This is a genomic window from Paenarthrobacter sp. AT5 (genome assembly GCF_032764245.1).
GTDB classification, from domain to species: domain Bacteria; phylum Actinomycetota; class Actinomycetes; order Actinomycetales; family Micrococcaceae; genus Arthrobacter; species Arthrobacter ureafaciens.
On sequence record NZ_CP136441.1, the window covers coordinates 2,867,232 to 2,982,574 of the forward strand.

The 115,343-nt window shown below is 63.5% G+C and carries 93 protein-coding genes, 5 tRNA genes, 2 pseudogenes and 1 riboswitch (1 of these 101 only partly in view); of the genes and pseudogenes, 31 read left to right on the forward strand and 69 right to left on the reverse strand.

What is annotated here, in order from left to right:
- Window positions 1-382 precede the first annotated feature (382 nt).
- Complete coding sequence (locus tag RI444_RS13210) at window positions 383-877, forward strand: HtaA domain-containing protein (RefSeq protein WP_242703048.1); 495 nt, start codon at window positions 383-385, stop codon at window positions 875-877.
- A 132-nt stretch (window positions 878-1,009) separates the two neighbouring features.
- On the opposite strand, the gene RI444_RS13215 is transcribed toward RI444_RS13210, so the two are convergent.
- The gene (locus tag RI444_RS13215; RefSeq protein WP_308292711.1) at window positions 1,010-2,023 is read right to left on the reverse strand and encodes an ISL3 family transposase; all 1,014 of its coding nucleotides are present in this window, start codon (window positions 2,021-2,023) and stop codon (window positions 1,010-1,012) included.
- A gap of 106 nt (window positions 2,024-2,129) precedes the next feature.
- Between RI444_RS13215 and RI444_RS13220 the strand changes: the two genes are divergently transcribed.
- On the forward strand, window positions 2,130-2,324 hold the full coding sequence (locus RI444_RS13220; protein WP_242703273.1) for a hypothetical protein: 195 nt from the start codon (window positions 2,130-2,132) through the stop codon (window positions 2,322-2,324).
- Between the two features lie 303 nt (window positions 2,325-2,627).
- Here the strand turns inward: RI444_RS13220 and RI444_RS13225 are convergent, their stop codons facing one another.
- The 10 genes from RI444_RS13225 to RI444_RS13270 all read right to left on the reverse strand — a co-directional run bounded on the left by RI444_RS13225 (window position 2,628) and on the right by RI444_RS13270 (window position 14,295).
- Window positions 2,628-3,392, reverse strand: coding sequence for a type 1 glutamine amidotransferase (locus RI444_RS13225; RefSeq protein WP_133830830.1), 765 nt, complete (start codon window positions 3,390-3,392; stop codon window positions 2,628-2,630).
- A gap of 207 nt (window positions 3,393-3,599) precedes the next feature.
- The gene (locus RI444_RS13230; RefSeq protein ID WP_316963812.1) at window positions 3,600-5,384 is read right to left on the reverse strand and encodes a helix-turn-helix domain-containing protein; all 1,785 of its coding nucleotides are present in this window, start codon (window positions 5,382-5,384) and stop codon (window positions 3,600-3,602) included.
- Between the two features lie 4 nt (window positions 5,385-5,388).
- On the reverse strand, window positions 5,389-6,549 hold the full coding sequence (locus RI444_RS13235; protein ID WP_316963813.1) for an NAD(P)/FAD-dependent oxidoreductase: 1,161 nt from the start codon (window positions 6,547-6,549) through the stop codon (window positions 5,389-5,391).
- Entirely contained in the window at window positions 6,546-6,782 is a 237-nt protein-coding gene (locus RI444_RS13240) for a ferredoxin (RefSeq protein ID WP_133830832.1), read from the reverse strand. Before RI444_RS13240 ends, RI444_RS13235 begins: the two co-directional genes overlap by 4 nt.
- Window positions 6,783-6,787: 5 nt before the next feature.
- Window positions 6,788-7,981 carry a cytochrome P450 gene (locus RI444_RS13245; RefSeq protein WP_316963814.1) on the reverse strand — a complete coding sequence of 398 codons (1,194 nt, stop codon included), beginning with the start codon at window positions 7,979-7,981 and terminating at the stop codon, window positions 6,788-6,790.
- On the reverse strand, window positions 7,978-8,718 hold the full coding sequence (locus RI444_RS13250) for a gamma-glutamyl-gamma-aminobutyrate hydrolase family protein (protein WP_316963815.1): 741 nt from the start codon (window positions 8,716-8,718) through the stop codon (window positions 7,978-7,980). Before RI444_RS13250 ends, RI444_RS13245 begins: the two co-directional genes overlap by 4 nt.
- Window position 8,719: 1 nt before the next feature.
- Window positions 8,720-9,493, reverse strand: coding sequence for an SDR family NAD(P)-dependent oxidoreductase (locus RI444_RS13255; RefSeq protein ID WP_133830835.1), 774 nt, complete (start codon window positions 9,491-9,493; stop codon window positions 8,720-8,722).
- A 65-nt stretch (window positions 9,494-9,558) separates the two neighbouring features.
- Complete coding sequence (locus RI444_RS13260; protein WP_316963816.1) at window positions 9,559-11,004, reverse strand: glutamine synthetase family protein; 1,446 nt, start codon at window positions 11,002-11,004, stop codon at window positions 9,559-9,561.
- Between the two features lie 221 nt (window positions 11,005-11,225).
- Window positions 11,226-12,932: a sulfite reductase flavoprotein subunit alpha gene (locus RI444_RS13265; protein WP_316963817.1), complete on the reverse strand. Its 1,707-nt coding sequence runs from the start codon at window positions 12,930-12,932 to the stop codon at window positions 11,226-11,228.
- Entirely contained in the window at window positions 12,922-14,295 is a 1,374-nt protein-coding gene (locus RI444_RS13270; protein ID WP_316963818.1) for an aldehyde dehydrogenase family protein, read from the reverse strand. Before RI444_RS13270 ends, RI444_RS13265 begins: the two co-directional genes overlap by 11 nt.
- Window positions 14,296-14,677: 382 nt before the next feature.
- Here RI444_RS13270 and RI444_RS13275 point away from each other — a divergent pair, with 382 nt between their 5' ends.
- The 5 genes from RI444_RS13275 (at window position 14,678) to RI444_RS13295 (ending at window position 22,103) form a co-directional block, all read left to right on the forward strand.
- Window positions 14,678-16,174, forward strand: a complete 1,497-nt coding sequence (locus RI444_RS13275; protein ID WP_021470786.1) for an APC family permease — start codon at window positions 14,678-14,680, stop codon at window positions 16,172-16,174.
- A 158-nt stretch (window positions 16,175-16,332) separates the two neighbouring features.
- A complete protein-coding gene (locus RI444_RS13280; protein WP_082038885.1) occupies window positions 16,333-17,733 on the forward strand; it encodes an aspartate aminotransferase family protein in 1,401 nt (466 codons plus the stop codon).
- Between the two features lie 165 nt (window positions 17,734-17,898).
- Window positions 17,899-19,005 (forward strand): Zn-dependent alcohol dehydrogenase, encoded by a 1,107-nt coding sequence (locus tag RI444_RS13285; protein ID WP_021470788.1) that lies wholly within the window; start codon window positions 17,899-17,901, stop codon window positions 19,003-19,005.
- A gap of 178 nt (window positions 19,006-19,183) precedes the next feature.
- Window positions 19,184-20,677: an aldehyde dehydrogenase family protein gene (locus tag RI444_RS13290; protein ID WP_021470789.1), complete on the forward strand. Its 1,494-nt coding sequence runs from the start codon at window positions 19,184-19,186 to the stop codon at window positions 20,675-20,677.
- A gap of 154 nt (window positions 20,678-20,831) precedes the next feature.
- Entirely contained in the window at window positions 20,832-22,103 is a 1,272-nt protein-coding gene (locus tag RI444_RS13295; RefSeq protein ID WP_082038884.1) for a M20 family metallopeptidase, read from the forward strand.
- A 545-nt stretch (window positions 22,104-22,648) separates the two neighbouring features.
- Here the strand turns inward: RI444_RS13295 and RI444_RS13300 are convergent.
- From RI444_RS13300 to RI444_RS13365, 14 genes and pseudogenes are all read right to left on the reverse strand, one after another.
- A pseudogene (locus RI444_RS13300) lies at window positions 22,649-23,332 on the reverse strand (magnesium chelatase domain-containing protein); the annotation flags it as partial.
- Window positions 23,332-23,697 carry a YraN family protein gene (locus tag RI444_RS13305; RefSeq protein ID WP_170828544.1) on the reverse strand — a complete coding sequence of 122 codons (366 nt, stop codon included), beginning with the start codon at window positions 23,695-23,697 and terminating at the stop codon, window positions 23,332-23,334. The pseudogene RI444_RS13300 and the gene RI444_RS13305, both read right to left, overlap by 1 nt.
- A 108-nt stretch (window positions 23,698-23,805) precedes the next feature.
- Window positions 23,806-24,141: a DUF2469 domain-containing protein gene (locus tag RI444_RS13310; RefSeq protein ID WP_021470793.1), complete on the reverse strand. Its 336-nt coding sequence runs from the start codon at window positions 24,139-24,141 to the stop codon at window positions 23,806-23,808.
- 67 nt (window positions 24,142-24,208) lie between these two features.
- Window positions 24,209-24,979, reverse strand: coding sequence for a ribonuclease HII (locus RI444_RS13315; RefSeq protein ID WP_021470794.1), 771 nt, complete (start codon window positions 24,977-24,979; stop codon window positions 24,209-24,211).
- Window positions 24,980-25,936: a signal peptidase I gene (lepB, locus tag RI444_RS13320; RefSeq protein ID WP_242703045.1), complete on the reverse strand. Its 957-nt coding sequence runs from the start codon at window positions 25,934-25,936 to the stop codon at window positions 24,980-24,982. It abuts the gene before it with no gap.
- Window positions 25,937-26,611: a signal peptidase I gene (gene lepB, locus RI444_RS13325; protein WP_021470796.1), complete on the reverse strand. Its 675-nt coding sequence runs from the start codon at window positions 26,609-26,611 to the stop codon at window positions 25,937-25,939.
- 82 nt (window positions 26,612-26,693) lie between these two features.
- Window positions 26,694-27,047 carry a 50S ribosomal protein L19 gene (gene rplS, locus RI444_RS13330; protein WP_014922079.1) on the reverse strand — a complete coding sequence of 118 codons (354 nt, stop codon included), beginning with the start codon at window positions 27,045-27,047 and terminating at the stop codon, window positions 26,694-26,696.
- A gap of 250 nt (window positions 27,048-27,297) precedes the next feature.
- Complete coding sequence (gene trmD, locus RI444_RS13335) at window positions 27,298-28,101, reverse strand: tRNA (guanosine(37)-N1)-methyltransferase TrmD (protein ID WP_021470797.1); 804 nt, start codon at window positions 28,099-28,101, stop codon at window positions 27,298-27,300.
- The gene (gene rimM / locus RI444_RS13340; protein ID WP_021470798.1) at window positions 28,098-28,637 is read right to left on the reverse strand and encodes a ribosome maturation factor RimM; all 540 of its coding nucleotides are present in this window, start codon (window positions 28,635-28,637) and stop codon (window positions 28,098-28,100) included. Before rimM ends, trmD begins: the two co-directional genes overlap by 4 nt.
- Before the next feature lie 127 nt (window positions 28,638-28,764).
- Window positions 28,765-29,007 carry an RNA-binding protein gene (locus RI444_RS13345; protein WP_207604503.1) on the reverse strand — a complete coding sequence of 81 codons (243 nt, stop codon included), beginning with the start codon at window positions 29,005-29,007 and terminating at the stop codon, window positions 28,765-28,767.
- 1 nt (window position 29,008) lies between these two features.
- Window positions 29,009-29,419 carry a 30S ribosomal protein S16 gene (gene rpsP, locus RI444_RS13350; protein WP_031216024.1) on the reverse strand — a complete coding sequence of 137 codons (411 nt, stop codon included), beginning with the start codon at window positions 29,417-29,419 and terminating at the stop codon, window positions 29,009-29,011.
- Between the two features lie 190 nt (window positions 29,420-29,609).
- Window positions 29,610-30,050, reverse strand: a complete 441-nt coding sequence (locus tag RI444_RS13355; RefSeq protein WP_166183141.1) for a hypothetical protein — start codon at window positions 30,048-30,050, stop codon at window positions 29,610-29,612.
- Between the two features lie 120 nt (window positions 30,051-30,170).
- Window positions 30,171-31,043 (reverse strand): VOC family protein, encoded by an 873-nt coding sequence (locus RI444_RS13360; RefSeq protein WP_207604502.1) that lies wholly within the window; start codon window positions 31,041-31,043, stop codon window positions 30,171-30,173.
- A gap of 77 nt (window positions 31,044-31,120) precedes the next feature.
- Window positions 31,121-32,203 (reverse strand): amidohydrolase family protein, encoded by a 1,083-nt coding sequence (locus RI444_RS13365; RefSeq protein WP_021470803.1) that lies wholly within the window; start codon window positions 32,201-32,203, stop codon window positions 31,121-31,123.
- An 84-nt stretch (window positions 32,204-32,287) separates the two neighbouring features.
- Window positions 32,288-32,396, forward strand: a riboswitch (TPP riboswitch).
- On the opposite strand from RI444_RS13365, the gene thiC reads away from it, so the two are divergent.
- Window positions 32,391-34,223 (forward strand): phosphomethylpyrimidine synthase ThiC, encoded by a 1,833-nt coding sequence (thiC, locus tag RI444_RS13370; protein WP_207604501.1) that lies wholly within the window; start codon window positions 32,391-32,393, stop codon window positions 34,221-34,223. Its footprint overlaps the riboswitch before it by 6 nt.
- Here thiC and RI444_RS13375 read toward each other — a convergent pair.
- Together RI444_RS13375 and ffh are read right to left on the reverse strand one after the other, a co-directional pair.
- Window positions 34,210-34,932, reverse strand: coding sequence for an alpha/beta fold hydrolase (locus RI444_RS13375; RefSeq protein ID WP_069694967.1), 723 nt, complete (start codon window positions 34,930-34,932; stop codon window positions 34,210-34,212). The genes thiC and RI444_RS13375 overlap by 14 nt on opposite strands.
- Window positions 34,933-35,020: 88 nt before the next feature.
- On the reverse strand, window positions 35,021-36,598 hold the full coding sequence (gene ffh / locus RI444_RS13380; RefSeq protein ID WP_021470806.1) for a signal recognition particle protein: 1,578 nt from the start codon (window positions 36,596-36,598) through the stop codon (window positions 35,021-35,023).
- Window positions 36,599-36,766: 168 nt separating this feature from the next.
- Here ffh and RI444_RS13385 point away from each other — a divergent pair, with 168 nt between their 5' ends.
- The gene (locus RI444_RS13385; protein WP_242703044.1) at window positions 36,767-38,221 is read left to right on the forward strand and encodes a glucose-6-phosphate dehydrogenase; all 1,455 of its coding nucleotides are present in this window, start codon (window positions 36,767-36,769) and stop codon (window positions 38,219-38,221) included.
- A gap of 124 nt (window positions 38,222-38,345) precedes the next feature.
- On the opposite strand, the gene RI444_RS13390 is transcribed toward RI444_RS13385, so the two are convergent.
- Window positions 38,346-38,684 carry a P-II family nitrogen regulator gene (locus RI444_RS13390; protein ID WP_017199639.1) on the reverse strand — a complete coding sequence of 113 codons (339 nt, stop codon included), beginning with the start codon at window positions 38,682-38,684 and terminating at the stop codon, window positions 38,346-38,348.
- Window positions 38,681-40,018, reverse strand: coding sequence for an ammonium transporter (locus RI444_RS13395; RefSeq protein ID WP_021470808.1), 1,338 nt, complete (start codon window positions 40,016-40,018; stop codon window positions 38,681-38,683). The genes RI444_RS13390 and RI444_RS13395 overlap by 4 nt, the downstream gene beginning before the upstream one ends.
- 247 nt (window positions 40,019-40,265) lie before the next feature.
- On the opposite strand from RI444_RS13395, the gene RI444_RS13400 reads away from it, so the two are divergent.
- Window positions 40,266-41,486, forward strand: coding sequence for an MFS transporter (locus RI444_RS13400; protein WP_031216026.1), 1,221 nt, complete (start codon window positions 40,266-40,268; stop codon window positions 41,484-41,486).
- 59 nt (window positions 41,487-41,545) lie between these two features.
- Here the strand turns inward: RI444_RS13400 and ftsY are convergent, their stop codons facing one another.
- Window positions 41,546-42,745, reverse strand: a complete 1,200-nt coding sequence (ftsY, locus tag RI444_RS13405) for a signal recognition particle-docking protein FtsY (protein ID WP_021470810.1) — start codon at window positions 42,743-42,745, stop codon at window positions 41,546-41,548.
- Between the two features lie 20 nt (window positions 42,746-42,765).
- Window positions 42,766-46,353 (reverse strand): chromosome segregation protein SMC, encoded by a 3,588-nt coding sequence (gene smc / locus RI444_RS13410; RefSeq protein WP_207604499.1) that lies wholly within the window; start codon window positions 46,351-46,353, stop codon window positions 42,766-42,768.
- A 349-nt stretch (window positions 46,354-46,702) separates the two neighbouring features.
- On the opposite strand from smc, the pseudogene RI444_RS13415 reads away from it, so the two are divergent.
- Window positions 46,703-51,591 (forward strand): annotated as a pseudogene (locus tag RI444_RS13415) (DUF4082 domain-containing protein).
- Window positions 51,592-51,600: 9 nt separating this feature from the next.
- On the opposite strand, the gene RI444_RS13420 reads toward RI444_RS13415, so the two are convergent.
- The 9 genes from RI444_RS13420 to coaD all read right to left on the reverse strand — a co-directional run bounded on the left by RI444_RS13420 (window position 51,601) and on the right by coaD (window position 58,225).
- Entirely contained in the window at window positions 51,601-52,629 is a 1,029-nt protein-coding gene (locus RI444_RS13420; protein WP_207604497.1) for a PD40 domain-containing protein, read from the reverse strand.
- The gene (locus RI444_RS13425; protein ID WP_207604496.1) at window positions 52,626-53,903 is read right to left on the reverse strand and encodes an MFS transporter; all 1,278 of its coding nucleotides are present in this window, start codon (window positions 53,901-53,903) and stop codon (window positions 52,626-52,628) included. The genes RI444_RS13420 and RI444_RS13425 overlap by 4 nt, the downstream gene beginning before the upstream one ends.
- Window positions 53,904-53,911: 8 nt before the next feature.
- The gene (locus RI444_RS13430) at window positions 53,912-54,604 is read right to left on the reverse strand and encodes a hypothetical protein (RefSeq protein WP_179011598.1); all 693 of its coding nucleotides are present in this window, start codon (window positions 54,602-54,604) and stop codon (window positions 53,912-53,914) included.
- Complete coding sequence (locus tag RI444_RS13435) at window positions 54,601-55,050, reverse strand: phage holin family protein (RefSeq protein ID WP_069694972.1); 450 nt, start codon at window positions 55,048-55,050, stop codon at window positions 54,601-54,603. The genes RI444_RS13430 and RI444_RS13435 overlap by 4 nt, the downstream gene beginning before the upstream one ends.
- Before the next feature lie 59 nt (window positions 55,051-55,109).
- Window positions 55,110-56,057, reverse strand: a complete 948-nt coding sequence (gene mutM / locus RI444_RS13440; protein ID WP_207604495.1) for a bifunctional DNA-formamidopyrimidine glycosylase/DNA-(apurinic or apyrimidinic site) lyase — start codon at window positions 56,055-56,057, stop codon at window positions 55,110-55,112.
- 3 nt (window positions 56,058-56,060) lie between these two features.
- The gene (rnc, locus tag RI444_RS13445; protein ID WP_021470819.1) at window positions 56,061-56,771 is read right to left on the reverse strand and encodes a ribonuclease III; all 711 of its coding nucleotides are present in this window, start codon (window positions 56,769-56,771) and stop codon (window positions 56,061-56,063) included.
- 22 nt (window positions 56,772-56,793) lie between these two features.
- Window positions 56,794-56,997 (reverse strand): 50S ribosomal protein L32, encoded by a 204-nt coding sequence (rpmF, locus tag RI444_RS13450; protein ID WP_011775139.1) that lies wholly within the window; start codon window positions 56,995-56,997, stop codon window positions 56,794-56,796.
- Window positions 56,998-57,030: 33 nt separating this feature from the next.
- Complete coding sequence (locus tag RI444_RS13455; protein ID WP_079941228.1) at window positions 57,031-57,558, reverse strand: YceD family protein; 528 nt, start codon at window positions 57,556-57,558, stop codon at window positions 57,031-57,033.
- A 166-nt stretch (window positions 57,559-57,724) separates the two neighbouring features.
- Window positions 57,725-58,225, reverse strand: coding sequence for a pantetheine-phosphate adenylyltransferase (coaD, locus tag RI444_RS13460; RefSeq protein WP_021470821.1), 501 nt, complete (start codon window positions 58,223-58,225; stop codon window positions 57,725-57,727).
- A gap of 35 nt (window positions 58,226-58,260) precedes the next feature.
- On the opposite strand from coaD, the gene RI444_RS13465 reads away from it, so the two are divergent.
- A complete protein-coding gene (locus tag RI444_RS13465; RefSeq protein WP_207604494.1) occupies window positions 58,261-59,502 on the forward strand; it encodes an aminotransferase class I/II-fold pyridoxal phosphate-dependent enzyme in 1,242 nt (413 codons plus the stop codon).
- A 128-nt stretch (window positions 59,503-59,630) separates the two neighbouring features.
- A complete protein-coding gene (locus tag RI444_RS13470; RefSeq protein ID WP_410510788.1) occupies window positions 59,631-60,290 on the forward strand; it encodes a spermidine synthase in 660 nt (219 codons plus the stop codon).
- 19 nt (window positions 60,291-60,309) lie between these two features.
- On the opposite strand, the gene rsmD is transcribed toward RI444_RS13470, so the two are convergent.
- The 4 genes from rsmD to thiL are packed head-to-tail and all read right to left on the reverse strand — an operon-like array spanning window position 60,310 to window position 65,198.
- The gene (rsmD, locus tag RI444_RS13475; RefSeq protein ID WP_031216031.1) at window positions 60,310-60,876 is read right to left on the reverse strand and encodes a 16S rRNA (guanine(966)-N(2))-methyltransferase RsmD; all 567 of its coding nucleotides are present in this window, start codon (window positions 60,874-60,876) and stop codon (window positions 60,310-60,312) included.
- Window positions 60,877-60,921: 45 nt separating this feature from the next.
- Window positions 60,922-63,177: an ATP-dependent DNA helicase RecG gene (locus RI444_RS13480; protein WP_207604493.1), complete on the reverse strand. Its 2,256-nt coding sequence runs from the start codon at window positions 63,175-63,177 to the stop codon at window positions 60,922-60,924.
- Window positions 63,167-64,162, reverse strand: a complete 996-nt coding sequence (locus RI444_RS13485) for a DAK2 domain-containing protein (RefSeq protein WP_021470827.1) — start codon at window positions 64,160-64,162, stop codon at window positions 63,167-63,169. Before RI444_RS13485 ends, RI444_RS13480 begins: the two co-directional genes overlap by 11 nt.
- A gap of 22 nt (window positions 64,163-64,184) precedes the next feature.
- Entirely contained in the window at window positions 64,185-65,198 is a 1,014-nt protein-coding gene (gene thiL / locus RI444_RS13490; protein WP_021470828.1) for a thiamine-phosphate kinase, read from the reverse strand.
- A gap of 53 nt (window positions 65,199-65,251) precedes the next feature.
- On the opposite strand from thiL, the gene RI444_RS13495 reads away from it, so the two are divergent.
- A complete protein-coding gene (locus tag RI444_RS13495; protein WP_179011590.1) occupies window positions 65,252-65,746 on the forward strand; it encodes a DUF3515 domain-containing protein in 495 nt (164 codons plus the stop codon).
- 16 nt (window positions 65,747-65,762) lie between these two features.
- Here the strand turns inward: RI444_RS13495 and RI444_RS13500 are convergent, their stop codons facing one another.
- The 6 genes from RI444_RS13500 to leuC form a co-directional block, all read right to left on the reverse strand.
- Window positions 65,763-66,902: a D-alanine--D-alanine ligase family protein gene (locus tag RI444_RS13500; RefSeq protein WP_021470830.1), complete on the reverse strand. Its 1,140-nt coding sequence runs from the start codon at window positions 66,900-66,902 to the stop codon at window positions 65,763-65,765.
- The gene (locus RI444_RS13505; RefSeq protein ID WP_207604492.1) at window positions 66,902-67,954 is read right to left on the reverse strand and encodes an NAD(P)H-dependent glycerol-3-phosphate dehydrogenase; all 1,053 of its coding nucleotides are present in this window, start codon (window positions 67,952-67,954) and stop codon (window positions 66,902-66,904) included. The genes RI444_RS13500 and RI444_RS13505 overlap by 1 nt, the downstream gene beginning before the upstream one ends.
- Window positions 67,951-68,769 (reverse strand): lysophospholipid acyltransferase family protein, encoded by an 819-nt coding sequence (locus tag RI444_RS13510; protein WP_021470832.1) that lies wholly within the window; start codon window positions 68,767-68,769, stop codon window positions 67,951-67,953. Before RI444_RS13510 ends, RI444_RS13505 begins: the two co-directional genes overlap by 4 nt.
- Before the next feature lie 12 nt (window positions 68,770-68,781).
- Entirely contained in the window at window positions 68,782-70,107 is a 1,326-nt protein-coding gene (murA, locus tag RI444_RS13515) for a UDP-N-acetylglucosamine 1-carboxyvinyltransferase (RefSeq protein ID WP_021470833.1), read from the reverse strand.
- A 215-nt stretch (window positions 70,108-70,322) separates the two neighbouring features.
- Entirely contained in the window at window positions 70,323-70,922 is a 600-nt protein-coding gene (leuD, locus tag RI444_RS13520) for a 3-isopropylmalate dehydratase small subunit (RefSeq protein ID WP_207604491.1), read from the reverse strand.
- A gap of 9 nt (window positions 70,923-70,931) precedes the next feature.
- Window positions 70,932-72,383 (reverse strand): 3-isopropylmalate dehydratase large subunit, encoded by a 1,452-nt coding sequence (gene leuC / locus RI444_RS13525; RefSeq protein ID WP_021470835.1) that lies wholly within the window; start codon window positions 72,381-72,383, stop codon window positions 70,932-70,934.
- A gap of 113 nt (window positions 72,384-72,496) precedes the next feature.
- Between leuC and RI444_RS13530 the strand changes: the two genes are divergently transcribed.
- Together RI444_RS13530 and RI444_RS13535 are read left to right on the forward strand one after the other, a co-directional pair.
- Entirely contained in the window at window positions 72,497-73,216 is a 720-nt protein-coding gene (locus tag RI444_RS13530; RefSeq protein ID WP_014922101.1) for an IclR family transcriptional regulator, read from the forward strand.
- A gap of 12 nt (window positions 73,217-73,228) precedes the next feature.
- The gene (locus RI444_RS13535; RefSeq protein WP_207604490.1) at window positions 73,229-73,765 is read left to right on the forward strand and encodes a DUF1697 domain-containing protein; all 537 of its coding nucleotides are present in this window, start codon (window positions 73,229-73,231) and stop codon (window positions 73,763-73,765) included.
- Between the two features lie 6 nt (window positions 73,766-73,771).
- Here RI444_RS13535 and RI444_RS13540 read toward each other — a convergent pair whose 3' ends face one another.
- The 6 genes from RI444_RS13540 to gltX all read right to left on the reverse strand — a co-directional run bounded on the left by RI444_RS13540 (window position 73,772) and on the right by gltX (window position 79,943).
- The gene (locus RI444_RS13540) at window positions 73,772-75,391 is read right to left on the reverse strand and encodes a GTPase (RefSeq protein WP_207604488.1); all 1,620 of its coding nucleotides are present in this window, start codon (window positions 75,389-75,391) and stop codon (window positions 73,772-73,774) included.
- Window positions 75,388-77,064, reverse strand: a complete 1,677-nt coding sequence (locus RI444_RS13545) for a dynamin family protein (RefSeq protein WP_079941241.1) — start codon at window positions 77,062-77,064, stop codon at window positions 75,388-75,390. Before RI444_RS13545 ends, RI444_RS13540 begins: the two co-directional genes overlap by 4 nt.
- Window positions 77,065-77,266: 202 nt before the next feature.
- Window positions 77,267-77,342, reverse strand: a tRNA-Glu gene (locus RI444_RS13550).
- Between the two features lie 129 nt (window positions 77,343-77,471).
- Window positions 77,472-77,543 (reverse strand) — tRNA-Gln (locus RI444_RS13555).
- A 126-nt stretch (window positions 77,544-77,669) separates the two neighbouring features.
- The gene (locus RI444_RS13560; RefSeq protein WP_179011584.1) at window positions 77,670-78,410 is read right to left on the reverse strand and encodes an HAD family hydrolase; all 741 of its coding nucleotides are present in this window, start codon (window positions 78,408-78,410) and stop codon (window positions 77,670-77,672) included.
- A 12-nt stretch (window positions 78,411-78,422) separates the two neighbouring features.
- Window positions 78,423-79,943, reverse strand: coding sequence for a glutamate--tRNA ligase (gene gltX / locus RI444_RS13565; RefSeq protein ID WP_207604486.1), 1,521 nt, complete (start codon window positions 79,941-79,943; stop codon window positions 78,423-78,425).
- A 222-nt stretch (window positions 79,944-80,165) separates the two neighbouring features.
- On the opposite strand from gltX, the gene RI444_RS13570 reads away from it, so the two are divergent.
- Window positions 80,166-81,140 carry an IS481 family transposase gene (locus RI444_RS13570; RefSeq protein ID WP_207604780.1) on the forward strand — a complete coding sequence of 325 codons (975 nt, stop codon included), beginning with the start codon at window positions 80,166-80,168 and terminating at the stop codon, window positions 81,138-81,140.
- A gap of 6 nt (window positions 81,141-81,146) precedes the next feature.
- Here the strand turns inward: RI444_RS13570 and RI444_RS13575 are convergent, their stop codons facing one another.
- The 4 genes from RI444_RS13575 to RI444_RS13590 form a co-directional block, all read right to left on the reverse strand.
- Window positions 81,147-81,923, reverse strand: coding sequence for a fumarylacetoacetate hydrolase family protein (locus RI444_RS13575; protein WP_021470910.1), 777 nt, complete (start codon window positions 81,921-81,923; stop codon window positions 81,147-81,149).
- A gap of 51 nt (window positions 81,924-81,974) precedes the next feature.
- Window positions 81,975-82,793: an MBL fold metallo-hydrolase gene (locus RI444_RS13580; RefSeq protein WP_242703042.1), complete on the reverse strand. Its 819-nt coding sequence runs from the start codon at window positions 82,791-82,793 to the stop codon at window positions 81,975-81,977.
- 200 nt (window positions 82,794-82,993) lie between these two features.
- Complete coding sequence (locus tag RI444_RS13585) at window positions 82,994-84,106, reverse strand: branched-chain amino acid aminotransferase (protein ID WP_021470912.1); 1,113 nt, start codon at window positions 84,104-84,106, stop codon at window positions 82,994-82,996.
- Between the two features lie 119 nt (window positions 84,107-84,225).
- Entirely contained in the window at window positions 84,226-85,278 is a 1,053-nt protein-coding gene (locus tag RI444_RS13590) for a 3-isopropylmalate dehydrogenase (RefSeq protein ID WP_021470913.1), read from the reverse strand.
- Window positions 85,279-85,395: 117 nt separating this feature from the next.
- On the opposite strand from RI444_RS13590, the gene RI444_RS13595 reads away from it, so the two are divergent.
- The 4 genes from RI444_RS13595 to RI444_RS13610 all read left to right on the forward strand — a co-directional run bounded on the left by RI444_RS13595 (window position 85,396) and on the right by RI444_RS13610 (window position 90,669).
- Window positions 85,396-86,580 (forward strand): sensor histidine kinase, encoded by a 1,185-nt coding sequence (locus RI444_RS13595; RefSeq protein ID WP_207604485.1) that lies wholly within the window; start codon window positions 85,396-85,398, stop codon window positions 86,578-86,580.
- Window positions 86,581-86,656: 76 nt separating this feature from the next.
- Entirely contained in the window at window positions 86,657-87,298 is a 642-nt protein-coding gene (locus RI444_RS13600; protein ID WP_375338561.1) for a LuxR C-terminal-related transcriptional regulator, read from the forward strand.
- Between the two features lie 90 nt (window positions 87,299-87,388).
- Complete coding sequence (locus tag RI444_RS13605) at window positions 87,389-88,183, forward strand: ABC transporter ATP-binding protein (RefSeq protein ID WP_207604483.1); 795 nt, start codon at window positions 87,389-87,391, stop codon at window positions 88,181-88,183.
- A gap of 2 nt (window positions 88,184-88,185) precedes the next feature.
- Window positions 88,186-90,669, forward strand: a complete 2,484-nt coding sequence (locus tag RI444_RS13610; protein WP_207604481.1) for an ABC transporter permease — start codon at window positions 88,186-88,188, stop codon at window positions 90,667-90,669.
- 114 nt (window positions 90,670-90,783) lie between these two features.
- Here the strand turns inward: RI444_RS13610 and metG are convergent, their stop codons facing one another.
- The 8 genes from metG to ilvD all read right to left on the reverse strand — a co-directional run bounded on the left by metG (window position 90,784) and on the right by ilvD (window position 103,550).
- The gene (gene metG, locus RI444_RS13615) at window positions 90,784-92,343 is read right to left on the reverse strand and encodes a methionine--tRNA ligase (protein ID WP_021470918.1); all 1,560 of its coding nucleotides are present in this window, start codon (window positions 92,341-92,343) and stop codon (window positions 90,784-90,786) included.
- 36 nt (window positions 92,344-92,379) lie between these two features.
- Entirely contained in the window at window positions 92,380-93,135 is a 756-nt protein-coding gene (locus RI444_RS13620; RefSeq protein ID WP_021470919.1) for an ABC transporter ATP-binding protein, read from the reverse strand.
- Entirely contained in the window at window positions 93,132-95,942 is a 2,811-nt protein-coding gene (locus RI444_RS13625) for an FtsX-like permease family protein (protein ID WP_021470920.1), read from the reverse strand. Before RI444_RS13625 ends, RI444_RS13620 begins: the two co-directional genes overlap by 4 nt.
- A 211-nt stretch (window positions 95,943-96,153) precedes the next feature.
- Window positions 96,154-97,749 carry a phosphoglycerate dehydrogenase gene (serA, locus tag RI444_RS13630; protein ID WP_062097096.1) on the reverse strand — a complete coding sequence of 532 codons (1,596 nt, stop codon included), beginning with the start codon at window positions 97,747-97,749 and terminating at the stop codon, window positions 96,154-96,156.
- A gap of 248 nt (window positions 97,750-97,997) precedes the next feature.
- Window positions 97,998-99,023 carry a ketol-acid reductoisomerase gene (gene ilvC / locus RI444_RS13635; RefSeq protein WP_021470922.1) on the reverse strand — a complete coding sequence of 342 codons (1,026 nt, stop codon included), beginning with the start codon at window positions 99,021-99,023 and terminating at the stop codon, window positions 97,998-98,000.
- A gap of 101 nt (window positions 99,024-99,124) precedes the next feature.
- Window positions 99,125-99,637, reverse strand: coding sequence for an acetolactate synthase small subunit (ilvN, locus tag RI444_RS13640; RefSeq protein WP_207604480.1), 513 nt, complete (start codon window positions 99,635-99,637; stop codon window positions 99,125-99,127).
- Window positions 99,638-99,640: 3 nt separating this feature from the next.
- Window positions 99,641-101,542 carry an acetolactate synthase large subunit gene (locus tag RI444_RS13645; RefSeq protein ID WP_021470924.1) on the reverse strand — a complete coding sequence of 634 codons (1,902 nt, stop codon included), beginning with the start codon at window positions 101,540-101,542 and terminating at the stop codon, window positions 99,641-99,643.
- A gap of 286 nt (window positions 101,543-101,828) precedes the next feature.
- Window positions 101,829-103,550, reverse strand: a complete 1,722-nt coding sequence (gene ilvD, locus RI444_RS13650; protein ID WP_021470925.1) for a dihydroxy-acid dehydratase — start codon at window positions 103,548-103,550, stop codon at window positions 101,829-101,831.
- A 226-nt stretch (window positions 103,551-103,776) separates the two neighbouring features.
- On the opposite strand from ilvD, the gene RI444_RS13655 reads away from it, so the two are divergent.
- The 4 genes from RI444_RS13655 to RI444_RS13670 all read left to right on the forward strand — a co-directional run bounded on the left by RI444_RS13655 (window position 103,777) and on the right by RI444_RS13670 (window position 106,427).
- Window positions 103,777-104,727, forward strand: a complete 951-nt coding sequence (locus tag RI444_RS13655) for a hypothetical protein (RefSeq protein ID WP_242703041.1) — start codon at window positions 103,777-103,779, stop codon at window positions 104,725-104,727.
- 48 nt (window positions 104,728-104,775) lie between these two features.
- Window positions 104,776-105,930: a PQQ-dependent sugar dehydrogenase gene (locus RI444_RS13660; RefSeq protein WP_207604478.1), complete on the forward strand. Its 1,155-nt coding sequence runs from the start codon at window positions 104,776-104,778 to the stop codon at window positions 105,928-105,930.
- Between the two features lie 116 nt (window positions 105,931-106,046).
- A tRNA-Lys gene (locus tag RI444_RS13665) sits at window positions 106,047-106,122 on the forward strand.
- Between the two features lie 229 nt (window positions 106,123-106,351).
- Window positions 106,352-106,427 (forward strand) — tRNA-Lys (locus RI444_RS13670).
- 74 nt (window positions 106,428-106,501) lie between these two features.
- On the opposite strand, the gene RI444_RS13675 is transcribed toward RI444_RS13670, so the two are convergent.
- Window positions 106,502-107,002, reverse strand: coding sequence for a MarR family winged helix-turn-helix transcriptional regulator (locus RI444_RS13675; RefSeq protein WP_225740016.1), 501 nt, complete (start codon window positions 107,000-107,002; stop codon window positions 106,502-106,504).
- Between the two features lie 86 nt (window positions 107,003-107,088).
- Between RI444_RS13675 and bcp the strand changes: the two genes are divergently transcribed.
- From bcp to RI444_RS13705, 6 genes are all read left to right on the forward strand, one after another.
- Entirely contained in the window at window positions 107,089-107,562 is a 474-nt protein-coding gene (gene bcp, locus RI444_RS13680; RefSeq protein ID WP_069695126.1) for a thioredoxin-dependent thiol peroxidase, read from the forward strand.
- 59 nt (window positions 107,563-107,621) lie between these two features.
- A tRNA-Leu gene (locus tag RI444_RS13685) sits at window positions 107,622-107,703 on the forward strand.
- A 194-nt stretch (window positions 107,704-107,897) separates the two neighbouring features.
- Window positions 107,898-109,565, forward strand: a complete 1,668-nt coding sequence (locus RI444_RS13690; RefSeq protein ID WP_083261901.1) for an ABC transporter substrate-binding protein — start codon at window positions 107,898-107,900, stop codon at window positions 109,563-109,565.
- Between the two features lie 79 nt (window positions 109,566-109,644).
- On the forward strand, window positions 109,645-111,150 hold the full coding sequence (locus tag RI444_RS13695; protein WP_207604476.1) for a malate:quinone oxidoreductase: 1,506 nt from the start codon (window positions 109,645-109,647) through the stop codon (window positions 111,148-111,150).
- 69 nt (window positions 111,151-111,219) lie between these two features.
- Window positions 111,220-114,441 (forward strand): efflux RND transporter permease subunit, encoded by a 3,222-nt coding sequence (locus RI444_RS13700; RefSeq protein ID WP_069695128.1) that lies wholly within the window; start codon window positions 111,220-111,222, stop codon window positions 114,439-114,441.
- 156 nt (window positions 114,442-114,597) lie between these two features.
- A protein-coding gene (locus RI444_RS13705; RefSeq protein WP_021470933.1) for an LLM class flavin-dependent oxidoreductase crosses the window boundary here: on the forward strand, window positions 114,598-115,343 show its 5' portion. 379 nt of this gene lie beyond the right edge of the window; only the first 746 of its 1,125 coding nucleotides appear in the window; the start codon lies at window positions 114,598-114,600; its stop codon lies beyond the right edge, outside the window.

The window sequence follows — 115,343 nt, forward strand, 5'->3', positions numbered from 1 at the left end:
CAGTGAAGCGTCAGGTGTTCTTGTCACCTGGCACGGCCCCTGGTCCTACACCCTGGAGCTCTGCCACCGGATTCCTCCCGGGCTCGTCTACGAGTGCATCGCGTCTGAACGACTGAATATGGCACTCTAATTCAGACCCGGCCTGACGGGCCGCGCCCATCAGCGCTCCCCCAGCAGGCTCGTAACCTCAACGACCGTCCTTTCCGATGGGCGCCAGGCACACGGTCCGCGCGAATGATGTGCCCGCAGTACATGTCGATCACCTGAACCGCCACGAAAATGGTCGAAGATGAACAGCCGCAAGCCCCTCCCCTACCTGGTGTGTCAGAGAGCGGGGAGCGCCACCGGCCCTGTGCAACCTGGCAACGACAAAGGAACCCTGATGTCCGAACTCACTGTTGAAAGAGCAGATCTCGGCATGGCATGGGCGGTCAAAGACAGCTTTGTCCGCTACGTGCAGTCCATGCATGACGGACGCATACTCTTGCGTGACGGTGCTGCCGTGACCAATACCCGGCAGTTCTATTTCCCGTTCAAGAGCCTGGACCAGTCTGCCGGTGACCACTTTGTGCTCCAGTTCGGTGGGGAGGCGCGCTTCCTCGCCCACCATGGGCTTATGTCGGTCGCAATTTGCAACCCAAAAATAGAAGTCGGGCCGGACGGGGCATGCCTGTCCATCGAGCAAGGAAACGAGACGGTGCAGCTCGCCGATCTCCGTTTGCCGGCGGTGTCGGTGGAAGACGGCGTAACCATGTGGGCGAATGTCCAGGTAGCGTTGACCAGCGCAGGAGCGGCTGTCTTCGCAGACAGCTACTCAGCCGGAGAGACCCTGGCTCCGCTGACCATGAGAGCACCATCCTTCGTGAAAGTACCGTGACGTCGTCTTTGAGGGAACCTGTTCGACACCGCTTGGGGCCGGTGCTGGGAAACACCTGAAGACACGGGTGCGTTTGTTTGTTGCAAGGAGCTCAAGATACGTAGGCGCTTCAACATACCTGGCCCTTCGCGTTTAGGCATGGTTCGTTTGTTTGATCCGGTAGGGGCGGTGGCCGCCGGCGGCGAGTAGGCATCTAAGTCTGTAGTTAGTGAAGTTGCGGAAGCCACGGGCGATTCTGCGGGTGGTTTCGATGACGCCATTTATCGCTTCGGTGGGTCCACTGGAGGCGCCGTTGGTGTCGAAGTAGGCCAGGATCGCTGCCTTCCATTGTTTGAGCGTCCGGCCCAGTCGTGAGATTTCCGGGATCGGGCAGGACGGGAACGAAGCGATCACTTCGTTGATTAGTTCCCTGCCTCGCTCGGGTCTGGCGTGGTAGATGTTGCGGAGCTTCTGGTAGCACTGCCAGGCCAGGGTGACCTCGTGGTGCGGGTCCCCGAGGGTGAGCTTCGCGTCGAGCCGGGCGGTTTGTTTGTCGGTGAGGTGTTCGGCGCCGACTTGCAGCGCCCGGCGGATGCCGTAGAGCGGATCGCCCTTGCGGCCGCGGTGTCCGAGGGTGTCCTGCTGGACGCGGCGGCGGACCTCATCGACCATGGCCGATCCGAGTTTTACGACGTGGAACGCGTCCAGGACGGTGATGGCTTCTGGCAATTCATCGCGGATTGCGTTCGCGTAGCCACGGAACGGATCCAGGGCCGCTGTCTTGATGCCGGTGGTGAAGGCGGCACCGCGCTCTTTGAGCCAGTCGGCGTAGGCCTTCCCGGACCGTCCTGGAACGAGGTTCAGCAACCGGGCGTGAACTATGCCGCGGGCGTCCCGTGTGTGGTCCACGATCCCGGTGACCATGCCGGATCCCGGCGGGCCCGTGTGTGACCAGACATGCTCGTCGACGCCGAGCGCGTTCACGCCGGCCAGCCGTTCCGTGATGCCGATGCGCCTGGTGGCCTCTGCCTTGATGGCGTCCCAGACGGTGTGCCAGGAAAAGCCGAGCTGATGGGCCAGGGCTGAAACGGAAGTGTCGAAACGCTGCAGCGCGTCGGTCGCCCATGCCACTGCCCGGGCGGTGAGTTTCGCCCGCGGCCCGGCCAACGGGTGTTCCTCGGTGAAGGTGTTCCCCCGGACAGTCCGGGTCGGGGCAGCGCCAGACGCGATTGGCCCACAGCAGCCGCACCGGACGACCGAAACACGGGGTGTCATGGAGACGAACCGGCCGGCGGCCGTGCCCGACCGCGACGACGCCGCAGCCCGGACAGCCACTGAGGGTTTCACCGGTTTCGACGTGCAGAACCAGGCCGTTGGCGGTTGCTGTGACGGAGTTGATGTGGAGGCCCTCGACACCGAGCAGCGCATCCGGCGCGCGTGCACCAGCGGCCACCGGAACAAGACATAGAGTTATTCATGTCAGGGTCTCTTTTGGGTGTTGGTTTGCTTGGCCGCAACCAATTCAAAGAGGCCCTGACCTTATTCCCACCGCACCACGCCGCACCGACAACATCCAATGCCCGGCGGGGACAGTCTCAGCCAGCACTAACCACGCTCATCTGCGAAGGGCCACATACCTGGCGCATCCGATCACGACGGATATGGCATGTTCCCGCCCCCTTGGAATGACTGGTGCCGGGGGCAGGAGGCGCGGCGCCGGATGTCCAGGACACGTCCAAGCCGCAACGGCAGCGCCGCCACACCACTTGGTCTACTGGGAAGCCACTGTTGCGGTCGTTCGGACCAGGTGGGCGAAGCGTCGTGCCATTGCCTCAGTATGCTCCCTCACAATCTGGTCTTGATTCTCGAACGCCTGCATACCATGCCCTGCCCGCTCCATGGCAACCGCGTCATTCTCGTCGACCAGGGATAGCCACTGGCGGTAGACCGCCGGCGACAGCTCAGGGTGAAACTGAACTCCCCACGACATTTCGCCTACCCGGAAAGCCTGATGCGGATACTGGGCGGTCATCCCGAGCCAGACCGCCGAAGGTGGCAGGTGGTCGATCATGTCCCCATGCATGGCCCCGGCGCAGAAAGGGCCCGGTAACCCGGCCATCAGGGGATCCCCGGCCGCCTCGGACCGTAATGCTACCTCTACGACTCCCGCCTCGAGGCCCTGGTCGCCCCTGGTCACCGTACCGCCGAAAGTCTGTGCCATCAGCTGAGCTCCGAGGCATATCCCAAGTGTGGGCTTCCTGTGGCTGGCAGCAGCTGCCATAAGGCTGCGGATGTGGGCAAGCCAGTGATAGACATGGTCGTCCAGCGAGCTCATGTCACCGCCCAGGACCACCAGGGCGTCCTCCCGAAGTATTTCCGGGATCACGTCGTCATTGAAAGGCTGGACAATTCTGGTGGTTATACCCTCGTCGTGCAGCCACAGGCCGAGACGGTCGATCGGGCAATAGGGATCCGGCTGTATGACGAGGGCCTGCAAAGTGCCGGCGCCCCGGGAAAGATCTGGCTGGTAGGTCATGCTCGAATTCCTTATCGGTTGATCGGAGTTTCCAATACTTCAAGGTAGCGAACGGCATCGCCGCGACCGCAGTGCCATTTGCACATGGAGATCCGAATGTGTGTGCTTGCAGAGCTGAGGCATTGGCGCTTCGGATGGCTGGGGTCGACTCTATTCACACCATGGGACGGTCCTTGAACAGGAATTTAGTTTGGGCGGCCGTTGCCGTCACTGAAGAACCGCGCGCTGGCCTTCCCGCACCGCCAACCGTGCGGCAATGCCTGTGGGTAGCCAGTCTCCGGATTCTTCGAAGGAATGACCGATGAGCTGCTCTACGCGCTGGAGGCGTTGCCGGAGCGTGTTGCGGTGGATGTGCAACTTGGAGACCGTGTCCGCAATGGATCCCTTGTTGGATAGCAGCATGGCAACTGTTTCGGCCAACTGGGTTCCATTTTCTGCGTCGTAGCGCATGAGGGACCTGAGTTCAGCGAGCACGTCCTTGATCTCCGCAGACATCCCTTCCCCTACGAGCGGCATGTCCTGCAGATGTTCTATTTCGCTGAAAGAGGTGACCCGTCTCCCGGACGTCCTGGCAACTAGTTCTGTCCATGCCAGTGCGGTCTCGGCGTCGGAAAGCGCAGGCTGCAGGGAAGCGACATCGCGGGCCACCGGACCGAGGCCGGCGAAGGCTGAGACGCCGCGGTGTTCGTCGAGCTCAGAAAGAGTTGTCTCCAGCTTCGCCTTGATCTCCTCTCCCGTACCGGAGGGGGTATCGATAAAGAGCAGGCTGAGGGGTCCCTCCGTGAAGACGAGGGACCGTGGGCCGGCCAGTTCCTGCAGGTAGGGGGCAATGCGCCTAGACACGGCATCCGAGTCGAATTTCAGCCGTTTCACCCGTACCAGGACAGGCAGTGTGCGGCCCTTTGACCAGCCTGACTCCTCCAGAATGCGGGCGAATGTGCTCGTGCCGACGCTACGGAGCAGGCGTGAAGCATGGGAGGAACCTACCGATTCCAGTTCTACTGCTTCAAACAGGGCGGCCAGTTGGGAGCAAATGGCGCTGAGTCGGTCAAGTTCCCTGGCGGAATAGCGGCGTGGACGGTAGCAGGTGACGATGCCCCGGGTGCTCGTCAGGCCGAAGGAAACAGATATCCGCTCATGTCCGGCGAAGTTGGATTCGATAAATTCGGAGGTTGCTGTTCGTGAGTGAGTGGTTCGAACCACTGTTCCGCTTCGCTCGCCCTTGTCCATTGCGATGGCAGTGGGCGGGGATGTGGCTGGACCACGACCGAAATATTCGATGACGCAACCGTCGGAGCTCATGTGCTTGAGGATCGACTGGGCGGCCACTTGAGCGCATTGCAGAACCGAAGTGGCGGAGTTGATCGGGAAATCTACAAGGAAATGTGCTGCTGCAGACTGACGCCGCAAGTCGTCAACAGTCTCAGCCTGCAGCAGGCCGCTGGCAAGCAGCATGCCCACCTCGTCGGCAATCAGCTTTGACTCCCAGGTGAAGGTTTCCTCGGCATACGACCAGAGGCTGAATACACCCAGGAGCGTCCCGGTCGGAGCCACGATCGGGACTACCAGCATCGAGTTGAAATCTTCTTCCTGCAGTTCGCTGATGCTGACGAACCGCGGATCCTGCTGAATGTTTTTGTTAAGGACAACTGACTGCCGGGTAAGCCCCACCCAGCCGGTTACCCCCTCGCCGAGGCGAAGGGTGACCCTTCCAACTTGCTGGCTCTGCACTCCAGCGGTACCTGCACGCATAACAAGAACTTGTTCCTGTTCATCCCACAGGTAGACGAAAACCCCTGCTGAGTTTGTTGCCCTGGCAACCAGGTCCACTGCCCTTTGAGCAAGCGCGAGCGGATCGGGTCCTTCCATCATGAGCTGCGTGAGCTCGGACAGGGTATCTGCCCGGAGCTCTGCTATTTGGAGTTTTTGGCGATAGTCAGCCGGCAGGACCTCGTTCGGTTGCGGGGCCGCGGGCTCAGCAGGGGTATTCATCTTTTCAGCTTAGGAGGCTCATGCCCATGGAGGCCCGACTGAACTGCCTTGGCGCGTTGACGCCAATCCAGGCCGTCTCCTCCTCCGCGGATCCGATCCGGTACAAGGCGGCGTTGCGTTCCTCGGCAGCGTAGACCTGCACAAGTTCGCCTTCCGGCGGAAGCATGCCGTGTACCTGGACCTTTCGACCGAACTGTTCCGTCCATCCGTACGGAGCCTGTTCCAGTTCCGTGGATTCGAAGCCGGCGAAGTATTCAGCGAGGGCTGCACCGTGCCGTTGGGCCTGGGTCCAACTCTCGAACCGCCGAAACGTTCCGTCCTCGGCCTGCCGTGCCGAAACGTCTCCGATAGCGAAGATCCCGTCAGCGATTTCACCGCTGGTCAGCAGCGCCTTCCCGTCGGCAGTGCAACGGACTCCGTTGGAAATGTCGAGGTCGCTGTAGGTCAGCCATTCGGTATTGGGCCGGGCGCCGACAGCGCTGATAACAAGGTCGGCGTGCAGGTCCAGGCCGCTGACCTGGACTGTCCATGCGGCATCGGTTTTCTGAATGGACTCCACAGCAACTCCAAAGTGGGTTACAACACCTGCCTGGTGCATCCATGCCTTTGCTTCTTCCCCCAGATGTCCTGAAAAGAAGCGCTGCATTGGCTGCGGAGCCAGATCCACCACGGTGACGGCAAGCCCACGCTGGGCCAGTGTAGATGCGAGTTCCGCACCAATGGTTCCGGCGCCGATGATGATCGCACTGGCAGCTCCTGCATCCACGGCATTGCGCAGGGCCAGGGCGTCCTCGGCGGTTCTCAGGCTGAGAACGCCTGCGGGCTCATTCGGCAGTCTGATGGAACCGGCTCCGGTTGCGATGACGACCGCGTCAGCCGCCACTTCTCCGAGCTTGTCCAGCAGAACAGTCCGCTTGTCAGGGAGCAGCCCGATTGCCTTTGCGTTGAGGATCGGCGTAGCCTCCGGCCACCACTCGGCCGGTTCGACGGAACCAGTGCCCAGAAGAAACTGCTTGGACAGCGGGGGCCGGTCGTAAGGCGCGTTCGGGTCGGAATCTATGACGATAAATTCGCCTGCAAAGCCGAGCTCACGGCTGCGTTCAATCAGCATCGCCGATGCAACCGAAGCGCCAATAATCGCGACCCGGTCTGGCAGATGTGTCACGACGCCGAAACCTCTGCGGCTTTTTCGCCGGCCTCGGTCGATTCCCGTTCAAGGATTGCCCGTTCAGGGCAGTTCCGGATGGCCTTGCGGACGTTCGGCTCGTCGCCGCTGTTTTCGCGGCCAGGAATGACGTGCGCATAGCCTTCCTCGTCGATCTCGAAGGTTTCGGGTGCCAGCGCCCAGCACCGGGCGTGGCCCTGGCAACGCCCTCCATCGACCCAAAGTTCTCCCATAGTGATCAAGCTCCAATCTTGAGGGTAAGCGGGCCGACGCCGTGCCACGGCTCGTCGTCATTCGCCCGTTCAAAGTGAGGGACAGCCTTCAGGAATTCCTCCATGGCAATAACCATCTCGGCGCGGCCAAGGTTCGATCCAAGGCACCGGTGGATACCGCCGCCGAAGGCCAGATGGCGGTTGTCTTCACGGTCAATCTTGATTTCATTGGGTTCTTCGTAGACCTCCGGGTCCCGGTTGCCCGCGCCGAAGACGAGCACGACGCGTTCCCCGGCCTTGATCTCCTGGCCACGGACAACTGTGTCTGCTTTTGCTGTGCGGGCCATGGCCTGGACCGGAGAAAGCGTCCGCAGGAACTCCTCGGCAGCTGTGGGGATCAGGTCCGGGTCTTCACGCAACTGCTGCTGGGCGTGCGGGTTGCCGGCAAGGTACCAAAGGGCGGACCGGATTGCCCAGGCGGTCGTGTCCAGCCCGGCCAGGAAGAGCAGGTAGCAGTACGACAGCAGTTCTTCACGCGTGAGCTTCCGTCCCTTCACCTCCGCTTTCAGAAGCTGGGTGATCAGATCGTTGCTGGCCTCTGCTTCCGGTCCGGCCTTTTCCCGTTCGTCGAGAAGGCGGTCGAAGTAGTCGTTGAGCTCACGTCCTGCCGCGTACGCCGTTTCCGGATGGGCGGTGCGCTCATAGATGATCTCGTCGATCCACCGGTCGAAAATCGGCCAGTCCTGCTCCGGATATCCGGCCAGGCGGCTAAAGATGATTGTCGGCATCGGACGGGCGAGCTTGGCCGAAACGTCCACGACCTCGCCTGCCTCAAGGACCTCCTGGCAGAGCTGCCGGGCGGTCTCCCGCATTCCCGGGCCCAGCTTGGAAACATTCATGGGAGTGAACATCGGCAGCAGGATCTTGCGGAAGTCAGCGTGGGTCGGCGGATCGATGTCGATCGGGATAAGGGGGACATCGGTGCCGAAGGCAGGGAGGAGCATGGAGGGACCGACAGCGAAAGTGTCAGGATCCTGCTCTGCATTGAAGATGTCTTCGCTCTTGGTGATGTACCAAAAGCCCCCGTACTTGTCGCTGTGACCGACAGGACCGTTGGCGAGCATGTCCTGGTAGTCGTCGAAAATGTTGTCGAGTGCCCGTCCGTGGAAGTCAAAGTCTGACTTGTTGTGGCTGAGCCCGCGCTCGGTTTCTGTGCTCATGAGAATTGCTCCTGAAGTAGTTGCTCTGACTGTGTGTGCGCCGCGGCCTTCTCCACGAGATCCACGAAGAGAGCCTTCTGGGCTTCGTCATAATCGACCATGTGTTCGGGATGCCACTGCACCCCGATCAGGCTGGCATCATCGGCTTCGATTGCCTCGATGACGTCGCCTTCCCGTCCCACAATGCGAAGGCCCTTTCCGAGCCTTCCCAGGCCCTGGTGGTGGTAGCTGTTCACGGGAATGGTCAGGCCTTTGGCGATCCGGGCAAGTTCGGAATCAGGTTCCAGTTGCACCCTGTGCCATGGTTCGTGTGAAGGGTTGTCCTGCCAGTGCCCTCGGTCCGGGCTTACTTCCTGGACTAGGGTTCCGCCGCGAATGACGTTGACAAGCTGCATTCCCCGGCAGGTCGCCAGGACGGGTATGCCACGGAGCATGGCTTCGTTGTAAAGCTCGATCTCGAAATCGTCCCGGATATCGCAGACGTCATAGACCGTGTCGATCGGGTCCTCGCCATACAGTCGGGGGCTGATGTCGCCGCCGCCGGTGAGGATGAGCCCGTCGAACCCTTCAAGGGCCGCATCGGGGATTGTTGCCGTTGACGGAAGAATGGCAGGACGGCCGCCTGCGGCAAGGACGCCGTTGGCGTAGGCCATGTTCTGGACTGTTGAAGGCATCGGGCCGAAGGCGGTATCGACGGTTTGCCGAGCCGCTGAAATGGCAATAAGGGGCGCCCTCATGTCAGTAAACCAGCCAGCCACCGTCGACGTGGATGGTGGTACCGGTCACCCAGCTGGCCTCGTCGCTGGCCAGGAACGCGACGGCGTTGGCAACGTCGGACGGGCGGCCGATACGTCCGAGCGGCGTACGGTCGAGGAGGAACTTTACGGCCTCTTGGTTCTCCAGCACGGACTTGGTGAACGGGGTCTCGATGAAGCCCGGGGCAACAGCATTGACGCGGATCTTGGAAGCCGCGGTTTCGATGGCCAAAGCCTTCGTGAACATCAGGAGTGCACCCTTGGAAGCGTTGTAGTGCACCTGGGGGTGCCCGCTGCTGGCGATGACGATGTGGGCCTCGACTGATGTGATGTTGACGATGGCGCTGGTTGAATCGTCGCCTCGGGCGGCGGCGCCCTTCTCCAGCAGCGGACGTGCAGCCTGGCTGACCAGGAACGGGCCTGTGGAGTTCACGGCGAAGACCTGGTCCCATTCGGCAACGCCGAGGTCATCGAAGTTGCTGCCCTTGACGATGCCTGCGTTGTTGACGAGGGTGTCGAGCCGGCCGAACTTGGCGTCTATCTCGGCCATGCCGCTGCCGACCGAGGCTTCGTCGGCGACGTCCATAACAACGGGAACCATTTCCGGGTGCTGGCCAACCAGGCGCTCGAGCGCGGCTTCGTCACGGTCGAGGGCTACGACGGTGGCGCCCTCCTTGAGCAGCTTTTCTGCGATGGCAAGGCCGTTTCCGGACGCGGCTCCGGTGACTGCGGCGATCTTTCCGGGGTGAGTAGTCATTGGGTGTTTCTTCTTTCTTGTAAGGAAAACGGTGTATTAAACGCTTGTTAGCGCTGCACTGGGCGCTAGATTCGTTCCAGGTAACGTGCGATTTCGAAGTCGGTGACACTGGTCTGAAGCTTGCGGAGCTCCCAGCGCCTCGTCTGGACGTAGTGCGTGACGAAGGTTTCACCGAAGTACTCCTTGGCGACCTCGCTCTTCTCGAACTGTTCGATGGCCTGGTCGAGTGTTGCGGGGAGCTCCTTTACCTGGTGTCCCTCCTCCAGGGCGTATGCGTTGCCTACCACCCGCTTGGGAGCGGTCATCTTTGTGTCCACGCCGTGCAGGCCGGCGGCGATGCTGGCGGCGATGACCAGGTAAGGATTGGCGTCAGCGCCAGGTACCCGGTTTTCGATGCGCGCAGCACTGCCCGTTGACGGGATGGACCTGATGGCGACGGTACGGTTGTCCAGGCCCCAGGTGGCGCTGGATCCGGCCCATTGCCCGCCTTCGGTCCGCTTGTAGGAGTTGATGGTGGGCAGGTAGAGGGCGGTAAGCTCCGGCGCCGTCTCGACGACGCCCGCCAGGTAGTTGTACCCGACGGCGCTCAGCTCGCCGGGCTCCTCGGCATTGGCGAAAGCTGACTTGCCGGATTCCGGATCCCAGAGACTCTGGTGCATGTGCCCGGAGGAGCCGGCCCACTCCGGGTTGATCTTGGCCATGAACGATGCCGTGTAGCCGGCTTCAGCTGCGACCTCCTTGACGGTGGCCTTAAGCCGGAGGGCGTTGTCCGCGGCTGCGAGAGCATCCGAGTAGTGGATGTTCATCTCGAACTGGCCCGGGCCGTTTTCGCTGTTGCTGGCCTCGATGAAAATACCCTGCTCTGACAGGCGGCGGCGGATCTCGCCGATGAGGAACTCGGTGCCTGTGTCCCTGACGAGGCTGTAGGTGTGGCTGCCAGCCGTGATGGGAGTCAGGTCACGCCAGCCGTTGGCGGCAAGCTCGGTTGGAGTCCCCTTGAACAGGTAAAACTCGAACTCGTAGGCGCAGACCGGCGAGTAACCGAGGTCTTCGGCTTTCTTCACAACCCGCTTAAGAATGCTCCGGGGACAGATTGCCGCCGGCTCGCCGGACATTTCGTAGGCATCGCAAATGACGGATGCGACCCCAGGTTCCCCCGGAACAACCTTCAGGGTGTTGAGATCCGGCAGCAGGGTCACGTCAGGGTAGCCCGAGTCCCACCCGGTGTAGCTGAGATCAGAAATGATCTCATCCTGAATGTCCCAGCCGAAGATGATGTTGCAGATGTTTGTGCCGCGCTCGGCGACACTTTCCAGGAAGTACCGGGCGGGGATGCGCTTGCCGCGCCACACACCGTCCAGGTCCACGACGCCCACTTTGAAGGTTTTGATGTCGTTTTCGGAGACGAACTTTTGCAGTTCGTCGTGGGCTGACGCTGCGGCGGTTTTATCCTGCATGTCGATTGCCTCGAGTTCTTGGAGGTCCTCCGGGACCTGTGTGATGGGATTCACTGTGTACCTCTTTATCCTCATTGATATCGGTTACTAAAGACACTAAATGCGGGGTCTCGCGGGCGTATGTGCAAGGTGCACATCATGATTCCCACCTACATGCATCCGGTAAGACACGTCACATTCAAGACCGCGTCCCTGCACTCAGGCCAAGGCTTTGCTGTGTTCCTGCCCGATTCCAAGGGCACGAAAATCCATGGAACCGGGTAGGGGTGGGGAGCTTAGTAGACGTCCTTGACGTAACGTCCTTCGCCTTTCATGGACTGCAGGTAGTCGTAAGCCCTTTCGGGCGTCATTGCACCGTGGCTGATCAGCACCGCCAGCAGGGCTTCGTCGATGTCAGGTGCTATCTGTTTGCCGCCGCACACGTAGACCGAAGCTCCGCCCGACAGCCAGGCAAAAACGTCCTTGCCTTCTTCGCGGATCCTGTCCTGGACGTAGACCTTGCCCTGTTGATCCCGGGAAAACGCCAGGCTGAGCCGGTCAAGCACTCCATTGGTCTGCAGTTCTTCCATTTCATCCTGATAGAGCCAGGACGGCTTCTCGTGACGGTCCCCGAAGAGCAGCCAGTTCCGTCCCCGGGCCTGTGAGACTTCGCGCTCACGAAGGAAGCCGCGGAACGGGGCAATTCCGACGCCTGGGCCGATCATGATCACATCAGTTGAGCTGTCGTCGGGCAGGTGGAACTCGTGGGCCGGCAGCGGGAACACTTTCATGGCCGTCTTGGTTTCCGCGGCGGACTGGAGGAAACCGCTGCAAGCGCCCGAATGCCGGCGCCCGGCAGCCTCGTACCGCACGGAAGAGACCGTCAGGTGGACACGGTCACCGTCAGCAAGTGGACTGGATGCGATGGAGTAAGACCGGTGCTGCAAAGGCCGCAGCATTGGGATGAACTCGTGCGGATCAACATCTGTTGATCTCGTTTCCTGCAGGACGTCCAGCATGTCCCGTCCCCACAGCCAATTCTCCAACGCCAGGCGATCACCGGACTCGACGAGGTTCCGCACGGGATGATCGGGCGCGAGATCTTCAACCAGCCAGGCCACGATGCCCAGATGAGGCAGCCGAAGCTCATAGTCGTTTTGGAGGGACTCGCGTACTGTCTTGCCGTCGTTACCGAACACCTCGCTTCCCTCGAGGCCCAGAAAGGCGAGGAGGTCATCGACGAGCTCGCCGGAGTTGGCCGGGATTACGGCGAGTGAGTCACCCGGCCGGTAGTTGCGGCCGTCGCCGCTGACCTCCAGCTCATAGTGCCAGACCTCTTTTTCAGACTCCGGAGCGCTCAGGAGGCGGGCCTCGACGACAGTGGCCGTATCAGGTTCCCGGCGGGTGGTTTTGGGCTGCTCAGCGGGCGTTGTTCCCGGGGCGGAGGAGGCTTGCGGGGTTTTGCCTGGCTTCTTGGGAACAACTGTCTTGAAGGTCTCAAGCATGCCCTTGATCCACTTGCCCGACGTCAGGTCATAGTCGACATCGCAGTCAAGGCGGTCAAGGATCCGCTTGCCGCCGAGTTCGCCAAGACGTGTGTCAAGGTCGATGCCGGCCTTGCAGAAGTCTTCGTACATCGAGTCGCCAATGGCAAGGACCGCGAAGGGCACATCCTCAAAGAGGTCTGCGCCAGCGCTCTGAAGTTGATCCCAAAACGGTTGCGCGTTATCGGGCATGTGGCCGTTGTCGTGTGTGGCGGTAACGATCAGCAGCCGGTCCTTGCGCGCCGCATCTTCGGGGGTGAGCATGTCCAGGCTCATCAGCTCGGCTGCATAGCCCTGGGCGTTTGCCTTGTCCACGATCTTGGATGCCAGGAATTCTGCGTTCCCGGTCTGGCTGCCGTAAAGCACGCTCAGGGTCTGCACAGCACTGTCTGTTGCACCGGAAACTTCGGAAGAGATGCCTTGGTCGGTGCGGACCAGTTCCCCTGTCTCAGTTGTCACGATCAGTCCTTACAAAGACGGTTTTGAGTTCGGTGTAGGCCTCGATGGCTGCCTGGCCCAGTCCGCGGCCGATGCCGGACTGCTTGAAGCCGCCGAAGGGCGTTTGCATCCGGATCGAAGAGTTGGAGTTGACGGACAGAGCCCCGGACTCCACTCCCCGTGCTGTCCTGAGTGCCTGGCCTACATCGTTGGTCCAGATGGAGCCGCTGAGCCCGTAGATGGAGCTGTTTGCCAGGGCGATGGCTTCTTCCTCGGTGTCAAAGGGGATGACCGAGGCGATGGGGCCGAAGATCTCATCAGTTGCCACCCGGCTCTTGGGGTCCGGCGCAATAACGATCCGCGGTGCCATCCAGAAGCCGGGACCCTCCGGTGCCTCGCCTGCGGTGACAACGTTCAGTCCGTCACCGAGGAAGCTGGACACGGATTCGCGGTGGCTCGCCGACACCAGGGGGCCGAGATTCGTTGCGGCATCGAGCGGGTTACCGATCTTCAGGGCCCGGGTCGATTCGATGAACCCTTCAACGAACTCGTCGAAGACTCCACGCTGAACGAGAAAACGGCTGCGGGCGCAGCAGTCCTGACCGGTGTTGTCGAAGACGGACATGGGGGCTGCCTGCACACATTTGGCAAGGTCAACGTCGTTGTAGACGATGCTGGCGGACTTGCCGCCGAGTTCCAGAGTGACCCGCTTCATCGTCTTCGACGCGGCCTGGATAATCGACCGGCCGGTTTCGGTGGAACCGGTGAAACTGACCTTGTTAACGCCGGGGTGTTCGGCAAGGGCGTTACCGACGCGTGCCCCGGAGCCTGTCAGAATCTGAAGTGCATCGCCGACGACGCCCAGTTCATTCACGATTTGGCCGAGACGGACAGTGGACAGCGGGGTGAGGGCAGCCGGCTTGACGATCACCGCGTTGCCGCAAGCCAGGGCGGGGGCGATTCCCCATGACGCGATCGGCAGAGGGAAATTCCACGGGGAGATCACGGCTACGACCCCCATCGGCTCGCGGAAGGTCATGCTGATGCCACCGTCGACGGGAATGGTGTCGCCGAGGATCTTGTCAATAATGCCCGCGTAGTACTTGAAGCATTCGGCTACTCCGAGCACTTCCTGCCGGGCGGCGGCCAGCGGTTTGCCGACGTCGGTTGACTCGAGCAAAGCCAGTTCGTCGCTGTGGGCGATGACAGCGTCTGCGATGGCCCAGAGGGCATCACGGCGTTCGGCGATAGGCTTCCGCGCCCAGATGCTCTGCGCCTTCCGGGCACGTTCGACAGCGGCGTCGACTTCGGCCAGGTCGTGCGAGGGGACCTCACCGATCAGTTCTTCTGTGGCGGGATTGTAGACGGAAATGATGCTGCTCATACTCGGGTGCTCCTTCAGGAGAGTGGTCTTCGTCGGAAGATTCCTAGTTCCTTTTTGAAGTCTGGGAAGCTCCGTTGCTACCGAGCATGCCGGGCATCCGGTCAGTGAGCGAGTGCGGCGGGCACCACATCAAAGAGAGGCATGTGCAAAATGCACACCGCGATGATTCTGCTTGATAGTTGTGCATTCCGACCATCCGCTGGGGGGATAGTGTGCAGAGCTGACACAGGGGCGACCACTGCCCGACTCTAGGCTGTAACGCAGTTCACAAGAAGGCGCGGCAAGGGGGCCACGACCTTCAAGTGGATTCCGCGATGGCGTTCATTTCCGCCCTGTCGAAGGCGTCGCGATGACACTCAGCTTCTACGTCCAGGAGGGACGAATGGCAATCGAAGATACTAAATTTGAACCGGTGGATGCGGGACCCAACGGAATATTGAGCCCGGACCGCTTGCTCAGCAGGGGCCTGGGTGTCCGGTCGATCGTGTTTATGGTTGTGGCGGGAGCTGCACCCATGACCGCTGTTGTAGCTGGTTGGCCTGTTGTCGTTTCTGCATCGGGAAGCACGGGCGGTCCCCTGTTCTTCCTTATCGCGACAGCTATTCTGTTCCTATTTGCCGTTGGCTTTACGCGAATGACGCCCTTTGTGAAAAATGCCGGGGCGTTCTATTCCTACATCCAGACGGGGCTGGGCCGGGGCGTGGGCTTGGGGGCTTCCACTTTTGCGCTCGGGACATACTTGCTGCTGTTTCTTGCCCTGACGTCATACCTTGGGTCGGCAGCCCAGACAACCATTCAGGACCTGGGTGGCCCGGAGCTCCCCTGGTGGGTCTGCAGCATCACATTCATGGTCGTTTGCGGGCTCCTCGCTTATCGGGACGTCGAACTATCCGCCAAGGTGCTTGGAGTTGTTCTGATCATCGAAACGGTGGTACTCCTGGCCGTCAATATTGGTGTGATCGCCCATGGCGGCGCCGAAGGACTCAGCGCCGATTCACTTTCGCCGCAGCGGCTAAGCGAAGGCGTCGTTCCCCTCGGAGTGATGTTTGCCTTCTTCTCGTTCATCGGTTTTGAGGCCACCGCCGTCTTCCGTAACGAAGCCCGCGACCCCGACCGCACTATCCCGCGGGCAACCTATATCGCCGTTATTGGCGTTGGCATCTTCTACACTTTCACCGCCTGGGCACTGCAGGCCGGAGTCGGAAGCAGCCGGATAGTCGAAATCGCGACGAATGATCCCACCAGCATCGTGGTAGGGCTCGCCGGACAGTACGTCTCCCCGCTTCTTGCCACTCTTCTGCAGGTTTTCCTCATCACGAGCCTTTTCGCCTGTATCCTCACCTTCCAGAACGTACTGACCCGTTACCTCTTTACCCTTGGTACGCAGGGTGTCCTTCCGTCTGGACTTGGTGCAATCCACCCACGTCACCACGCTCCTTCCAGGGCCGCCTTGATCGTCTCGGTAGTCGCGATAGCACTGCTTGGTGTCGAGGCGATCATCGGGCTCGACCCGGTAACGCAGGCCTACACCTGGTTCTCAGGCTCGGCGACATTGGGCATCGTTGTTCTGATGGCTCTCACGTCACTCGCGGTGATCGTGTTCTTCCGGAGGAATGCACACAACAAGACAATATGGGGTACGTTGCTGGCCCCTGCGCTTGCCCTTCTCGGACTCGGGGGAATTGTCTTTCTGGTCCTTCAGAACTTCGGGCTTCTCGTGGGTGGCGACCTGGCGGCGGGAATACTGTTGGCTCTCATGGCTGCACTCTTCCTTGCGGGTGTAATTACCGCGCTGATCATGCGGGTCAAGCGGCCAACGACGTATGCCGCACTGATCCCGGTAGGTTCCAGCAGCGAACAAAGTTCCGTGGAGAGCTGAGAAAAAGCTTCGTCTCCGTGGCTGAAGTCGTCCAAAGCCCTTGTGGGTAAATAACGGTTTGGCCGGCCGCGCTTTGCGCGGCCGGCCACCTGCGTCCTATGCGACAAAGACCTCTACCGTTCACGGCATTTAGAACAGCTGCTAAGAGCAGCTACCAATTGTCTAAGGAGTTTCCCATTTCCGACAGCGCTCTGTTGAAGCAGATCATTGACAAGAAGTACCCGGTAGTGGATTACGGTGAAGGTGTCTTCCTGTACGACACTGAGGGGCGTCAATACCTGGACGGTTCGAGCGGTGCCATGGCCGCCAACATCGGACATGGAGTGGACGAGATTGCAGCGGCGGTGAGTGGACAGTGCCGCCGCGTGGCCTTCACATATAGAACCCAGTTCACCAGCCAGCCTGCAGAAGAATTGGCCCGTCGGCTCACTGACATTGCTCCCGGAGACCTCGATAAGGCGTTTTTCGTCAATAGCGGGTCGGAAGCATCCGAATTCGCCATCCGTACCGCAGTGAGTTACTGGCGGGACAGCGGGCTCCCGGGCAAAGTCAAAATCCTGGGCAGGACCATCAGCTATCACGGCATGACGATGGGCGCCTTGTCGATGTCCGGGCATGCAGCACGCCGCCCGGACTACGGGTCCTTGCTGCATTCTTTCTCTTTCGCACCGCCAGCCTATGCTTATCGACTGGCCCTGCCGGGTGAGAGTGAGGAAGCGTATGCAGAGCGGGCTGCGAAAGCTTTCGAAGAGGCTATAAAGGCGGAGGACGCTGGTACAGTCGCCGCAGTCATTGTTGAACCAATCGTCGGAGCCGCGGGTGGAGTCCTCACGCCTCCAGCAGGCTACTTCTCCCGACTTCGCGAGATTTGTGACCGGCTGGACGTGCTGCTGATCATCGATGAGGTCATCACGGGCATCGGGCGGACGGGAGACTGGTTCGCGAGTTCCTACGAGAACGTCATACCCGACCTTCTTCTGATCGGCAAAGGAATGAGTGCCGGCTATTCCCCCGTTGCTGGCGTCCTGATGCGAAGGCACGTCGTCGAGGCGCTAGGAGAGGGCAGCGGCGTCGCTCCGTTCGGCCACACCTTCTCGGGGAACCCCCTGGGCGCAGCAACCTGCCTGGCAGTCCTGGACTTCATGGAACGCGGGGACGTCCTCGCAAACGTCCGGCAGCGGGGGAAGCAGCTCGAAGAGGGCCTGCGCTCCCTGGCAACAAGGTACCAATGCATGGCAGACGTCCGGGGGCGGGGCCTGCTGTGGGGCTTCGAGTTCGTGATGGACCAGGAAAGCAAGGAGGCGCCCGATCCTGTCCTGGCAGCGGCCACCACCTTTGTGCAGGAATGCCTGGCCCAAGGACTCATTGTCTATCCGGCCGGGATAGCGCCGCTGAACAACGCAGCGATCCTGGCCCCGCCCTTGGTGATCACCGAAGAAGAGACCCGGATACTGCTGGCGAAGCTGGAGGAAGCCCTCCGCGCCATGGAACGTCACGTTCAACGGTGGGCCCCTGTTGCTGAGAACCGAAGCGGATCCCGAGTCGGAACCGGATGCTGACTTTTCATCCCGGCCACTCCCCTGGTCCTCATGGACCGCGGCTGGTCACCTTGCACATAGGGGTCGCAAAGGCTGTTCCCCTCACACACCTTTTGAAAGTTCATCCGAGCTGAAGATGGTCGAAGCGGATCCATCTGCTACTGCCTCAACCCTCAAGGAAGCCAAGTGCCTACACCCATTCTTGCCGCCGTGCTGGAAAAGCCCGGAACACCTCTCCAGATCCGGGAGCTGCTGCTGGATGATCCGGAGGACTATGAGGTTCTCATCCGGACGGAGCGAGTGGGCCTTTGCCACAGCGATCTGCACTACCTGAAGGGCTCGCTGGATATCTCCCTGCCGGCTGTCCTCGGACATGAAGTCGCAGGCATTGTCGAGCGCGTTGGCTCGGCGGTCACAAGAATCAAGACCGGTGACCGCGTGGTCGCAACCGTCACCCCGTCCTGTGGCGCATGCCGTAACTGCATCAGCGGACGCCCGACCCAGTGCGAACGGATCGAAACCATGCGTGAGCGGCGCCGGCCCAGGCTCCTCTCACCTGATGGATCAAGCGTTGAGTCGCTGGGCGGCATCGGCGCATTTGCGGAGGCCTTCCTGGTGAAAGAGGCATCGGTCGCAGTGGTCGGCTCGAATCTGCCTGCCCACGTTGCGTGTCTTCTCGGTTGCTGCATCAGTACAGGAGTCGGCGCGGTCATTCACGGGGCAAAGGTAGGCCCAGAGGATACTGTTGCCGTAATCGGTTGCGGCGGTGTCGGAATAGCGGCCATTCAAGGTGCCAGACTGGCAGGCGCACGACGAATCATTGCCATCGACGCCGTGCCGGCGAAGCTGGAACTCGCCCGCAGCTTCGGCGCCACGGACACTGTTGTCTCGTCACCTGATCCGTCGGACACACTCAGCCAGGTCCGGTCACTTCTTCCCCAGGGGGTTAGCCATGCAATCGAGGCGGTGGGCCGCAGCCAGACAGCGGAACTCGCCTTTTCACTACTGAGCCCGGGCGGAACCGCAACCATTCTCGGTCTCATGCCCACAGGCTCGGAACTGAGGATCCCCGCGGATGCTCTCGTCTACGCTGACCGGCACCTGCAAGGCGCCTACATGGGGGCGAACCGATTCCTCAGTGATGTCGACATGTTCACGGACCACTACCTGAACAATCGACTGGACCTCGACTCAATGGTTACAAGACAACTGCCCTTCGATCGGATCAATGAGGGATTCGAAGCGATGGCGGAAGCGTCAACCGTCCGCGTTGTGCTGAACATGACTAACTAGAAAACCTTGACCGGACAATTCGTGGATCGTCTCGGTGGCAGCGCGGTCCGGCAATCATGACAGGACCTCGCCACCACGCGAGGACCGGAACGCAAGCTGCCCAATGTGGCGCTGTGGATCCTTCGGGACATCAACCGCTGAAGGTCACAACAAACGAAAACCAGAGGAGCCAGCCAAAATGACTGCTGAAGGACTAGCACAACTGACCGATATTGCCCCCGACCTTGTCGAGCAACGCTCCTATGTCGATGGCACATGGCTGCAGCTCGAGGAAAACGGCCGCTACCTCACCAACCCAAATACCGGCGAACCCCGGCAGCCAATGCGCAAAACCGGAAAAGATGATGTCGAGCGCGCCCTCGCCGCAGCGGCGACACTGCACGGGTCCGGGAAACTTGAAGACATCAAACTCCGGGACCGCCTTGAGCTCCTGACGAAGGTAGCCGCGTCCCTCGATGCGAAGAGCGAAGAAATCGCGCTCCAGGACAGCATCAACACGGGGGTTCCTATCCGGACCACCCGCCTGATTGCCGGCGCACTTGGTGACAGAATCCGCGGAACTATCCGTGAAGCGGAGCAGCTTGGTGAATCGGAGACCCTTGACCACGACAGGTCTGTGGTCATCCTGCGCAAGCCCCTCGGCCCGGCCCTCATCGTCGGCCCCTGGAATGCCCCAACGTTCACAGTGGTCGGCAAGGTGGCGGCAGCCATGGCGGCCGGTTGCCCCGTCATCCTCAAACCATCCGAGAACGCCCCCAGCGGGTGCCAGCTCTTCGCCGAGTCGATCGTGGCTGCCATGACCGAACTCGGTTACCCGAGCGCCGCATTTCAGCTGGTTCATGGAAATTCGGAGACAGGAGCACTGCTGACATCGGACCCCAGGATCCAGGCTCTTTCATTCACCGGTGGCGATTCCGCAGGCCGCACAGTCGCGCAAGCTGCCGCATCCAATCTGGCAGTCATGCAGATGGAGCTCGGATCCAACAATCCCGTGGTCGTTCTCGATGACGCTGACGTCAGCTCGGCGGCACAGTCCATTGTGCAGGGCATGACCCGTCTTAATGGCCAGTGGTGTGAGGCGCCCGGCAAGGTGCTTGTTGACGGATCGATTCACGACCGTTTCGTTGAAGCCATGAAGCATGAGCTTAGTAAGCTTCGGGTCGGAAATGCCTTGGATGAGGCAACGCAGGTGGGTCCACTGGCGTTTGAGCGGCAGCGTGATGGCTTGAAAGCCTCAGTGAATCGACTCCTCGAGCTTGGAGGGGAGCTCGTCACCTGCGGCGACCTGCCGGATCTTGACGGCTGGTTCATGGCACCGGGCATGATCGTCGGGTGCGCGGCCGAGGCCGCAACGGAGGAGCTATTCGGGCCCCTGGTCACGGTACACCCCGTGCATTCGGTCGAGGAGGCCCTTGCCCATGCAAACGGCCTCGCAACCGGCCTGGATGCCTACGTATTCGGTGGCTACGAAGCAAGGGCCATAAAAGTGGCCTCCCGTATTCGTGCCGGGGAGGTTCGCATCAACGGTACGTTCATGAGCGACCTGGCCGGCAATTCGCGCCAGAGCTTCTGGGGTACCAGCGGTATTGGAGGCCACGGTCCCCATTACGGTGTGCGCTTCTTCACCGGCGACCGGGTGATTGGCGTGGACAGGTCGGATCTCCCGCTCTAAAGGCTTCCGACTCCAGCAAGCAAAAGCCAGCCCCGGCGGGGCTTGTACCAGAAAAATCCGGAACCGCGACCCGCAGCCAAGAAGCGGGTTTCCTCCCCCAGACTCTCAGGAAATGTTAGTGGGTCGGGGACGGTGAACACGAGAAAGTCCTTCAATGACAGATACTTCAACGACAGATATGGGACGTTTTTCATCGCTGAGTTTACTTGAGGGCGCTTCAGCGGCGATCCCGTCCTTCGGAAGTAACCTGGTTGATTTCCGCAGGGAAATGCATGCAGACCCTGAAGTTGGCCTGCATCTGCCCCGCACCCAGGCCCGTGTCCTTGAAGCACTCAGGGCCCTCGACCTCGAAGTAACCCTCGGAGAAGCAGCCTCGTCCGTGGTTGCGGTACTGCGCGGCGGTGCCACCGAGGCCCCCTTTGGGACCCGCCCAACTGTACTGCTCAGAGGTGACATGGACGCACTTCCCGTCGCAGAAAAGACGGGATTATCCTTTGCATCGACCAATGGAGCGATGCATGCCTGTGGTCATGACCTGCATACAGCAGGCCTGGTTGGTGCTGCCCGCCTGCTCTCGTCCGTACGTGACAGCCTGACGGGTGACGTCATCTTCATGTTCCAACCAGGGGAAGAAGGGCATGATGGGGCGCGCATCATGCTGGAGGAAGGCGTTCTTAGCGCAGCAGGCAGGCGACCGGATGCTGCCTACGCCCTGCATGTCGTTTCGGACGTCCCGTCAGGCCTGTTCACAACCCGTTCCGGCTCCTACATGGCTGCCTTCGGAGATCTGTCCGTCAAGGTTATCGGGCGTGGTGGGCACGGCTCGCGCCCCTTCCAGGCTCTGGATCCAATACAGGTAGCTGCCGAAATGCTGGGCGCGCTACAGACGTACATCACGCGGCGATTCAACGTTTTTGATCCCGTCGTACTGTCCGTGGGGCAATTCCATGGCGGTTCCGCCTCTAATGTCATACCTGATTCGGCGGAATTCAGAGCCAGTGTCAGGTCTTTCAGCCCCGATGTGGAAGCGCGGCTCGCACAGGAGTTGCCGGATCTTATCCGGCAACTTGCGACCGCTCATCAATTGACGGCCGAGGCAACGTTCACTCCAATAATGCCGGCGACCGTCAATCACGACAGTGACGCCGAACTCTGGGGCAAGATTGCACGCACGTTCTTCGGAGAGCATCGGTTTGTACAGAGCCCGTCCCCGCGGACCGGCTCTGACGATTTCTCCCGCGTCCTCGTGGAGGTCCCCGGCGCATATGGGCACCTTGGAGCAGGGTCTCCGGATATCGACCCCGTGGAGTGGGCACCCATGCACTCACCGCGGGCAGTGTTTGACGACAGTGTCCTGGTTGATCAGGCACAATTCCTTGCTGGGGTGGCGCTTGGAAAGCTCAAGGAGCTCGAGGTCATCGGGTAGCGCCGGGCGCAGCTTGGACCCTTGCACGGGAGCCCGGTCTGCCCTTGAATGCAGTGCCAGCTTGTGCCGTGAGCGGTCGTAACGCCGCGTGGTCCGCGGATACGCTTGCCCCGAGACTGTCCTGCAAATCCTGGAGGGCCACGGCGTTGTCCAAGGCGGTCGTGGAAAAGTGTGCCGCAGCTGTTCGGGCTGATGCGGCCATCCACGCCGGCTTGCCGGGCCAGACGGTGGACTGTACGAAGCGCCTCGGACCGGTTCCAGGCCCGCAACCACATCAGCATTGCTGGTGCCCAGGGTAGAAGTTCAGCGCCCCGACTATGGTTGGCGAAAGTTCCGCCTGAACGGCCTCTTTGTCTAGGCATATCGCACGGCAGGGTCCCACAACTTTCGCCGGAGAGACCACGACGAAATGGCTTAGCCCACTGGTCTTCATCGCCGGGTCGAGGTCCGTGCTCACGGCTCGCCGTCTTCCACGCTCGCGCGAATGGTTGACGGTAAATCTGTCCCCGCTCGTCGGCCTCACGCATGCATGGTTAAGGACATAGACCCGGAGGTCCGGTCAGCAGCATGTGGTGACCACCGGCCGCTGCGACCTCCAATGCCTGCCGCGCTTCGGATTGGCCGGATACGTCGCTCAGGTCGGGCGGCAGGGCTTCCGTGCAGCCGTCCCCCTCAGGCGCGTCCTCCGCTGGTGGGTCAAAGTCCAAAGCCAGCTCTTTGGGATCTGCGCCAAAATCGTAGGCCAGCCGCGCGAGCGTGGTGTACCCGCGGACGTGCGCGCCCGGCACCAACCTGGCCTCTGCTGCGTTTGCTTCGGCCACCACAATGTCCGGGTAGCCCGCATTCACCGCAGCCATGACGGCGGGCAGGATACCCCTCACGGGCCTCAGCCTGCCGTCCAGGCCCAGTTCGGCGATGAACACCGTGCCGCTGGTTGACCTGACGTCCTCGGCAGCCTGGAATGCCGCCATGGCAATAGCAAGGTCAAACCCCGAACCCCGTTTCGGCAGCGATGCGGGGATCAGGTTGGCGGTGATCTTCCGCCTGCTCAAGGGAATCCCGGAGTTCCTGGCAGCAGACCGGATCCGTTCCTTGGCCTCATTCAACGCAGCGTCCGGAAGACCCAGGATCACAAAGGCGGGGAGCGTTTGGCCGATATCGGCCTCGACTTCCACGATGTAGCCGTTCAGCCCCACGAGGGCTACTCCGTAGCTGCGCCCGACGGCCATCAGCACACATCCCGGAGGTGTTCGACGTGCGGTGACCCCACGCCGTCGTGGATAACGCCCACGACGTCCACGCGGCGGCGCGACGGGTTCACCCCGCGTTCCCTGCACCATGAGGATGTCAGCCGATGAAGCCGGGCCAGCTTCTCCGGTCCCACTGCTTCAAAGGGATGGCCGAAGGCCACGTTTCGCCTGGTCTTCACCTCGGCGATGACCAGGGTGTCGCCGTCAAGGGCGACGATGTCTATTTCGCCTTCCCCGCACCGCCAATTGCGATCGACAACCTGCATTCCCTGGCCTTCAAGAAATGCAGCGGCCACGCTTTCGCCTTCGCGGCCAAGAACGTCCTTTGCTCGCATGAGCACCACCTCCGCCACCAAGCCTTCCGGCTGGCGACCTTTGAGGGCAGCTCATGATGCGTCTATGTGGACAATCCATCCACACGGGACGAATGTGGAGGAAAAGTGGAGCGGGAGCTAGTTGCCGAGATCCCCCAGGTCGCCATCCTTGGGCAGCGCCAGGTCCTCGTTGCGGGGAAGTTCCTCCACATTCACGTCCTTGAACGTGATCACGCGGACGTTCTTGACGAAGCGCGCAGAACGGTAGACGTCCCAAACCCAGGCATCCTGGAGGGTCAGGTCGAAGTAGACTTCACCATCGGCGCTCCGGGCCTGCAGGTCCACGTGATTGGCCAGATAGAAACGCCGTTCCGTTTCAACCACGTAGCTGAACAGCCCGACCACATCCCGGTACTCGCGGTAGAGCTGCAGCTCCATGTCGGTTTCGTAGTTCTCAAGGTCTTCGGCGCTCATAGTTCCATCTTGCACCATTGGCCGGATCCACAAAGCCAGGAGCGTCGGGCCGGCACTCCGCGGCTCGTCAAGAGACCTCCGGGCCCGTCAGATGCCAGCTTGTCCGGTGGTACGCGCTTGGGCCCCGGGTCCGGATAACCTCACGGTGCGCGGGAGTGGCGTAGCCCTTGTTTTCATTCCATCCGTACGCCGGAACCTCGGCGTGCAAATCAACCATGATGCGGTCCCTGGCGACTTTGGCCAAGACACTGGCTGCGGCCACGCTCAAGCAGCTCATGTCCGCCTTGATACGGGTGTGGACCGGAGCCTCACAGCCGGGCCCCTCCGGCGCCGCGTCGAACAGCGAAACCTGGACTTCAGGAGAAAGCCAATTGTGGCTGCCATCCAACAACACCACATCCGGCGTGATGCCTCCGGAGAGGATCTCGCACCATGCCCGGGTGCCGGCAAGGCGAAGGGCGGCGATGATCCCGATCGAGTCGATTTCCTGCGACGAGGCATGCCCCACCGCGCTGGCAACAGCCCACTCCCTGACCAAGGGCTCCAACCTGTCCCTGTCCTCGGGCTTGAGGAGCTTGCTGTCCCGGACGTCGGCCAGCAGCGGATGATCCTCAAGGTTCACCACGGCAATTCCAACACTTACCGGACCTGCCAGCGCACCCCGGCCCACCTCGTCAACGCCGGCGAGGAGCCGGGCACCGGAGGCCAGGAAGGTGCGTTCGACGTCCAGAGTGGGAAATTCCACAACCTGCTTCGCCCTGGCCTTCAGGCCGCCTTTGAGTTTCGCCTTTGCCTTGGCCGGGGCCGTGCCTTTGGTTCGGTTTGCTGCCGTTGCCATCTACTTACCTGTTGTGCCGGCGGGTACATTCTTGAAAACGTCGGAGTGGCTGTCCAGGACGCTCCACCTGCTGATGGGCCACGCGATGACTTCCGCTTTGCCCTCCACATCCTCAATATTGATGAAGCCACCGTTGGCCTCCTGATGCAAGCGTGAGTCCGCCGAGTGGTTCCTGTTATCCCCCATCACCCAGACCTTGCCCTCGGGAACAACCACATCGAAGGTGTCCGGGGTGGGCACCTCTGCGGGATTGATGTAGGTCTCGTCCAAGGGAACGCCGTTGATGCTCACCCGTCCCCCGGCGTCGCAGCACGTCACATGGTCTCCGGGCAGTCCAATAACACGCTTGACCAGGTGCTGTTCGCTGTCATCGGCCATGAGGCCAACGAACTCAAGGGTGTCACCGACCCAGTCCATGGGGCCCGCCGGCTTCTTCTCGATCGGCGTCAACCACCCCTGGGAGTCCTTGAAGACCACCACGTCCCCGCGGGCCACGTCGAAGGGCCCCGGTACCAGCAGGTTGATGAAGATCCGGTCGTTGACGTCCAAGGTAGCTTCCATCGACTCGGACGGAATCCAGAACGCACGGAACAGGAATGTCTTCAGGAGGAAAGACAGCACCAACGCGATGGCCACCACCGTGACGATTTCCTTGAGCCACACAATCGCCACGTTCTGCGTGCGTTTGCCTCCCCGTGCGTTACGCGAAGCCCGGGTGTCGTCGGCACCCGCGGTACCCGTTTCCCGTTCAGTGGCACCTTCGGTACCCGTTTCCCGTTCAGTGGCACCTTCGGTACCCGTTTCCCGTTCAGTGGCACCTTCGGTGCCCGTTTCCCGTTCAGTGGCACCTTCGGTACCCGTTTCCCGTTCAGTGGCACCTTCGGTGCCGGGGGTTCCATCCAAGAGCCGCGCGTCGTCGTCGTGCCTCTCGGGATTTTCTGGAACTCTGTCCGGCATTTAGTGTCCGTTCTTTGTCGGGGTGGCCTGCGGGTAGCGAGGCATCTCTGCAAATCTATCAAGTGGCCAGATAATCCGGACCGGCTTACCGATAACCCGGTCGATCGGAACCATACCGCCACCTGGCGCCCCCAGCAGCGCCCTGGAATCGGCGGAACGGGAACGGTGGTCGCCCATCAGCCACAAGCGCCCCTCGGGCACAACGACGTCGAACTTTTGCTTACTCGGCTCGTCGCCCGGAAAGAGGTAGGGCTCCTCAACGGCCTGGCCGTTGACCGTCACGCGTCCGGCGTCATCGCAGCACTGCACGTGGTCACCGGGAATACCCAGGACCCGCTTCACATAGGTGGTATCGCTGCCTATCAGGCCGAACCACTGCCCGGCGGCGTTGACGGCGTCCACCAAGGGACCCTTTCCACTGCTGAGCGGGGCAAAGGAACCGCGGCCGTCGAAAACCACGACGTCGCCCCGGGCAATGGGTTCATCGCTGAAGGCCGTCCTGGATACAAGGATCCTGTCGCCTGTTTCCAGGAGCGGTTCCATGGATTCGGACGGGATGTAATAGACGTCGATCCACAGCGACCGGACCAGGCCGCTGATGGCCACCGCGAGCACCAGCGCCAGCAACGCAAAACGCCAGCCCTGTTTCCGGGGCTGGCGTTCTGCTGTGTCCATGACTCGTATCCTGTGTTGCGTTGCGGATTGCTCCGGAACCCTCCGGGCACGAATCCTGGACCCGTTGCGTAAGTTGGTGGACTTACTTGGCGAAGTCGCGCTTTTCCTTGATCTTCGCAGCCTTACCGCGCAGTGCGCGCATGTAGTAAAGCTTGGCGCGGCGGACGTCACCCTTGGTGACGACCTCGATCTTGTCGATGATCGGGGAGTGTACCGGGAAGGTACGCTCTACGCCGACACCGAAGGAAACCTTGCGTACGGTGAAGGTTTCGCGAACGCCGTCACCCTGGCGACCCAGGACGAAGCCCTGGAATACCTGGACGCGGGAGTTCTTGCCTTCGATGATGTTGACGTGAACCTTGAGGGTGTCGCCCGCGCGGAACTCCGGAACATCGTTACGCAGCGAGGCTGCATCTACGCTATCGAGGATATGCATTAATCCACTCCTGGTGAACGCCACAGGTCATTCACTTTGGGTCACGGCGGACAAGCCCGGGGCAGTGAGGCCCACGGAAATTTCCGCCGAAGATTCTTTGTGAACGGTGCCGCCGCTGATTGGCGCCACCGTTTGTCCGACTGTTGGCTGAACTCCCCCTGTGGCAGGTGGCAGCCCAGTAGACACAAGGGTTAATTCTGCCATAAGCGGCACCAACGAGCCAATCAGGCCAGTCAGCGCCCGACGGCGGTCAGGACCTTTCGTCCGGGACGGCACCAGGGCGGGGGCTCAGGCGCCCGTCAACGACGTCGTAGCCCAGGTCAGCCAGTGCGGTTCGGTCTGCGCGGCTCAATCCGGAGGCGTCAAAACCGGCAAGGAGGTCCGGCCGGCGTTCCGCTGTGCGGCGGAACTGCTGGTGCTTGCGCCACTGCGCGATCTTTCCGTGGTTGCCGCTGAGGAGGACGTCCGGCACGTCATGCTCCCGCCAGGATGAAGGCTTGGTGTAGACCGGGTACTCCAGCAGCCCATCGGAGTGGGACTCCTCAACCAGGGACTCCGGGTTGCCCACGACACCGGGCAACAAGCGGCCGATTGCTTCCACCATCGCAAGCACCGCCACTTCGCCACCGTTCAGGACGTAGTCCCCCAGGCTGACCGGGCGTACCGTGAAATGCTCATGCGCCCAGTCGATAACCCGTTCATCAATGCCTTCGTAGCGGCCGCACGCGAAAACGAGGTGCTCCTCCTCGGCGAGCTCGTAGGCGAGTGCCTGGTTGAAACGCTCTCCGGCCGGGGATGGCACAATCAGGACCGGCTTCTTCTGCGCGTCCGGGGCCACGGACTCCAGCGCCCGGGCCCACGGCTCGGGCTTCATGACCATGCCTGCACCGCCGCCGTAAGGGGTGTCGTCCACTGTCCGGTGCTTGTCGGAGGTGAAAGTCCGGAGGTCGTGGACATTCAGTTCCAGGATCCCGTCCTGGCGGGCCTTGCCGATGAGCGAGAGTTCCAGGGGCGCGAGGTACTCCGGGAAGATACTGACGACGTCGATCCTCATTCAGCGGACCCCTCGGCGGGTTCGGCGTCGTCGTTGATCTCGAAGAGCCCTGCGGGCGGAGTGATGAGGATGTAGCCCGCCTCAATGTTGACTTCGGGGACGATCTCATCCACGAACGGAATGAGGATTTCCTTGCCGTCTCCGGTTTCGACCACGAGCAGGTCCTGCGCCGGCATCGTATTGAGCGCCGCGACCTTCCCCACTACCTGGGAGCCGACCCTGGCCTGGAGGCCCAGCAGTTCGTGCTCATACCAGCCTTCGTCGTCATCCTCATCAAGGTCTTCGGTTTCGATGAAGAGCTTGGCTCCGCGGATCAGTTCCGCTGCGTTGCGGTCTGCCACTTCCTCGAAACCGAGCAAGAGGATGTCCTTGTTCCAGCGGGCGCTGCGGACGGTCAACGGTCCGGAGGAGGCCGGCTCCACTACGAACTCTGTTCCCGCGACGAACCGCTCAGCGGGAGCGTCGGTCAGTACCTGGACCGTGACCTCGCCGCGGATGCCGTGGGGTTTGCCGATCCGGGCCACCTGGAGCTGCATGGGTTCCTCTGAATTCTGGTTTCATCCGCGGGCCGTGGCCGCGGGGGTGTTTGGTTGATAAAGCAATCCGGCCCCTCCACCATATTCGGTGGAGGGGCCGGACCAAAGGCAAATAATGCTGAGCGCGTTACCGGCGGCGGTCGGTGTCGACGACGTCAACCCTGACCTGATCGCCACCGGCCAAAGCCGCAACCACCGTGCGCAGTGCGCGTGCGGTGCGTCCTTGGCGACCGATTACCCGGCCGAGATCGTCCTGGTGAACACGCACCTCGAGGGATTCCCCGCGGCGGTTGTTCTTGCCACTGACCTTGACATCGTCCGGACTGTCAACAATCCCACGGACCAGGTGTTCGAGCGCTTCTGCCAGCAACTTACTCAGCCTCGGTGGTCTCTGCTTCAGCCTCGACGGCTTCTTCCTTCTTGGCCTTCTTGGTGATGGCTTCCGGAATGATGACGGAACCCTTCTCCGGAGCCACGAAAGCTTCCTTCGGAGCCTTGGTCTTCAGGGTGCCTTCCTGGCCAGGCAGGCCCTTGAACTTCTGCCAGTCACCGGTGATCTTGAGGATCGCGGCAACCTGCTCGGTCGGCTGGGCGCCAACGGACAGCCAGTACTGGGCACGCTCGGAAGCGACCTCGATGTACGACGGCTCTTCGGTGGGGTGGTACTTGCCGATTTCTTCGATGGCACGGCCGTCGCGCTTGGCGCGGGCATCCATGACGACAATGCGGTAGTACGGTGCGCGCATCTTACCGAAGCGCTTAAGGCGAATCTTTACGGCCACTTTTGTGGTCACTCCTGTTTCTGAAACGAGGGTGAACCCGACGTTCTGCACCCGTGGGGCGGGCCATACTAGGGGGTTCGAAGGACAAGATACGAGCACGGAGAGAGGGGCCGCACCGATCGAGTACCTGTCTATTGTGCCAGATGACAGGAGTATTTACGACTTCGCCCCGCGCACTTGCCTGCGAGGTTCAGGAAATTGACCACACATACAGGCCGGCGCGGTCGATTTTTTCGACATCGCTGGCAAGTGCAGCCAACTGCTGGACGTACCCGCGGGATTCCGCAGCGCCGAACGGCATGTCCTCCTGGGCAGCCCAGGCCTCTGCGACGTCGTCCAGCACGTTGCCGTCGCCTTCGCTCTGGTAGGTCAGCAGCTCGGCGAGGGCCCGCACCATTGCTTCCGGAACACCCAGCAGCGAATCGCTGGTGACGTCCACCAGGGCGAGTTCATAATCAGCGCCGGAGGCGTGCACTGCCTGCCCTGCAAGATCACCGAGCTGCTCCACCTCAAAATCGGTGATGCCTTCGATGCGCACAGCAGAACCGGCCACATCGGCGCCGCGTTCGAGTGCAGCTGCCCGCTTGAGGGCTTCATCGTGGGTGGCTACAAAGATTTCGGCAAAGCCCATGGAACGTACTCATTTCCTTCGTGCTGACATGCCCCGCCCAACCGCGGGAGGCTGCGCAGGACATGGAACCGGCACCGCCATCGCCTAGCCTAATGCAGCCACGCGCCGGCGGATGCCGCCTCAGCGGACGGCAACCCGCAGCTGGTTGCGCCACGGATCCTCGAAGCGGAGCTCAAGGCCGGTGTGGTGGCTTTGCAGGCCGGCCACGCGGAGACGGTCGGCGAGCGCTGCGACGTCATCATTCGACGGGACTTCGATGAGCACTTCACCCAGGCCCAGAGTGTCCTTGCGCGGGCCCGCTCCCCTGCTGTTCCAGACGTTCATGGCCATGTGATGGTGGTAGCCGCCCGCCGAGACGAACAGCGCCTGGCCATGCCACCCCGCGGTCTTTTCAAAGCCAAGGGTGTCAACGTAGAACTTCTGCGCTGTGGAAACATCGCCCACCTGGAGGTGGACGTGCCCGATCCCGGCTGCGGCCCCCTGCTGCCCCACGATGGCGGCCTCGCTCAGGTGTTGCTGGAGGTACGCCTGCGGAGGCAGCGCCACGTTGTCCATGACCACGTTCTTGCCGTCCCATTGCCAGACGTTCCTCGGCTTGTCGTAGTACAACTCGATGCCGTTACCTTCGGGGTCGGTGAAGTAGAAGGCTTCGCTCACCAAGTGGTCAGCGCTGCCAACGAACGCGCGGGGTTCGTACTGCCCGGCCGTGGCAATGGTGGCGGCGAGGGACGCTTGGTCCTCGAACAGGACTGCGGTGTGGAACAGCCCCGCTTCCCCGCGCCCGGGCAGCTGCAAGCCCGCTGCGGGAGCCAGATGGACCACCGGCTTCCCCAGGCGGCCCAGGTACAGGCCGCCGTCCTGCTCCGCTATGACCTGCAGGCCGAGGGCGCGCTGGTAATAGTCGCTCATCACCTTCATGTCGCCGACCCTGAGCATGACAGTGCCCATGGTGAGTTCGGCTGGCAGGAGGTCCTGGCTGGATGGCGTGGTCATGTGATGCTCCCGGTAGTTCGGCGGCCGCCTTTCGGCACGTTCTACCTTACTAAATTACTTGAAGCTTCAATTTATTCCTAACGAACGATGGTGCCCCGCAGAACCACGTGGCTAAGTTCACGCACGGTAGCCAGGGCGCGGCGGGGATCCTCCCTGCAAAGCACGACGTCGGCACTCGCCCCTTCGCTGACGCCCTCGGCTCCCAGCCACCTCCGGGCGCCCCACGCAGCAGCCTCGAGGACCGCTGAAGGCGGCAGGCCGGCGTCGTGCAGTTCCTGCATCTCGTCGGCTATGCGGCCATGCTTGATAACGCTCCCGGCATCAGTGCCGGCATAGATGGAAACACCGGCTTCATAGGCCTCGAGGACCCGTTCGCGCCGGCGCCCCCACAATGCGGTCATGTGCTGCGCGTAGTCGGGGAACTTGGGCCCGGCCTGGGCCGCGATATCGGGGAACGTGGCAATGTTGACCAGGGTGGGAACGATCGGGACACCCTGTTCCACAAGCCGCGGGATGTGCCGCGGCAGGAGCCCGGTGGCATGTTCGATGCAGTCGATGCCGGCATCGAGCATGTCATCCAAGGTTTCTTCCGCGAAGCAATGCGCGGTTACCCGTGCGCCCTCGTCGTGGGCTGCAGCGATGGCGTCCTTTACCACCGCCGCCGGAAAAGAAGGCGCCAGGTCTCCCACGCCGCGGTCGATCCAGTCGCCAACCAGCTTGACCCAACCGTCGCCGTCGCGCGCTTCCTTTCGAACGGTCTCCACCAGCTGCTCCGGCTCCACCTCGTGTCCGAGGCCGCGCAGGTAGCGCCGGCTCCTCGCAATGTGCCGTCCCGCCCGGATCAGCCTTGGCAGGTCCGTACGCTGCTGGACCCACCTCGTATTGGCCGGGGAGCCGGCATCACGGACCAGCAGCGTCCCGGCGGACAAATCGGTACGGGCCTGCTCCAGGGTGGTGGCCTCATCCACTGCCCCGCCGGCTCCCAGGCCAATGTGGCAGTGGGCATCAACGAATCCGGGCAGGACCCAGCCCTCCAGCACGGTATCCGGGGCAGCTTCCGGACGGCTGAAGGTCAGGCGGCCGTCCACGGACCACAGGCCCCGGCGTTCCTCATGCGCGGAAACCAGCACCGGACCGCTGAATTCAATGATGTTCGGCATGGCAGAAGCTTAGTGCCGGCGGCCACAGTCCGGATCCGGACCGCATATGACTGGGAGCACCCGCCGCAGCTGTGGTAGCTTCGTCCCTGACCACACGGGAGCCCCTGCAGGGGCTGAGAAAAGGACTGAAGCAGTCTGCGACCGTTGAACCTGTCCGGGTAATGCCGGCGAAGGAAGTGAGTAATCCTTGAGCACCACAGAAACACAGCACAGCCCTGCCCAAAACCTGACAGCTCCCGGCGGGGACGCCGTCACGCAGTCGCTGAAATCCCACTCGCTTGCCTGGGTGGAGGACCCTGGCCACGGCATCCGCGTCCCGGTGACCGAGATTGCCTTGGAGCCCTCCCCCAACGGGAAGGCCAACGATCCGCTGAGGGTGTACCGCACGGCAGGGCCGGGCAGCGATCCCGTCGTCGGGCTTGAACCCTTCAGGGCCGCATGGATCCAGGCGCGCGGCGATACGGAAAGCTACACGGGCCGGGAACGCAACCTGCTCGACGACGGCAAGTCAGCCGTGCGCCGCGGTGCGGCTTCAGCGGAATGGAAGGGAGCGCAGCCCGTGCCCCGCCGCGCCGTCGACGGCAAAAGGGTCACCCAGATGCACTATGCCCGGCAGGGCATGGTCACCCCGGAAATGCGCTTCGTGGCCTTGCGGGAGAACTGCGACGTTGAACTGGTCCGCAGCGAGGTGGCCGCCGGCCGCGCCATCATCCCCAGCAACATCAACCACCCCGAGTCCGAGCCCATGATCATCGGCAAGGCATTCCTGGTGAAGATCAACGCCAACATCGGCAACTCAGCCGTGACGAGCTCGATCGCCGAGGAAGTGGACAAGCTGCAGTGGGCCACCCAGTGGGGAGCGGACACCGTCATGGACCTCTCCACGGGAGATGACATCCACACCACCCGTGAATGGATCATCCGGAACTCCCCCGTTCCCATCGGCACCGTCCCCATCTACCAGGCCCTGGAGAAGGTCAACGGCGAGGCGAACAAGCTCACGTGGGAAATATTCCGGGACACCGTGATCGAACAATGCGAACAGGGTGTGGACTATATGACCATCCACGCCGGCGTCCTGCTCCGGTACGTGCCGCTGACAGCCAACCGGGTGACCGGAATTGTTTCCCGCGGCGGCTCCATCATGGCCGGCTGGTGCCTTGCCCACCACCAGGAAAACTTCCTCTACACGCATTTCGACGAACTGTGCGAAATCTTCGCCAAGTACGACGTTGCCTTCTCGCTCGGAGATGGACTGCGGCCCGGCGCCACCGCAGACGCCAATGATGCCGCACAGTTCGCGGAACTGGATACCCTGGCGGAGCTGACGGAGCGGGCCTGGAAGTACGACGTCCAGGTCATGGTCGAAGGCCCGGGCCACATTCCGTTCCACTTGGTGCGTGAAAACGTGGAACGGCAACAGCGGTTGTGCAAGGGCGCGCCGTTCTACACCCTGGGCCCGTTGGTCACTGACGTCGCGCCAGGCTACGACCACATCACCTCGGCCATCGGTGCCACGGAAATCGCCCGGTACGGCACAGCGATGCTTTGCTACGTGACCCCTAAGGAACATCTGGGGCTGCCGAACAAGGACGACGTCAAAACCGGAGTCATCACATACAAGATTGCAGCCCACGCCGCAGACCTGGCCAAGGGCCACCCCGGCGCGCACGAACGCGACGACGCGCTGTCCAAAGCGCGGTTCGAGTTCAGGTGGAGGGACCAGTTCGCACTCTCACTGGACCCGGTGACCGCGGAGTCCTTCCACGATGAGACGCTTCCCGCTGAACCCGCCAAGACCGCGCACTTCTGTTCCATGTGCGGGCCGAAATTCTGCTCCATGCGCATCAGCCAGGACATCCGGGATGAATACGGTTCCGCCGAGGCCCAGGCGGCCATAGCGGAGATGTACAGCGGCATGCGCGAAAAGAGCGAGGAGTTCCTCGCGACCGGAGGCAAGGTCTACCTGCCCGAACTCCAGCTGCCGGCCCGCGGTGACCAGCGGCTCACGACGCCCTGACCGACAAACCCCGTCCGACGTCGGCAATGAAGGACCGGATGAACCGGTCGCCGTCGGCGGAGTCCTGGGGACGGTGCCCTCCAGCAGCTACGCGGTGGAGGGCGCCGGTATCCCTCAAATACCCGGCAATTTCCTCGTACAACGGCTCCCAGCCGCCGGTCAGCACCAGCGTGGGAACACCGGGCACAATGTGCAGGGGCGCTTCCCACGGCGGGGCCTGCAACCTCAAACGCCGGGCTGAGCGCCGCGCTTCCGGTGTCTGCAGGCCGCCCGCCTCAGCAGCGTAGGCCCGCCGGAAATACTCACGCTCATAGTCGGCGTCGCCGAGTTGGCTACGGACATCGAACAAGGGCTGCATCAGGGCGCGGTGCGACGCCGTAGCGGGAAGTTCGGCCGTCAAGGACAAGCACGCCGGTTCCACCAAGGACAACGAAAACACCAGGTCCGGGCGCTCCACCGCGGCGAGCATGGCGGAAATGGCACCCTGTTCGTGGGCAACCACGTGTCCCCCGCCCGAGTCGGCCAGCGCGTCAACAAGGATGGCCACATCCGCGGAAATGTCCGACTCAAGGGGCTCGGCCACGGGATCGAAACCGTGCCGCCTCAGGAAAAGGCAGTCATACCGCAGGGCAAGGCCATGCTGTTTTGGCCAGGCCGCAGCGCCGAAACTGCCCAGGCCGTGGACAAAAACTACGCGCTGTTTGTGCATTGGACCAGCCTATGCGAGGGCTGCGACATCACGGGAGGACGACGGGGCATACCGGGCTGACCGGAGGCCGGTCAGCCTTGCCTGCGCTTTATTTACCCAGGAACTTGTCGAAGCCCTTGGGCAGGTTCAACGAGGACGGATCGAAGTCAGCGGCGCCCTGGCCGAACGCTGCACCCTTGGGAGCAGCCGCGGCAGCTGCGCGCTTGGCCTCTGCCTCGCGCAACTCCTGCGCAGCCTTGGCGGGGTTGCCCGAACGCGCCTTCTTCTTGGGGGCGTTCTTGCCTCCCTTGCGGCCGCCGCCGGGTCCACCCAGGCCGGGCATTCCCGGCATACCGGGCATGCCGCCGCCCTGCGCCATCTTCTTCATCATCTTCTGAGCCTGGGCGAACCGCTCCAGCAGGCCGTTGACCTCGGAGACGTGGACGCCGGAGCCCTTGGCGATACGGGCACGGCGGGAACCGTTGATGATCTTGGGAGCCACGCGCTCGTGCGGGGTCATGGACCGGACAATCGCCTCAACGCGGTCAATTTCCCGTTCGTCGAAGTTCTCCAGCTGCTGCCGGATGTTTTGCGCACCCGGCATCATCATGAGCATCTTCTTCATGGAGCCCATGTTGCGGATCTGCTGCATCTGGGCAAGGAAGTCGTCCAGCGTGAAGTCTTCCTGGTCGGCGAACTTCTTCGCCATCCGGGCAGCTTCTTCCTTGTCCCAGGCCTTCTCAGCCTGTTCGATCAAGGTCAGGACATCGCCCATGTCCAGGATGCGCGAGGCCATGCGGTCCGGGTGGAACAACTCGAAATCGTCGAGCCCTTCACCCGTGGAAGCGAACATGACCGGTTTGCCCGTCACGGACGCTACTGACAGCGCGGCACCACCGCGGGCATCGCCGTCGAGCTTGGACAGGACGATGCCGGTGAAGTTGACGCCTTCGTCGAAGGCCATTGCCGTATTCACGGCGTCCTGGCCGATCATGGCGTCAATGACGAAAAGGACTTCGTTCGGGATGATCGCCTGGCGGATGCGCCGCGCCTGGTCCATCATTTCGGCGTCGACGCCGAGGCGGCCGGCGGTGTCAACGATCACGACGTCGTGAAGCTTCTGGCGGGCTTCCTCGACGCCGGCCTTGGCCACGGCCACCGGATCGCCTGCCGGGTGTTCAAGTTCAGAGGTGGCGCCCGGGTGCGGAGCAAACACCGGAACGCCTGCGCGCTGGCCCACCACCTGGAGCTGGGTGACGGCGTTGGGCCGCTGCAGGTCGCAGGCAACGAGCATGGGGCTGTGGCCTTGGGACTTAAGCCACTTGGACAGCTTGCCCGCGAGGGTCGTCTTACCCGCACCCTGGAGGCCGGCCAGCATGATGATGGTAGGGCCGGTCTTGGCCAACCTGATGCGCCGCGTTTCACCGCCGAGGATCTCCACGAGTTCCTCGTTGACGATCTTCACGATCTGCTGGCTCGGGTTCAGCGCCCCGGACACTTCAGCGCCGAGCGCACGCTCGCGGATCCGCGACGTGAACTCACGGACCACGGGAACCGCGACGTCGGCATCCAGCAGGGCGCGGCGTATCTCCCGGACTGTGGCGTCGACATCGGCCTCCGACAGGCGGCCCTTGCCACGGAGGTTCTTGAAGGTTGCTGTCAACCGGTCAGAGAGTGAATTGAACACGCGCCGTGCACTTCTTTCGATGGTCTGCGAATGGCGGCCTTGCGGCTCACCGGAGTCTTTGACGTTCCTGCCCCAACAATGTGTCTCAACCCTAATAAATCAGCGTCAACTAGGGGACTCGACTATCTAGGGTACCAAGTCGCGTCCACAAGATGGCATGCTGGCACAGTGACCAGCAAAACAACTGTGAAAACGTTGCTCATTCTCGGCGCTTCAGGCGACCTCACCGGCCGCCTGCTCCTTCCGGGACTTGCCGGCCTCCTTGCCACAGGCAGGGTTGGCGGGCTTCGACTGGTCGGGGCCGGGTCCGATCCCTGGACCGCTCGGCAGTGGAAGGAACGCGTGGACACATCCTTCGCTGCAGCCGCCGGCGCCGCGGAAAGCGCAGGCCGGTCAGTACTGGACTCGGTGGCCGCATCCACGGAATACCATCAGGTCGACGTCACGGCGGACGGCAGGCTCGCCGACTTGCTGGCGCGTCTGGAAGGGCCGGTTGCCATCTACTTCGCCCTTCCCCCGGAAGTCAGCCAGAAAGCCTGTGCCCTCCTGCGCCGTGACCAGCTTCCGCCTGGAACCCGGCTGGTATTGGAGAAGCCTTTCGGCGCGGGGCTGGAATCGGCCCGGGAACTGAACAAGGTACTTGCCGCGCTGGTCCCGGAAGACCACATCCACCGGGTGGACCACTTCCTCGGCAAGGCCACGGTGCTGAACATCCTCGGACTGCGTTTCGCCAACCGCTTCCTGGAACCGGTGTGGGACCGCGACCACATCGAAAAAGTCGAGATCATCTTCGACGAAGACCTGGCTTTGGAAGGCCGTGCCCGCTATTACGACCATGCCGGCGCCCTCAAGGACATGATCCAAAGCCACCTGCTCCACATCATGGCTTTCCTGGCCATCGACGCCCCCGCCTCCATCGACGAACGCGATCTCCGTGACGCCGTGGCCGCGGTCCTGCGTGCCAGCAGCATCAAGGCCCCGTTCCAGGATTCGACCCGCCGGGCCCGCTATACAGCCGGGAAGCTCGGCGAGCGCACCATTACCGACTACGCGGCCGAGCCGGGCGTGGACCCCGCCAGGAACACCGAAACCCTCGCCCAGGTCACGGTGGAGATCGACAATTGGCGCTGGAAGGGCGTCCCGTTCATCCTGCGCTCCGGCAAGGCGATGGGCCACAAACGGAAGGAAGCCGTGGTGACTTTCCGTCCCGTGCCGCATTTGCCGGTCGGGTTCTCCGGCGTCGACTCCCCCAACCACCTTCGGATCGGTTTCGGTCCCGACGTCCTGCAGCTCGACGTCGACGTCAACGGCCCTGGCGACGTGTTCACCCTGGACCGGGCGAGCTTGATCACCGAGCTCAACGCTGCCGGCATGCTGCCTTACGGCGAAGTCCTGGAAGGCATCCTTACCGGCGATCCGCTCCTCTCCGTCCGCGGTGACACCGCGGAGAACTGCTGGCGGATCATGGAACCCGTGCTCCGTGCCTGGGCGCAGGATGCGGTCCCGCTGGAGGAGTACGACGCCGGCAGCCAGGGGCCGGCAGCGTGGGGCACCAGCGGCGGGCGCAGCGACAGCGGGCACACCGGCAGTAACAGTCCTGCGGCGGCAAGTCACAGGGGCTGACTGTCCCACGGTGGCTGACTGTTTCGGGACGGCTGACTGTTAACGGCCAAGCGGGCCGGGTACCTTTTCGGTACCCGGCCCGCTGTTCGTTTCCCGGATCAACAGCCGGGGTCCGGCCGTCCGCCTAAATGGCCGCCGCGCCGCGCTCCCCGGTCCTGACACGGACCGCTTCGTAGACGTCCACGGTCCAGACTTTCCCGTCACCGGCCCGGCCGGTGTTGGAGCTTGCAATGAGGACATCCAGGATGTCGTCCGCTTGTTCGTCGGTGGCAAGAACCTCGATGCGGATCTTGGGCAGCAGGTCCACGTTGTATTCAGCACCGCGGTACACCTCCGTGTAGCCCCGCTGCCGGCCGTAGCCGCTGGCCGCGCTGACCGTCAACCCCTGGACGCCGTACGCTTCCAGGCCTTCCCGGACTGCTTCAAGCTTCTCCGGACGGACGATCGCTGTAATGAGTTTCATGCCTGGACACTCTCCTTGCCTTCGGCTGCGGTGGCCTTGGATTCCACTGCGGCGTCGTTCTTGCCGGTCATCACGTCGTGCAGCGGCTGGAAGCTTCCACCGTGGCCGCCTACACCGAACTCGTAGGCCGTCTCGGCGTGGAGGCTGAGGTCAACGCCGACGTTCTCCTGCTCAGTGGAGACCCGGAAGCCCATGGTCTTGTGGATGGCCAGGGCGATGATCGCCGTCATGATGGCGGAGAAGGCGATGGCGATGCCGGCCGCTGCGAGCTGCGCCCACATCTGGGCCATGCCGCCACCGTAGAAGAGGCCGCCGCCCACGCCGTCCACCGGCTTTGCGATGAAGCCCAGTGCTACGGTTCCGATGATGCCGGAGACCAGGTGTACTCCCACCACGTCCAGGGAGTCGTCGAAGCCCCAGCGGAACTTCAGGCCTACGGCGAGGGCGGACGCGATACCGGCGACCAAGCCCAGGCCCAGGGCGCCGATGGGATCGACGTTGGCGCAAGCCGGGGTGATGGCAACGAGGCCTGCCACGACGCCGGACGCAGCGCCGAGGGACGTCGGGTGGCCGTCGCGGATGCGTTCGGTGATGAGCCAGCCGATCATTGCTGCGGCCGGAGCTGCGAGGGTGTTGACCCAGATGAGGCCGCCCTGCTCAGCGGTGGTTGCCGCGCCGCCGTTGAACCCGAACCAGCCGAACCACAGGATGGCTGCACCGAGCATCACGAAGGGAATGTTGTGCGGGCGGTGGTTGGGGTCCTTGCCGAAGCCGCGGCGGTTGCCGATGATCAGCACCAGGACGAGTGCGGCCACGCCGGCGTTGATGTGCACTACCGTTCCGCCGGCGAAGTCGATGGCCGGGCCGAGCGCCTTGCCGATGGCACCCTCGGGACCGAACAGGCCGCCGCCCCACACCATGTAGGCCAAGGGGCAGTAGACCAGCGTGACCCATACGGGAACGAAGAGGCTCCAGGCGCCGAACTTGGCACGGTCGGCGATCGCGCCGCTGATCAGGGCCACTGTGATGATGGCGAACGTGGCTGCGAAGCCTACCTTGATGTAACCGTCAGGAGTGGCGTCCACTCCCGCCAGTCCAAATGATGCAAACGGGTTCCCCACGATCTCCATGAAGCCCTCGCCGGAGCTCATGGATGCCCCCCACAGCACCCATACAACGCCCACGATGCCGATGGAGATGAAACTCATCATCATCATGTTCAGGGCGGCCTTGGCCCGTGTCATACCACCGTAGAAGAATGCCAATCCCGGTGTCATGAACAGCACAAGCGCTGCCGCCACCATGACCCATACGTGACCTGCGGTAAGTTCCATGGTGCACGTCCTCTCTTGCTAGTACTGCGGTTCGTCCGCTGTCCTGACGCCTTTTGCGTCCTGCAATAAAGTTTTGTGCCGCAGTGTTTCACCTGCGCGGGATTTAGATTGCGGGCCTGTTACATCAACCTCCCCAACGTAAATGATGCATAACCTCGTTGTTACGGATATGTTTCATGCGTCACACAGGCCCGGGACGAGTACCGCGCCCACGCAAAAACCTTCGACCCTGACAGGACCACCCCGGATGCCACAGTCGCCCCGATCCACCCAGCCACCAAGGATCAGGCAGCAGAGGGAGCCGCTTCCCCGCGACGTGAAGGTCATGCTGGCCGCCGCCTTCCTCATCGCCCTGGGTTTCGGGCTGGTGGCCCCGGTACTGCCGCAATTTGCCACGACCTTCGACGTCGGCGCGACGGCCGCCGCGGTGATCGTCAGTATCTTCGCCTTCATGCGCCTCGTCTTCGCGCCGGCGGGCGGGCAGCTGATCGTCCGCTTCGGGGAGCGGAGCGTCTATGTGAGCGGGCTGCTGATTGTTGCCGCATCGACTGCGGCCTGCGCTTTCGCGCAAAACTACTGGCAGTTGTTGATCTTCCGCGGCCTGGGCGGAGCGGGTTCGGTGATGTTCACCGTCGCCGCCATGGGCCTGCTGATCCGGCTGGCGCCGCCGGAGCGAAGGGGCCAGGTTTCGGGAGCCTACGCTTCGGCCTTCCTGATCGGCAGCGTCCTGGGGCCCGTGGTGGGCGGACTCCTGGCCGGTTTCGGCCTGCGCGTGCCGTTCCTGGTGTACGCCGCTGCCCTGCTGCTCGCCGCCGTCGTTGTGCGGACGATGTTGACCGGCACGAACCAGCTGGGTGAGGAGGCACGGCACGCGCCTGCCATGACGCTGAAAGAGGCACTCGCCGATTCGGCCTACCGGGCGGCCGTCTTCTCAAGTTTCGGCAACGGCTGGGTCACCTTCGGTGTGCGCATGGCCACCATCCCCTTGTTTGCCACGGCCGTCCTGCAGTCACGTCCGGAAACGGCGGCGTGGGCGCTTGCTGTGTTCGCCATGGGTAACGCACTCGCTTTGACGTTCTCCGGCCGGCTTTCGGACTCCTGGGGACGGAAGCCGCTGCTTATCCCGGGATTGGTCATCACGGGAGCCGCTACGGGGCTCATCGGCGTGACCGGTGACCTGGTGTGGTTCCTCGTTGCCTCCGCAGTGGCGGGTTTCGGCTCCGGCTTGCTGGGCCCGGCGCAGCAGGCCGCCGTCGCCGATGTGATTGGCCGGGGCCGCTCCGGTGGCCGCGTCCTGGCAGTGTTCCAGATGGCGGCCGATACCGGAGCCATCATCGGCCCGGTGGTTGCCGGGCTCCTGGCGGACCAGTTGGGCTACGGCTGGGCTTTTGGAATCACCGGCGGGGTGCTCCTGGTGACCGCGGCAGCGTGGCTTCCCGCCCGCGAACCCGCGGTTAAACAAAACTGACTGGCAACAGGGGTTGCTCTGAACGCTCAGAACAACCCCTATTGCCAGTCAGTTGAGAACTAGTTGAGCAGTGCGTCCACGAAGCCCTCGGCGTCGAAAGGCGCGAGGTCGTCGGGCCCTTCGCCCAGGCCGATGAGCTTGACCGGCACGCCCAGCGTCTTCTGGATCGCGACCACGATGCCGCCCTTGGCGGTGCCATCGAGCTTGGTCAGGACGATGCCGGAGATGTTGACCACCTCGGCAAAGACCCGCGCCTGGTTCAGCCCGTTCTGGCCGGTGGTGGCATCCAGCACCAACAGGACCTCGTCCACTTCGGCCAGCTTTTCGATGACGCGCTTGACCTTGCCAAGCTCGTCCATCAGGCCGGTCTTGTTCTGCAGGCGGCCCGCGGTATCCACCATGACAACATCGACTTCCTGGTCGATGCCGGCCTTGACTGCCTCGTAGGCCACCGAAGCGGGGTCCGCGCCGTCGATGTCCGACTTCACCGTGGGCACGCCCACGCGCTGGCCCCACGTGGCGAGCTGTTCGGCCGCTGCCGCACGGAAGGTGTCCGCTGCTCCCAGCAGGACGTCCTTGTCTTCAGCCACCAGGACACGCGCCAGCTTGCCCACCGTGGTGGTCTTGCCGACGCCGTTGACACCTACCACCAGCACGACGGCGGGACGGTCACCTTGGCGGGCGACGTTCAAGGAACGGTCCATGGACGGGTCAACGAGCTTGATGAGTTCTTCCCGGAGCATGGCCTTGACATGCTCCGGATCGCGGGTTCCCAGGACCTTGACGCGCTCGCGCAGGGACTCCACGAGTTCCATGGTCGGTTCTGTTCCAAGGTCTGCCAGGAGAAGGGTCTCCTCCACCTCGTCCCACACGTTCTCGTCGATCTTGTCACCCGAAAGCAGGGCCAGCAGGCCCTTGCCCAGGATGTTGTTGGACTTGACCAGGCGTGCGCGAAGACGGGTAAGGCGGCCCTCCACGGGTGCCGGGGTCTCCACGGCAATGGTTTCCAGCCCGGCGGCATCGTCCGGGACCAAGGTCTCTTCGAGGGAGCCGTGACGGCCGGGCGCGGGGGCGGGCTCCGGCCGGTCCTCCACCAAGGTTCCGCCGCTTGCTGCCGGCGACTGGAGGGGGTCGTTGGCGTCGCGGGTCCCGGGGTATTTGGAGCCGGACTTACGGGCCTTGAGCAGGACCGGGACCAGTCCGCCAATCACCACGAGCGCAGCGACTATGGACAGGATTATGGGTAGGAAATCGTTCACTCCCCTACCTTCTCACACAGCTAGGCCCCGTCCCCGAGGCGTTGGCTGATAACCGTGGACACACCGTCCCCGCGCATTGTTACCCCGTACAAGGCATCGGCCACTTCCATGGTCCGTTTCTGGTGCGTAATGACGATCAGCTGGCTGGACTCACGCAATTCCTCGAAGATCGTGATGAGGCGGCCAAGGTTGGTGTCGTCCAACGCGGCTTCCACCTCGTCCATGACGTAGAAGGGCGAAGGCCGCGCCTTGAAAATCGCGACGAGCAACGCCACTGCGGTGAGCGACCGCTCGCCGCCTGACAAGAGGGAGAGCCTCTTGATCTTCTTGCCGGCAGGCCTCGCCTCGACCTCGATCCCTGTGGTCAGCATGTCGTCCGGATCGGTCAGCACCAAGCGGCCCTCGCCGCCCGGAAAGAGGCGAGCGAAGACGTGGTCGAACTGAGCGGAGGTGTCGGCGAAGGCCTCAGTGAACACCTGCTGGACGCGGTTGTCGACTTCCTTGATGATGTCCAGCAAGTCCTTCCGGCTGGCTTTGAGGTCTTCCAGCTGGGAGCTGAGGAACTGGTGCCGTTCCTCCAAGGCCGCGAATTCTTCCAAGGCCAAAGGGTTGACTTTGCCCAGCGAAGCGAGGTCCCGTTCAGCCTTCTTCAGCCTCTTCTCCTGCTCGGCACGGACAAACGGAACACCGTGGAGAAGGGGTTGCCCGTCCTCGTCAACGGGCGCCCTGAGCTCCGCCCACTTGTCCGTTTTTCCAGTACTTGCAGTTGCGGGCACCGGAACCGGCTGGTCCGGACCGTACTCCGCCACCAACTGCCCTGCGGACATCCCAAGTTCGTCGATTGACCTGGCTTCAAGCGCCTCAATACGCAGTCGCTGCTGCGCACGGGCCAGCTCGTCCTTGTGCACCGAATCGGTCAGCTCCGCCAATTCCTTGGCACGTTCCTCGTTGACGGAACGGACGTGGGCAAGTTCCTTGTCGAGTTTTTCGCGGATTTCCTCGGCCAGGTCCCGTTCGCCCGCCGCGAGCTCCACGGAGATGTCCAGGAACCGGAGCGTGTGCGTGGCTCCCGCCTGGACGGCTGCTGCCCGGGCTGCCTGGGCACGGCGCCTTTGCGCGCGGCGTGCGGCCTCCTCCCGGGCCCGGCGTTCGGTTGCTGCAGCCCTTTCCAGCGAGGCGGCCCGGTTGCCCACGGCGCCGAGCTGTTCCTCTGCGGTCCTGAGCGCCAGCCGTGCTTCCATTTCCTTGGCCCGTGCGGTGCGGGCCTGTTCGGCAAGTTCGTCCCGGAGATCGGTGGAGGGTTCATCGTCGGGGGCTTCCTGGGCTGCTTCCAGGCGCTCGGAGGCCACGTCCAGATCCATGGTGGCTTCGGCGATGTTCGCCTCGGCTTTGGCCAGCGTGGCCGCAAGCCTTTCACTTTCCCCTACGGCGCCACGCAGGACGGAGTTCAGGTGTCCCAACCGTTCGGCCACGGCCGCCAGCCGGGCATCGGATTCGTGCAGCTTCTCCAGCGCAGCGTCTGCCCGGTCCCGGGCTTCAGCCTGCCGCGCCTTCGCTGCCGCCAGGCGGAAACGGTTGCGCTCCAAACCGGCGGTAACGTCCTGGAGCCTGGCAACGGCGTCGTCGACGGCGGCCTGGACCTCGATCAACGACGGCACGGTCGCTGATCCGCCGTGCGCGGCCAATGATGTCAACACATCGCCTGACCTGGTGACCGCCCTCAGCCCGGGGCGCTCAGCGATCAGTTCCGCCGCTGCTGCCAGGTCCTCGACGACGACGGCCCCGGCCAGGAGGGCAAGCGCACTCTGGGCCGGCGCTTCAGTGGCTTTGACGACGTCATGTACCCACCGGCAGCCCTGCGGCAACGCGCCGTCGTTGGCGGTCTCCGGCCCGTCGCTGCTAGCCAGAAGCAGGACGGCACGTCCGGCGTCGTCCGCCCTGAGGGTGCTGAACGCAGCCAGGGCTGCTGCGGTATCGGCGGCGACCAAGGCATCGGATGCCTCACCCAAGGCTGCAGATACCGCTGTTTCGTAGCCGGGTTCGATGGCGAGCATCCCGGCCAAGGGCCCGAGGATGCCTGTAACGTCCCCACCGAGCAGCCTCTGCGAACCGTCCCTGCGGTTCAGGCCCAGCTGCAGTGCGTCGCGCCGGGCAACCAGCGCGTCGCGTTCCCGCAGGGCGCCGCGCTCGGCGGCCTTGAGTTCTTCGATCTCGGCGGTGACTGCATCGAGGACCTGGTTGGCTTCCTCGTAATCGGCGTCGAGGCTTTCCTCGCCGTCCTCGACTCCGGCAACCTGGGATTCGAGGGCGGTGAACTCGCTGTGTGCGGAACGGCGCCGCTCATCGGCAGCTGCGAGCGATTCCCGGATACGTCCGCGTTCGGCTTCGGCAGCATCCACCCGCGAACGGGCCGCGGCCGCTTTCCCGGCGAGCCGGGCCAAGCCTTCCCGGCGGTCTGCCGCTGCCCGCAGCATGGCGGTCAAGCGCTTGTCCTCGGCGGCTGCGAGCGCCTCCGCGCTGTCCTTGGCCACGGTAGCTTCCAGGAGGGCCGCCTGCTTGGCGAGGACATCGTGTTCCAAAGCTGCTTGCTCCTGACGCACCTTGGCCGCTTGGCGTTCAAGTTGTTCAGGGTCGCGGCCGGAATCCGGCAAGGCTTCCGAGGCCCCCAGGAGACGCCGACGCTCACCCGCCAGCGAGGCCAGGGAACGGAGCCGTTCCCGGTTTGCCGAAAGTTGGTACCAGCGATCGCGTGCGGCGTTGAGGCGCGGCGTTGCTTCAGCGGCGCGCTGTTCCAGCTCTGCCTGCCGCTGCCGCCCGTGACCGAGTTCCGCTTCAACCACCTGACGGCGTTCCTTGAGGGCAGCTTCATCGGCCACGTCCTGCTCCAGGCTGCTGGTGAGCTGCACCAGGTCGTCGGCCAAAAGCCTTGCTTTGGCATCGCGGACGTCGAACTGGACCGTTTGGGCGCGGCGGGCGATTTCTGCCTGTTTGCCCAGGGGCGTCAGTTGGCGGCGGATCTCTGCGGTCAAGTCTCCCAGCCGCGAAAGGTTGGCCTGCATCGCCTCCAGCTTGCGGACTGTCTTTTCCTTGCGCCGCCGGTGTTTGAGGATACCGGCGGCTTCTTCGATGAAGCCCCGGCGGTCCTCCGGAGTCGCGTGCAGCACCCGGTCCAGTTGGCCCTGGCCGACGATGACGTGCATCTCCCGGCCAAGTCCCGAATCGGAAAGCAACTCCTGGATATCCAGCAAGCGGCACGGCACACCGTTGATGGCGTACTCGGAGCCACCGGTGCGGAACAGGGTGCGCGAAATGGTGACTTCGCTGTATTCGATGGGAAGCGCGTTGTCGGTGTTGTCGATGGTGAGCGACACGTGTGCCCTGCCCAGGGGCGGCCTGCCGGACGTGCCGGCGAAGATGACGTCTTCCATTTTGCCGCCACGCAGGGTCTTGGCCCCTTGTTCGCCCATGACCCACGCCAGGGCGTCAACGACGTTGGACTTGCCGGAGCCGTTGGGCCCCACCACCGCAGTGACTCCCGGCTCGAAGTCGAACGTCGTGGCCGACGCAAACGACTTGAACCCGCGGACGGTCAAACTCTTCAAATGCAAGGTGGTTGGTTCTCCTGGATGGCCCCGGTGGCGGTATCCCACTAAATCTACTGCGGATTTGTTGAAAACCCGGGATCCATGGCGGGAAAGCCTTGCGGGCACCCGCCCGCATCCCTACACTCCTGCCTAGGGTTACCTGGCGCATGCGTTCCGGTGATCCGGCCGGATCCCCGGTTTGCCGGGTCCGCCGGGTCGCGGTCCGAAATTCGGAATACATGGGCATGGTGGCTGTGGCTGTGATGGTTTTCAACTGAAGATCTGGTTTTACCCTGGCTGGGGAGCGGTGAGCAGGGACCGGGCATGTGCGCGGACCTTTGTTTAGCAATCGGCGTACCACCCAGGAGTTCTGATGCCCGGTCCTTCCGCTACCCGGCCACCACGGTTCTTCAAAGGTTTCTTTGTACCCCTGGTCGTTGCGATGGTTGCGTCCTTGCTGCCCTTGACGGTACCTGCCGCCTTCGCAGCGGGCCCGTGCGACCCCGTGGTGAATCCCGTGGTGTGCGAGAACTCAAAACCGGGCAGCCCGCCGTCGGAATGGGACATCGACGGCGCCGGCGATGACAGCATCCAAGGCTTCTCCACAGCCATGAGTGTCAACGCCGGCCAATCAATCCAATTCAAAGTCGATACCTCGGCATCCAACTACACGATCGCCATTTACCGCAGCGGCTGGTACGGCGGAAACGGGGCACGCAAGATAGCCACCGTGACACCCTCGGCCTTCCGGCAGAACCAACCGGCATGCCGCACCGACCTGGCCACTGAACTCTATGACTGCGGCACCTGGGCGGTATCGGCAACGTGGCAGGTCCCGGCAACGGCAGTGTCCGGCGTCTACTTTGCTTTGCTGACCCGGCCGGATACCGGCGGGCAAAGCCACATCACGTTCGTGGTGCGCAATGACGGCAACCGGTCAAGCGTGCTCTTCCAGACGTCGGATACGACGTGGCAGGCCTACAACACCTACGGGGGCGCGGACTTCTATCAAGGTGCCGTCAACGGGCGTGCCTACAAGATCAGCTATAACCGCCCCATGGCCAGCCGAAGCGGACCGGACGGCCGCGATTTCTACTTCGCCAACGAATACCCCATGGTCCGGTTCCTCGAACAGAACGGCTATGACGTCAGTTACATCAGCGGACTGGATACGGACACCCGCGGCGCCGAACTGCTCAACCATAAGGTGTTCCTGTCCGTAGGGCACGACGAGTACTGGTCCGGAAACCAGCGCGCCAATGTCACGGCAGCACGGGATGCGGGGGTAAACCTCCAGTTCCTTTCCGGCAATGAGATGTACTGGCGAACCCGGTTCGAGCCTTCGAGCGTGGACGGTACGCCGGGCCGGACGCTGACCAGTTACAAGGAAACGTGGTCCAACGCCAAGATCGATCCCACCACCCAGTGGACGGGCACCTGGCGGGATCCGCGGTTCGCTTCCCAGGCAAACGGCGGAGGCCTGCCCGAAAACGGCCTCACGGGAACCCTCTACATGTCCAACTACACGGACCTCCCCGTGACAGTTTCCGCCGAAGAGGGCAAGACCCGGCTCTGGCGCAATACTTCCCTGGCATCGATGTCGGCAGGCACCTCCGCTGCGTTGGCGCCCCACACGATCGGCTACGAATCGAACGAAGACCTGGACAACGGCTTCCGGCCGGCCGGGCTCATCCGCTTGTCCACAACCACCGGCAGTGTCAGCCAATACCTGCAGGACTTCGGGAACACGGTGGCGCCGGGCACCACCAAGCACAGCGTCACCCTGTACAAGGCGGCGAGCGGTGCATTGGTTTTCTCCGCCGGCAGCGTGCAGTGGACATGGGGCCTTGACCAGGAACACGACGGAAACGGCGCCCCTGCCGATATCCGGATGCGGCAGGCGCAGGTGAACCTGCTTGCCGACATGGGTGCCCAACCGGCAACCCTGGCATCCGGCTTGGTGGCGACCACCGCCAGCGGCGACAAAACAGGCCCCACCACCACCATCAACGCCCCTGCCAACAATGCCGCTGTGGCCCACGGAAGCAACGTCACCGTCAGCGGAACGGCAACGGACGCGGGCGGCGTGGTTGCCGGCGTCGAGGTTTCAACCGACGGCGGCACATCCTGGCACCCTGCCACCGGCAAGGCGAACTGGACGTACAGCTATGTGCAGAAGGGCCTGGCGACTGCCACCATCCAAGTGCGGGCAGTGGACGACAGCGCGAACATCGGCGCGGTGGCCACGCGCAACCTGACGGTAAACGGCCCGTACACGGTCTTCGGCCAGGCGGTTCCACCGGTGGTTGACTCCGGCGACGGCGGCGCATACGAGATGGGCCTGCGTTTCACGCCGTCCGTGGACGGCTTCATCACCGGTGCGCGCTTCTACAAGAGCACCGCGAACACGGGAACCCACATTGGTTCCCTCTGGAACTCCGCAGGCACCCGCCTTGCCACCGCAACGTTCGCCAATGAAACCGCTTCGGGCTGGCAGAGCGTCCTCTTCAGCCAACCCGTGCCCGTGGCGGCCGGGCAAAAGTACACGGTCTCCTACTGGGCACCGCGAGGCCACTACGCCACCAAGGACTTCCAATGGGCGTATTCGGGCTTCAACGACGCGCCCATGAAGGTTGCCGGCGGTTTCGGCGCGGAACCGGCCGGTGTCTACAGCACGTCCCAGGGTTTCCCAACAGCCAGCTTCAACGGTGGAAACTACTTCGTGGATGCCATCTTCAGCACCACGGACAATTCGCCCCTGACTGTCAGCGGACAGACCCCCATCCCGTCATCGTCCAGTGTTTCGGTCGCAACCACCGTGAGTGGAGTCTTCTCCAAGCCCGTCACGGCGGCCAGCGTGCAACTGACACTTCGTTCGGCGGCAGGTCCGGTGGCCGGTACCACCACCTATGACGCCACCACCCGGAAGGCTACCTTCACCCCGTCATCCCAACTGGCCTTCAGCACCCAGTACACGGCAACCCTGGCCGGCACCGATGCCGTGGGCGGCCAAGTCGCCTCCGGTGGCACCTGGACATTCACCACGGCCGCAACTGCCCCCGCTCCGGGCGCCTGCCCGTGCAGTTTCTACGACGACAGCGTCACTCCCGGGATCGCGGAAATCCAGGACGGCGTACCGCTGACTCTTGGCGTGCGCTTCACGAGCGTTTCAGCAGGCACTGTCAACGGCGTCCGGTTCTACAAGTCGGCCGGCAACACGGGAACGCACACCGGCTCCCTGTACACGGCATCCGGTCAGTTGCTGGCAACAGTCACGTTCGCCAATGAGAGCAGCGCAGGGTGGCAAACTGCGATGTTCAGCCAACCGGTGCAAATGGCTGCCAATACCGAATACATCGCTGCCTACAAATCCACCACCGGAGCGTACTCGGCAACCAGCAACGGATTTGGACAGGGCCTCAGCGTCGGGCCGCTGCGGACAGGCCCGGACGCAGGGGCTTACTCCTACAACTCCGACTTCCCCGGTTCGCGGTCGACGGCCAGCTACCTGGTGGACGTCGTGGTCATGGTCGCCGCTCCGGCATTCACCGTCGGCAGCCAGTCACCGGCAAGCGGCGCCTCCAGCGTTCCGTTGACGACGACTGTTAGTGGAGTGCTGTCCGAGGCAGCAGTGGCTTCCAGCGTCAAACTGGCGCTCAAGACCGCCAGTGGCACCGCCGTTGCGGGAACCAGCGCCTACGTTGACGCAACACGCAAGGTCACGTTCACTCCGTCCGCTCCACTGGCCGAAGGCACAAGCTACACGGCCACAGTGACCGCAACGGCGGTATCCGGCACTCCCATCACCGGCAACACCTGGACTTTCACCACAGTCCCGCCGGCCAGGACGCCCGGAGTGTGCCCCTGCACCCTTTACCAGGACACCGTGACCCCCGGCACGATGGAAGTGGATGACGCCGTTCCGTTGACCCTGGGTGTGCGCTTCAGCAGTGACACGGCCGGGCAGGTAACCGGCGTCCGGTTCTACAAATCCAGTGGTAACACCGGAACGCACACGGGCTCGCTGTACACGGCTGCGGGCCAACTGCTGGCCACGGTTACCTTCGCCAACGAGTCCACCAGCGGCTGGCAAACGGCAACGTTCAGCCAACCCGTCAGCATCCAGGCGGACACCGAGTACATTGCCGCCTACAAGGTGCCCGGCGGCAAGTACTCCTACACGAGCGGAGGCTTCGGTCCCGAAGGCTTCACCAGCGGCCCCCTGCGCGTTGACGCCGACTCCGGCATGTACACCTACAGCGGTGACTTCCCCGGCACCCGCTCCACGGCAAGTTACCTCGTGGACCTGCTGTTCCAGCAGCCTGCACAACCCCTGAGCATCACTGCGCAGGTGCCCGCGCCGGGAGCCACGTCGATACCCACCGACGTGAGGCCATCGATGACCTTCTCCACTGCCATTAACCCGGGCGCTACCTTCACGTTGTCGGCCAACGGAAGCCCGGTGGCGGGGTCGGCGGCGTTGTCCGCCGACGCCCGGGTCATCACCTTCACACCGACCTCCGCACTGCCCGCGAGCACCGTCATCACGGCAAGCGTTTCCGGGGTGGCCAACCAACAGGGGCAGACCTTGCCGACCACCACGTGGCAATTCACGACCGCGAGCGCCTCCGTCCAGCAGAGCACCATCTTCGGCTCGCTCGTTCCGCAGGTGCTTGCGGCACCGGAAACCAAGTCGGTGGAACTGGGAACTGCCTTCACGGTTTCCCAGGCCGGAAGCGTCACGGGTATCCGGTTCTACAAGGGCACCGGCAACACCGGCACCCACGTAGGTTCGCTGTGGAACTCCGCAGGCACCAGGCTGGCCCAGGTGACGTTCACCAACGAGACCGCAACGGGCTGGCAGACCGCCACGTTGTCCACCCCGGTGGCATTGTCTACGGGCCAGACATATGTGGTGTCCTACCGCGCTCCCAATGGCCGCTACTCGTACACCCAGGGCTTCTTCAACACCACCTGGACAAGCGGTGTCTTCACGGCCTCGGGCCCCAACAACGGCCTCTACCGTTACGGCAGCGGGGGCGTGATGCCAGCCAATTCATGGAATGCCACCAACTACTTCGTGGACGTGGTCTACTCGACAGCCACCCAGACACAAGCGCAGACGGCTACGGCATCGCCGACGCCAACGGCGACTTCAACAGCCACTGCAACGCCAACGACGACGGCGACACCCACACCGACGCCGACACCGACAGCCACGCAGTAGGTGGACTCCTGTGCGGTCTTCTGACGCTCTGCTGAGCCTCGCAGTCAGCGGACGACGCTCGGTGACCAGGCGTGGGCGATGAACAACTCCGGTTGTGCCGCGGGTTCGATGTCCAGCTGCCAAATGTTGCTGTCGCCCTCAACAGCCTGGTCAGGCAGGCCATACAGCAACGTATCCTCGTCAAGCCATTCGATCTGATCGTCAACGCTCCGCTTTTCCGACAGGACCGTTTCCGCCCCGGTAGCGAGGTCCAAAACGGCCACCTTCCAATGCGTCCCCAGCGCACCGCCGTCGTTCTTCTTGAACGCAATCCGGGTACCGTCCGGCGAGATGGACGGGCACTCAACGTTGTCATGCACCGCAGTGAGCGTCCTGCCGGAGAGGCTGCCCTTGACCAGCCACAGACGACCCGACGACGCGGCCGTGGCGTAGAACGCGTCCGGGTGGCCGGGGACGAACGTGACGCCCCAAATGTTCCTGTCCGCAGCCACCACGCGCTCGCCGTTGACCATGAGGGCAAAGTCCTCAAGGTTTCCCGGCTTCTCTGTTCCACGGCTGATTTCCGTTGCTGTGGAGAACCCGGTCGTTGCGTAGGAATGGCCAGTGACGAACACGGTGGTGGCAATCGTGGAGCCGTCGGCGCTGATGCGTGTCCTGCTGGGAATGCCCGGCAGTGCCCATGATCTTTGCTGCTGCCAGTTCCGGTCCAGGACCGCGGCCTCAAAGGCAGTAACTAATCCCCGGTTCGCTTTCAGGCACACCACTTCGGCTGACGTTCCGTAGACCCTGTCGCACGCTTGTCCGCTGACGGCACGTTCGCCCTTCGGATCGGCGAGGGGTACCGTTGCCGCGTTGCCATAACCCTGACCGGCCGCGGTGTTGCGGAAAAGGACGAAGGGAGCCTGCGGCAAGGGTTGTCCCGCAGTCACCCCCACGGAAGGGGCAGCCGTGCGGCTTTGCTCAAATCTTTGGTAGGCGTCGACGGCGTAAACCCCCGCCGCCGTCAGCATGAGGGCGGTAACAGCCAGCAGGATGCCCCAACGAAGCTTTGCGCCAGCCATCCTTCCGCTCATGCGCCGGCCCGCCCGGGCCGGGCTCCAGGAAGGATGAAGATCACTGCCACCACAACGCAGGCCAGCAGGATGCCGGCGATCGTGACGGCAGCTGATGCCCCCACGGCGTACCACAGCACACCGAACCCTGCCGAAGCCGCCATCCGGCTCAAAGCCACGACCGTCTGGGCCGCGGCAATGCCGGTGGCAAGCTTTCCCTCCGGCGTCAGTTGGCTCGCCAACGCGGCCAGCACCCCGTCGGTTGCCGCATAGAACGCACCGAGCAGGAGCAGGCACGTCAACGTTGCCCAGAGACCACCAAGCGGAGCCGCAGCCAGGAAGTAGCAGGCCAGGAGTGCCACGTGCCCTGCGATGAAGACCGGTACCCTGCCTAAACGGTCGGCGAGGCGGCCCAAGGGGACGGCCATCACCAGGAAGGCGACATTGGTGCCCACGAACAGCAACGGAAACCACTGGACGGCGAACGAGTCCCGGTCCTGGAGCACCAGGTAGATAAAGCCGTCGCCGATGGTCACCAGCCCGAGGAGTCCCGCAGAGACAAGGAGCTTCCCCAACCCCGGTTCCTTGAAGTGGCGCCAGGAAAAAGCAAGAAGCCGCTGGCCCTTCGGTGCATCCTTCGCGCTCCGTGCGCGGAGGTCGGGAACCACCAATCCCAGGACGGCCACGCCGATCACGGCAAACGCCAAAGACACCACAAAGACTGTGCTGAAGCCATTGGGGATGACCAGCAGAATCAGGAAAGCAATCAGAGGCCCTGCCGCTGCACCGATGTTGTCCAGCATCCGGTGCATACCGAAGGACCGCGCCAGATGCTCCGGTTGCGCCGACACCGTGATCAGCGCATCCCGGGGCGCCGTCCGGATTCCCTTGCCGATCCGATCCCCCGTGACGATCGCCGCTACGGCCCAGAAGCCCCCGGCGAAAAGGAATCCGATCCTTGCCAGCATGGACAGTCCGTAACCGGCCAGGGCGATCCGTTTGGGATGGCCGCTGCGGTCTGACGCCCAGCCTGCGGCGATCCGGACGATGGCGCTCGCGCCCTGGTTGATTCCGTCGATGAAGCCGAAGGCTATGGTCGACAAACCGAGGAAGCCCGTGACGTACAAGGGCAGGATGGCCGTGACCGACTCGGAGGAGATATCCGTGACCATGCTGACGATTCCAAGCCACACGATGACCGGGGACAAACGAAACGGCACCTTCGACAGTGCCGTCTGCTCGCTGGGAGACTTTCCGCGCTTACCGCCGCTGCGGTCCGAAAGCGAAATGTACATGCCTACCCCTACTCCGTGTCCGAGTGCAGACTGCCCAGCAGTTGGAAGCGCGAGTTACCGGTTCCGGTGGTGGCCACGGAGACCGTAATCGTGTCGGTGCCGCGGACGAACCGGGCAGCCGTCGCGCCGTCCGGGGCAGGTGCTTCTTCGGACCAGAAACCATGGGGAACCAACGAAGCCCTGAAATCCTCGATCACGGCTTGTTGCGGCTTGCCCACCACCCCGTCGGCAGTCACCTGCAGGACGTCGCCTGAACCCGAAACACTCGTGGACCCGATCGTGGTGCCTTCCGGCAGCGTCAGGACGCTGCTCGGCCACCCGTCCACGACGGCGCCTGTAGCGTTTCCAGGGTCCGGCAGTTTCCCCTTGAGCAGGGGCGCTGCAGCTGATGGTTCCGGCAGGCCCGTAGGGGTCACCGTCACAGGCGGCAGGACTTCAAGGGGTTTGGCACCCGGGGACGCACCGCCGTTGCCGTCCCCGCCGGCGGAAGGGCCCGACGTCGGACTTCCGGAGGATTGCGGGCCGGAGCCTGCTTCCCCGCTTCCGGTGGGCGAGGAACCCGCCGCAGAGGGGCTGGCAGGGCTGGAGTTTTGGGCTGTCGTTTGGGCCGGACGCACGGCCAGTTGGTCAAAGACGACCGCGATGACCGCGATCAGCACCGCAAGGGCCAGGCCCGCGATGACCAGCCGCCGGGCATTCATGGCTTCCCCGGGTTGGCTGAGCCGCCAAGGAGCTGGTGCGCCCTCGCTTCAAGACCGTCGTCAACGAAGTCGTAGATGAAGGACGCGAGCCAGATGACGATCGTGGCGGCAATCCAGCCGAACAGGCTTGTGATGGCGAACCCTTGCGAGAAGAGGCTGGTCAAGATCAGGACGGCCAGCGTGGCCAGCAAGCTTGCGCCCAGGGTGGACACCTTGGTCATCAGCCAGGTCCTGCGCTCCTGCCCGCCGGCCTGCTGTCGCTGGTCCCACCGCCTGCGCAGCAGCCCGGTAACCAACGGTTTCACCAGAAGGGTGGCGGCCGTGAACACCACGACGGCCCAGAGGAACCCGGACCCCAACCGGACCCCGGGTAGCACCGACGCCACCCACAAGGTGATGGCGTTGAAAACAAGTGCGATGGCGATTTTGACCGCCAAGCTTTTCATGGGGACAGTAAACCATCGAGCCCGCCAATCCGGAACAGTTTTCCCCTGTGAAAAACCGGCTACCAGCGACCGTTGCGAGGCCGGGGCTGGCAGATGGGACACGTATAGGAAGAACGGTTCATGAACTGTTCGCGTTTGATGATCCCGCGAAGGCCCGCTGCCTCGCAGCGGCTGCATGGTTCCCCGGCCCGGCCGTACGCATTCAGCGAGCGGGCGAAGTAACCGGAGTCCCCGTTGACGTTGACGTACAGGGAGTCGAAACTCGTGCCGCCGGCGGCCAAGGCTGCGTTCATGACGTCCCGGGCGGCTTCGATGACCCGTTCCGCGTCGCCGCGTCGCAGTTTGTCGGTGGGCCGGGCGTAGTGGAGTCGTGCCTTCCACAGGGCTTCGTCAGCGTAGATGTTGCCTATTCCGGATATGACGGACTGGTCCAGGAGGGCCCGTTTGAGTCCCGTCCTGCGCGCCTTGACCTTTCGGTAAAACTCATCGAAGGAAAAGTTGGGGTCCAGGGGGTCGCGGGCTATGTGCGCCGCTTCCTCTGCAATTTCGGGCAGGGGCGTCTCGCCCAAACCGCCGGGGCCGCCGTCGGGCGTCGGGATGAGGGACGTGACGAACAAGCCGCCAAAGATCCGCTGGTCCACGAACCTGAGCTGCCCGGGCATGCCATCGGACGCGCTCAGCCGGATCCGGACCTTGAGGTGCTTTTCATCCGGCACCTGGGGATCCTGCATCAGCAACTGCCCGCTCATCCCCAAATGCGCCATCAGGGCCGTACCGGGCAAAGCGGTGTCCGAGCCTGCCATGGACAAGGGCATCCACAAGAACTTCCCGCGGCGCACGACGTCCAGCACCGTAGCGCCTTCAAGGTTGCCGATGAAGTCCTCGGTACCCAGTGCATGGCGTCGGATGGACCTGGGGTCCAGGACCTCGACGCCGGTGACCGTGCGGCCGCGAACCCAGCGCGCGAGGCCGCGGCGCACCACTTCTACCTCGGGAAGTTCGGGCATGGATCAGGAAGAAGCCGGTTCGGTGGAGGCTGTGTCCAGCGAATTCAAGGCACGCCAAGCGTCCGCTGCGGCTTCCTGTTCCGCTTCCTTCTTCGAGTGGCCCGAACCCCGCCCATAGGGGGTGCCGCCAATGTTGAGCACGGCTTCGAAGGTGCGGGCGTGGTCCGGCCCGGAACCTTCCACGGCGTAGTGGATGGTGCCGAGTTGCCGGCTGGCTGCCAGCTCCTGGATGCTGGTTTTCCAGTCGGTTCCGGCGCCGAGCGCACCGGCGTCCTTGAGCAGCGGACCCACGAGGCGCATCACCAGTTGGCGCGCGGTTTCCATGTCATTGGAAAGGTAGGTAGCGCCGATCAGCGCTTCCATGGTGTCCGCGAGGATAGAGGCTTTGTTCTTGCCGTCGGTGATCTTTTCGCCCTGGCCAAGGTAAATGAACTCGCCAACGCCGAGCTTGCGGCCGATACCTGCCAAGGCGCGCGTACTCACGACGGCGGAACGCCGCTTTGCGAGCTCACCTTCAGGGAGCTCGGGATGGTCGCGGTACAGGGAATCGGTGACGGAGAATCCCAGGATGGAGTCGCCGAGGAACTCAAGGCGCTCGTTGGTAGGGATACCGCCGTTCTCATACGCGTATGAGCGGTGTGTCAGAGCAAGACGAAGCGTCTCGGTGTCAATGGAGACACCGAGACGCTTCAGAAGCTCTTCAGTTGAAGACATCCTTGTCAGCCTGGGCGGCAGATTAGGCGTCTGCGACCTTGCGGCCCTTGTATTCAAGGAACAGCGCGGTGCCGGCGGAGTCGGTGACGACCTTTGCCTGGTGCGGCAGGCTGTAGGTGACCTGACCGTTTTCGATGGTCTTGACCAGGTTGGGGGCAGTTGCCTTCCACTGGGCACGGCGTGCGCGCGTGTTTGCGCGAGACATTTTCCGCTTGGGAACAGCCACGGCTATCTCATTTCTCTCTTAGTCCAACAGTTACTAATCAGTTTGCCGGTCAGTCTTAGCCAGATCAGCTAGGGCAGCCCAGCGAGGGTCCAGGACCTCGTGGTGGTGCCCCGGCTCGTCTTCCAGGCGCGCCCCGCATTCGGAGCACAAGCCTTGGCAGTCTTCCCGGCACACCGGCTGGAACGGCAGCATGGTGACTACTGCGTCCCGCAACACCGGCTCAAGATCGATCAGATCGTGCTCGACTCGACGTTGCTCTTCATCGTCTTCCCCGTCCGAAAGCTCTTCGCCTTCGTAGAAGAAAAGTTCTTGCACATTGACCTCAAGGTCATACGCAAGGGGATCCAGGCATCGACCGCATTCGCCAGTTACTCCGACGATTGCGGTTCCGGATACCAGAATTCCTTCGTGTACGGCCTCAAGCCGGAGATCGAGCTCGACATCCGAGCCTTCCTCCACGCCAATGAGTGCCACACCAAGGTCACTTGGTGCAGGCACATGCTCCTTGAGTGTCCGCATGGTTCCTGGACTGCGTCCAAGGTCCTTGACTACCAGCGCCAAGGGCGAACTTGCATCTCGCTTAATGAGAACTCCTGTAGAACATATGACCGACGTACCATCTTAGCCTGATCACGTGCGAGGACTCAAACCGGCGACGGGCGCGTAAATGCGCCAACGTGTTCAGTTTGGGAATTGCGCGCGAACGGCTGCGGGCACGGCTTAAAGCCTACCCCTTACGTTGCTGTTCTGCCGAAGGCTCGCCCGCGAGCAGTCGTCGAAGGACGGATTTGGGCACGAAATCCGAGATGTCGCCCCCCAGGACGTTGACCTCTTTGATGAGCGTCGAGGAGAGATGGACGTAGTGCGCCTCGGCGGGCAGGAAGACCGTTTCGACGCCGGTAAGCTGCCGGTTCATGGTGGCCATGGGCAACTCGTAATCGAAATCCGAGGAGGACCGCAGTCCCTTCACGATGGCCGAGACGCCCCTGTGGCGGCAGTACTCCGCCAGCAGGCCTTCACCCATGGGTTCGACGATGATGCCACGCAAGGACGCCAAGGTTTCCCTGGCCATCTCCATGCGGTCCTCGAGGCTGAAGCGGTACTTCTTGGCGTAGTTGGTGGATACCGCCACGATGACCTCGTCAAACAGCCCGGCCGCGCGGGCAATGACTTCAAGATGTCCGTTGTGGATGGGGTCAAAGGATCCGGGGCAAACCGCACGTCTCATGACACGAACCTACCCCAAAGCTTCGCCGGGATACCATGGCTGACATGTCACCGGCAGGAAGCAGCGCCCCACCCGTCCACACGTCCCTGCCCTGGCAACGGGCGGCTGGCGGAGCCAACCTCCTGTCCCCCGATGGCGGCCTGGGCGTCACCATTTTCGAGGAGATGACAACCCTTGCTGTCGCCAAGGGAGCCATCAACCTCGGCCAGGGGTTCCCGGACGAGGACGGCCCCGCCGAAATGAAGGAGGCCGCACGGGCGGCCATCCAGGCAGGGGCCAGCCAGTATGCGCCCGGCAAAGGGTTTCCCCGGCTCCGCGAGGCAGTAGCTGCACACCAGGAACGTTTTTACGGCCTCACCCCGGATCCGGACACTGAGGTCATCGTCACCACCGGTGCCACCGAAGCGATCGCCGCTTCCTTGCTGGCATTCGTCCAGCCCGGCGACGAGGTCCTGACGTTCGAGCCTTTTTACGATTCCTACGGGGCCATCATTGCGATGGCGGGCGCCAAACACGTTACCGCTCCCCTGGCCGCCCCGGACTTCCTGCCGGACCTGGACGCCCTGGAAGACGCGTTCAGCAACCGGACCAAGGTGGTGCTGCTGAACAATCCACACAACCCCATGGGTACTGTCTTCCCGCGCAACGTCCTGGCCAAGGTGGTTGAACTGGCGGAAAAGTACGACGCCATCATCGTTAGCGACGAAGTCTACGAACACCTGACCTTCGGCGAAGCACACATCCCCGTCACGACGCTCCCCGGAGCCGCTGAACGGACCATCACGATCTCTTCTGCCGGGAAGACGTTCTCCTTCACCGGGTGGAAGATCGGTTGGCTCAGCGGACCGGCCCACCTCGTCGCCGCCGCCCGTACGGTCAAGCAGTTCCTGAGCTACAGCTCAGGAACCCCGTTCCAAGAAGCCGTGGCGATCGGGCTCGGCCTTCCGGACGCCTTTTACGCGGATATTGCGGCCACGCTGAAAGAGAAGAGGGACATCCTCGCGGCGGGGCTGCGTGAGGCGGGATTCGGCGTCTACGTACCGGGCGGAACGTACTTCATCAACGTCGACGCCGCAACGCTTGGCATCACCGATTCGGTGGCCCTGGCCCGGCGCCTCCCGGACCTGGTGGGAGTAGCTGCGATCCCTGTCCCCGTCTTTTGCCACGCGGAAGGAGCAGAACGGACGCGAAGCCTGCTGCGCTTCGCCTTCTGCAAGAAGACCGCTCTCCTGCATGAAGCCGCTTCGCGCCTCGCTACCCTGCAGGACAAGCTCTGAGCGCCAAGGGCGTCCGGCACGACGCGTCACGGTTCCTTCGCACCACCGGCCAGCACGCCACGATCGATGCCGATCCACTGGTACCGGGAAGCTACATCCTGAGCATTGGCGGCGCCGAACAGTCGCACGTGAACCTTGCCCATCCCAATGAGATCTTCTATGAGTACCTCCGCCGGATAGGCCACGTGGTTGACCTGGTTGCCGAGCCGGCGGCCCCGGTCTCGGCCCTGCACCTTGGGGCAGGCGCGCTGACGCTCGCCCGCTATATCCAGGCGACGAGGCCCGGTTCCGTGCAGCACGCAGTCGAGTTGGAGCGGGAGCTCTTGGACTTTGTGCTCCAGAAGCTGCCGATGCCCGAAGGCACCCACCTGACCACCCACATCGCAGATGCCCGCGAAGCACTCGCTGCCCTTCCCGCCGGACTTGGATTCGACGTCGTCATCCTCGATATCTTCTCCGGCCCCGATGCTCCCCCGCACATCGCCTGCCGGGAGTTCTATGAAGAGGCTGCCCGGCGGCTGGCCCCCGGCGGTGTCCTCATTATCAACGTGGGAGACGAGCCCGCCCTGACCTTGGTGCGGAGCCAGGTAGCAGCCCTGCGCCAGGCCATGCCTGATGTCGCGGCGGTTGCCGAGGCCGGAATGTTTGAAGGCCGATATCCCGGCAACATCATCCTGGTAGGCGCGCAGGCGCCGTGGCCTGCGGACTGGTCACGCGAACTCCTGGCCCGTGGACCGCATCCGGCCGCCGTTCTCAGCGGAGTGGAACTGGACAAGATCTCCGATTAGGCCGGTTCGGCATGTCCGATCAAGCCGGTTCGGCGAACCACAGTTTGGTTTCGCCGTACTTCTTGTCCGAAAAGCACTCCATGGCCTCAGGCCACCCTGGTTCGGCGCTGCGTGAAGACCGCTCCACAACAACTACTGCTCCTTCATCCAAGTGCGGGGCCAGTTTCCCCAACACTGCGCTCAGGGCTGCCTCGTCCAAGGGATACGGCGGGTCCAGGAACACGAGGTCCCACAGGACGTCCCCACCGGCGCGCTCGAGGAATGATTCCACTTTGGACCGGTGGACGGAGACGGTCTTCCTGCCCAGGACCTGGTTGACCATGTCCGCATTCCGTTGACAAACATCGCTGGCACGGGCATCAAACTCCACCAGCTCAACGCTGCGGGCGCCACGGCTTGCCCCCTCGATTCCCAGCGAACCGGAGCCTGCGTAGAGATCCAGCACGCGGGCGTCATCGATCACGGCCAAGGACTCCAACCGGGAGAAGAGCGCTTCCTTGACACGGTCCGTTGTTGGCCGCGTCGCAGTGCCCGGAACGGATGTGAGCGGGTTACCGCCGGCTGCTCCCGCAATGATGCGGCTCATGGGCAGCCACCGGACAACAACCATGCCAGAGGCTCCCGGCCTCCACTAACCGCGTTCAAGGAACGCCTCCTTCTCCGGGTTCAAGTAGTCGTCGATAGCAGCTGCCAGCGACGGTTGGTGCGTCAGGGTGGGGTCCCCGGCAACCAAGGCCTGGGCGTCTGTTCGGGCCCGGGCGATAAGGTCCTCGTGCTCCAAGACGCGCAGGAGCTTCAGGGTGGAGCGCCCGCCTGACTGCGAAGCGCCCAGAATGTCGCCTTCCCGCCGCAGCTTAAGGTCCTCTTGCGACAGCTCGAATCCATCCGTGGTGGAAGCCACGGCATCGAGCCGTCGGCGGCTGGGATGGCCCGGCTCCAAGGTAGTGACCAGCAGGCAGGTACCCGGCAGCCCGCCGCGGCCTACGCGTCCACGCAGCTGATGGAGCTGGGAGATTCCGAAGCGGTCTGCATCCAATATCACCATCAGCGTGGCGTTGTGGACGTCAACGCCCACCTCGATGACAGTGGTGGAGACCAGGATCTTGGTCTGGTTCGCAGCGAAGGAAGCCATGGTGCCGGACTTGACGTCGGGATCCTGGCGGCCGTGGAGCGGCGCCACCGGGACGCCACTTAGCGATGGCTCCTGGAGGAGGGATTCGACGACGGCGTTGACGGAGGCGAGCTCACGGGCCGACCCTTCGTCCGACAGCTCCGCGTCGCTGGGTTCCGCCTCCCCGGGACTGAAATCGCCGTCGTCGTCCGAACCGATCTTGGGGCATACGACGTAGACCTGGTGGCCCGCATCCACTTCCTCGCGGGACCGCTTCCAAATCCGGCCCGCCCAACCGGGGTTTTCCGCAAGACCGACGACATGGGTTGAGATTGGCGCGCGGCCGGCGGGCAGTTCATCCAATACGGAGGTTTCGAGGTCACCAAACACGGTCATCGCCACGGTCCTGGGAATCGGCGTAGCCGTCATGACCAGGAGGTGTGGCGGCCGCTGTGCCTTTGCCCTGAGGGCATCGCGCTGTTCAACACCGAACCGGTGCTGTTCGTCCACCACGATGAGGCCCAGGTCCTGGAAGGAGGTCTTGTCGCTGAGCAACGCGTGGGTCCCGATAACGATTCCGGCGTTGCCTGACGCGGCATCCAGCATGGCCTGTTTACGGGCGGACGTTGGCATCGACCCCGTCAAGAGAGTCACCTGCACGCCGGGCTCTGCGGATCCGCCGCCAAGCATCCCTGCACCGCCGAAGAGGCCGTCGCGGGACAGCCTGCCCAGCGTCCTGCGGATGGAGTCGTAATGTTGCGCTGCGAGCACTTCAGTAGGCGCCAGCAGCGCCGCTTGGCCGCCGGAATCCACCACCTGCAGCATGGCACGCAAGGCGACGATGGTCTTACCGGAGCCCACTTCGCCCTGGAGCAGGCGGTTCATGGGCGTGTCCCGCCCCAGTTCCTCCGACAACGTCTTACCGACGGCGGACTGGCCTGCCGTCAGGGTGAAAGGGAGATTGCGGTCAAATTCTTCCAGCAGGCCCCCGCTCACCCGGCGGCGGGCGGTTGCTTCCTCCGCAGCCAACTGCGCACGCCTGCGTGCCAAGGCCGTCTGGAGCACCAGCGCTTCCTGGTAGCGGAAACGTTCCTGTGCGCGCTGCCAATCCTTCGCAGTCTCCGGAGAATGGATCAGCCGGTAGGCCTCCGCCACACTGAGCAACCCGTCCCTGCGGACCACCTCTTCGGGCAAAGGATCAGCCAGTGCGTCCAGATCCAGCGTTTCAAGCAAGGCCTTGATCACTTTGTGGATGGACCAGCTGGTCAACTTCGCCGTTGCGGGATATACCGGGATGGGCATGGCCGCAAGCTTCCCGGGATCCACGGACCCCTCTGCCTCCGGATCCTCATCCAGCAGGAGAAAGTCCGGATTCGTCAGCCCCAGGGCGCCCCCGTACCGCGAGACCTTCCCCGAGAACATGGCCCGGCGTCCCGGGAGCAGCTCGGCCTTTGCACGGAAACCGTTGAAGAAGCTGACTTTCAGGGTCCCTGCAGCACTGCTTCCGCCTACCTCATCGGTAACAACGACGTCGGTGATGGTGCCGCGGCGGGCACGCATTTGCCGTGTGCTGTTGGAAACCACCCTGGCAATCAGGGTCACCTCTTCGTCCAGCGGCAGTTTACTGATGGGGGTCAGTTCGCCGCGGCTGAGGTACCGGCGGGGAAAGTAGTTGAGCAAGGAACCGGTGCTCCGTAGTCCCAGGTGCTTTTCGATGACCCCGGCTGACCGCTTGCCGATCCGGCGCTCAAGGGGAAGTTCAAGTTCAGTCGTCATGCCCGCCTGCGGCATCCCTCGGAACGGCCAACTGGCTGACGGCGATATCCGCCGGTTCTCCCAGGGAGCGAATCAACTCAACTGCCGGTCCGGGATCCGGAACGTGGACGTGGATCCGCCAACGGTAGCTCACGTCCATGGGCGAATCGTCATCGTCTTCCGCCCTGGCTGCTCCGCCCACCTGGCTCATAATGACGGAGTCACCCATTTCGTCCAGCCGCTGCCGAAGCACGGCGGCATCAAGGGGCGAAAGATCGATGGTGCACATGACTTCAACTCCGTCATCTGCCGGCATGTGCTGATGGATGTGGGGATCCTGCAGCTTGTAGCCATGCAGGCCATCCAGAAGTTCATCCTGGAGTTCTTCGCCCAGTACGGCGGACCTCAGGCAGTCCAGGACCAGCAGCATGCCAACCCCGCCGGCATCCACTACATGGGCCTCGTGCAGGGGAGCCAGTTCGTCCTCCGTCCGAACCACTGCCTGGAAAGCAGCTTCCACCGCGGCATCCAGGGCAAGGCCCAAGGCGTGGTTGCTCTGGTCTCCCTCCTGGTTTGCGTCCACAGCCTGCGCCGCGTGCGCGGCTGCTTCAAGCACGGACAACATGGTTCCGGACACGGGTTCACTGAGTGCCGACCATGCGCGGATCTGCGCACGGTGCAAGGCCGCTGCAAGCAACGGAGCGTTCAACCGGGGTTTTCCGGCCAAGGGTTCGGCCGCGGCAGACAGGAAAACGGCGATCAACGTGCCGGAATTTCCCCTGGCCCGCTCCATGGCTGCCTGTCCCGCGCGGGCCAGCACCGCACCGACGTCGTTCCCGGTTTCGACTGAGTCAGCAGGGCCGCCCAAGGCTGCGGCAGCCGCCCGCATGGTCAAATAGAGGTTTGTTCCCGTGTCACCGTCAGCCACAGGAAAAATGTTGATCGCATTGAGGCGGTCGCTGTGGTTTCCCAGAACCACTTCGGCTTTGTTGAGCCAACGCTTCATTGCGTGCGCGTTCGCTGCGATCTTAGTCTGCAAAATGATCCCATCCCACGGTGTCGGCAGGCTGCCCTGCAATCCGGACGCTGCCGCCCGGTGACTCGTCAACGGCCTGAACCGAGCCTATCGCAGTAAAGCCCGCCGGCAGCTGAATTCCAGCCGGGAACGTGGCCAGCAATCCGTGGTCTTCTCCCCCGCCCAGGACCCACGCCATGGGGTCAATGCCCAGCAGTCCGGCAGCGGCCTCCAACGGAGCGGCGTGTGCCTTCAACGCTACGGGATCGAAATCCAGGACCACGGTGCTGGCTGCCGCCATCCTGCCGGCGTCCCGGATCAGGCCATCGGAAATATCCATCATTGCCTTTACACCGCTGTTCGCCGCCAAAGGTCCTGCGGCCAGGGGCGGTATGGGCCTGCATTGGTTTTCGACCAGTGCTTTCTGCTCCGGCGTCAGGCTGGCCATGGCCACACTGCTTTCAAGCAGCGCCAGGCCTGCTGCGGCCCGGCCCAACGTTCCGGCGACGGCCACGACGTCCCCCGCTTCCGCACCCGAGCGCACCACCGGAGGGAGCCCGCCAAGCGTCCCGACGACGGCGACAGTCACCCCAAGCTCCCGTCCGCGGCCAAGATCGCCGCCCGCCACCGAACAGTCCGCTGCCCCGAGGTCCCTGATGGCGGCCGTGAGTCCGTCGGCGAAATCCTCCACCCAGGAAACCTGCGTGGCAGGAGGCATGGTCAGGCTGACCACCAGGGAGGTGGCGCGTCCGCCCATGGCATTGATGTCGCTAAGGTTCTGGGCGGCCGCCTTCCAGCCGACGTCAAAGCCCGTGGTCCGGTAACCGTTGTTCCACTGCAGCCGGAAGTCCTGGTCCTGCGTTTGGGTATCGATGGAGATGAGGGTCCTGCCATCCGGAGCAGCAACCAACGCGGCGTCATCGCCGGGGCCCAGAAGGACCGCGGAAGTCCGGTTCAGGCGGGGAAAAATCCGGGCCAGCAACTCTGATTCAGAGAGGTGGGCAACGGTCAACTGTTCTTCAAGCACGGTCCTACGCTATCGCGAGCGACCGACAGAATAATGCGGGATAGGCTGGAGTGATGCACCGAAAGACCCTCCGCCGGACGGTTGCGGCCTTCGCCGTCTCCGGAACGGCCGTCCTTGCACTGTCTGCCTGCTCTCCCGCCGTTGACGTCACGGCCGCGAACGATGCCGCCAATCCGGCCTGCGCTCCCATGATGGTGGCACTGCCTGACAAGATCGGCGACGCGGGCCTCCGCAAGACCAACAGTCAGGCAACCGCGGCTTGGGGCGACCCATCGCAGGTCATCCTCCGGTGCGGGGTCAACGTACCGGGCCCCACCACGGACCGTTGCGTCACTGTGAACGACATCGACTGGGTGATCAAGGAAGGCGATCCCTACTACACATTGACCACGTACGGCCGGGAGCCGGCTACTGAGATCCTCATGGATCCGGACAAGATCAGCTCCGCGACAGTACTGGCGGACCTTGCCGCCGCAGCCGGCAAAATCAAGGCAACGCGGCAGTGCATCGGCCAGGAAGACCTGCAGAACCTGCCGTCCGACAAGTAGCGGGACGGCAGGTCTGCTAGCGCAGCCCGGTCTTTCGAGTCAGCGCAAGGTGGATGAGTTCGTCGATCAGCTCACCGTAAGCAAGCCCCGAGGCGGCCCACATCTGCGGATACATGCTCTTGGGCGTGAAGCCGGGCATGGTGTTGATTTCGTTGATGATCAAGTCACCTGACGGAGTGTAGAAGAAGTCCACCCGGCTCAAGCCTTCCGCGCCCACCGCATCAAAGGCGACTGCGGCAAGTTCTCGGACGCGGGCTATGTCCTGGTCAGGCATGTCGGCCGGGCAGCTGAGGGCCGCGGCACCGTCCTCCACATACTTCGCCGCGAAGTCATAGAACTGGTGCTCACCGGCCGCAACGGCGATTTCGCCGGGCATGGACGTCCGCGGGGCATCCGTTCCGCGCCCCTGCAGGACGGCGCACTCAATTTCGCGGCCGTCTATTCCTGCTTCGATGACCAGCTTGAGGTCGTGCCGGCGGGCTTCTTCAATGGCGGCGTCAAGGCCATCAAGGGAGTCGACCTTGGAAATGCCCATCGAGGAGCCCGCGCGTGCAGGCTTAACGAAGACCGGGAATCCCAGCTTGTCCACGCGCTTGCGGACAGCTTCGGGATCGGTCAGCCATTCCCTGTCCGTCACAGCGATGTACGGGCCCACGGTCAACCCCGCGGCCTCGAAAACCACCTTCATGAAGTGCTTGTCCATGCCCACGGCGGAGGCCAGGACTCCTGCGCCCACGTAGCGGGTGTCGGACAACTCCAGAAGTCCTTGGATGGTCCCGTCTTCGCCCCACGGGCCGTGGAGCAGCGGAAACACGACGTCCACGGAGCCCAGCTCCTGAGGTACGGCGTTGGGTTCGGTGACAACGAGCTGATGCTCTCCCCCGATTTCTGCCAGGGTGACTGTCTTCTCAGATGCGGCAACCTCAGGCAGGGCCGAGGAACTCAGCGACCACTGGCTGGTATCGCCTGAAGCGAGCACCCACTGGCCTGACTTGGCGATGCCGATGGGCACGACGTCGTACTTTTCCCGGTCTATGGCACCCATCACGCCGGCGGCGGTGACGCAACTGACGGCGTGCTCACTGGAGCGCCCGCCAAACAGGATCGCCACCCGGGGCCGCCGTCCGGCAGCGGGAGTTGAATTTTCTGTCACCATCAGTAGTCGCCTTCGGACTTCAGTGCCCGGGCCAGCAGGCGTGGCCCCAGGTCATCAACGGACATCTTGCCTTCCAGCACCGCCACCACGGCAGCGGTAATGGGCATCTCAACATCGAGCTTGCCGGCAAGCTCATGCACGGCCGGTCCCGACTTGATGCCTTCGGCTGTTTGGGTCATGCTGGCGGCTACCTGATCCAGGCTGAGGCCTTCACCCAAGAGGCGCCCGGCGGTGTGGTTGCGCGATAACGCGGAAGAGCACGTCGCCACGAGGTCTCCCAATCCCGCCAGGCCGGCCATCGTATGGGCTTCTCCCCCGAGCGCCAAAGCGAGCCGGGACGTCTCGGCCAGGCCACGGGTAATCACCGAGGCCTTGGTGTTGTCCCCCATCTGCTTGCCTTCGCAGATGCCGACGGCCAAGGCAATGACGTTCTTGACGATCCCGCCGATCTCGACGCCAACCACGTCAGTGCTGGTGTACGGCCGGAAGTACGGCGCAGTACAGCAGAGGGCGATGGCCGCAGCAGTTTCAGCGTCGCTGCACGCCACCACGGATGCGGTGGGCTGCTCCCGTGCGATCTCCATGGCAAGGTTCGGTCCTGACACCACGGCAACCCGCGAGGCCGGGATACCCAGCTCCTGGGCGATCACTTCGCTCATGCGAGCGTCGGTGCCTAGCTCAAGGCCCTTCATCAGGGAGACCACTATGGCATTGGGCTCCAGGAGCGGCTTCCACTCGCTGAGCTGGGGCCGCAGGGACTGCGCGGGCACGGCCAGCACAACCAGGCCTGCTCCCTTGAGGACCTCGGAAACGTCGGTGGAAGCGGTGATCGTGGCCGGGAGGCTGATGCCGTCCAAGTACTGTTCATTCCGATGGACGGAGTTGATCTGGTCCACTACCTCGGCACGGCGACCCCACAGGTGGATCTTCCGATCCGCCCCTGTGGCGTCGGCAGCATCGGCAAGGACTTTGGCAAAGGTGGTTCCCCACGACCCGGCACCCAGCACGGCCACCTTGTCCGCAGCCGGCACGCCAGTTTCGATCAGCGTCATTTGCCGCCCTCAAGATCCGGAGCCTCGGACGCTCCCGTTGGGTTTGCTTCGGTCGACGCCGCGGAGCCCGGTTTCAGGCCGCGCTCCACAAAACGTCCGTGCTTGGCTTGCTGGTGGTTGGCCGGATCCCAGCGCTCAGCCGGTGCCTGCTCGCCCCGCAGTGTTTCCAGGAGCCCGGTGATGGCGTCCATGATCAACTCCGTGGCCTCAGCCAACGTCGTACGGTCCATGGGCTTGTCCCTGAAAGCACTCAGGTCCACGGGTTCTCCTACCAGGACCCGGACCGTCTTCCGCGGAAAGATGTGGAACCGCTTTGCATAGCGGGGGAACACTTCCTGGGCGCCCCAATGGGCCATCGGCACTACGGGCGCGCCGGTCTGCAACGCCAAACGGGCTGCCCCGGTGTGGCCCTTCATCGGCCACAGATCGGGATCCCTCGTGAGGGTCCCCTCCGGGTAGATGATGATGGACCCGCCGGCATCAACCACCTCTTTGGCGACCTGCAGCGAGCGGTTCGCACCCGCCGTCGAACGTTCCACCGGTATCTGCCGGGTGGCACGCAACAGAGAGCCTAGTACGGGCACCTTGAAGAGGCCCGATTTGGCAAGGAAGTGCGGCGGGCGCTTCTGGTTGTACAGCATGTGGCCGATCACGATGGGGTCGATCTCAGTGCAATGGTTGGGCACGGCGATGAAGCCACCCTCGGGGAGCTTCTCCGTTCCCTCCCATTTCTTCGCCATGAGGACGTTCATCAGCGGACGCGCGATGCCTGCCAGAAACACGAATGTGGCACGGCTCTTGGCCGATTCCTTCAAAGGGGTCCCCTGCTACTTGGTAGTGGTGATGTCGAAATCGGCACCAAGGCCCGCGAGCTTCTCAGTGAAGCGCTCGTAGCCACGGTTGATGATATCGATGCCGGTGACCCGCGAGGTACCGGTTGCTGCCAGGGCGGCGATCAGGTGGCTGAAACCGCCGCGGAGATCGGGGATGTCAATTTCGGTGCCGCGGAGCGGAGTGGGGCCGGAAATCACGGCGGAGTGCAGGAAGTTCCGCTGGCCGAACCGGCACGGAACACTGCCAAGGCATTCGCGGTGGACTTGGATATTCGCCCCCATGCGCGCCAAGGCATCGGTAAAGCCAAAGCGGTTCTCGTACACGGTTTCGTGCACGATCGACACACCTTCGGCCTGCGTCAGGGCAACCACCAGGGGCTGCTGCCAGTCCGTCATGAACCCGGGGTGTACGTCGGTTTCCAGCACCAACGGCGTCAGTTTTCCGCCGGGGTGGTAGAAACGGATGCCGTCGTCGCCGATGTCCATCCCGCCGCCCACCTTCCGGTACGTGTTCAGGAACGTCATCATGTCGCGTTGGGATGCACCTTCAACGAAGATGTCACCCCGCGTGACCAGCGCCGCCGATGCCCAGGAAGCGGATTCGTTGCGGTCTGCCAGGGCCCGGTGGTTATAGCCGCCGAGGTCCTTGACGCCTTCAATCCTGATGGTGCGGTCCGTCTGGACACTGATGATCGCGCCCATCTTTTGGAGCACGGCAATGAGGTCAACCACCTCGGGCTCCGTTGCTGCGCCGGAGAGCTCGGTGATTCCTTCCGCGCGGGTAGCGCTGAGGAGAACCTGCTCGGTAGCACCCACGGAAGGATACGGCAGGGAAATCTTGGCGCCGTGGAGTCCGTTCGGTGCCGAAATGTGGATGCCGCCGGGACGCTTCTCCACCACGGCACCGAACTGGCGAAGCACGTTCAAGTGGTAGTCGATGGGGCGGTCCCCGATCTTGCAGCCGCCCAGGTCCGGGATGAAGGCCTCGCCGATCGCGTGGATCAACGGCCCGCAAAGCAGGATCGGGATCCTGGAATCGCCTGCGTGGGCGTCAATGGCGGTGCTGGACGCGGTCTTGGCGTCCTTGGGGTCCAACGTCAGGTCTCCCGTCGCCGGGTCTTTCACCACCGTCACGCCATGGAGCTGCAGGAGGCTGGTGACAACCTCGACGTCCTTGATTTCCGGCACGTTCCGCAGCACGGAAGGTTCACTGCCCAGCAGTGCCGCAACCATGGCTTTGGGTACAAGGTTCTTGGCCCCCCGAACGGTTACTCGTCCGGTCAAAGGGACGCCACCGCGGATTGTCAGAACACTACTCATCTATACCGGTTTCCTCACGACTACTCGCCCCCCAATACTTTCAAAGGCTCCTGCTAAGCATAGAAGCTCGCGTTACCTAACCGAAATGCAGCCCCCGCGCGCCGGGTTCATCGCATGGCCCCGGGCTCCCTGCGAAAAAAGACCGGAGGCCCTGGTGAAAGGGACTTCCGGTCTTTTTCGATGGGCGTATGTTGCCCCTTTATGCGTCTGCTAATTCAGCTCCTGGCAGGAAGCGTCGTCGGCTTGAAAGATGGCCGGGTGGCCTCGTAGGCAGTGATGTCCGCCTCGTGCTGCAGGGTGAGCCCGATGTCGTCGAGGCCTTCCAGGAGCCGCCAACGCGTGTAATCGTCAATCTCGAACGGGGCAACCACATTGCCGCATTCGACGGTCTTGGACACGAGGTCCACCTTGACCTCGGCACCGGGATTGTTCTCCAGCACCTTCCAGATGAGCTCGATGTCATCCTGGGCAACCTCGGCCGCCAGGAGCCCCTGCTTGCCCGAGTTGCCCCGGAAGATGTCGGCAAAACGGGAGGACAGGACAGCCTTGAAGCCATAGTCCTTCAGGGCCCACACGGCATGTTCACGCGAGGAACCCGTGCCGAATTCCGGTCCCGCCACCAGGACGGAACCTGCGTTGAACGGGGCCTGGTTGAGGATGAACGATTCATCCTTGCGCCACGCGGCAAACAGGGCGTCCTCAAAGCCGGTACGGGTGATGCGCTTGAGGTAGACAGCCGGGATGATCTGGTCCGTATCCACGTTGCTCTGGCGCAGCGGAACGCCGATTCCGGTGTGGGTGGTGAATTTTTCCATGGGATCCTCCTAGACTGCGGTTCCGGTCAGCGTGGCGGCGGGGGCGGATTCAAGATCCGACGGCGAGCTCAGAGTGCCGCGCACGGCGGTAGCTGCGGCAACCACGGGTGAAACCAAGTGCGTGCGGCCACCCTTGCCCTGGCGGCCTTCGAAGTTGCGGTTTGACGTGGACGCGCAGCGCTCTCCCGGCTCCAACTGGTCCGGGTTCATGCCCAGGCACATGGAGCATCCGGCAAAACGCCACTCGGCACCGAAGTCCTTGAAGACCTTGTCCAGCCCCTCTGCCTCGGCTTCGAGGCGGACGCGGGCGGAACCCGGGACCACGAGCATGCGGACGTTCGGGTCCTTTTCGCGGCCACGGATGATATCTGCCGCGGCGCGCAGGTCCTCGATGCGGGAGTTGGTGCAGGAACCCAGGAAGACAGTGTCCACCCTGATGTCCTTCATGGGAGTTCCGGCTTCCAGGCCCATGTAGGTCAGTGCACGTTCGGCGGCCAGCTTGGCGTTCTCATCACCGAAATCCTCCGGGGACGGCACCTTGGCCGAGAGGGAAACGCCCTGGCCCGGGTTGGTACCCCAGGTCACGAACGGCTCAAGGGTGTTGGCGTCCAGGTCCACCTCGACGTCGAACGTCGCGTCGTCGTCGGTATGCAGCGTGTTCCAGTATTCGACGGCGGCGTCCCAGTCGGCGCCCTGGGGCGCGTGGGGGCGTCCCTGCATGTAGTCGTAGGTGGTCTGGTCCGGGGCCACCATACCGGCACGGGCTCCGGCCTCGATGGACATGTTGCAGATCGTCATGCGGGCATCCATGGACAAGGCACGGATGGCCGATCCGCGGTACTCCAGGACGTAGCCCTGGCCGCCGCCGGTGCCGATCTTGGCGATGACGGCCAGGATGATGTCCTTGGCCGTGACCCCCGGGCGGAGCGTGCCCTCGACGTTGATGGCCATGGTCTTGAAGGGCTTCAAGGACAACGTCTGGGTTGCCATGACGTGTTCGACTTCCGAAGTGCCGATGCCCATTGCCAGTGCGCCGAATGCGCCATGGGTTGAGGTGTGCGAGTCACCACAGACCACTGTCATGCCGGGCTGGGTCAAACCGAGCTGCGGTCCAACGACGTGAACAATGCCCTGTTCCTTGTCACCGAGGGAGTGCAGGCGGACACCGAACTCCTTACAGTTGGCGCGGAGGGTTTCAATCTGCGTGCGGCTGGTCAGGTCCGCGATCGGCTTGTCGATGTCCAAGGTCGGCGTGTTGTGGTCCTCGGTGGCAATGGTGAGGTCAACGCGGCGCAGCTTGCGGCCGGCCAGCCGCAGGCCTTCGAATGCCTGTGGCGAGGTGACCTCGTGAACCAGGTGCAGGTCAATGAAAAGAAGGTCTGGCTGCGCATTGGCTCCTTCGCCTTCACCCTTGCGCACCACGTGCGCGTCCCAGACTTTCTCGGCCAGTGTCTTTCCCACGGCCTGCTCCCTTCGAAACTGTTGATTGATCTACACCCACTCAAGCAGCACGGCTGCAAAGTAGGCCAGCGAAACAACTTGCATCTCAGATATTGAGACGGCAATATCATTACATGGACAATTCTAGTGGAGTCGGTGTCATTGATAAAGCGGCCCAGGTACTGGACGCCCTCGAGGCCGGGCCCACCACGCTGGCCCAGCTGGTAGCGGCCACCGGACTGGCCAGGCCGACCGTTCACCGGCTCGCGCTTGCCTTGGTCCACCACCGGTTGGTCAGCCGGGACATCCAAGGGCGGTTCGTCCTGGGCAGCCGCCTCGTGGAGCTGGCCTCCGCAGCGGGCGAGGATCGTCTCATCGCGTCTGCCGGACCCGTGCTGATCCAATTGCGCGATGCCACGGGCGAGAGCGCCCAGATCTTCCGCCGCCAAGGAGACTGGCGTGTCTGCGTCGCCTCCGCCGAGCGGCCCATAGGTTTGCGCGACACCATTCCTGTAGGCACCCAATTGTCCATGAAGGCCGGATCCGCCGCGCAGGTGCTCCTCGCATGGGAAGACCACGACCGTCTCCTGGAAGGCCTGCAGAACGCACGGTTCACGCCCACCGTCCTGGCAGGAGTACGACGCCGGGGCTGGGGCCAGAGCCTCGGCGAGCGTGAGCCGGGGGTTGCCTCGGTTTCCGCGCCGGTACGGGGTCCTTCCGGCCGCGTCATTGCCGCAGTGTCCATCTCGGGCCCGATTGAGCGCCTCACCCGCCAACCCGGCCGCCTGCACGCCGAGGTAGTCTGCAATGCAGCCAGGGTGCTGACCGAGGCGCTCCGGAAGAACAACGACTAACCAAGGACGGCCATGGAGAACTATGCAGTGTTTCTTCGCGGAATCAATGTCGGTGGCATCACCATCAAGATGGCTGACCTCAAGGCTGCATTGAAGGACTATCCCTTCACCAAGGTCAAGACCCTGCTGGCCAGCGGCAACGTGGTACTGCAAAGCGAACTTGGCCCTGACGAGGTGAAGTCCCGGTTCGAGGAATGCCTGCGCGAGTCCTTTGGCTACGATGCGTGGGTGGTGGTCCTGACCGCTGCCCGCGTGGCCGAGTTGGTGGAGGCTTGCCCCTACCCCGCGGATGACAAGTCCACCCACAGCTACGTCACCCTCGCCTCGGACGATGCCATGCTGGACGAACTCTTCGACGCGGGTGAGGCCCTTGGCGGCGTCGAGCAGACCCGGCTGGGACCAGAGGCGTCCTCGTGGCTGGCTCCGGCAGGGGGCACCTTGGACAGCCCCTTCAGCAAGTTGTCCGCCAAGGCCCGCTATAAAGCGACGACCACCACCCGTAACCTCCGGACGCTGATCAAAGTCCGGGACGCCGCCGCCGCCCTCTAGGTTCAATCAGCTCTTCAGGGCTGCCTTCAGCGCCGCGTTGAACGATTTCAGCTTCCCGATCCCGGCCTTGACGGGTTCCACAATGCGTTGGCCTGCTACCTCGGCCACAGCGGAATTGAGTCGTCGGGCAACGCCGCGGGCACGGATGCGGGCAGCCCAGCCCCCAAGTACACGGCCGGCCACAGCCAGGACGAGTCCCAGCACCACTCCCCCGGCGACCATCAGGGTCGGCCAAGGCCATCCTTCCGTACGCGGCACCTCAGGGACAGGCATCTGGAAATAGCCGAGCACCGCCAGGACGCCCAACCAACCAAGCCCACCAAGGGCCAGCAGGAACGCGAGCCACTGCAGCGCGTTGAATATCCCCCACCACAGGGGACGTTTGGAGGCTTTGAGGTCCGTTGTGGCGATGGCCTGGTCCAGCGCATCGGGCAACTGCTCACGGCCCTCGCGCGCCGCACTGCGGATGGCAGCCCGCCATGGGCCGGGCGCTCCTTCCGAGACGTCATCGGCAAAGTTCCGCACCGCAGCATCCGTCCTGGCACGTTCAGGAGCTCCGGCCGGCGGCAACGATGTGCGGTTCAGTTCGGCTTTGGTGTCTGTTCTGCCCAGGTTCAGCCGACGCAATGGATCCGGACGGAAACGCAACAACCAACGCGTCACCGGCCAGCCTGTGCGCCGGGCCGACTCGCGCTTGAACGAACGGGCCACTGCATCCACCACCACGGGAACATTGGCCGCGATGGCCAGCTCCTTGGCCAGAGTCTTGGTCGCGCCATCAGAGATCCCGCGGGCCTCGCCTGTTCCCGACACCTGGCGAAGCCCGGCCGCAGCGGCCGAAACGTCGGCGGAGAGACGCCGCGTTGCAGCTTCCCTTCGCACCACGACGTCCTTGATGGCCCCGCGGACCGTGACAACGCCGTCGCCGGTCAGCGCGGAGGCACCCATCACGGGAACTCCCGGCAACCCGTCCCTCGCAAGGATTCCGCGCAGCGACTCGATGACCAGCGCGGCGTCGTCCGGGTTGAGTTTGTCCAGTTGGTTCAGGACCACCAGCGTGACCGAACCATGGGACGCCATGGGACGCAGGAAATCATTATGGACCGCGGCGTCGGCGTATTTCTGCGGGTCCAGCACCCACACCAGGACGTCGACCATCCCGGCCAGGCGCTGCACCAGTTGACGGTTTTCCACCTTGGTGGAGTCGAAGTCGGGCAGGTCCAGCAGGATCAGTCCCGTACTGTCATCCGCCAGTCCCGGCACGGAGGGGAGGCTGTGCCGCTCCTGAACACCCAGCCAATCAAGGAGCGGGCCGCTGCCGTCCACGCCCCAGATGCCGGCAAGGGGGGCCGAGGTGGTGGGCCTTCGTGCTGCCGCCGTGGCGAGGCTGCTGGCGGAAACTGCGTTGAACAGCGAGGACTTACCGCTGCCGGTCGCACCGAAGAAACCCACAACAGTGTGCCCGGCGGACAGTGAACGCCGTGACGTTGCCCTCTCCAAGACCTCGAGGACGGCTTGCAAGGCGGACCCCGGCAAAACCCCTTCGGCCAATTCCCTGGCTGTGTTCAGCGCTTCCAGGCGCGTCTGCAGGGCTGAGGATTCCCGCACAAGGCTGTGCCGGCTCATGCTGATCCCGCCAAACGGCGCAGTGTGCGCGCGTGCTGGCGCAAACTTCTTCCGCTGATCGGCCGGGCGTCGTCCAGCCGGTCGAGGAAACGCGCCCGCTCACTATCCAGGAGCCGCTGGCAATGCACGTGCAAATCCTCCCTTGCCTGATGTGCCAGGCGACGGACGGCGTCCTCGCCGAACACCGCTTCAAGCAGCCTCTGACCCACCACTGCGGTACCGCCGGCGATGCCGATCTCAAGCCCGCTCAATCCGGCCGTCATGGAAAAGACCACCACCATCAGCGCCGCCCCGAGTCCGTTGATGCCAAAGGAAAGCCACCGGGCCTGGGTCCGCTTTCCCTGACCCTGCTCACGGATCAGTTCCATGAGCCCTTCCTGCCATTTCCGGATTGCCGCTGCGGCGCGGACATCGAAATCCGGCGAAGTCCCGGCAAGATCGTCGGTTCCCAGCAGCTGGCGGCCGGCAGGCTGCGATCTCCACCGCCGGTCCACGTTTTCCGCGGCGTTCGCCGCCTCATCAAGGATGACTGCTTGAAGGCCCGTCTCAATGGCTGTCTCCACTTTCACCGCCGGGGCCGGCTCCCCGCGGAAATAGGCTCCGATGCGATCCCTGATCCTGCCCACGTTTTGCTCCACGGCACGGAAGAATTCACCCGTGCCAACAAAGTCCTGCCACCTGGCCAGGACCTCACCCCGGAGCAGCGCGCCATCCTTGGTGGCGTCGAGAATCCGCTTTAGAGCTTCCGAATACTCCGCCACGGCGCCCTCGCGGAGTTCGCGGGCAGCGGCTTCCTGGGCATCGGCAAAGTCAGCGATGGCCTCCATCCTGGTTCCCACGGCTTTGACGGCGCCGTTGAGGGTCCGGCGGGCAACCGCACTCCGCTCACCGGCATCCGCAGCCAATCCCTGGAGCCAGCTGCGCAGCGAATCCACCGAGCCGGCGGGAAGCATCCCCATGGCATCCAGCGGGGATTCGTGGATCACGAACAACATGGCCCCGCCCAGTCCTTGGGCGGTCAGCATGGCCTGCAGGTCTTCGCGGACCACCGCTTCCGCCTCGGGCGGTACGCGGTCCAACACCACCGCCACGGTGATGTCCCGGGAGGCCGCGTCCAGCAGCAAACGCCAAGGTACGGCGTCGGCATATCTGTTTGCGGTGGTGACAAACACCCAAAGGTCCGCCGCCGCGAGCAACTGGCCTGCGAGCCGGCGGTTCTCATCGGAAATCGAATCGACATCGGGGGCATCGAGCAGGGCCACGCCTTGGGGCACCTGCTCTTGCTCCAGCAGTACCAGGGACGTCATGGCGGAGGCATCCGGAGCCGCCCCTGCCTGGCTGGCGGGGACCGGGTGTGCGGCCACAGCGCCGCGAATGCGCTCGAGGCCGGGAAGGATCCGGCCGCCTTCGAACCACGCAGCATCCGCCGGATGGTGCAGGAGGATGGGTTGCCGGGTTGTGGGCCGGATTGCCCCTGACCGTGTCACGGGATACCCCACCAAGGCGTTAACAAGCGTCGATTTGCCGGCACCGGTGGAACCGCCGACGACGGCGAGAAGCGGCGCGTCCAGGCTGCGGTAGCGGGGAAGGACGTAATCGTCCAGTTGCGCGAGGGCTGCCGTGATCCAGCGGCGCCCCTCGTCGGCGTCGGAAAGCGCGAGTGGCAGCGTCATGACTGCGAGTTCGTTCCGGGCTGCCTCGAGGGTGTCCACGGGCCCCTCCGTCGAAGACCCTGCCGGGAGGGCGCTTGGTGAGGTGGGTTCTTGATCTGCGGTCACTGCTTCATCATGCCAGCCCCGAAGGCTGCCATCCTTGCAAGCAGGGTGCGTTGTGGAAAAAAGAATTCCCCCGGAACCATGTTCCGGGGGAATTCGGTGGTGACCCCAGCGGGATTCGAACCCGCGTTACCGCCGTGAGAGGGCGGCGTACTAGGCCGCTATACGATGGGGCCTTGCACTATTTATCACCGTTTCCGGCGATCAAGCTGAATGAGTATTTCATACATTAAGCTTGTTTCCAAATCGTCTAAATCGATTTGAATTCTCTGCGTTGTTCAATACTTTCGTAATGAATTCCAGAGCTGGGATACCAGGACTCGAACCTAGAATGACGGTACCAGAAACCGTAGTGTTGCCAATTACACCATATCCCAAAGTGACTTTCGGGCCGGACTTCCAATCTTCGGTTTCCCTTGGATTTTCCCTCCGTGCCCCTCAGCACGAGTAATTACTCTACCCGAGTCTTTTCACCTGCACAAATCGCGGAGGCGTTAGCTGCGTCACAACGAGTTGGGCTCCAAGGCAGGCGCCTGGAGCAGCAGCGCAGACAGAGAGTCCACCTGCCGTCCGGCGAAGTCTTCCACCACTTCCCCGGTGCGGTTGAGCCATACGCCCACCAGGCCGGCGGCCGTGGCACCTTCGGCGTCGAGCAGCCTGTTGTCCCCGACGTACAGGGTCTCCCCCGGCGTGCTGCCCAGCAGGCGCACGCCCTCAAGATAAATCGCCGGCTCGGGCTTGGCGGCGCCTACCGTGTCCGTCCCCACCAGGATCTTGATGCGATCAAGCCCGGCACCGTCGAGCTTGGCGCGCTGGTAATCGTGGACGTTATTGCTCACCGCACCGTAAGGGACACCCGCAGCATCCAGGGCGTCAAGAACACCCGCGACGTCGGAAAAAGCGCGGACATAAGCAACCTGGCGCTGATGATAGTCAGCTACCCAGGCCTGCGATGCCTCGCCCTCGTCCAGTTCCACCCCGAAATGACCCAGGGCGGCCCGGCCCCGGAGCAGCCGCTGTTCATTGAAGGTTAGTTCGCCGGCCAGGTACCGGTCGTAGAAGTGCGTGGTTTCGTGAGTGAATATCCGGCCGAACTTCGCCCACCCGGTCTGGTCCAGGCCGGGCAGGAGATGTTCGCTGACCTCGCGCAGGGCCGTGGTCATGGCGTACTCAAGGTCCACCAGGGTGTCATCGATGTCAAAAAGCACACCGCGAATGGTGCCGAAGGAACGTGAGATTGCCATGTCAGCCCCCTGCTAGCCCCGGAAAGCCCGGACGCGTGCCAGTGAGGAATCCTTGCCGAGGATCACCATGGACTCGAACAACGGCGGCGAGATCCGACGCCCGGAAATGGCTGTGCGCACAGGACCGAAGGCTGCACGCGGCTTGATGCCAAGGTCCTCGACCAACGCCTGCTTCAACGCGGTCTGGATGTTTTCCGCGGTCCACTCCTGGATGGGCTCAAGGGCCGCGAGCGCTGCGTCGAGGACTTCCTCGAGGTTGGCCGGAAGGCCCTTCCGGGCGTCGTCGGCGATGTCGATTGCGTCGTCCGCCTTGAAAAGGAAGGCGAGCATCTCGGGAGCTTCGCCCAGCAGGGCGATACGTTCCTGGACCAAGGGGGCTGCTTCCCTCAGAATCTCTTCCTGCCTGGGCGTCAGGATCTCGCCTACGAAACCGGCAGCCCGCAGATACGGAACCAGCCGCTCTTCGAACACCTCGGGAGCCAGCATGCGCACGTGCGTTCCGTTGATGGCCTCGGCCTTCTTGAGGTCGAACCGGGCAGGGTTGCCCAGGACGTCGTGGATGTCGAAGTTCGCCACGAGCTGTTCCACCGTGAAGATGTCCTCGTCCGCGCTCAACGACCAGCCCAGCAAGGACAGGTAGTTCAGGAGTCCTTCAGGAATGAAGCCACGTTCGCGGTGCAGGAACAGGCTGGATTCGGGATCGCGCTTGGAAAGCTTCTTGTTGCCCTGGCCCATGACGTACGGAAGGTGGCCGAACTCCGGCATGTACTCTGCCACCCCAATGGCGTAGAGGGCGCGGTACAGGGCGATCTGGCGCGGTGTCGAGCTAAGGAGGTCCTCGCCGCGAAGGACGTGGGTGATGCCCATCAGTGCGTCGTCCACGGGGTTGACCAGGGTGTACAGCGGCGCCCCGTTGGCCCGCACCACAGCAAAGTCGGGAACTGATCCAGCCTTGAAAGTGATCTCGCCACGGACGAGGTCGGTAAAGGTGATGTCCTCGTCCGGCATCCTCAAGCGCAGGACAGCGTCACGGCCCTCCGCCTTGAACTGGGCCAGCTGTTCCTCGGTGTGGTGGCGGTCGAAGCCGTCATACCCGAGCTTTGGATCGCGCCCTGCAGCCCGGTGGCGTGCTTCGATTTCCTCCGGAGTGGAGTAGGACTCATAGACGTGTCCCCCGGCCTTGAGCTTGGCGATGACCTCCTGGTAGATCCCGCCACGCTGCGACTGCCGGTACGGCTCGTGTGGGCCGCCAACCTCAACGCCCTCGTCCCAGTTGATGCCCAGCCACTTCAGCGCATCCAACAGCTGGTGGTAGCTTTCTTCGCTGTCACGGGCTGAGTCCGTGTCCTCGATGCGGAAGATCAGCTTGCCGCCGGTGTGGCGCGCATAGGCCCAGTTGAAGAGGGCCGTCCTGATCAGCCCCACGTGGGGCGTTCCGGTGGGCGACGGGCAAAAACGGACCCGGACGGGGGTCTCGGCATTGACGGCGGGGATGGCGCTGGAGGCAGGGGTCGACGCAGAAGCAGTAGTCATAGTGCTTCCAACTTTACCGCTTGCCGACGCCCTGGTTTCCCGCCAGGAAGCGCCCGACGACGACAGCCGCGTGCCGCCGTCGGGCCTTCCATCAGGAGGTGGCCACCTACGGTGGTGGTCGCCTAGCTGTACTCAGCCAACAGGTTGGTTACACCGTGAGAAGAGTGAAGACCTCTTAGGTTGGTGGTTACCACAACTGCCAACTGAATCTAAGAGGTCTTCATGTCCCACCGTAACGCCCGCCTGACACCGACCGGTAGGCGGATCATCATCGAGCGCGTCCTGTCGGGCCGTCCCATTGCTCACGTGGCTAAGGAACTGGGTATCTCCCGGACGTGCGCCCACCGCTGGGTCAGCCGCTACAGGACCCATGGCTGGGACGGGCTAGAGGATCGCAGCTCCAGACCTAAGTCATGCCCGCGCGCCACCCCGCAGAGGGTGGTTGCCGATGTTGTTGCCCAGCGGATAAAGCACCGGGAAGGTCCAGTGGATTTGGCCCAGCGCTGCGGCGTCAGCGCCCGAACCGTCTCCCGGATTTTGGCCCGGGCCCGCATGCCCAGGCTGTGGGACCTGGATCCGGTCACCGGGACGCGGATTCGTGCTTCCCGGGCCACAGACCGCCGCTACGAACGGGACGCCCCGGGAGACATGATCCACGTTGACGTCAAGAAACTCGGGCGGATCCCCGAGGGCGGCGGATGGCGGACAGACCCCGCGCAGAACCCGGCCAACCACCGTTCCTCGGGCCAGAAGCTGGGCTTTGACTACGTTCACGTCGCAGTCGATGATCACTCCCGCTTCGCCTACGCCGAGGTACTGCCCGACGAGAAAGGGCCTACCTGTGCCGGCTTCCTAATCCGGGCTGCGGCGGCCATGGCAGCCAACGGAGCACCCGTGCGCCGGGTCATGACCGATAACGCCTTCGCTTACAGGCTCTCCCGCGACTTCCAGGCCGCACTGGCACAGTTGGACGCCAAACACATCCTGATCAAACCCCGCCACCCATGGCAGAACGGCAAAGCAGAACGCTTCAACCGCACACTCCAGGAAGGCTGGGCATACCGGCAGCCCTTCACCTCCAACCAGGCCCGCACCGACGCCCTGCAACCATGGCTAGACTTCTACAACAACCACCGGCCCCACGGCAGCCTCGGAGGCAAACCACCCATCAGCAGGTGTAACCAACCTGTTGGCTGAGTACACCTAGCGGCGGACCACCGGGTTGGACAAGCGGCCAATGCCTTCGACCTCGACCTCGATGCGGTCGCCCTCGGAGATGAGGCCGACCCCCGCGGGCGTGCCGGTCATGATGACGTCGCCGGGGAGGAGTGTGAACGCCTGCGAAACGATGGAAACCAGCTCACGGACCCCGCGGATCATTTGTGTGGTGTTGCCGTCCTGCCGGAGTTCACCGTTGAGGCGGGCCTGGACTGCGAGGTCGTCCGGATCCAGTTCGGTCTCGATCCATGGACCCAGCGGAGCGGAAGTGTCAAAGCCCTTGGCCCTCGCCCACTGGAGGTCGGTCTTCTGGACGTCGCGGGCCGTAAGGTCATTGCCGCAGGTATAGCCGAAGATAACGTCCTCTGCGCGTTCCTCCGGTACATCCTTGCAAATACGGCCGATCACGACGCACAGCTCGGCTTCGAAGGAAACTTCCTCGGAAAACTCCGGAAGCACGATCGGATCGTTGGGGCCGATCACGGCGGTGTTGGGCTTGAGGAACAGCAGCGGGTGCTGGGGAACTTCGTTGCCAAGTTCGGCTGCGTGCTCGGCGAAGTTGCGGCCCACGCCGATGACTTTGCTGCGCGGGATGATCGGCGCCAGGAGCCTTACGTCTTCAAGCTTGTGTTTGACGTGGGTACGTTCGACGCCGTTGAAGAACGGGTCGCCGTTGATGACAGTAATTTCCTCACTGCCGGGCTCGCCGTCGACGACGCCGTAAAGGGGATCAGAATCTACTACAAACCGGGCGATACGCATGGGCACAAGCCTACCGTCCGGGGCAGCCGGATCCGGCAGGTCAGGGCAGGCTCAGCTGCGCAGATAGTCCAGCTGCGCAGCAACGGAGGTCTCGGCCGCCCACCTGACGGACGGATCGACGTCGGCGTAAACAACGTCGGTGACCTCGGCGGCCGTAGCGGACCCGCCTACTTGGATCAGGGCAGCCCTGATCTGCGCCAGGCGTTGTTCCCGATGGTCCCGGTATTCACGGCATTTCTCGTCCAGCGCCGACAGGACCGGGCCATGCGCCGGGAGCAGCGTGGCCGGGCCCAGTGCTTCAAGCCGATCCAGGCTGGCAAGGTAGTCCCCCAGCCGGCCGTCCGGGTAGTCCAGGACGGTGGTGCCGCGACCGAGGATGGTGTCGCCGGTAAGTACCGAGCCCGTGGGACCATCCGTCGGCAAGTGGAAACAAAGTGAATCCGAGGTGTGTCCGGGAGTAGCGATGACCCTGATTTCCACGCCGCCGCCGTAAATGACCTCGCCATCACTGAGGGGCTCGCCCCCGTGGCAATGCTCGGGAAGGGCCGCGCGGACCGGCGCGCCTGTCAGCTCATGGAAGCGTGCCGATGCCTCGGTGTGGTCGGCGTGCCGGTGAGTGATCAGGACAACGTCCACAACGCCCGCAGCCGCAAGTGCTGCCAGGTGCTCCTCGTCCTCGGGACCGGGGTCAACGATCGCCACGTGCCCGGAACCCTCAGCGGCAATCACGTACGAGTTGGTTCCGTCCAGGCTCATCGGACCCGGGTTGGGCGCCAGCCTGAAGCGCGTCAGTTCGCTGCTCCGGGTCAACGGGGATGGCGCCGGGTGCGTGGAGGGCTGGTCAGTCGAAGCCGGGTCAGTGGAAGTCACCCGTCCATCTTCGCATCCGGGACGTGCCAGAGGAACGCGGGAAAATCCGTCGGGAGGTGACAGAGGAACGCGGGAAAACCGTCGGGAGGTGACAGAGGAACGCGGGGACGACGGCGGCCCCCGCCGTGGCGAGGCGTTGTCACCTCAAGCGGGGGCCGTCGTCGTAATTCCGGCCGTACCGGTAGTACCGGCAGTACCTGCTAGACCAGGCGGGTCAGCCAGCCGTGGCGGTCTTCGACCTTGCCGGTCTGGATTCCCAGGAGCTGTTCGCGGATGGCCATGGTGGTCTCGCCGGCTTTGGCGTCCTCGGAACCGATGAACTCGGTGGCGTCCTTGAGGACACCGATCGGGGTGATCACGGCTGCGGTGCCGCAGGCAAAGACTTCGGTGATCTCGCCGGAAGCAACACCGTCGCGCCACTCGTCAAGGGTGATCTTCCGCTCTGAGACCTCGCGGCCCATGTCCTTCGCCACCTGGATCACCGAGGAACGGGTGACGCCTTCGAGGATGGTGCCGCTCAGGGCCGGAGTGGCCAGCGAACCGTCCTTGAACACGAAGAAGACGTTCATGCCGCCGAGTTCTTCCACGGCGTCGTCGTTGAAGTGGTCCAGGAACAATACCTGCTTGCACCCGTTCGCTTCGGCTTCCTGCTGCGCGATCAATGAGGCAGCGTAGTTGCCGCCGCACTTGGCCGAACCGGTTCCGCCACGGCCGGCGCGGGCGTACTCACGGGAAATCCAGATCGACACCGGCTTCAGCTCCCCGCCGAAGTAGTTGCCGGCCGGGGAGGCGATCACGCGGAAGGAGACCTCACGGGCTGCCCGGACACCCAGGAAAGCCTCCGTGGCGATCATGAACGGACGCAGGTACAGCGCTTCCCCGTCTCCGGAGGGCACCCAGTCCTTGTCCGCCTGGACCAGCTCGCGGATGGCCCCGAGGAAGTACTCCTCAGGCAGCTCGGGCAGGGCCAGGCGGCGGGCGGACTTGTTCAGGCGCGCGGCGTTGGCCTCGGGGCGGAACGTCCAGACCGAACCGTCGGCGTGGCGGTACGCCTTGAGCCCTTCGAAGATTTCCTGTCCGTAGTGGAGCACGGCAGCTGAGGGATCCAGCATGATGGGGCCGTACGGTTCAATGCGGGCGTTGTGCCAACCGCCATTGCCTTCGGCGTCGACCTTGTAGTCGACGACGGCGGTGTGGTCGGTGAAGTAGTCGCCAAATCCCGGGTTTGCCAGGATGGCTGCACGCTCCTCAGCAGATTTCGGGTTGGCCGAAAGCTGCTGGCTGAATTCGACGCCATGGGCAGTCTGAGTCATGTTTCCTCCACAGTCAGCTACCTGGCAGTGCGAACCGCGGCCCCCAAAAGGGGTGGTTCAGCGATGGACCAAGGAAGCAGGTAAATAATTCAAGACAAGCTTACGCCTGAGTATTGGGCCTAAAGTGCTGCCGCAATGGCGTCGCCGATCGCAGCGGTGCTGCGCGGCTCGCCGGTGCGGGCTTCGACGTCGGCAATCACTGCCGCTTCGATCTTGCGGGCTGCCCCGGTGTAGCCGAGGTGCTCCAACAACAGCACTGCGGACAGGATCGCAGCAGTGGGATCAGCCTTCTGCTGGCCTGCGATGTCCGGGGCCGAGCCGTGGACGGGTTCGAACATGGACGGTGCGGTGCGGTCCATGTTGATGTTGCCTGATGCCGCCAGGCCGATACCGCCGGTGACGGCAGCTGCGAGGTCGGTCAGGATGTCGCCGAACAGGTTGTCCGTGACGATGACGTCGAAGCGGGACGGGTCCGTGACCATGAAGATCGTGGCGGCATCGATGTGCAGGTAGTCATGCGTGACCTCGGGGAACTCCTTGGCCACGGCTTCCACAGTGCGCTTCCAGAGGTGGCCCGCGTAGACCAGGACGTTGTGCTTGTGGACCAATGTCACGTGCTTTCGGGGACGCGCGCTCGCACGACGGAAGGCATCACGGACCACCCGCTCCACCCCATGGGCGGTGTTCAGCGACACTTCGGTAGCTACCTCATGCGCGGTTCCGCCGCGCAAGGTTCCGCCGTTGCCGACGTACGGTCCCTCTGTTCCTTCACGAACCACAATGAAGTCGATCTCGCCGGGGTTGGCCAGCGGACTGCCCACGGAGCTGTAGAGACGCGAGGGCCGCAGGTTGACATAGTGGTCCAGGCTGAAGCGCAGCTTGAGCAGCATTTCGCGTTCGATGATGCCTGAGGGAATGCGGGTGTCCCCCGGGGCTGCACCGACGGCGCCGAAAAGGATTGCGTCGCGTGTCCGAAGATCGTCGAGTACTTCGTCCGGGAGGGTCTCTCCTGTTTCAAGCCAGTGCTGGGCGCCCAGTTTGTAATGGGTCTGCTCAAGGGTGACGCCTTCGGCGGCAAGAGCCTTTTCCAGAACCTTGACGGCTTCGGCGATGACCTCGGGGCCGATACCGTCGCCGGGGATGACAGCGAGATTGATGGACGATGCATTCATAGGTCTATCTAGCCAAGTAATCCACATGCTGGTCAAAATCGTCTCACTTCTTGAACAGCATTGATGTCAGACCACGGCATGATGTGTGCGGCCCGGCGCAGCACTTAGAGTCATGGAGTGGATAGAAGGCACGCGATATACGAATGGTTCCGCACCAACCGCTTCACAGTGGACCTCACTGCCGCCATCATCCTCGTCCTCCTCTTCGGCCCTGTGTACCTGCTCGCCGGACGACCCTTCCTCTTCCTGTTGTCGTGCTGCCTCCTGTTGCCCCTCGCGTGGCGACGGACCCGCCCGGAGGTGGCGGCCGGCGTCGTGGTTCTGGTGTGCCTTGTCCAATGGGCGGCGGGGGCCGAGCCGGTGGCGGGGCAGATAGCGGTGCCGCTGGTGATCTATGCCACAGCGGCCTACGGACCGGCGTGGGCCAGCCGCGCCGTGCTGCTGCTGGGGCTGCTGGGCGGCGTGATGCTGACCACCCGCGAGTATTCGGGGTCGGCAGCTTCAGGCATCCTGGGCCTTACCATCGGAGCCTTGTACACCGTACTGATCTGGATGCTGGTGCTGGTGAGTTGGACCTTGGGCGACCTGACGCGCGTGCGACGGCTGCAACTGCAGGCGTTGGAGGACAGGACCCGCCGCCTGGAGATCGAGCACAACCAGGAACGCCAACTTGCAGCTGCCGACGAGCGCTCCCACATCGCGCGGGAAATGCACGACATTGTTGCCCACTCCCTGTCCGTGATCATCACGCAGGCGGACGGGGCCAGGTACGCGGCAGCCGCTAGACCCGAACTCGCCACCGAAGCGCTGGCCACCATCGCCGCAACAGGCCGCGACTCGCTCGCCGAGATGCGGCGGCTCCTTGGCGTGCTGCGTTCCGACGACGGCTCCCCCACTCGTCCGCAACCGCGCCTTTCGGACCTGGACGAACTACTCCTCGGCTTCAGGGCGGCCGGCCTGCAGGTGTCCTTCGAACAGAACGGAACACCGCGCCGGCAGTTGCCCGCCGGTGCCGAACTGACCGCCTACAGGACCATCCAGGAAGCCCTGACCAATGTCATTAAGCACGCAGGCCCCAGCGCCACCGCAACCTTGGTGTTGACGTGGCAAAACCGCGGACTGGAGATTGATATCAGTGACGACGGCCGGGGCGCCGCAGCCGATCCGCCCGTGCCGGGAGGCGGCAACGGCCTTCCGGGGATGGGCGAACGCATAGCCCTCTACGATGGTTCTTTGTCCGTCGGCCCGCAGCAGGGCGGCGGATTCCGTGTGTCCGCTTTCATTCCGTATTCGGAGGCTTGATCCTTTGCCCCACCTTTCTCCCCCTATCCGCGTAGCACTCGTCGATGACCAGCAGTTGGTTCGTAGCGGCTTCGGCATGCTCATCAACTCCCAACCCGACTTGGAAGTCGTGGCCGAAGCGGGCAATGGCATCGAAGCAGTCCAGGCCTTGAACGCCACGGCGGCCGACGTCGTCCTCATGGACGTCCGGATGCCGGGCATGGACGGGATCGAGGCAACCAGGAGGATCCTGGAACAGGCGGCAACCCAGCCGGAAGGCTCGCAACGGGCCGAGGTCAAGATCGTTGTCCTCACGACCTTCGACCTTGATGAATATGCCTTGGCCGCCATCCGCGCAGGTGCCAGCGGCTTCCTGCTGAAGGACGCCCCGCCGGAGGAACTGCTCGAAGCTATCCGCACCGTCTACCGCGGAGATGCCGTCATCGCGCCTTCCACGACGCGGCGCCTGCTGGACCACGTGGCACCCCTGCTGCGCATGCAAACCCCGGAGCAAAGCGAGCACGCGGCGGCTGTTGAGCGGCTAACGGCCCGCGAACGCGAAGTGTTCACCCTGATCGCGCAGGGGAAATCAAATCCGGAGATCGCGGCGGAATTGTTCCTGTCGGAGGCGACCGTCAAGACCCACGTAGGCCACATCCTTGCCAAACTGGGTGCCCGTGACCGCGTCCAGATCGTGGTGATCGCGTACGAAACCGGAGTGGTGTCCCCCGGGCTGTAACTCCCCTCAGACCACGGTATGAGACGAGGTGCCGGACTTTGGGCCCGTGGCCGGATCTGCTGGAGGGGTCCTGCCGCCTAGCGTGAAAACATGACAACTTTCACGTCCATGCCGCACCCTTCAACACCGGACCACCCAACACCGGCCGACGCCGCCGGGGCACGACCCGCCGTCGAGGCGTTCTCGCTGAGCAAAAGCTACGGCCGCGCCGACACCAAGGTGGTCGCGTTGAAAGACGTCAGTGTCAGCTTCGACGCCGGGAAGTTCACCGCGATCATGGGCCCTTCAGGCTCCGGAAAATCAACCCTCATGCACTGCCTCGCCGGGTTGGACTCTGCGGACAGCGGACGGATCCTCCTGGGCGGCACTGAGTTGACCGGGCTCAACGACAAACAACTGACTGCCCTCCGTCGCGAGCGGATCGGCTTTGTTTTCCAGGCATTCAACCTGGTGCCAACGCTCACTGCTGAACAGAACATCACCCTCCCGCTCGCCCTGGCCGGTAAAGACGTCGACGCTGGCTGGCTGGCAAGCGTCGTCACCACGCTTGGGTTGAAGGACAGGTTGCGGCACCGGCCCCACGAGCTGTCCGGAGGCCAACAGCAGCGTGTGGCCGTTGCCCGCGCGCTCTTGACGCGCCCCGACGTCGTTTTCGGCGATGAACCCACCGGAAACCTGGACTCCAAGGCCGGCGGCGAAGTCCTTGCGCTGTTGCGGCGCAGTACCCGGGAGATGGGGCAAAGCATCATCATGGTGACCCACGACCCCGTCGCCGCAAGCTATGCGGACAGGGTGGTGTTGATGAGTGACGGTGGCCTGGTGGGCGAGATCCACCAGCCCACCGCGGACTCCGTCCTGGCCGCTCTCGGCAAGCTGGGGGCCTGAGCGTGCTGCGAGTAGCCCTGTCCCAACTCAAGACCCATTACCGGCGCTTCATCGCCATCGGCTTGGCCGTGATGTTGTCCGTGATGTTCCTGTCGGCCACCCTGATGGTGGGTGCCAGCACCAATGCCTCGCTCGGGGCGAGCATTGGCGAGGCTTACCGGAACGCCGATCTGGTGGCGACGCCCAGGAACGGGAACCCGTTCAACAAAGCGGCGGTGGACGCCGCCGCGTCGTCGCCGGCCGTTGACCAGAGCTATGCCGAACGGTCCACCTACGTGACCTTCGAAGCAAACGGCGAGCAGTTCGGCCGGCTGCGGAACGCGGCGCCCGCCGGACTTGAAGGGGCCGAGCTGGTATCCGGCACAATGCCCCTGAAACCCTTCGACGTACTCTTGGACGCCAAGACGGCCCGGCACCTGAACCTGGACCCCGGCAGCACGATGGAGTTGCGGGGTTCCGGACCGGAAGAGAAAGCCATAGTCACGGTTTCCGGCCTGGTCCAACCCACGAATGATCCCTTCGCCTCTTCCGCCGCACAACTGATTGCCGGTGGGACCGTCCTCGATGCTGTCCTGGGCGCGGGGACAGGACATAGCGGGGCCCAATTCAGCGGGGTTCAATTCATTCTGAAGCCCGGCGAGGACGTTGCTGCCGCGAAGGAGTACATCACACACCGCATGGAAGCGGCCGGAGCCGAGGGGCCGGTCCTGCAAACGGCACAGGAAAAGGTCACCGCCACCGTTGCGATGTTAAGCGGAGGCCAGGACCAGCTCACCATCGTCCTGCTCGCCTTTGCCGGTGTGGCCATCCTGGTGTCCATGCTGGTGGTGTCCAATACGTTCTCCGTGCTGGTTGCCCAGCGCACCAGGGAATTGGCTCTGCTGCGCTGCCTGGGGGCGGGGCGCCCGCAGATCCGCGGCTCGGTGATCGTGGAAGCACTGGCGGTTGGTTTCTTTGCCTCGGTGCTCGGTGTCGCCGCCGCGGTAGGGGTCATGTCCGGCCTCGTCGCGTGGGCTGCAACCCAGCCCGGGCAAACGTTCGCCACGCTGGCCGTGCCGCCGTCGGCCGTTATTGCGGGGCTGCTTGCCGGTACCCTGCTGACCGTCATCGCCGCGCTGGTCCCCGCGAAGGCGGCCACCGCCGTCGCACCTCTTGCTGCCTTGCGTCCGGCCGATGACGCGTCTGTCCGGAACCGTCGCGGCAAGGTGCGGTTGGTACTGGGCGCGGTGGTCCTGGCCGGCGGAAGTGCCTTGCTGGCGTTTGGGAGCGCCTCGGTCTCCTTGGAGGTCGCCCTGCTTGGCGGCGCCGCTTCCTTCATTGGAGTTTTGCTCTGCTCCAGCCTCTTCATTCCGGCTGTGGTGTCCTGGGCAGGGCGGTTGGCTTCGCCGGCCGGGGTGCCCGGCAAGCTTGCCGCCGTCAACGCCACGCGCAACCCGGCCCGGACCTCGGCCACGGCTGCTGCTTTGTTGATCGGAGTGACGCTCGTGTCGCTCATGATGACCGGCGCGTCGACAGCCAGGCAGGCATTCAACAGCACCTTGGCCGAGACGTATCCCGTCGACTTGGCCGCGCCCACCGCCGTGGGTCCGGATGCGGGCGACGCGCAGCAGGCCCTGGACAAGATCCGTGCCTTGGACGGTGTCAGCGCAGCTGCCCTCCTTCAGCCGGTGGGCCGCCTCGCCGACGGGTCGGCGCCCGACGGCGGCGGCGCCATCTACGCCCTCGGCAGCGCCGACGCTTCTGCCGTGCTCCGGGACGAAAAACTTCGACCCGCACCCGCGAAGGTCTACCTGCCCGAGGACTCGCCCACCGGCCCGGCGTCCATCACGACGGCGGCCGGCACGGTAACCCTCGACGCTACGGTCCTCACGACGCGGCATATCCCGCCCTTCGTGGCCGATTCCACGATCACCGCCGGTCCGCTCACGGAAGCACCGGGGATGGTCTGGGTCAAGGTGGCGGACTCCGTGTCCGGCGAGCAGGTGCAGGCAATCCAAAAGAACATCGCAGCTGCCTTGGGCGTACCTGAGCGGACGGTCAGCGGCGCGGCCATAGAGCGGGCGACGTTCAACAGCATCATCGACGTGTTGCTCCTGGTGGTCACCGGGCTGTTGGGGATCGCGGTGGTGATCGCGCTGATCGGCGTCGCCAACACGCTGTCTCTGTCCGTCCTGGAACGCACCCGGGAAAACTCGCTGCTTAGGGCGCTCGGCCTGACCAAGGGCCAGCTCCGTGGGATGCTCGCCATCGAAGCCGTGTTGGTGGCCGGCGTGGCAGCCGTCCTGGGTGGTGGCCTCGGCATTGTCTACGGCTGGCTCGGTGCCCAGGCGACGCTGGGCGGCATGGCCGACGTCATTCCTTCCGTTCCGTGGGGACAGCTGGCGGCCGTGTTCGGCGTCGCCGTGGTCGCAGGCCTCCTGGCCTCGGTGGTCCCGGCCCGCCGGGCAGCGCGGTTGTCCCCGGTGGAGGGACTCGCCACCGCCTGACGCTCTGTCACATCACCACGCTTAAACGAAAACGCTCTTCCATCTTCCCCGGATCAACGGAGGGAGGTGGAAGAGCGTTTGCCGTGTGGTGGCGGTAGGTGAAAGAGCGTTCACCTAGGCTTCGGCGGGTTCCTCGTAGCGCGGGAACACCGGAACGGGTGCGGGAAGCTCCGTGCCAGGCTGGATGGGCGCCGCGATCGCGGTAAACAGGCGGGCAGGGCCTTCCGGCTGTCCCAGCACCTCAAGCAACTTGGCCGACGACGACGGCATGACCGGCTGGGCGAGGATCGCCACGATCCGGACCACCTCCAAGGTGACGTACAGGACCGTGTTCATGCGCTCGATGTCAGTCTTCCGCAGCACCCAGGGCGCCTGCTCGGCGAAGTAGGCGTTGGTATCCCCCAGCACCGTCCAAATGGCTTCGAGGGCGCGGCTGAACTCCTGCTTCTCAAACGCGCCGCGTGCCGTCTCCAGCAACTTTCCGGCTTGTTCGAGCAAGGCTTGGTCCTCGGCCGTGAATGCCCCCGGCACGGGAACCTTGCCCTCGCAGTTCTTGGCCACCATGGACAGGGATCGCTGAGCGAGGTTGCCGAAGTTGTTTGCCAGGTCCGAGTTCATGCGGCCCACGATTGCCTCGTGGTTGTAGCTGCCGTCGGCACCGAACGGTACTTCGCGGAGGAAGAAGAAGCGGCACTGGTCCAAGCCGTAACGCTCCACGAAGTCCCGTGGGGCAACGACGTTGCCGAGGGACTTGGACATCTTGACGCCGTTGTTGGTCAGGAAGCCGTGGATCATGACCCGCTTGGGCAACTCCAGCCCCGCGCTCATGAGGAATGCCGGCCAGTAAATGGCGTGGAACCGGGAGATGTCCTTGCCAATGATGTGCACGTCTGCCGGCCAGAACTTCTTGAACGATTCCGACTCCGTGTCCGGGTAGCCCGCGCCGGTGAGGTAGTTGGTGAGGGCATCCACCCACACGTACATGACGTGTTTCTCATCCCCGGGAACCGGGACACCCCAGTCGAAGGTGGTCCGGCTGATGGAGAGGTCTTCCAGGCCACGCTTGACGAAGCTGATGACCTCGTTGAACCGGGACTGCGGCGCGCCGAAGTCGGGGTGGGCTTCATAGAGGGCGAGCAGCTTCTCCTGGTAGGCCGACAACCTGAAGAAGTAGCTTTCCTCCGCCGTCCACGTCACCAACGTGTCCGTTTCCTTGGAGTAGCGGAGGCCGTCTTCCTTGACCACGGTATCGTCCTCGACGTAGTACGCCTCGTCGCGGACGGAGTACCAGCCCTCGTACTTGGACAGGTAGATATCGCCGTTGGCTTCCATCTTCTTCCAGATGGCCTGCGAAGCGGCGTAGTGGTCCGGATCGGTGGTGCGGATGAACCGGTCGTAGGAAATGCCGAGGTCCTGGCTCATCTGCTTGAAGGCAGCAGAGTTCCGGTCGGCCAGTTCCTTGGCCGTCAGGCCTTCCTTCTCCGCGGACTGCTGCATCTTGAGTCCGTGCTCGTCCGTTCCGGTCATGAAGAACACCTCATGGCCGTCCAGACGCTTGAACCGCGCCATGGCATCGGTGGCAATGACCTCGTAGGCATGGCCGATGTGCGGCACGCCGTTGGGGTAGCTGATGGCCGTGGTGATGTAGAACGGGGATTTCTCTGCAGACGTCACTCTAAGAAGTTACCTTTATTTTCAGCGGGAAGAAGCTTAGTTAAGCTCGGTCAGCGTATCGCTGAGCCGGACCAGCTCGTGGTCGTGTGACGCCACGAGGACGGCGATGCCGTCACTGGTGGTGTCCTTCAGGATCCCGATGATGCGGTTGGCCGCTGCGCGGTCAAGGCTCGCCGTCGGTTCGTCAACCACCAGGACGCGGGTGCCCAGGATGAGCGCGCGGGCGATCGCGACGCGCTGGCGCTCACCGCCGGACAGCTGGGCGGGACGGTGGCGCATCCGGCGGCCCAGGCCCACCAGGTCCAGGAGGTCCTTGGCCATTTCGGTGCGTTGTTCCACTTCGCCGTCCGGCACGGCGGGAAGCAGCACGTTCTCCAGGGCACTCATGCCCTCGATCAAGGCACCGCCCTGGTCGACATAGCCGATGAGCGCCCTGCGGCGGTCGGCGATCTCGTCGTCGCCCATCGACTCCAGCGACGTGCCTTCCCAAAAGACCTGGCCCGACGTCGGGAGGGTGAGTCCCGCGCTGACGGTCAGGATACTGGTCTTGCCGGAGCCGCTTCGACCGGCGATGCAGTGCATCTCGCCTGCGTGCAGCGTCAGGTTGAAGTCATCGACGACGTCGACTTCCTCGGCCCCGCCCTTGTCTCCGCCATAGTGGATGGTCACCTTGCGCAGTTCCAGCGGAGTGGCATGGTCCGTGGCCTTGACGATGGTGTTGGCCCGGGTCTGCAGCGACTCTTCCGTGGACTCCGGGGTGGCCGTCAGCTCGGTGTTGAGGTTGTCAGTCATTTGACTACTTTCGTTGCAATCGGAATCCAGCAAATTACGGCCAGCAGGCCGGCCAGCCCGGCCCAGAGGGCCGCATACGGGGCCAGGAGCAGCCCCAGTCCCAGCGCCCCGAGGACACCGAGGGGAAGGGCCACGGTACCTACCAAAGCGTTTTCGAAGAAGCGGACCTGGCCCAGCATGTCCGGGTTCCAGCCCATGGCCCGGAGGGTGCCCAGGTATTCGCGTTTGGCATGGAGTTCGAACCGCCCGGTGACAAGTGTCAGCAGCAGGCCGACCAAGACGCCGAACACAGCCAGGATCACGCTGGGCAGAGCGACACTTGCAGCCGCCAGGCCACTGAGGGCACTGGCACCGGCTGCCCGGGGAATGTCGATCAGCAGGGCGATCAGCGCGCCGACGGCTGCGCCGAACACTCCCACTGCCACTGCCAGCGAGACTGAGTTGAACTTGTTGGTGGTCAACTGCCGGTTGGCGAACGTCAGGGGTGAGTCCACGGTCACGAGGCGGTCGTCGTGCTGCGGCTCCTGGTCAATCACCACGCGGTGACGCAGCTGCTGTGCGGCCAGCAGGGCAGCTGCCGCGTAGATGACCAGCATGGTGGCGGACACAATGACCGTCGCCAGGTTCCAGCTCAGCAAGCTCAGGATGATTCCGGCAGCGGCGAGGGCAGCCGCACCGACGGCGAACTCCTCAAGCACCCAGGACCTGATGCGTTTCTGCGTCCACCCCATGGCGCGCAGGATTCCTGCTTCGCTTCTGCGCTGGCGGATGTAGCTCACGGTCGAGGCGCCGGTCAGGAGCGTGGCTCCAAGCAACGTCAGGAAGAGCAGGGTGATGTTGGTACCGGTCAGGGAACCGGATACAGCGTCGGCGGCATCCTGCCGTACCCACGACTGCTGGACCGTCCCGAGGGCCGATTCCTTGCCCGAGTCGTCCTTGCTGTAGCCGGGGACGAAGATGTTGACGTCCTCGCGGGCGGACCCGGCCACCACGGTTGCCTCCAGGCCGAGGGCGCGGATCTCCGAAGCCAGTTTCTCGACATCCGGCTGAGCCTGCTTCCAGTTTCCCGGGGCATTGGCACGAACACGGATGGCGTCGATGACGTTGGCATTGGAGTCGTAGCCGCGTGCGGCGGCAAGGCCGTAGTAGTCGGTGATCGCGCCGGCCGACTGGCTCACCAGGCCGGTGGCACTCAGTGAAGGCTTGAGCACGGTACCCTCGACGTCTTTTCCGTTCGCGTCCTTGGTGAGGGTCATCGGTGCCGGATCGTAGCCGCCCAGCGGAAGCTTGTTCACGTCGCCGGCTGCTGCCTGGACGTCACCGGGATTGAAGGTGCCGTAGACCATGGGCATCGGAGTAGCCGGCTTCTTGCCGGTCGCCAGGTCTTCGCGGTACGCGCGCTCTTCGACGGGCTTGCGCTGCGTCTGGTCGACCGCTGCCCCGAACGAAGACTTCTCCGGCAGGCGGTTGACCGTCACCCAGTCCCCCGGCGTGGCGGTCTTGTCGGAAGCACCGTTGGCGGCGTCGTCGCCGTCCTTGTACTTCGGTGCAGCAGCGAAAGCGGTGCTCCAGGTGGCCGGGTTGTAGAGGCCCTGGCTGAAGGAAGCGGTGCTGCCAAGCAGTTTGCTGTGATCGGTGGAACCCGGCCATTCCAGGGCGAACGGGGACTTCGATACGAACGGGAGGTAGTCCTTGTCCAGGGAACGGCTCACGGTGCCCACGTCCTTGAGGACCTTGCCGTTGGAGTCGATTTCCTCGATCTTCACCGAGTACTGCAGGTCCAGGGACGTGCCCGAGCGGACAATCAGCGGGATCGCCTGTGACTCGTCCGTCAGCAGGCCGTCACGCTTGGCCTGCTGGTACTGGGTCATCAAGGGGGCCCAGTACTTGAGCTTGACGCCCAGGAAGTCCGGGCCTTCCTCCAATTGCTCCATGCTCAAGCCGGTGGTGAAGAGGCTTTCGAAGTGGCGTCCGATTGCGCCCGCGTTGCGGGCATCGGCCGGCGGGGCCTTTTCAAGCGGTGCCAGGAAGTCTCCTGCCGTCCCAAGCAGCGCCCGTTCGGCCGCGGGATCGACGGCGACGACGGACTCCGTCACCTCGGGGGCCAGGGGAAGGGCCACCGAGAGGTTGAACAAGTTGTGCTCCGAGCCGAGCGCGGGGGCCGGGAACTTGATGCCCGTCTCCCCTTCCGGCCCGGCGATGCGGACGTTGGAGCCACCGGTGGTCTTTTCCTCAACCAGGCGGCCCTTGCCCAAGGTGCCTTCCGCGCTGGTCTTGAAGAGTGTCTGCTGGTTGACGCCATCAGAGCTGGTGGCCGTGGCCGTCAAGCGGTACTTCTTCGGGGTGTCCGACAATACCGATTCGGCTTCCGGCCATTTGGCGGAGTCCATCGCCGAGGGATCGCCTGCCGTGATGGCCCCGGCAAGGCCCGAGTTGTAGCCGAGGTAGTCCATGGCATTCAGGCGCGGCGCCTCGAGGTTCTGCGATACGCGGGAAACAAGGCTGATGGGTGCGGCAACTGCCGTGTTGCCCATGTTCCTGATTTTTTCCAGCTGCTCAAAGCTGATGCCACCCTGGCCGTTGGCAATTTCGGGTTGGATCAGGGCGCCGCCCTCGCCGTCCCCCTCCTGGTCCGGCTTTGCCTGGACCAGGATGTCGTAAAGACCCCGCGAGTTCTCATCCACAGTCCTGTTCAGGGCCGCCTGCGACTGGCTCTGGACGACGACGGACAAGCACATGGCGACGATCAAAATGGCCGCGGTCAGCAGCAGCACACGGCTTCTGATGAACCTTTGGACGGCGTTCATTGGGCTCCCTGAGACCTTGATTGCGGGCGCGCACACATGGACCGCGACCCTTCGAAAACACAAAGGAGCCGCGGGTTTGGTGTGCAAAAAGTAGTGGCCGGCCTGCTGCCGGGTCCGAATTCCGGACCCAGCCATTGTAAGCAGACCGGCCACGCATGCGCGTCAGGGGTGTGTTCCCGGGCACGCCGAATTCATCTGGCTAAGCCCGTGCTTAGTCCTCCAGGTCGACTTCGCGGACCATGTCCGCGCCGATGCCGGCCTTGATGGCTTCCAGTACCTGCTGCGGCACGGAGCTGTCGATGGTCAGCAACGCCAGCACCTGGCCGCCTTCGGTTTGGCGGGCCACCTGCATGCCACCGATGTTGATGTTGTTCATGCCCAGGATGTGGCCGATGGTGCCGATGACGCCGGGACGGTCCGCGTAGGCAACCACCACGAGGTGCTCGCTGATGGGGATTTCGACGTCGTAGCCGTTGACGCCCACCAGTTTCTCGACCTGCTTGGGTCCTGTCAGGGTACCGGCCACGGAAATCTGCGAGCCGTCGCTGAGCGCACCGCGGATGGTCAGGACGTTGCGGTAGTCCTCGGCGTCGGGGGTGGTGATGAGGCGCGTGTTGATACCGCGCTGCTCAGCAATCACCGGCGCGTTGACGTAGGACACCTGCTCCGTGACGACGTCGGCAAAGACGCCCTTCAACGCGGCAAGCTCCAGGACCTTGACGTCCAGGGCGGCGATTTCGCCGGCAACCTCGACGTCGATCTGCGTCAGGGACGCGTGGGTGAGGGCGGTGAAGATGCGGCCGAGCTTCTCGATCAGCGGGATGCCCGGGCGGATGTCGCTGGCAATGACACCGCCGGCGACGTTCACGGCATCCGGAACGAGTTCCCCTGCCAGGGCGAGCCGTACCGACTTCGCTACGGACACGCCGGCCTTCTCCTGGGCCTCGTCCGTGGAAGCACCCAGATGCGGAGTGACCACCACGTTGTCGAATTCGAAGAACGGCAGGTCCGTGCTGGGCTCCTTGACGAACACGTCGACGCCGGCGCCGGCGATCTGGCCTTCCTTCAGCGCGGTGAACAGTGCTTCTTCGTCAACCAGGCCGCCACGGGCAACGTTGATGACGTAGGCCGATTCCTTCATCTTCCGGAACGCGTCGGCGCCCAGCATGCCCACGGTCTCCGGGGTCTTGGGCATGTGGATGGTGATGAAGTCGGCGTTGGCCAGGAGTTCGTCGAGCGTTACCAGCTTGACCCCGAGCTGCGCTGCGCGGGCCGAAGTGATGTAGGGATCGTACGCGAGGATCTCGGTGTCGAATCCCTGGAGGCGGGCAGCAACCAAAGCGCCGATGCGACCGAGGCCGATGATGCCGATCTTCTTCTCGAACAGTTCGATGCCGGTGTACTTGGAGCGCTTCCACTCACCGTTCTTCAGGGCGCTGCTGGCCTGCGGAATGTGGCGGGCGAGGCTCAGGATGTGGCCCACCGTAAGTTCCGCCGCAGAGACGATGTTGGAGGTGGGGGCGTTGACCACCATGACGCCTGCCTGGGTAGCAGACTTGATGTCTACGTTGTCCAGTCCTACGCCGGCGCGCGCGATCACTTTGAGGTTCTTCGCTGCGGCGATCGCTTCGGCGTCCACCTGGGTGGCCGAACGCACCAGGATGGCATCGACGTCGGCAATGGCGGACAGCAGCTGGGAGCGGTCGGCACCGTCTGTCTGGCGGATCTCGAAATCCGGGCCCAGTGCCTCGATCGTGGCGGGCGAAAGTTCCTCGGCGAGGAGGACGACGGGTTTGGTGGCTGACACGGGTGGCACCTTACTTTGGACAACTTGGGAACAGTACTGGACAAGGAGCGGATGCGGGGCCCGGGCACTACTCCGGACAGGCCCAGAATATCGAATCGGAACGGCTAATCCGGCGCCCGCTCAGGGATGTTACGGGCCGGACACGCCGGTTGTGAAGAAGTTCACAGTCCTCGGAACGGGATCGAAGGACGCGTAAAACGGGCAATGCCCGCCCGGCTGTGGTGCCGGACGGGCATTGCTGCAAAGGATCAGCGTGCTGCGGAACCTTCGACGTAGTCCTCGTCCTGCTGCTGCCAGGAGAAGAGCGAACGGAGCTCGCGGCCGACTTCCTCGATCGGGTGCTGCTCTGCCTTGGCGCGCAGTTCCTTGAATTCGACGGCACCGTTGTCCTGGTCGTCGATGAAGCGCTTGGCGAAGGCACCGGACTGGATGTCAGCCAGCACAGCCTTCATGTTTTCCTTCACCTCGGGGGTGATGACGCGCGGGCCGGAGACGTAGTCGCCGTACTCAGCGGTGTCGGAAACGCTCCAGCGCTGCTTGGCGATGCCGCCTTCCCACATGAGGTCCACAATGAGCTTGAGCTCGTGCAGGACCTCGAAGTAGGCGATCTGCGGCTGGTAGCCGGCTTCGGTCAGGGTCTCGAAGCCGTACTGGACGAGCTGGGAAACGCCGCCGCAGAGTACGGACTGCTCACCGAACAGGTCGGTTTCGGTCTCTTCGGTGAAGGTCGTCTTGATGACACCGGCGCGGGTACCGCCAATGGCCTTGGCGTAGGACTTGGCCAGTTCCCAAGCGGAACCGGAAGCGTCCTGCTCCACGGCGATGATGTCCGGGATGCCACGGCCGGCTTCGAATTCGCGGCGGACCGTGTGGCCCGGTGCCTTCGGAGCGATGAGGATGACGTCAACGCCTGCGGGGGGCTCGATGTAGCCGAAGCGGATGTTGAAGCCGTGGGCGAAGGCGAGGGCCTTGCCTTCGGTCAGCTTGTCCTTGATGGAGTCGTTGTAGATCGAGCGCTGGTGCTGGTCCGGCGCGAGGATCATGATGACGTCTGCCCATTCGGCGGCGTCGGCAACGTTCTTGACGGTGAAGCCCGCGTCCTGCGCCTTGGCGGTCGACTTGGAGCCTTCCTTAAGCGCGATGACAACCTCGACGCCGGAATCGCGCAGGTTAAGCGCGTGGGCGTGTCCCTGCGAGCCATAACCGACGATTGCGACCTTGCGACCCTGGATGATCGACAGGTCTGCGTCGTCGTCGTAGAACATTTCAGTCACTTGCGTAACTCCTCTTGAGTGGTTTCTAGATATTGAAGGTGGTGCTGCGGTACTGGGCGCAACGCAGGGCAGGGCATGCAAGAGCAGTCCCTGCCTGTGCTTTAGGCGGAGCGAAGCGCCCTGTCACTCATGGAGCGGGATCCCCGTCCAACGGCCAAGGTGCCGGACTGCACAATTTCACGGATGCCGAACGGCTCGAGCACTGAGAGCAGCGCAGCGAGCTTCTCCGGGGTACCGGTTGCCTCGATCACCAACGAGTCTGTAGACACGTCGACGACGGCGGCACGGAACAGGTCTGCAGCCTGGGTAACCTGCAGACGTGTCGCGGCATCCGCACGTACCTTGACCAGGATGTGGTCGCGCTGTACGGAAGATTCGGAAGTCAGTTCAACAATCTTGATCACGTTGACCAACTTGTTGAGCTGCTTGGTGACCTGCTCGATCAGGTCGCCGTCGGCGTCGACGACGACCGTCATGCGGGACATGCCCTGGACCTCAGTCGGCCCCACGGCGAGGGAGTTGATGTTGAAGGCACGCCGGGCGAAGAGGCTGGCCACGCGGGTCAGCACGCCGGGCTTGTCTTCTACCAGAACGGACAGTGTGTGACGGGTCATGGCCTAGTCTTCCTCTTCCCATTCCGGGGTCATGTTGCGGGCAACCTGGATCTGGTCATTGCTGACGCCGGCGGGCACCATGGGCCACACCATTGAGTTGGGGCTGACGACGAAGTCGATCACCACCGGGCGGTCATTGATTTCCAAGGCCTTCTGGATGGTGGCGTCGATGTCTTCGTCGCGTTCACACCGCAGGGCGGCACAACCGTAGGCGTCAGCGAGTTTGACGAAGTCCGGGATCCGGATGGTGTCGTGGCCGGTGTTCAGGTCCGTGTTGGAGTAGCGGCCTTCGTAGAACAGCGTCTGCCACTGGCGCACCATGCCCAGCGACGAGTTGTTGATGATGGCCACCTTGATGGGGATGTTGTTGATGGCGCAGGTAGCCAGTTCCTGGTTGGTCATCTGGAAGCAGCCGTCGCCGTCGATCGCCCAGACAACCCGGTCCGGTTCACCGACTTTGGCGCCCATGGCGGCGGGAACGGAGTAGCCCATGGTTCCTGCGCCGCCCGAGTTCAACCAGGCGTGGGGACGTTCGTACTTGATGAACTGGGCAGCCCACATCTGGTGCTGGCCAACGCCCGCAACGTAGATTCCCTCAGGACCGGTGAGTTCTCCGATGCGCTTGATGACCCGCTGCGGAGCCGTGAGTCCATCTTCCGGCTCGGTCCACCCCAGGGGGTAGGTGTCGCGCAGGTTGTTCAGGAAGGCCCACCAGGAGCCCAGGTCCGGAGTACCGACTTGTTCAAACCGGGCCTTCACGGCTTCGGTCAGTTCGGGGATGATCTCCTTCACCGAGCCGACAATCGGCACGTCCGCCGTGCGGTTCTTGGAGATCTCCGCGGGATCGATGTCCGCGTGGATCACCTTGGCGGTTGGCGCGAAGGTCTTCAGTACACCGGTCACGCGGTCATCGAACCGCGCACCGAGCGTGATGAGCAGGTCAGCCTGCTGCAGTGCGGTGACTGCCGAGACGGCACCGTGCATGCCGGGCATGCCAACGTGCTGCGGGTGCGAATCGGGGAAGGCTCCGCGGGCCATGAGCGTCGTGACCACAGGCGCGCCGGTGGCCAGTGCCAGTTCCATGAGTTCGGCGGATGCGTGGCCCTTGACCACGCCGCCGCCGACGTACAGAACGGGCTTGCTGGAGGCAGCGATCAGCTTGGCGGCTTCGCGGACCTGTTTGTTGTGGCCGCGGACAACCGGACGGTAGCCGGGAAGATCGATCTTGGGCGGCCATGAGAACGTCATCTGGCCAACCTGGGCATCCTTGGCGATGTCCACCAGGACCGGGCCGGGGCGGCCGGTCGAGGCAAGGTGGAAGGCTTCAGCCATGACGTGCGGGATGTCATTGGGATCCGTCACCAGGAAGGAGTGCTTGGTGATGGGCATGGTGATGCCTACGATGTCGGCTTCCTGGAAGGCGTCGGTGCCGATGACTCCACTGGAGACCTGGCCGGTGATGGCCACCATCGGCACGGAGTCCATGTGGGCATCCATGATGGCGGTAACGAGGTTGGTGGCACCGGGGCCCGAGGTGGCGATGCACACGCCAACCCGTCCGGTGACCATGGCGTAGCCTTGCGCGGCGTGGCCGGCTCCCTGTTCGTGACGGACCAGGACGTGATTCATGCTGGAGGCCATCAAGGGGTCGTAGGTGGGCAGGATCGCGCCACCGGGCAAACCGAAAATATCGTCCACGCCGAGTTCTTCGAGCGAGCGGACAATTGCTTGCGAGCCGGTCATCACCGTTGGGGGTACAACGTTGTTCGGCCCAAGTACAGGAGAGAGAGGTGCAGCAGCGTCGACGACGGTGTCAGCCGTTCGGTCGATCTTTTCCGGAGCCTTGGTGGCTCCAGCGGACTTTGCAGCCATCAGCGAGGGGCTGATCGGCGATCCTTTGCTCATCGGACTCTTCCTTAGTGGATCTTCATTGGTGGGTCTTGCAAATAAAAAAACCCCTCAGCCTTACGGCTCTTCGAGGGGTTTGCGCGTGACAGTTCGTTACCAGTCGGGCTATGCCACGCGCTTGGTAAGGACGACGACGCCAACGGTAACGAATGAAATCATGCGTTCAGTGTTCCCTCTAAACGAGATACGTGTCAATCAAGCAACATCGTATCTCAATATCTGGACAACAATGTCCATCTGCCGGACTCCACCCTCGTAGGGGACGCGGAGCCCGGCAGGAAACTCAGCCGCAATAAGCCCCGGTGGAGGCGCTGTGGACGAGCTTGGCGTACTTGGCAAGAACGCCTTTGGTGAACTTGGCAGGCAGCGGCTCCCAGCCCACTTTGCGGGCTTCGAGTTCAGCGTCATCAACCAGGAGGTCGAAAGAACGCGCAGCGATGTCCACACGGATCCGGTCCCCGTCCTTGACGAAGGCGATAGGACCGCCGTCGACGGCTTCCGGCGCGACGTGGCCGATGCACAAGCCGGTGGTCCCGCCGGAGAAGCGGCCGTCAGTGAGGAGCAGGACGTCCTTGCCGAGCCCGGCACCCTTGATCGCGCCGGTAATGGCCAACATTTCCCGCATGCCGGGGCCGCCCTTGGGACCTTCGTAGCGGATCACCACGACGTCGCCCTTCTGGATGCGGCCATTGTCCAAGGCATCCAAGGCGCCCTGCTCGCGCTCGAACACCCGGGCGGTGCCCTCGAAAACGTCGGCGTCGAAGCCTGCGCTCTTGACCACTGCACCCTCGGGAGCCAGCGAGCCGTGCAGGATGGTGATGCCGCCCGTCTTGTGGATCGGATTGTCCAGCGCCCGCAGGATCTTGCCGTCCAGGTCCGGCGGGTTGATCGCAGCCAGGTTTTCGGCAAGCGTTTTGCCGGTCACGGTGAGGCAATCGCCGTGCAGCAGTCCGGCGTCGAGCAGAGCGCGCATGATGACCGGAACCCCGCCGATCTTGTCGACGTCGGTCATCACATACCGGCCGAACGGCTTCAGGTCGCCAAGGTGCGGTATGCGGTCACCGATCCGGTTGAAGTCATCAAGCGTCAAGTCCACGTTGGCCTCGCGGGCAATGGCCAGCAAGTGAAGCACAGCGTTGGTGGAACCGCCGAAGGCCATGGTCACCGCAATGGCATTTTCGAAGGCCTTCTTGGTCATGATGTCCCGCGCCGTGATGCCCAGCCGCAGGAGGTTGACCACCGCCTCGCCGGACTTCCGGGCAAAATCATCCCGACGGCGGTCTGCCGAAGGCGGAGCTGCGGAACCCGGAAGCGACATTCCCAGGGCTTCGCCAATGCACGCCATGGTGTTTGCCGTGTACATGCCGCCGCAGGCACCTTCGCCCGGACAGATGGCTTTTTCGATGCGGTCCAGGTCCTCACGGCTCATCTTGCCGGCGGCGCAGGCTCCGACTGCCTCGAAGGCGTCGATGAGGGTTACTTCCTTCTCCGAACCGTCCTCGAGCTTTACCCACCCCGGCATGATGGAACCGGCGTAAAGGAACACGCTGGCCAGGTCCAGGCGGGCGGCTGCCATGAGCATGCCGGGCAGGGACTTGTCGCAACCGGCAAGGAGCACGGAACCGTCGATCCGCTCGGCCTGCATCACCGTCTCGACGGAATCGGCAATGACTTCCCGCGATACCAGGGAAAAGTGCATGCCCTCATGCCCCATGGAAATACCGTCGGAGACGGAAATCGTGCCGAATTGCATGGGAAATCCCCCGCCGGCGTGGACGCCTTCCTTGGCGCCCTGGGCCAGGCGGTTAAGGGAAAGATTGCAGGGTGTGATTTCGTTCCAGGAACTCGCGACGCCGATTTGCGGCTTTGCGAAATCGTCATCGCCCATGCCCACGGCGCGGAACATTCCGCGTGCGGGAGCGGCGTGAATGCCGTCCGTGACAACCCGGCTACGGGGTTTGATGTCAGGCGTATTCTCTGTGGAAGTCCGGGTGTCCTCGCTCATGCCCCACAGTCTATGTGGCAGCCTTGCCCGCAGTCCCTTGCCCGTCCCGGAAAAATCAAAAAAACCATAAAAGACACAAAGTCCGGATAACACCGGAAATACCCATGGTTTCCTTTCGTCGCCCGCAGCCCGGTCCGGATGCTGGACAGCCCCTGAGCAGGCACGTAACGTCGGAAACACGGCTCATTGGAAAGACTTCAAACCCCCAAAGCGGAAGGGCGTCACCATGGATTGGTTGATTTGGGTCATTGTTATTGTGCTGGTGATTGCGGTTGCCTGGTGGCTTATCAGCCGCAACAACACACGCAAACCGGCGGCCGCTCCGCCGGCCGCCACGGAGCCGGGCAATACTTCCGCCGTTCCGGAGACCGCTGCCGCGGCAGCGGGAGTAGCCGGTCTCGCAGGAGTTACCACCGCGGGCAGGGAGCCCGCCGCAGACGGCCGTCCCGGAGCGCCGGAGCCCGCCGCCGTCCAAGAACAAGATCCGGACCTCGCCTCCAACGCCGCCACGGCCGGGACTGCCCCTTCCGCAGCACCGCACGGGCATGGCAGGCACTCATCAACGGACGGCGCACCTGCTCCTGCTGCTGGTACGGGCGGAGCGGGTGGCGACGCTGAACCTGCCGGCGCCGCCACAGAGCGCACTGGCACCGCCGAACCGACCGTCGGGAACGAACCCGTCATCGAGGCTCCCGTCCTGGATGAGCCGGTGGTGGACGAGCCCGTAGTGGACACGAACGCACAGGTGGGAGGCACCGGGGAAGTGACAGCAGACGACGTCACCCGCGCCGACTCAACCGGCCAGGACGCGGCGGACAAGAACGAGTGGGAATCCTCATGGACCGATTCCTCGGGAAAACCGGTCCACCACCACGAGTACACCGACCCCCACTCCCCCACGCTTCCCGGCGCTGAGACTGCTGCCGCCGAAACAGTGGAGGCCGAGGCGCCGTCCGGACACTTGGCGGCCGATCATCCCTACGGCGCTGGTTCCGCCGGCGCGGCAGCTGATGGCAGTGCCCCGGACGGATACCCGGTCAAGGGGGAAGCCGCCACCATGACCTACTACGACGACGACTCTGCGGATTACGCCGACGCCCCTGCGGACGTCTGGTTCGAGTCAGCCGCCCACGCTGAGGCGGCAGGCTTCCGTCCGCCACGACGCAGCCGCCGCTGAGCCGGATCTGCTGCCGAACCGCCGTCGTTTGCTGTTCTCCCGATCGCCATGACGAACACCAGGAAGCCGGCCACCCGCGCACTGCCTGTGCTCTGCGCGTTGGCCGTGGTGCTTTCTTCCTGCACGGGAAGCCCGTCAGGTCCGGCCGGGACGTCCACGTCCGGCAGCAGCCCGGTTCCCCAAAGCAGCACGACTTTTGCGACCGCCGGCCCGCCGCCAACGACCCAAACCACCGTTCCCCGCGGCGTCCAGGTTGAGGAGAAGCTCGACGTCGGCCTGCAACTGCCGTGGTCAGTCGTGTTCCTTACGGACGGTACTGCGGTGGTCTCTGAACGCGATTCGGCAACCGTCAAGGCAATCCGGGACGGGCAAGCCACCCCTGTCGGTGAGGTTGCCGGCGTCGTGCCCGGTGGTGAAGGCGGCCTCCTTGGCCTGGCGCTTTCGCCCGGCTTCGCCACGGACCGTTGGCTCTATGCGTACTTCACCTCAAGCTCGGACAACCGGATAGCCCGGATGCAGCTGACCCGGGACGGGTCCGGGGACTTGAGGCTGGGCCCGGCCGAAGTGGTCTTTTCCGGGATCCCCAAAGCGTCTACCCACAACGGCGGAAGGATCCGCTTCGGCCCTGATGGACTCCTTTACGTTGGAACGGGCGATTCGCAGCGACGGGAGCAGCCCCAGGACCTGGAGGCACTGGGCGGCAAGATCCTCCGGCTGACACCGGAGGGACGGCCCGCACCGGGTAACCCTTTTGGCGACAGCCCCGTGTACAGCTACGGGCACCGCAACGTCCAAGGCCTTGCCTGGGACTCCGGGGGACGCCTGTGGGCGAGCGAGTTCGGGCCGGACGTCGATGATGAACTCAACCTCATCACGCCCGGCGGGAATTATGGGTGGCCCACGGTGACCGGAGCCCCTGGACGGCAGGGCTTCCTCGACGCAAAAGTCGTGTGGCCTTCAACGGGCGAGGCGTCACCCAGTGGCTTGGAGATTGTGGACGGCGTGGCGTACACAGGCGCCCTCCGGGGGCAGCGCCTATGGGCCGTTCCCCTGGACGGAGAGTCTGCCGGCACTCCTGTGGCCTTTCTCACAGGAGAGTTCGGGCGGCTGCGGGACGTGGCGGCAGCCCCCGACGGTGCTTTGTGGGTACTCAGCAACAACAGAAACCCCGATTTTGCGCTGGTTTTGAGGCTGGAACGGTAGGCGCCGGGGCCAGCCGTTTGCGAATTTGCAGTTCGGCTGAAGTCGTGTAGAGTTACTTGTCGTTGCGGAGATCGCCGGGGAAATAAACCTCGTCGGAATGATCGAAAACAACAGCTGCACCTCTAGCTCAACTGGCAGAGCAATTGACTCTTAATCAATGGGTTCCGGGTTCGAGTCCCGGGGGGTGCACCAACAAAGACCCTGAAGCGTCCAACGCTTCGGGGTCTTTTTGCGTGTCCTGTTTTGCGTGTCCCTGTTTTGCATGTCCCAGCCGGGAGCCGGTACCGCTTCGATCGCCGGACTGTGGAGTGCATCACTGTTCGGCACAAGTGGACATTGCGCCCTTGGAAGTGGTGTAGAGTTATCTGTCGTTGCGGAGGCCGCTGAGGAAGAAATTCCCGCCAGGCTGAAAGCAATAGTTGCACCTCTAGCTCAACTGGCAGAGCAATTGACTCTTAATCAATGGGTTCCGGGTTCGAGTCCCGGGGGGTGCACCAAAAAAGGCTCCGGATCGCTTGATGCGATCCGGAGCCTTTCCTTTTGCCCGCCCCTTGCAGGAACGGGGCCAGTCTTATGCGGTGGTCTCCCCCGAGGGCTTTTCCGCCCCTGGCGCAGCAGTTTCATGAGGAGGCCGGATACCCACCTCTTCAGCCAACGGGACCCCGATGAGTCCGCTGACCACGATGCGGAGTTCGTCGCGGAGCCGCGCAGTGTCAACCGCAACCGGTGCAAGGACGTCCTGCTCCAACTTCACGGCCTCGGTCAGCGCCTCGCTACCGGCGGGCGTAAGGGTCACCACATGGCTCCGGCGGTCTGAATCACTGCGGTGGCGCGTCACGTGCCCATGCAGTTCGAGCCGCGCAAGGGTGGTACCCATGGTCTGGGCCTTGACCCTGGCAACCTCCGCCAAAGCGGCCTGGGTGATGGGACCCTTGGCAGCCAGGACCTGCATGGCGATAACGCCGGCGTGCGTCAGGCCAATCGACTTCAATTTCTCGTTCCATGAGATTTCCACGAGCCGCGCAGCGGTCGAAAGTAGTCGCGTCGTGGGCCATCTCTCCATATCAGGCATGTCGATAGTATATGCGCGCTAAGCATGCTTACATTGCCTCTCCGCACTAAAGTGGGTGATTGCGCACATATTTCAAGGAGCAAATTTTGGCGGAGCGACTCACCCCGGGCGACCAGGCCCCGGACTTCATTCTTCAGGACAAGGACGGCAAGGAAGTACGCCTGCAGGACTTCCGCGGCCGGAATACCATCGTGTATTTCTACCCGGCGGCCTCCACCCCGGGTTGCACCAAACAGGCCTGTGATTTCCGCGATTCCCTCGCGTCCCTGCAGGGAGCCGGCTACGAAGTCCTCGGCATCTCCCCCGATTCTGCCAAGGCACTGGCGAAGTTCGCCGACACGGAGGGCCTCACCTTTCCCCTGCTCTCCGACGAGGACCACTCGGTTGCGGAGGACTACGCAGCCTGGGGCGAGAAGAAGAACTACGGGAAAACCTACATGGGCCTTATCCGTTCCACGATCGTGGTGGATCCCGAAGGAAAAGTGGCTCTGGCCCAGTACAACGTCCGGGCAACAGGTCACGTGGCCAAGCTGCGCAAGGACCTCAAACTCGATCAGTAGCAGGTACACTGGACCCCGACGCCGCCGGTACTGCCCCTGAGGGCTGGAACCGCAGGCAAGCGCGAGTGGTGAAATTGGCAGACACGCAGGATTTAGGTTCCTGTGCCTTCGGGCGTGGGGGTTCAAGTCCCCCCTTGCGCACAGTGTTGGAGCTTTGGCTCCCTGAGGACACCCCCGGCTTTCAAAGCTTGGGGTGTCCTTCCTCAAGAAGACGGGGAACGTGTTCCACGGGCGTGTGCCGCCTGGCAACGGATTCTGCCTGCAGGACGTTCAACTAGACTGAAATGCTGTCCGGCAAAGTCGGCACCAATTCACACCAGCTTGAGGGGACAAGAGTGGCAAGCAGCAAGACGCGGCGTCTGGCGAAGCAGTGCGGCGCCCTGCTCCTGGTGATGGGACTCGCAGCGTGCACGGGAACACCCGGGCCCGCACCGTCCTCTTCCACCAGCAGTTCCACTCCCGCTGCCCCTACCCAAACGTTCAACTTCGGGACCGCTTCCATGCCTTTGGGCCTGGATCCAGCGATGACCGCGGATTCCGAGGCCTACCGGGTGACCCGCCAAGTCCTTGAAGGACTGGTGGGCGTGGACGGCTCCACCGGGCAGACCACTGCCCTGCTCGCCACCGAATGGCAGGACAGCAACAATGGCCTGAGCTACGACTTCACCCTGCGCGAAGGCGTCCGGTTCCACGACGGCACCCCGTTTGATGCAGCAGCGGTCTGTGCCAACTTCAACCGGTGGTTCACGTTCCCGGCCGCGTTGCGAAAGCAAGCACCGGGAATCTCCTTCCAGGGCGTCTTCAAGGCCTACTCCGACGAACCGGTCTTTTCCATCTACAAGGACTGCGCGGTCCAAGCGCCAAACAAAGTCCAGATCAACCTCACCCGTCCCTTCACCGGTTTCCTCCAGGCCCTGACGTTGCCGGCCTTCGCGATCTCATCGCCAACAGCCCTGGAAGCACAGAAAGCCAACATCCTTGACACCGTTCGAAACGGTCAGGCGGTGTCCGCCTACGCAGCCCACCCGGTTGGCACGGGCCCCTTTAAGTTCGGTTCATGGGATGACCAGAAGGTCACCCTGACCACGAATGAGGCCTATTGGGGAAACCGCGGGCAAATTGCCACCATCAACTTCATCCCGTATGACCGTGCCGAAACGCGGCAGCAGGCGCTGCTGGACGGGAAGATCGACGCCTACGACCTCGTGACCCCCGGGACGTTCGACCAGCTCGTGAAGAAGGGAGTCCAGATCATCCAGCGGGACCCCTTCTCCGTGATGTATTTGGGAATCAACCAAGCCGTAGCTCCCTTGGAGAAACTCGAGGTCCGGCAGGCAATCGAGATGGCCATCGACAAAGAGACGCTGATCCGGCGCTTCTTCATCGACAACACCGCCCAGGCCTCCCAGTTCGTCCCGCCGAAACTCAGCGGCTTCAACAACAACGCTCCTTCCCTGGGCTACAACCCTGAGAAGGCAAAGGAACTCCTCAAGAAAGCCGGCTACGACGGCGAGCCTTTGAAGTTCTACTATCCGCTCAATGCCACTCGGGCCTACCTCCCTACGCCCGAGAAGATCTATGCAGAGATCAGCCGGCAGCTGGTGGCCGTGGGCATCAACGTCAAACCGGTCCCGATCGATTGGGAAGACGGCTACCTCCAGAAGGTCCAGTCCCCGGGCGACCATGCCCTGCATCTTCTCGGCTGGAACGGTTCCTATGCCGACGCAGACAACTTCCTGGGTCCGCTCTTCGGTGAGCAGCGTGCCGAGTTCAACTACTTCGACGCAGACGTGTTCCACAAGATCGAACGTGCCCGCGCCTTGCCCTCCGGTGACGGCCGCAACACGGAGTACCAGTCGATCAATGCCGCGATCGCCGCTTCCGTCCCGGCAGTTCCGATCGCCTTCCCCATCTCCGCCCTGGCGCTCTCCAACAAGGTGGAAAGCTATCCCGCTTCCCCGGTTCTCAATGAAGTTTTTACGAACGTCCGCTTAAAGCCTTGACGATTCCCTGCAATTTCAGTATTGGACTCGCACGGGGATATTCTGTGACAGCCAGTGCCGCCGCTAACGGAGATTGATCGTGACCTTCATTTCCAAGACTCAACATGCCGACGTCGTCCTTATTGGCGGCGGAATCATGAGTGCCACCCTCGGTGCGTTCATCAAGCAACTTGAACCCACCTGGACCATCTCCATGTTCGAACGCCTCGACGAAGCCGGCCTGGAAAGCTCCGGCCCATGGAACAACGCAGGCACCGGCCACGCCGCCCTGTGTGAGTTGAACTACTCCCCCGCAGCCAAGGACGGCTCCGTGGATCCCACCAAGGCGATCCACATCAACGAACAGTTCCAGTTGTCCCGCCAGTTCTGGTCCCACCTGGTGGACAGCAAGGTGATCGGCTCGCCCAAGGGCTTCATCAACACGGTCCCGCACATGAGCTTCGTGATCGGCGATGACCACGCCAACTTCCTGAAGACACGCTACGAAGCACTCAAGCCCAACACCCTCTTCCGCAGCATGGAATACAGCGAGGACCAGGCCCAGATCGCCAAGTGGGCTCCGCTGATCGTCAAGGGCCGCGACCCGAAGCAGCGCGTGGCGGCTACCCGCGCAGCGGAAGGAACCGACGTCGACTTCGGTGCATTGACCCGTGAGCTCACCGGCTACCTGCGCAGCAGCGGTGCCGAAGTGAACTTCGGGCACGATGTCACCAACATCAGCCGCGCGTCCGGCGGTGGCTGGGATCTGTCCATTAAGCACGCCAAATCCGGCGAGCACGGCAAGATCCACGCCAAGTTCGTCTTCGTCGGCGCCGGCGGCGGCGCACTGCACCTGCTCCAGGCCTCGGGCATCCCGGAGAGCAAGGGCTACGGCGGATTCCCCGTTTCCGGCCAGTTCTTCCGCTGCAACGATTCCTCCATCACCTCCCGGCACAATGCCAAGGTCTATGGCCAGGCCTCCGTGGGCGCGCCGCCCATGTCCGTTCCCCACCTGGACACCCGCTACGTCAACGGCCAGCGTTCCCTGCTGTTCGGACCGTACGCAGGCTTCTCCACGAACTTCCTGAAGTCCGGCAGCTACCTGGACCTACCTTTGTCCATCCGCCCGGGCAACATCATTCCCATGCTTGCGGTTGCCAAGGACAACATGGACCTCACGGCATACCTCATCAAGGAAGTAGCCAAGCGCCACGACGCCAAGGTCGAGGCCCTGCGCGAGTACTACCCCGAGGCAACGGGCGGGGACTGGGAACTTATCACGGCCGGCCAGCGTGTTCAGATCATCAAGAAACACCCGCAAAAGGGCGGCATCCTGCAGTTCGGCACGGAAGTCATTGCCTCACGGGACGGCTCGATCGGCGCCCTGCTGGGTGCTTCCCCGGGAGCATCAACGGCAGTACCGATCATGACCGAGCTGCTCCAGAAGTCCTTCCCCAAGAACTTCAAGGGCTGGCAGTCCAAGCTGAAAGACATGATGCCCGGTTACGGCGTAAAGCTGAACGACAACCCGGAGCTTGCCGCAGAACTTGAGGCGGGCACCGCGCGGTCCCTGCAGTTGGACAGCGCACCGGCACTTCGGAGCTGATCTCCGCACCGCCCCACGGGAACCCGTTCCCGCCAATCGAATACTCCGTAGATCTCAGGAGACTTTGCAATGTTCCGCTTGGCCACGTTGTCCCTGGGAAACCGGGCCCTGATCGCGCTGATCACCGTCTTTGCAGCGGTGTTCGGCGTGATCACCATGGGCTCGCTCAAGCAGGAACTCATTCCGTCGATTGAGTTCCCGCAGATAACGGTGGTTACCTCCATGCCGGGAGCCTCTCCCGAAGTGGTGGACAAGCAGCTCAGCCGTCCGCTGGAGACAGCCCTCAACAGCGTCGAGGGGCTCGAGTCGACGACGTCGACGTCCCGCAACGGTGTCTCCCAGATCACCATGGTGTTCACCTACGGTTCCAACCTGGACAGGGCACGCAACCAGATCGACCGTGCCATCTCCAATGCGAAGCGAGTTCTGCCGGCCGATGTGGAACCGCAGTCAATCGCCGGCAACATCAGCGACTTTCCGATCGTGTACCTGGCGGTGTCTTCGGATAAGCCGCTGAGCGAGCTGAACGCTGACCTGCAGCGCCTCAGCGTTCCACGGTTGCAGAAAATCGACGGCGTCCGGGGCGCCGACGTAACGGGCGGAGCGACCCAGCACATCCTGGTCCAGCCCCGCCCTGCAGACCTTGCCGGCTCCGGCGCGTCGGTGCAGTCCATCAGCGCGGCCTTGAAGAACAACGGGACCCTGGTTCCGGTAGGCACCATCGAGGACCAGGGCAAGACGCTGTCCCTCCAGCTGGGCAGCCCTGTCGATTCCCTGGAGATCATCAAGGCACTGCCACTGGAGAGCGCAAAGGGAGCGGCCACCATCGGAAGCGTCGCCGATGTCAGCATCGAGGACGACCCCGCCACCTCGATCACCCGCACCAACGGCAAACCGACACTGGCGCTGTCGGTCACGAAGAAGCCTGAGGGCGACACCGTGGCGATCTCCCATGCCGTGCGTGAGGCCCTGGCGCCCATGGAAGCAGAGCTGGGCAGCAACGCCGCCTTCACCCCCGTCTTTGACCAGGCACCCTTCATCGAGAAGTCCATCAAGGACCTCACTACCGAGGGACTTCTCGGGCTCGGTTTTGCGGTGGCCGTGATCCTGGTGTTCCTGATGTCCGTGAGGTCCACCTTGGTGACCGCGGTTTCCATTCCGTTGTCGCTGCTGGTCACCTTCATCGGCATCTCCGCAACCGGCTATTCACTGAACATCCTGACCCTGGGTGCGCTCACCATCGCGATCGGCCGGGTGGTGGACGACTCGATCGTCGTGATTGAGAACATCAAACGGCACCTGAGCTACGGCGAGCACAAGCTGACGGCCATCGTCACCTCCATCCGCGAAGTGGCCGGAGCCATCACTGCCTCGACGCTCACCACAGTTGCCGTGTTCCTTCCGATCGCCTTCGTCGGAGACCTGGCGGGCGAGCTGTTCCGGCCCTTCGCCTTGACGGTCACCATCGCGCTGCTTTCTTCCTTGCTGGTCTCGCTGACCATCGTCCCCGTACTTGCTTATTGGTTCCTGGCGTCCCCGTCAGCGAAGAGCACGCCGCCTGCCGCAGGCGCTGCAATCCCCGATGCAAAGACCATTGCCGCACGGGCGAGGGAAGCCGAGCAAAAGAGCAGGCTCCAGCGCGGTTACTTGCCGATCCTGGCCACAACGCAGAAACACCCTGTGATCACACTGAGCGCCGCGGCACTGATCCTGGTCGCCACCGTGGCTGTTTCTCCCCTGCTGGCTACGGACCTGCTGGGACGTTCCGGGGAAAACAGCATGACCGTCCGGCAGGTCCTGCCTGCCGGTACCAGCCTGGACGCCACCAGCGCGGAAGCTGCCAAGGTGGAGGACCTCCTCAGGGGCACGGAGGGCATCAAGGACGTCCAGGTGACCTCCGGCAACGCCCAAACGGGTTTTGCCGCGCTGACCTCCACGGGCGCTTCCAACTCAACGTTTACCGTGGTGACGGACGAGAAGGTGGACCAGAAAAAACTCCAGGACGAGGTCCGCAGCAAGCTTGAAGGCCTGCCGGGAAAGATCACCGTAGGATCCCAGCAGGGCGGGTTCGGCACATCCTCCACCGTTGACATCACCATCAGGGCTGCGAACTCGGCGGACCTGCAAACGGCCAGCGATGCCATGGTGAAGGCCATGGAAGGCGTTCCGGGCAGCACCGAAGTGGCTACGAACCTTGCAGCCAGCCAAGCCGTGGTCCAGGTACGCGTGGATCGGGCAAAGGCCGTGGCCGCCGGCCTCACCGAGGAACAGGTGGGTGGCTTCCTGGCGTCCACAGTCAGCCCGATCCCGGCCGGAACAGTGCGGATCGACACCAATGACTATCCGGTCCGGATCGGCAAGGGAACACGCTTCACCAGCATCGCTGCGGTGCGGGCCCTCCAGCTGCCGACTGCGCGCGGTCCAATCGCGCTGGAGTCCATAGCCGCCGTCGAGCAGGTTGACACGCCGGTTTCCATCACCAGCAGCAACGGCCAGCGCACGGCTAAGGTGACTGTGACGCCGTCGGGCTCAAACCTCGGCAGCGTCAGCACCGCGGTCCAGGAACGTCTCGCCTCCGTAGAGCTGCCCGCGGGAGTCACAGCCACTATCGGTGGTGCCACCACCCAGCAGGCGGAGTCCTTCCGGCAACTTGGCCTGGCGCTCCTGGCTGCCATCGCGATCGTCTATGTGATCATGGTGGCAACCTTCAAGTCCCTCATCCAGCCACTGATCCTGCTCGTTTCGGTGCCGTTCGCGGCCACCGGCGCGGTGGGACTGCTGTTGCTCACCGGAGTTCCCCTGGGACTGCCGTCCCTGATCGGCATGCTGATGCTCGTGGGCATCGTGGTGACCAACGCAATCGTCCTGATCGACCTCATCAACCAGTACCGCAAACCGCATGACGGCAGGGCCGGCATGAGCGTTGCCGAGGCGATCACCCATGGTGCCCGCCAGCGCCTGCGCCCCATCCTCATGACGGCCTTGGCCACCGTTTTCGCCCTGACTCCCATGGCGCTGGGTTTGACCGGTGGCGGCGGGTTCATCTCCCAGCCTTTGGCGATCGTGGTGATCGGCGGGCTGATCTCCTCCACGGCGTTGACGCTGGTCCTGGTTCCCGTCCTGTACAAGCTCGTGGAGGGCCGCAGGGAGAAGAAGGACCTGCAGAAAGCCCTGCAGGTCCGGCCCGATGTTCCTGCCGGGAACGGCGGCAGCGATGCCTTCGCCGACTGGACCACGGGGGCCGTGCCCCGGATCTCGGGGCGCCGGGCGGCCCACAACCCCGCCGAATAGCCCCTCACTGCCCATCTCTCAGGGCCGGGAACATTTCCCGGCCCTGCCCTGTTACACACAGCGATACATGCAAATGCATCTATTTTCAGCTACACTGTGACATATGGCCCCCTCAATCCGGAGGCCTGAACCACGGGCAGGGAGAAAGGCAACACCATGCAGATCGGCGTCTTCAGCGTCAGTGACATCACCACTGACCCCACCACAGGCCGCACCCCCACCGAACACGAGCGCATCAAGGCCTCCGTAGCCATTGCCAAGAAGGTCGAAGAAATCGGCATGGACGTCTACGCGTTGGGCGAGCACCACAACCGGCCGTTCTTCTCCTCCTCCCCCACCACCACCCTGGCCTACATCGCGGCCCAGACCGAACGCATCACGCTCTCCACGGCCACCACCCTGATCACCACGAATGACCCGGTGAAAATCGCCGAGGACTTCGCGATGCTGCAGCACCTGGCAGACGGCAGGGTGGACCTGGTCCTGGGCCGGGGCAACACCGCCCCCGTCTACCCCTGGTTCGGCAAGAACATCCAGGACGGGATCGAACTGGCGATCGAGAACTACAGCCTGCTGCGCAAGCTGTGGGACGAGGACACGGTGAACTGGTCCGGCAAGTTCCGCACCCCGCTGCAGAACTTCACGTCCACACCGCGCCCGCTCGACGGCGTCGCCCCCTTCGTCTGGCACGGCTCCATCCGCACGCCGCAGATCGCGGAAGTGGCTGCCTACTTCGGAGACGGCTTCTTCGCCAACAACATCTTCTGGCCCAAAGAGCACTACCAGCAGCTGATCGGCCTCTACCGTGAGCGCTACGAGCACTACGGGCACGGCAAGGCAGACCAGGCGATCGTCGGCCTGGGCGGGCAGTTCTTCATGCGGAAGAACTCGCAAGACGCGGT

Excerpts from the sequence above, each read along its gene's own strand:
- RI444_RS13210 (WP_242703048.1), top strand. The coding sequence starts at position 383 with ATGTCCGAACTCACTGTTGAAAGAGCAGATCTCGGCATGGCATGGGCG.
- RI444_RS13220 (WP_242703273.1), top strand. The coding sequence starts at position 2,130 with ATGGAGACGAACCGGCCGGCGGCCGTGCCCGACCGCGACGACGCCGCA.
- RI444_RS13225 (WP_133830830.1), bottom strand. The coding sequence starts at position 3,392 with ATGACCTACCAGCCAGATCTTTCCCGGGGCGCCGGCACTTTGCAGGCC.
- RI444_RS13230 (WP_316963812.1), bottom strand. The coding sequence starts at position 5,384 with ATGAATACCCCTGCTGAGCCCGCGGCCCCGCAACCGAACGAGGTCCTG.
- RI444_RS13240 (WP_133830832.1), bottom strand. The coding sequence starts at position 6,782 with ATGGGAGAACTTTGGGTCGATGGAGGGCGTTGCCAGGGCCACGCCCGG.
- RI444_RS13245 (WP_316963814.1), bottom strand. The coding sequence starts at position 7,981 with ATGAGCACAGAAACCGAGCGCGGGCTCAGCCACAACAAGTCAGACTTT.
- RI444_RS13250 (WP_316963815.1), bottom strand. The coding sequence starts at position 8,718 with ATGAGGGCGCCCCTTATTGCCATTTCAGCGGCTCGGCAAACCGTCGAT.
- RI444_RS13255 (WP_133830835.1), bottom strand. The coding sequence starts at position 9,493 with ATGACTACTCACCCCGGAAAGATCGCCGCAGTCACCGGAGCCGCGTCC.
- RI444_RS13270 (WP_316963818.1), bottom strand. The coding sequence starts at position 14,295 with ATGAGCAGCATCATTTCCGTCTACAATCCCGCCACAGAAGAACTGATC.
- RI444_RS13275 (WP_021470786.1), top strand. The coding sequence starts at position 14,678 with ATGGCAATCGAAGATACTAAATTTGAACCGGTGGATGCGGGACCCAAC.
- RI444_RS13290 (WP_021470789.1), top strand. The coding sequence starts at position 19,184 with ATGACTGCTGAAGGACTAGCACAACTGACCGATATTGCCCCCGACCTT.
- RI444_RS13295 (WP_082038884.1), top strand. The coding sequence starts at position 20,832 with ATGACAGATACTTCAACGACAGATATGGGACGTTTTTCATCGCTGAGT.
- RI444_RS13310 (WP_021470793.1), bottom strand. The coding sequence starts at position 24,141 with ATGAGCGCCGAAGACCTTGAGAACTACGAAACCGACATGGAGCTGCAG.
- RI444_RS13315 (WP_021470794.1), bottom strand. The coding sequence starts at position 24,979 with ATGGCAACGGCAGCAAACCGAACCAAAGGCACGGCCCCGGCCAAGGCA.
- lepB (WP_242703045.1), bottom strand. The coding sequence starts at position 25,936 with ATGCCGGACAGAGTTCCAGAAAATCCCGAGAGGCACGACGACGACGCG.
- lepB (WP_021470796.1), bottom strand. The coding sequence starts at position 26,611 with ATGGACACAGCAGAACGCCAGCCCCGGAAACAGGGCTGGCGTTTTGCG.
- rplS (WP_014922079.1), bottom strand. The coding sequence starts at position 27,047 with ATGCATATCCTCGATAGCGTAGATGCAGCCTCGCTGCGTAACGATGTT.
- trmD (WP_021470797.1), bottom strand. The coding sequence starts at position 28,101 with ATGAGGATCGACGTCGTCAGTATCTTCCCGGAGTACCTCGCGCCCCTG.
- rimM (WP_021470798.1), bottom strand. The coding sequence starts at position 28,637 with ATGCAGCTCCAGGTGGCCCGGATCGGCAAACCCCACGGCATCCGCGGC.
- RI444_RS13355 (WP_166183141.1), bottom strand. The coding sequence starts at position 30,050 with ATGGGCTTTGCCGAAATCTTTGTAGCCACCCACGATGAAGCCCTCAAG.
- RI444_RS13360 (WP_207604502.1), bottom strand. The coding sequence starts at position 31,043 with ATGACCACGCCATCCAGCCAGGACCTCCTGCCAGCCGAACTCACCATG.
- RI444_RS13365 (WP_021470803.1), bottom strand. The coding sequence starts at position 32,203 with ATGCCGAACATCATTGAATTCAGCGGTCCGGTGCTGGTTTCCGCGCAT.
- RI444_RS13375 (WP_069694967.1), bottom strand. The coding sequence starts at position 34,932 with ATGCACAAACAGCGCGTAGTTTTTGTCCACGGCCTGGGCAGTTTCGGC.
- RI444_RS13390 (WP_017199639.1), bottom strand. The coding sequence starts at position 38,684 with ATGAAACTCATTACAGCGATCGTCCGTCCGGAGAAGCTTGAAGCAGTC.
- RI444_RS13395 (WP_021470808.1), bottom strand. The coding sequence starts at position 40,018 with ATGGAACTTACCGCAGGTCACGTATGGGTCATGGTGGCGGCAGCGCTT.
- RI444_RS13400 (WP_031216026.1), top strand. The coding sequence starts at position 40,266 with ATGCCACAGTCGCCCCGATCCACCCAGCCACCAAGGATCAGGCAGCAG.
- RI444_RS13420 (WP_207604497.1), bottom strand. The coding sequence starts at position 52,629 with ATGAGCGGAAGGATGGCTGGCGCAAAGCTTCGTTGGGGCATCCTGCTG.
- RI444_RS13425 (WP_207604496.1), bottom strand. The coding sequence starts at position 53,903 with ATGTACATTTCGCTTTCGGACCGCAGCGGCGGTAAGCGCGGAAAGTCT.
- RI444_RS13430 (WP_179011598.1), bottom strand. The coding sequence starts at position 54,604 with ATGAATGCCCGGCGGCTGGTCATCGCGGGCCTGGCCCTTGCGGTGCTG.
- RI444_RS13435 (WP_069694972.1), bottom strand. The coding sequence starts at position 55,050 with ATGAAAAGCTTGGCGGTCAAAATCGCCATCGCACTTGTTTTCAACGCC.
- mutM (WP_207604495.1), bottom strand. The coding sequence starts at position 56,057 with ATGCCCGAACTTCCCGAGGTAGAAGTGGTGCGCCGCGGCCTCGCGCGC.
- rnc (WP_021470819.1), bottom strand. The coding sequence starts at position 56,771 with ATGTCTTCAACTGAAGAGCTTCTGAAGCGTCTCGGTGTCTCCATTGAC.
- coaD (WP_021470821.1), bottom strand. The coding sequence starts at position 58,225 with ATGAGACGTGCGGTTTGCCCCGGATCCTTTGACCCCATCCACAACGGA.
- RI444_RS13465 (WP_207604494.1), top strand. The coding sequence starts at position 58,261 with ATGGCTGACATGTCACCGGCAGGAAGCAGCGCCCCACCCGTCCACACG.
- rsmD (WP_031216031.1), bottom strand. The coding sequence starts at position 60,876 with ATGAGCCGCATCATTGCGGGAGCAGCCGGCGGTAACCCGCTCACATCC.
- RI444_RS13480 (WP_207604493.1), bottom strand. The coding sequence starts at position 63,177 with ATGACGACTGAACTTGAACTTCCCCTTGAGCGCCGGATCGGCAAGCGG.
- RI444_RS13485 (WP_021470827.1), bottom strand. The coding sequence starts at position 64,162 with ATGAAGCGTTGGCTCAACAAAGCCGAAGTGGTTCTGGGAAACCACAGC.
- RI444_RS13495 (WP_179011590.1), top strand. The coding sequence starts at position 65,252 with ATGCACCGAAAGACCCTCCGCCGGACGGTTGCGGCCTTCGCCGTCTCC.
- RI444_RS13500 (WP_021470830.1), bottom strand. The coding sequence starts at position 66,902 with ATGGTGACAGAAAATTCAACTCCCGCTGCCGGACGGCGGCCCCGGGTG.
- RI444_RS13505 (WP_207604492.1), bottom strand. The coding sequence starts at position 67,954 with ATGACGCTGATCGAAACTGGCGTGCCGGCTGCGGACAAGGTGGCCGTG.
- murA (WP_021470833.1), bottom strand. The coding sequence starts at position 70,107 with ATGAGTAGTGTTCTGACAATCCGCGGTGGCGTCCCTTTGACCGGACGA.
- leuD (WP_207604491.1), bottom strand. The coding sequence starts at position 70,922 with ATGGAAAAATTCACCACCCACACCGGAATCGGCGTTCCGCTGCGCCAG.
- RI444_RS13530 (WP_014922101.1), top strand. The coding sequence starts at position 72,497 with ATGGACAATTCTAGTGGAGTCGGTGTCATTGATAAAGCGGCCCAGGTA.
- RI444_RS13535 (WP_207604490.1), top strand. The coding sequence starts at position 73,229 with ATGGAGAACTATGCAGTGTTTCTTCGCGGAATCAATGTCGGTGGCATC.
- RI444_RS13540 (WP_207604488.1), bottom strand. The coding sequence starts at position 75,391 with ATGAGCCGGCACAGCCTTGTGCGGGAATCCTCAGCCCTGCAGACGCGC.
- RI444_RS13545 (WP_079941241.1), bottom strand. The coding sequence starts at position 77,064 with ATGACGCTGCCACTCGCGCTTTCCGACGCCGACGAGGGGCGCCGCTGG.
- RI444_RS13560 (WP_179011584.1), bottom strand. The coding sequence starts at position 78,410 with ATGGCAATCTCACGTTCCTTCGGCACCATTCGCGGTGTGCTTTTTGAC.
- gltX (WP_207604486.1), bottom strand. The coding sequence starts at position 79,943 with ATGACTACTGCTTCTGCGTCGACCCCTGCCTCCAGCGCCATCCCCGCC.
- RI444_RS13570 (WP_207604780.1), top strand. The coding sequence starts at position 80,166 with ATGTCCCACCGTAACGCCCGCCTGACACCGACCGGTAGGCGGATCATC.
- RI444_RS13575 (WP_021470910.1), bottom strand. The coding sequence starts at position 81,923 with ATGCGTATCGCCCGGTTTGTAGTAGATTCTGATCCCCTTTACGGCGTC.
- RI444_RS13585 (WP_021470912.1), bottom strand. The coding sequence starts at position 84,106 with ATGACTCAGACTGCCCATGGCGTCGAATTCAGCCAGCAGCTTTCGGCC.
- RI444_RS13590 (WP_021470913.1), bottom strand. The coding sequence starts at position 85,278 with ATGAATGCATCGTCCATCAATCTCGCTGTCATCCCCGGCGACGGTATC.
- RI444_RS13600 (WP_375338561.1), top strand. The coding sequence starts at position 86,657 with ATGCTCATCAACTCCCAACCCGACTTGGAAGTCGTGGCCGAAGCGGGC.
- RI444_RS13605 (WP_207604483.1), top strand. The coding sequence starts at position 87,389 with ATGACAACTTTCACGTCCATGCCGCACCCTTCAACACCGGACCACCCA.
- RI444_RS13620 (WP_021470919.1), bottom strand. The coding sequence starts at position 93,135 with ATGACTGACAACCTCAACACCGAGCTGACGGCCACCCCGGAGTCCACG.
- RI444_RS13625 (WP_021470920.1), bottom strand. The coding sequence starts at position 95,942 with ATGAACGCCGTCCAAAGGTTCATCAGAAGCCGTGTGCTGCTGCTGACC.
- ilvN (WP_207604480.1), bottom strand. The coding sequence starts at position 99,637 with ATGACCCGTCACACACTGTCCGTTCTGGTAGAAGACAAGCCCGGCGTG.
- RI444_RS13645 (WP_021470924.1), bottom strand. The coding sequence starts at position 101,542 with ATGAGCAAAGGATCGCCGATCAGCCCCTCGCTGATGGCTGCAAAGTCC.
- ilvD (WP_021470925.1), bottom strand. The coding sequence starts at position 103,550 with ATGAGCGAGGACACCCGGACTTCCACAGAGAATACGCCTGACATCAAA.
- RI444_RS13655 (WP_242703041.1), top strand. The coding sequence starts at position 103,777 with ATGGATTGGTTGATTTGGGTCATTGTTATTGTGCTGGTGATTGCGGTT.
- RI444_RS13660 (WP_207604478.1), top strand. The coding sequence starts at position 104,776 with ATGACGAACACCAGGAAGCCGGCCACCCGCGCACTGCCTGTGCTCTGC.
- RI444_RS13675 (WP_225740016.1), bottom strand. The coding sequence starts at position 107,002 with ATGCCTGATATGGAGAGATGGCCCACGACGCGACTACTTTCGACCGCT.
- RI444_RS13700 (WP_069695128.1), top strand. The coding sequence starts at position 111,220 with ATGTTCCGCTTGGCCACGTTGTCCCTGGGAAACCGGGCCCTGATCGCG.